96 protein-coding genes and 2 pseudogenes (1 of these 98 running past the window's edge) are annotated in these 114748 nt (G+C 63.9%); 56 read left to right on the top strand and 42 right to left on the bottom strand.

The features are described from left to right. Positions 1-318, bottom strand: the start of a protein-coding gene (locus GYB81_RS00785) for a type II secretion system F family protein (RefSeq protein WP_161864866.1). Its footprint begins 900 nt before the window's first position; only the first 318 of its 1218 coding nucleotides appear in the window; the start codon lies at positions 316-318; its stop codon lies off the left edge, out of view. A gap of 2 nt (positions 319-320) precedes the next feature. Continuing rightward, on the bottom strand, positions 321-2024 hold the full coding sequence (gene pilB / locus GYB81_RS00790; protein WP_161897703.1) for a type IV-A pilus assembly ATPase PilB: 1704 nt from the start codon (positions 2022-2024) through the stop codon (positions 321-323). Between the two features lie 223 nt (positions 2025-2247). Here pilB and GYB81_RS00795 point away from each other — a divergent pair, with 223 nt between their 5' ends. After that, positions 2248-2730 (top strand): pilin, encoded by a 483-nt coding sequence (locus tag GYB81_RS00795; protein WP_161897704.1) that lies wholly within the window; start codon positions 2248-2250, stop codon positions 2728-2730. An 89-nt stretch (positions 2731-2819) separates the two neighbouring features. Further along, complete coding sequence (locus GYB81_RS00800) at positions 2820-4547, top strand: DCC1-like thiol-disulfide oxidoreductase family protein (protein WP_161897705.1); 1728 nt, start codon at positions 2820-2822, stop codon at positions 4545-4547. 27 nt (positions 4548-4574) lie between these two features. Here GYB81_RS00800 and nadC read toward each other — a convergent pair whose 3' ends face one another. Then, positions 4575-5423, bottom strand: a complete 849-nt coding sequence (gene nadC, locus GYB81_RS00805) for a carboxylating nicotinate-nucleotide diphosphorylase (protein WP_161864870.1) — start codon at positions 5421-5423, stop codon at positions 4575-4577. A gap of 410 nt (positions 5424-5833) precedes the next feature. Here nadC and GYB81_RS00810 point away from each other — a divergent pair, with 410 nt between their 5' ends. The 5 genes and pseudogenes from GYB81_RS00810 (at position 5834) to GYB81_RS25130 (ending at position 12124) form a co-directional block, all read left to right on the top strand. Further along, positions 5834-8131: a DUF1631 domain-containing protein gene (locus GYB81_RS00810; protein WP_161864871.1), complete on the top strand. Its 2298-nt coding sequence runs from the start codon at positions 5834-5836 to the stop codon at positions 8129-8131. A 223-nt stretch (positions 8132-8354) separates the two neighbouring features. Next, entirely contained in the window at positions 8355-8906 is a 552-nt protein-coding gene (ampD, locus tag GYB81_RS00815; RefSeq protein ID WP_161864872.1) for a 1,6-anhydro-N-acetylmuramyl-L-alanine amidase AmpD, read from the top strand. A 2-nt stretch (positions 8907-8908) separates the two neighbouring features. After that, on the top strand, positions 8909-9742 hold the full coding sequence (ampE, locus tag GYB81_RS00820; RefSeq protein ID WP_161864873.1) for a regulatory signaling modulator protein AmpE: 834 nt from the start codon (positions 8909-8911) through the stop codon (positions 9740-9742). A 1320-nt stretch (positions 9743-11062) separates the two neighbouring features. Then, a pseudogene (locus GYB81_RS25125) lies at positions 11063-11269 on the top strand (HAMP domain-containing protein); the annotation flags it as partial. A gap of 150 nt (positions 11270-11419) precedes the next feature. Further along, positions 11420-12124 carry a methyl-accepting chemotaxis protein gene (locus GYB81_RS25130; protein ID WP_438810691.1) on the top strand — a complete coding sequence of 235 codons (705 nt, stop codon included), beginning with the start codon at positions 11420-11422 and terminating at the stop codon, positions 12122-12124. 86 nt (positions 12125-12210) lie between these two features. Here the strand turns inward: GYB81_RS25130 and GYB81_RS00830 are convergent, their stop codons facing one another. Further along, complete coding sequence (locus GYB81_RS00830) at positions 12211-12990, bottom strand: TatD family hydrolase (protein WP_161864875.1); 780 nt, start codon at positions 12988-12990, stop codon at positions 12211-12213. A gap of 136 nt (positions 12991-13126) precedes the next feature. Here GYB81_RS00830 and GYB81_RS00835 point away from each other — a divergent pair, with 136 nt between their 5' ends. Continuing rightward, positions 13127-15181 carry an AsmA family protein gene (locus tag GYB81_RS00835; protein WP_161864876.1) on the top strand — a complete coding sequence of 685 codons (2055 nt, stop codon included), beginning with the start codon at positions 13127-13129 and terminating at the stop codon, positions 15179-15181. Positions 15182-15193: 12 nt separating this feature from the next. On the opposite strand, the gene cra is transcribed toward GYB81_RS00835, so the two are convergent. After that, entirely contained in the window at positions 15194-16180 is a 987-nt protein-coding gene (gene cra, locus GYB81_RS00840; RefSeq protein ID WP_161864877.1) for a catabolite repressor/activator, read from the bottom strand. Positions 16181-16420: 240 nt separating this feature from the next. Between cra and ptsP the strand changes: the two genes are divergently transcribed. The 4 genes from ptsP to GYB81_RS00860 all read left to right on the top strand — a co-directional run bounded on the left by ptsP (position 16421) and on the right by GYB81_RS00860 (position 24273). Further along, positions 16421-19282 carry a phosphoenolpyruvate--protein phosphotransferase gene (gene ptsP, locus GYB81_RS00845; RefSeq protein WP_161864878.1) on the top strand — a complete coding sequence of 954 codons (2862 nt, stop codon included), beginning with the start codon at positions 16421-16423 and terminating at the stop codon, positions 19280-19282. Further along, positions 19282-20202, top strand: coding sequence for a 1-phosphofructokinase (gene pfkB, locus GYB81_RS00850; RefSeq protein ID WP_161864879.1), 921 nt, complete (start codon positions 19282-19284; stop codon positions 20200-20202). Before ptsP ends, pfkB begins: the two co-directional genes overlap by 1 nt. Before the next feature lie 12 nt (positions 20203-20214). Continuing rightward, entirely contained in the window at positions 20215-21945 is a 1731-nt protein-coding gene (locus GYB81_RS00855; RefSeq protein WP_161864880.1) for a fructose-specific PTS transporter subunit EIIC, read from the top strand. Positions 21946-22092: 147 nt separating this feature from the next. After that, a complete protein-coding gene (locus GYB81_RS00860) occupies positions 22093-24273 on the top strand; it encodes a hypothetical protein (RefSeq protein WP_161864881.1) in 2181 nt (726 codons plus the stop codon). Positions 24274-24413: 140 nt separating this feature from the next. Here the strand turns inward: GYB81_RS00860 and cobB are convergent, their stop codons facing one another. Further along, entirely contained in the window at positions 24414-25121 is a 708-nt protein-coding gene (gene cobB / locus GYB81_RS00865; protein ID WP_161864882.1) for a Sir2 family NAD+-dependent deacetylase, read from the bottom strand. 179 nt (positions 25122-25300) lie between these two features. Here cobB and GYB81_RS00870 point away from each other — a divergent pair, with 179 nt between their 5' ends. Next, positions 25301-27715 carry a membrane-bound PQQ-dependent dehydrogenase, glucose/quinate/shikimate family gene (locus tag GYB81_RS00870; protein ID WP_161864883.1) on the top strand — a complete coding sequence of 805 codons (2415 nt, stop codon included), beginning with the start codon at positions 25301-25303 and terminating at the stop codon, positions 27713-27715. Between the two features lie 255 nt (positions 27716-27970). Here GYB81_RS00870 and GYB81_RS00875 read toward each other — a convergent pair whose 3' ends face one another. Then, on the bottom strand, positions 27971-29554 hold the full coding sequence (locus tag GYB81_RS00875; RefSeq protein WP_161864884.1) for a peptide chain release factor 3: 1584 nt from the start codon (positions 29552-29554) through the stop codon (positions 27971-27973). Positions 29555-29815: 261 nt separating this feature from the next. On the opposite strand from GYB81_RS00875, the gene GYB81_RS00880 reads away from it, so the two are divergent. From GYB81_RS00880 to GYB81_RS00930, 11 genes are all read left to right on the top strand, one after another. Beyond that, a complete protein-coding gene (locus GYB81_RS00880) occupies positions 29816-32347 on the top strand; it encodes a PepSY domain-containing protein (RefSeq protein ID WP_161864885.1) in 2532 nt (843 codons plus the stop codon). Between the two features lie 88 nt (positions 32348-32435). Then, positions 32436-33134 (top strand): response regulator transcription factor, encoded by a 699-nt coding sequence (locus tag GYB81_RS00885; RefSeq protein WP_161864886.1) that lies wholly within the window; start codon positions 32436-32438, stop codon positions 33132-33134. Further along, complete coding sequence (locus GYB81_RS00890) at positions 33131-34465, top strand: sensor histidine kinase (RefSeq protein WP_161864887.1); 1335 nt, start codon at positions 33131-33133, stop codon at positions 34463-34465. The genes GYB81_RS00885 and GYB81_RS00890 overlap by 4 nt, the downstream gene beginning before the upstream one ends. Positions 34466-34553: 88 nt before the next feature. Beyond that, a complete protein-coding gene (locus tag GYB81_RS00895; protein WP_161864888.1) occupies positions 34554-36503 on the top strand; it encodes a TonB-dependent receptor domain-containing protein in 1950 nt (649 codons plus the stop codon). Beyond that, positions 36503-37606 (top strand): ABC transporter substrate-binding protein, encoded by a 1104-nt coding sequence (locus tag GYB81_RS00900; protein WP_161864889.1) that lies wholly within the window; start codon positions 36503-36505, stop codon positions 37604-37606. Before GYB81_RS00895 ends, GYB81_RS00900 begins: the two co-directional genes overlap by 1 nt. After that, positions 37603-38649 carry a FecCD family ABC transporter permease gene (locus GYB81_RS00905; protein ID WP_233787458.1) on the top strand — a complete coding sequence of 349 codons (1047 nt, stop codon included), beginning with the start codon at positions 37603-37605 and terminating at the stop codon, positions 38647-38649. Before GYB81_RS00900 ends, GYB81_RS00905 begins: the two co-directional genes overlap by 4 nt. Beyond that, a complete protein-coding gene (locus tag GYB81_RS00910; RefSeq protein WP_161864890.1) occupies positions 38646-39449 on the top strand; it encodes an ABC transporter ATP-binding protein in 804 nt (267 codons plus the stop codon). Before GYB81_RS00905 ends, GYB81_RS00910 begins: the two co-directional genes overlap by 4 nt. 492 nt (positions 39450-39941) lie before the next feature. Beyond that, positions 39942-41105 (top strand): type III PLP-dependent enzyme, encoded by a 1164-nt coding sequence (locus GYB81_RS00915; RefSeq protein WP_161864891.1) that lies wholly within the window; start codon positions 39942-39944, stop codon positions 41103-41105. A gap of 121 nt (positions 41106-41226) precedes the next feature. Then, on the top strand, positions 41227-41895 hold the full coding sequence (locus GYB81_RS00920) for a Fe2+-dependent dioxygenase (protein WP_161864892.1): 669 nt from the start codon (positions 41227-41229) through the stop codon (positions 41893-41895). Between the two features lie 20 nt (positions 41896-41915). Next, positions 41916-43025, top strand: a complete 1110-nt coding sequence (locus GYB81_RS00925; RefSeq protein WP_161864893.1) for an alpha-hydroxy acid oxidase — start codon at positions 41916-41918, stop codon at positions 43023-43025. Between the two features lie 286 nt (positions 43026-43311). Then, entirely contained in the window at positions 43312-45510 is a 2199-nt protein-coding gene (locus GYB81_RS00930; protein WP_161864894.1) for a TonB-dependent receptor, read from the top strand. A gap of 78 nt (positions 45511-45588) precedes the next feature. Here GYB81_RS00930 and GYB81_RS00935 read toward each other — a convergent pair whose 3' ends face one another. Continuing rightward, positions 45589-47817 carry a TonB-dependent receptor domain-containing protein gene (locus tag GYB81_RS00935; protein ID WP_161864895.1) on the bottom strand — a complete coding sequence of 743 codons (2229 nt, stop codon included), beginning with the start codon at positions 47815-47817 and terminating at the stop codon, positions 45589-45591. Positions 47818-48046: 229 nt separating this feature from the next. On the opposite strand from GYB81_RS00935, the gene GYB81_RS00940 reads away from it, so the two are divergent. After that, a complete protein-coding gene (locus tag GYB81_RS00940) occupies positions 48047-48790 on the top strand; it encodes a 5-oxoprolinase subunit PxpA (protein ID WP_161864896.1) in 744 nt (247 codons plus the stop codon). Between the two features lie 424 nt (positions 48791-49214). Next, positions 49215-50102: a PA4780 family RIO1-like protein kinase gene (locus GYB81_RS00945; RefSeq protein WP_161864897.1), complete on the top strand. Its 888-nt coding sequence runs from the start codon at positions 49215-49217 to the stop codon at positions 50100-50102. A gap of 86 nt (positions 50103-50188) precedes the next feature. Here the strand turns inward: GYB81_RS00945 and cueR are convergent, their stop codons facing one another. The 3 genes from cueR to GYB81_RS00960 form a co-directional block, all read right to left on the bottom strand. Further along, complete coding sequence (gene cueR, locus GYB81_RS00950) at positions 50189-50620, bottom strand: Cu(I)-responsive transcriptional regulator (protein ID WP_161864898.1); 432 nt, start codon at positions 50618-50620, stop codon at positions 50189-50191. Beyond that, complete coding sequence (locus GYB81_RS00955) at positions 50617-52986, bottom strand: heavy metal translocating P-type ATPase (RefSeq protein WP_161864899.1); 2370 nt, start codon at positions 52984-52986, stop codon at positions 50617-50619. Before GYB81_RS00955 ends, cueR begins: the two co-directional genes overlap by 4 nt. 83 nt (positions 52987-53069) lie before the next feature. Further along, positions 53070-53462: a hypothetical protein gene (locus GYB81_RS00960; RefSeq protein WP_161864900.1), complete on the bottom strand. Its 393-nt coding sequence runs from the start codon at positions 53460-53462 to the stop codon at positions 53070-53072. Between the two features lie 111 nt (positions 53463-53573). Between GYB81_RS00960 and GYB81_RS00965 the strand changes: the two genes are divergently transcribed. Next, on the top strand, positions 53574-53771 hold the full coding sequence (locus GYB81_RS00965) for a heavy-metal-associated domain-containing protein (RefSeq protein WP_161864901.1): 198 nt from the start codon (positions 53574-53576) through the stop codon (positions 53769-53771). 12 nt (positions 53772-53783) lie between these two features. On the opposite strand, the gene GYB81_RS00970 is transcribed toward GYB81_RS00965, so the two are convergent. Continuing rightward, a complete protein-coding gene (locus GYB81_RS00970) occupies positions 53784-54404 on the bottom strand; it encodes a TetR family transcriptional regulator (protein ID WP_161864902.1) in 621 nt (206 codons plus the stop codon). 111 nt (positions 54405-54515) lie between these two features. Here GYB81_RS00970 and GYB81_RS00975 point away from each other — a divergent pair, with 111 nt between their 5' ends. The 3 genes from GYB81_RS00975 to GYB81_RS00985 all read left to right on the top strand — a co-directional run bounded on the left by GYB81_RS00975 (position 54516) and on the right by GYB81_RS00985 (position 60064). Then, positions 54516-55664, top strand: coding sequence for an efflux RND transporter periplasmic adaptor subunit (locus GYB81_RS00975; protein ID WP_161864903.1), 1149 nt, complete (start codon positions 54516-54518; stop codon positions 55662-55664). Between the two features lie 5 nt (positions 55665-55669). Continuing rightward, on the top strand, positions 55670-58804 hold the full coding sequence (locus tag GYB81_RS00980) for an efflux RND transporter permease subunit (RefSeq protein ID WP_161864904.1): 3135 nt from the start codon (positions 55670-55672) through the stop codon (positions 58802-58804). 90 nt (positions 58805-58894) lie between these two features. After that, a complete protein-coding gene (locus GYB81_RS00985; RefSeq protein ID WP_161864905.1) occupies positions 58895-60064 on the top strand; it encodes a Bcr/CflA family multidrug efflux MFS transporter in 1170 nt (389 codons plus the stop codon). A 9-nt stretch (positions 60065-60073) separates the two neighbouring features. On the opposite strand, the gene ypfJ is transcribed toward GYB81_RS00985, so the two are convergent. Together ypfJ and GYB81_RS00995 are read right to left on the bottom strand one after the other, a co-directional pair. Next, entirely contained in the window at positions 60074-60934 is an 861-nt protein-coding gene (gene ypfJ / locus GYB81_RS00990; RefSeq protein WP_161864906.1) for a KPN_02809 family neutral zinc metallopeptidase, read from the bottom strand. Between the two features lie 50 nt (positions 60935-60984). Continuing rightward, positions 60985-61419, bottom strand: coding sequence for a DUF411 domain-containing protein (locus GYB81_RS00995; RefSeq protein ID WP_161864907.1), 435 nt, complete (start codon positions 61417-61419; stop codon positions 60985-60987). 125 nt (positions 61420-61544) lie between these two features. Between GYB81_RS00995 and GYB81_RS01000 the strand changes: the two genes are divergently transcribed. Further along, a complete protein-coding gene (locus GYB81_RS01000) occupies positions 61545-61928 on the top strand; it encodes a DUF4345 family protein (protein WP_161864908.1) in 384 nt (127 codons plus the stop codon). 60 nt (positions 61929-61988) lie between these two features. On the opposite strand, the gene trmA is transcribed toward GYB81_RS01000, so the two are convergent. Beyond that, positions 61989-63077 carry a tRNA (uridine(54)-C5)-methyltransferase TrmA gene (gene trmA, locus GYB81_RS01005; protein WP_161864909.1) on the bottom strand — a complete coding sequence of 363 codons (1089 nt, stop codon included), beginning with the start codon at positions 63075-63077 and terminating at the stop codon, positions 61989-61991. Positions 63078-63273: 196 nt separating this feature from the next. Continuing rightward, a complete protein-coding gene (locus tag GYB81_RS01010) occupies positions 63274-64566 on the bottom strand; it encodes an NCS2 family permease (RefSeq protein ID WP_161864910.1) in 1293 nt (430 codons plus the stop codon). A 199-nt stretch (positions 64567-64765) separates the two neighbouring features. Between GYB81_RS01010 and GYB81_RS01015 the strand changes: the two genes are divergently transcribed. Then, positions 64766-65317, top strand: a complete 552-nt coding sequence (locus GYB81_RS01015) for a DJ-1 family glyoxalase III (protein WP_161864911.1) — start codon at positions 64766-64768, stop codon at positions 65315-65317. Between the two features lie 73 nt (positions 65318-65390). Here GYB81_RS01015 and ada read toward each other — a convergent pair whose 3' ends face one another. Further along, positions 65391-66419, bottom strand: coding sequence for a bifunctional DNA-binding transcriptional regulator/O6-methylguanine-DNA methyltransferase Ada (gene ada / locus GYB81_RS01020; RefSeq protein WP_161864912.1), 1029 nt, complete (start codon positions 66417-66419; stop codon positions 65391-65393). Between the two features lie 170 nt (positions 66420-66589). On the opposite strand from ada, the gene GYB81_RS01025 reads away from it, so the two are divergent. After that, on the top strand, positions 66590-67762 hold the full coding sequence (locus tag GYB81_RS01025) for an HD domain-containing phosphohydrolase (protein WP_161864913.1): 1173 nt from the start codon (positions 66590-66592) through the stop codon (positions 67760-67762). A gap of 258 nt (positions 67763-68020) precedes the next feature. On the opposite strand, the gene GYB81_RS01030 is transcribed toward GYB81_RS01025, so the two are convergent. The 6 genes from GYB81_RS01030 to GYB81_RS01055 form a co-directional block, all read right to left on the bottom strand. Beyond that, a complete protein-coding gene (locus GYB81_RS01030) occupies positions 68021-68992 on the bottom strand; it encodes a peptide ABC transporter ATP-binding protein (RefSeq protein WP_024306952.1) in 972 nt (323 codons plus the stop codon). Then, the gene (locus GYB81_RS01035) at positions 68989-69960 is read right to left on the bottom strand and encodes an ABC transporter ATP-binding protein (RefSeq protein WP_161864914.1); all 972 of its coding nucleotides are present in this window, start codon (positions 69958-69960) and stop codon (positions 68989-68991) included. The genes GYB81_RS01030 and GYB81_RS01035 overlap by 4 nt, the downstream gene beginning before the upstream one ends. Before the next feature lie 10 nt (positions 69961-69970). Then, positions 69971-70873, bottom strand: coding sequence for an ABC transporter permease subunit (locus tag GYB81_RS01040; protein ID WP_161864915.1), 903 nt, complete (start codon positions 70871-70873; stop codon positions 69971-69973). Positions 70874-70990: 117 nt separating this feature from the next. After that, complete coding sequence (locus GYB81_RS01045) at positions 70991-72001, bottom strand: ABC transporter permease subunit (RefSeq protein WP_161864916.1); 1011 nt, start codon at positions 71999-72001, stop codon at positions 70991-70993. A 148-nt stretch (positions 72002-72149) separates the two neighbouring features. Continuing rightward, entirely contained in the window at positions 72150-73739 is a 1590-nt protein-coding gene (locus GYB81_RS01050) for an ABC transporter substrate-binding protein (RefSeq protein ID WP_438810692.1), read from the bottom strand. 179 nt (positions 73740-73918) lie between these two features. Further along, positions 73919-74485: a helix-turn-helix domain-containing protein gene (locus GYB81_RS01055; RefSeq protein ID WP_161864918.1), complete on the bottom strand. Its 567-nt coding sequence runs from the start codon at positions 74483-74485 to the stop codon at positions 73919-73921. Between the two features lie 185 nt (positions 74486-74670). On the opposite strand from GYB81_RS01055, the gene GYB81_RS01060 reads away from it, so the two are divergent. Next, a complete protein-coding gene (locus tag GYB81_RS01060; RefSeq protein ID WP_161864919.1) occupies positions 74671-75900 on the top strand; it encodes a M24 family metallopeptidase in 1230 nt (409 codons plus the stop codon). A 162-nt stretch (positions 75901-76062) separates the two neighbouring features. Here GYB81_RS01060 and GYB81_RS01065 read toward each other — a convergent pair whose 3' ends face one another. Together GYB81_RS01065 and GYB81_RS01070 are read right to left on the bottom strand one after the other, a co-directional pair. Further along, positions 76063-77658 (bottom strand): ABC transporter substrate-binding protein, encoded by a 1596-nt coding sequence (locus tag GYB81_RS01065; RefSeq protein ID WP_161865082.1) that lies wholly within the window; start codon positions 77656-77658, stop codon positions 76063-76065. Between the two features lie 223 nt (positions 77659-77881). Next, entirely contained in the window at positions 77882-78595 is a 714-nt protein-coding gene (locus GYB81_RS01070; RefSeq protein WP_161864920.1) for an SIMPL domain-containing protein, read from the bottom strand. A 195-nt stretch (positions 78596-78790) separates the two neighbouring features. On the opposite strand from GYB81_RS01070, the gene GYB81_RS01075 reads away from it, so the two are divergent. From GYB81_RS01075 to GYB81_RS01085, 3 genes are all read left to right on the top strand, one after another. After that, positions 78791-80044 (top strand): ATP-binding protein, encoded by a 1254-nt coding sequence (locus tag GYB81_RS01075; RefSeq protein WP_161864921.1) that lies wholly within the window; start codon positions 78791-78793, stop codon positions 80042-80044. Between the two features lie 15 nt (positions 80045-80059). Beyond that, positions 80060-80620, top strand: coding sequence for a response regulator transcription factor (locus GYB81_RS01080; RefSeq protein WP_161864922.1), 561 nt, complete (start codon positions 80060-80062; stop codon positions 80618-80620). A gap of 143 nt (positions 80621-80763) precedes the next feature. Further along, positions 80764-81705, top strand: coding sequence for an AEC family transporter (locus tag GYB81_RS01085; RefSeq protein ID WP_161864923.1), 942 nt, complete (start codon positions 80764-80766; stop codon positions 81703-81705). Positions 81706-81760: 55 nt separating this feature from the next. On the opposite strand, the gene GYB81_RS01090 is transcribed toward GYB81_RS01085, so the two are convergent. From GYB81_RS01090 to gatC, 6 genes are all read right to left on the bottom strand, one after another. Next, positions 81761-82144: a carboxymuconolactone decarboxylase family protein gene (locus GYB81_RS01090; protein ID WP_161864924.1), complete on the bottom strand. Its 384-nt coding sequence runs from the start codon at positions 82142-82144 to the stop codon at positions 81761-81763. Positions 82145-82146: 2 nt separating this feature from the next. Further along, positions 82147-83241 (bottom strand): calcium/sodium antiporter, encoded by a 1095-nt coding sequence (locus GYB81_RS01095; RefSeq protein ID WP_161864925.1) that lies wholly within the window; start codon positions 83239-83241, stop codon positions 82147-82149. A gap of 91 nt (positions 83242-83332) precedes the next feature. Next, positions 83333-83755 carry a septal ring lytic transglycosylase RlpA family protein gene (locus GYB81_RS01100; RefSeq protein WP_161864926.1) on the bottom strand — a complete coding sequence of 141 codons (423 nt, stop codon included), beginning with the start codon at positions 83753-83755 and terminating at the stop codon, positions 83333-83335. 69 nt (positions 83756-83824) lie between these two features. After that, positions 83825-85270 (bottom strand): Asp-tRNA(Asn)/Glu-tRNA(Gln) amidotransferase subunit GatB, encoded by a 1446-nt coding sequence (gatB, locus tag GYB81_RS01105; RefSeq protein WP_161864927.1) that lies wholly within the window; start codon positions 85268-85270, stop codon positions 83825-83827. Between the two features lie 11 nt (positions 85271-85281). After that, the gene (gene gatA, locus GYB81_RS01110; protein WP_161864928.1) at positions 85282-86733 is read right to left on the bottom strand and encodes an Asp-tRNA(Asn)/Glu-tRNA(Gln) amidotransferase subunit GatA; all 1452 of its coding nucleotides are present in this window, start codon (positions 86731-86733) and stop codon (positions 85282-85284) included. A 15-nt stretch (positions 86734-86748) separates the two neighbouring features. Next, complete coding sequence (gatC, locus tag GYB81_RS01115; RefSeq protein WP_161864929.1) at positions 86749-87036, bottom strand: Asp-tRNA(Asn)/Glu-tRNA(Gln) amidotransferase subunit GatC; 288 nt, start codon at positions 87034-87036, stop codon at positions 86749-86751. Positions 87037-87263: 227 nt separating this feature from the next. Between gatC and mreB the strand changes: the two genes are divergently transcribed. From mreB to tldD, 8 genes are all read left to right on the top strand, one after another. Next, positions 87264-88301 carry a rod shape-determining protein MreB gene (gene mreB, locus GYB81_RS01120; protein WP_013714086.1) on the top strand — a complete coding sequence of 346 codons (1038 nt, stop codon included), beginning with the start codon at positions 87264-87266 and terminating at the stop codon, positions 88299-88301. A 152-nt stretch (positions 88302-88453) separates the two neighbouring features. Continuing rightward, a complete protein-coding gene (gene mreC, locus GYB81_RS01125; RefSeq protein WP_161865083.1) occupies positions 88454-89443 on the top strand; it encodes a rod shape-determining protein MreC in 990 nt (329 codons plus the stop codon). Then, positions 89443-89931 carry a rod shape-determining protein MreD gene (gene mreD / locus GYB81_RS01130; protein WP_161864930.1) on the top strand — a complete coding sequence of 163 codons (489 nt, stop codon included), beginning with the start codon at positions 89443-89445 and terminating at the stop codon, positions 89929-89931. Before mreC ends, mreD begins: the two co-directional genes overlap by 1 nt. Before the next feature lie 49 nt (positions 89932-89980). Further along, complete coding sequence (locus GYB81_RS01135) at positions 89981-90616, top strand: Maf family protein (RefSeq protein ID WP_161864931.1); 636 nt, start codon at positions 89981-89983, stop codon at positions 90614-90616. A gap of 68 nt (positions 90617-90684) precedes the next feature. Beyond that, positions 90685-92142, top strand: a complete 1458-nt coding sequence (gene rng / locus GYB81_RS01140; RefSeq protein ID WP_161864932.1) for a ribonuclease G — start codon at positions 90685-90687, stop codon at positions 92140-92142. Then, complete coding sequence (locus GYB81_RS01145) at positions 92139-95978, top strand: YhdP family protein (RefSeq protein WP_161865084.1); 3840 nt, start codon at positions 92139-92141, stop codon at positions 95976-95978. Before rng ends, GYB81_RS01145 begins: the two co-directional genes overlap by 4 nt. A 49-nt stretch (positions 95979-96027) precedes the next feature. Beyond that, positions 96028-96876, top strand: coding sequence for a carbon-nitrogen hydrolase family protein (locus GYB81_RS01150; RefSeq protein WP_161864933.1), 849 nt, complete (start codon positions 96028-96030; stop codon positions 96874-96876). 2 nt (positions 96877-96878) lie between these two features. Beyond that, the gene (gene tldD / locus GYB81_RS01155) at positions 96879-98321 is read left to right on the top strand and encodes a metalloprotease TldD (protein ID WP_161864934.1); all 1443 of its coding nucleotides are present in this window, start codon (positions 96879-96881) and stop codon (positions 98319-98321) included. Positions 98322-98333: 12 nt separating this feature from the next. Here the strand turns inward: tldD and yjgA are convergent, their stop codons facing one another. Further along, a complete protein-coding gene (gene yjgA, locus GYB81_RS01160; protein WP_161864935.1) occupies positions 98334-98852 on the bottom strand; it encodes a ribosome biogenesis factor YjgA in 519 nt (172 codons plus the stop codon). A gap of 127 nt (positions 98853-98979) precedes the next feature. On the opposite strand from yjgA, the gene pmbA reads away from it, so the two are divergent. The 6 genes and pseudogenes from pmbA to GYB81_RS01190 all read left to right on the top strand — a co-directional run bounded on the left by pmbA (position 98980) and on the right by GYB81_RS01190 (position 104357). Next, positions 98980-100326 carry a metalloprotease PmbA gene (pmbA, locus tag GYB81_RS01165; RefSeq protein ID WP_161864936.1) on the top strand — a complete coding sequence of 449 codons (1347 nt, stop codon included), beginning with the start codon at positions 98980-98982 and terminating at the stop codon, positions 100324-100326. 180 nt (positions 100327-100506) lie between these two features. Next, positions 100507-100899, top strand: a complete 393-nt coding sequence (locus GYB81_RS24655; RefSeq protein ID WP_233787460.1) for a FagA protein — start codon at positions 100507-100509, stop codon at positions 100897-100899. Then, positions 100892-102280 (top strand): class II fumarate hydratase, encoded by a 1389-nt coding sequence (locus tag GYB81_RS01175; protein ID WP_161864937.1) that lies wholly within the window; start codon positions 100892-100894, stop codon positions 102278-102280. The genes GYB81_RS24655 and GYB81_RS01175 overlap by 8 nt, the downstream gene beginning before the upstream one ends. Before the next feature lie 96 nt (positions 102281-102376). Then, the gene (locus tag GYB81_RS01180) at positions 102377-102829 is read left to right on the top strand and encodes a tetratricopeptide repeat protein (RefSeq protein ID WP_161864938.1); all 453 of its coding nucleotides are present in this window, start codon (positions 102377-102379) and stop codon (positions 102827-102829) included. Positions 102830-102841: 12 nt separating this feature from the next. Next, positions 102842-103453: a superoxide dismutase gene (locus GYB81_RS01185; RefSeq protein ID WP_161864939.1), complete on the top strand. Its 612-nt coding sequence runs from the start codon at positions 102842-102844 to the stop codon at positions 103451-103453. 20 nt (positions 103454-103473) lie between these two features. After that, a pseudogene (locus GYB81_RS01190) lies at positions 103474-104357 on the top strand (ZIP family metal transporter). Between the two features lie 26 nt (positions 104358-104383). Here GYB81_RS01190 and GYB81_RS01195 read toward each other — a convergent pair. From GYB81_RS01195 to GYB81_RS01240, 10 genes are all read right to left on the bottom strand, one after another. Continuing rightward, the gene (locus GYB81_RS01195; RefSeq protein WP_161864941.1) at positions 104384-104656 is read right to left on the bottom strand and encodes an HPr family phosphocarrier protein; all 273 of its coding nucleotides are present in this window, start codon (positions 104654-104656) and stop codon (positions 104384-104386) included. 14 nt (positions 104657-104670) lie between these two features. Beyond that, positions 104671-105528 carry an RNase adapter RapZ gene (gene rapZ, locus GYB81_RS01200; protein WP_161864942.1) on the bottom strand — a complete coding sequence of 286 codons (858 nt, stop codon included), beginning with the start codon at positions 105526-105528 and terminating at the stop codon, positions 104671-104673. A gap of 1 nt (position 105529) precedes the next feature. Then, entirely contained in the window at positions 105530-105994 is a 465-nt protein-coding gene (gene ptsN, locus GYB81_RS01205) for a PTS IIA-like nitrogen regulatory protein PtsN (RefSeq protein ID WP_090427348.1), read from the bottom strand. A gap of 12 nt (positions 105995-106006) precedes the next feature. Next, positions 106007-106315: a ribosome hibernation-promoting factor, HPF/YfiA family gene (gene hpf, locus GYB81_RS01210; protein ID WP_003242873.1), complete on the bottom strand. Its 309-nt coding sequence runs from the start codon at positions 106313-106315 to the stop codon at positions 106007-106009. A 98-nt stretch (positions 106316-106413) separates the two neighbouring features. Beyond that, a complete protein-coding gene (locus tag GYB81_RS01215; protein WP_161864943.1) occupies positions 106414-107907 on the bottom strand; it encodes an RNA polymerase factor sigma-54 in 1494 nt (497 codons plus the stop codon). Positions 107908-108042: 135 nt separating this feature from the next. Next, positions 108043-108768 (bottom strand): LPS export ABC transporter ATP-binding protein, encoded by a 726-nt coding sequence (gene lptB / locus GYB81_RS01220; RefSeq protein WP_161864944.1) that lies wholly within the window; start codon positions 108766-108768, stop codon positions 108043-108045. Further along, positions 108768-109307, bottom strand: a complete 540-nt coding sequence (gene lptA, locus GYB81_RS01225; protein ID WP_161864945.1) for a lipopolysaccharide transport periplasmic protein LptA — start codon at positions 109305-109307, stop codon at positions 108768-108770. Before lptA ends, lptB begins: the two co-directional genes overlap by 1 nt. Next, the gene (gene lptC, locus GYB81_RS01230) at positions 109294-109860 is read right to left on the bottom strand and encodes an LPS export ABC transporter periplasmic protein LptC (protein ID WP_161864946.1); all 567 of its coding nucleotides are present in this window, start codon (positions 109858-109860) and stop codon (positions 109294-109296) included. Before lptC ends, lptA begins: the two co-directional genes overlap by 14 nt. Positions 109861-109868: 8 nt before the next feature. Beyond that, positions 109869-110390 (bottom strand): KdsC family phosphatase, encoded by a 522-nt coding sequence (locus tag GYB81_RS01235; protein ID WP_161864947.1) that lies wholly within the window; start codon positions 110388-110390, stop codon positions 109869-109871. Then, the gene (locus GYB81_RS01240) at positions 110390-111364 is read right to left on the bottom strand and encodes a KpsF/GutQ family sugar-phosphate isomerase (RefSeq protein ID WP_161864948.1); all 975 of its coding nucleotides are present in this window, start codon (positions 111362-111364) and stop codon (positions 110390-110392) included. The genes GYB81_RS01235 and GYB81_RS01240 overlap by 1 nt, the downstream gene beginning before the upstream one ends. A gap of 243 nt (positions 111365-111607) precedes the next feature. Between GYB81_RS01240 and GYB81_RS01245 the strand changes: the two genes are divergently transcribed. From GYB81_RS01245 to GYB81_RS01265, 5 genes are read left to right on the top strand one after another with little or no spacing between them, the layout of a single operon-like run. Then, positions 111608-112417 carry an ATP-binding cassette domain-containing protein gene (locus tag GYB81_RS01245; RefSeq protein WP_161864949.1) on the top strand — a complete coding sequence of 270 codons (810 nt, stop codon included), beginning with the start codon at positions 111608-111610 and terminating at the stop codon, positions 112415-112417. Beyond that, positions 112417-113214, top strand: a complete 798-nt coding sequence (gene mlaE, locus GYB81_RS01250) for a lipid asymmetry maintenance ABC transporter permease subunit MlaE (protein ID WP_161864950.1) — start codon at positions 112417-112419, stop codon at positions 113212-113214. Before GYB81_RS01245 ends, mlaE begins: the two co-directional genes overlap by 1 nt. After that, positions 113214-113684 carry an outer membrane lipid asymmetry maintenance protein MlaD gene (gene mlaD, locus GYB81_RS01255; RefSeq protein WP_013714108.1) on the top strand — a complete coding sequence of 157 codons (471 nt, stop codon included), beginning with the start codon at positions 113214-113216 and terminating at the stop codon, positions 113682-113684. The genes mlaE and mlaD overlap by 1 nt, the downstream gene beginning before the upstream one ends. A 14-nt stretch (positions 113685-113698) precedes the next feature. Continuing rightward, on the top strand, positions 113699-114331 hold the full coding sequence (locus tag GYB81_RS01260; protein ID WP_161864951.1) for an MlaC/ttg2D family ABC transporter substrate-binding protein: 633 nt from the start codon (positions 113699-113701) through the stop codon (positions 114329-114331). After that, entirely contained in the window at positions 114328-114636 is a 309-nt protein-coding gene (locus GYB81_RS01265) for an STAS domain-containing protein (RefSeq protein ID WP_161864952.1), read from the top strand. Before GYB81_RS01260 ends, GYB81_RS01265 begins: the two co-directional genes overlap by 4 nt. Positions 114637-114748: the final 112 nt, after the last annotated feature.

Genomic DNA, 114748 nt, shown 5'->3' on the forward strand with positions numbered 1-114748 from the left:
ATCCACCAGCTTGCGCATATTGGGGTTGTCAAAGCCCTCACCAATGATGTCGAAAGACTGCAGCAGCGGTACGCCAGCCTTCATCATGGTTGCCATCTGTCGCGTGAACAAGGCAATGTCCATTGGCTTGATTTTCTTGCCCTTGCCGAAGGACAGTGATGACTCCTTACGTACCTTGGTCGGGTTGATGCCTTGCTTGCGTAGCTGCGCCTTGACCAAGGCTGGGTTTTGACCGTTTATCACGCCGGAGACAACCGCACCGCGTCTGTCTTTACCTTCCCACTTGAACGCGCTGGTTTTTAGAGCTTTTTCGGCCATGGTTAATCCTTGGTCACGCGGTTGACTTCCTCAAGGCTGGTAACCCCTTGCATGGCCTTGAGCAAAGCGGAGGTGCGTAAGTCATTAAAGCCATCTTTACGCATCTGCGCGGCAATATCGATGGAGTTGCCTTCCTCCATGATAATCCGCTGCAGGTTGGGCGTGTTTTTAACCACTTCATAAATACCGACACGGCCTTTGTAACCGCCCTTGCAATTTTCACAGCCAACCGGGCCATAGATCTTGAAGCTGCCGATCTTGTCTTCGGGGAAGCCCTCAGCCAGCAGGGTTTCGCGGGGTACGTCCACTTCCTTCTTGCAGCTATTGCACAGCTTGCGCGCCAGACGCTGGGCGATGATCAGGTTGACCGAAGTGGCGATGTTGAAGGATGGAACGCCCATATTTCGCAAGCGGGTCAGGGTTTCCGCCGCGCTGTTGGTGTGCAGGGTGGACATCACCATGTGGCCGGTTTGCGCAGCTTTGACGGCAATGGAGGCCGTGTCCAGATCACGAATCTCGCCGACCATAATGATGTCCGGGTCCTGACGCAGGAAGGCGCGTAGCGCCTGGGTAAAGTCCATGCCCTGCTTGGGGTTGACGTTGACTTGGTTGATACCCTCAAGGTTGATCTCCACCGGGTCTTCAGCGGTGGAGATGTTCACATCAGGGGTATTGAGGATATTCAGGCCAGTGTAAAGCGAAACTGTCTTACCCGAGCCAGTTGGGCCAGTTACCAAAATCATGCCCTGGGGTTGCTTCAGCGCGCTGAGATACAGCTCTTTCTGATTCTCCTCATAACCCAGTGCATCGATGCCCATCTGTGCGCTGGTAGGGTCGAGAATCCGCATTACGATCTTCTCGCCCCAAAGCGTTGGCAACGTATTGACACGGAAGTCGATGGCCTTGGTTTTAGATACTTTCATCTTGATCCGGCCATCCTGCGGCTTGCGCCGCTCGGAGATATCCAGCGCGGCCATCACCTTGAGGCGGGCGGAAATTCGTGGTGCCAGCTGTATGGGCGGGCGAGCGACCTCATGGAGGATGCCGTCGGTACGGAAGCGGACTCGGTAGGCTTTTTCGTAAGGTTCGAAGTGCAGGTCCGATGAGCCGCCCTTGATGGCATCCAGCAGCATTTTGTTGACGAAGCGAACCACAGGTGCATCGTCGGCATCGGCGCCACCTTCACCCACGGGTTTGTCATCGTTAACCGCCTCGACATCCAGACCGTCGAGGTCGACATCGGCCAGATCTTCCATGCCACTGTTGGCTGAGTCGAAGAATTTGTCTATGGCATCGCCGAGTTTGTCGTCCTCGACAAGAATCGCTTCGGTGTTCAGGCCGGTGCTGAACTGTACGTCGGTGACGGCCTGGTGGTTGGAGGGGTCGGAGAGGCCGACGAACAGCTTATTGCCACGGCGCCAAAGTGGCAGCACGCGGTGCTGACGTACCAGCTTCTCGCTGATCAAATCGCGCGGCTGGCTTTCCTTGTCGAGGGTGTTGAGGTCGAGAAAGGAAACGCCAAACTGCTCCGAGGCCAGTTCAGCCAGAGCTCGGCTCTTTACCAGCTTGTTCTGCACTAGGTAAGTGACCAGCGATAGCTTGTTGCGCTGGGCCTGCTGTTGCGCCTGTTGTGCGGCTTTTTCATCCAGCAGTTCTGCCAGCACCATCTGCTTAGCCAAACCGGACAGAGATACGCTTTCGTTCATTAGAGACTCCAAAAACTATGCCTGCCTTATAACCTAGTCGCCAATAGGCTGCCAAACGAGGTTGTCCGAGGTGACGAAAATTGGCAGTTAGTGCCTGGTTGCGGTTGTGGGTGGTGTGGGAAAAGATCTGTGTGCCTCAGATTGTGCTGGCTTGAGAGGTTGGCATGCAGGCTGCATAGTCATGTCTAGGTCGCTGGACCTATCTATTTCTAGGAGAGAATGCATGAAAGCTCAAATGCAAAAAGGTTTTACCCTGATCGAGTTGATGATCGTGGTTGCAATCATCGGTATTCTGGCTGCTATCGCATTGCCGGCATACCAGGACTACACCAACCGGGCAAAAATCACCGAAGTGATTGGTTTCACGTCCTCTGGCAAAACAGCTGTAGCTGAATACTTCCAAGCAGAGGGGGCTCTCCCTGCGAATAACGAAGCTGCCGGAATGGCTCCGGCTACTGATATTGCATCCAGGTACGTTACTTCTGTTGCAGTTGCAAATGGTGTGATTACTACCACTGTTCGAGGCACTGGTGTAACTGCTCTTGATGGATCTACTGTTACTCTGACTCCAATGCAGAGTGATGGTACTACTGCTGTTGCCGCTGGCTACGCTGGTCCGATCGTTTGGGTGTGTGCTCCTTCCGCTGCAACTCTTAATAAGTACTATCCAGCTAACTGCCGCACCACAACGCCAGCAGGTAACTAATACCTCTTTGGCTGAGTTTGGAAAGGGGCGCCTTTGGGCGCCCTTTTTTATAGGGGTGAGTGGGCAGTTCTCATGTCTCTAGAGTATTTATGAAGATTATATATGATGGCGATTGTCCATTTTGTAATCAGTATGTGCGTTTTATGCGTCTTCGTGAAAAGGTGGGATCTGTCGAGTTAGTCGATCTGCGGTCTCATAAGGCGCTTGTTGCTGAGCTGCATTCGGTGGGTATCGATCCTAATCAAGGAATGATCGTCGAGTATGCTGGATGTCGGTATCATGGCGCTGATGCAATGCAGATAATTTCTCTGCTAAGCACAAATTCAAATTGCGTCTCTATTATGCTTAATTGGCTGCTGAGTTTTTCCGTTGCTGCTAGAGTTCTCTATCCGTTGTTGCGTGTTGGCAGAAACTTTTCTCTTCTTTGTCTGGGGCGCTTGCCCTTAGGTGATCGACAGGTTGAGTCTGCTGATAGGTTGTTGTTTTTTGTGTTGGGCTTTTTCGCTTTTCTGCATCTGTTGGTCTATCAATATCAGTTTGGCTCAGTTATTTATTATTCTACTTATTTGTTGGCTGGTGTGGGCTTATTGCTAATACTTGGTGTTCGTCAGCGTTTGTTTTTTATATTATTAGTGTTGCTGATGTTGGTGGACGGTGTTTTGCAGATGCCTGCCTTTTCTAATCACACGATCTTGAAAAATTTCTTTCTCGTTGGTGTGAGCCTTGCGGGATTTTATCATGCTCTGAGGGCCAGTCAGTGGCGCGACTTCTGGGCAGATGTGTTGCCTGTGGGGCGCATGTTGCTGGTGGTGATGTATTTCTTTGGTGTGTTTCACAAGATCAATAGTAGCTTTATCGACCCTGCCAGCAGCTGCGCCATGGCGCTTTGGGTGCAGATGCCAGGCTGGCTAAACTGGCTTCAGGGGCCATTGATCCAGTACTCAGCTATATACGGAACCTTTCTGATCGAAAGTCTGTTGGTTGTGCTGCTGTTTGTACCGCGCTTACGGCATATCGGCATTGCCTGTGGCATGGTCTTTCATTTGCTTCTTGCGCTCAGTGGTTACGCCATGTATGCGCCGTTCTCGTTCTTGTCGGTATTCCTCCACCTTTGCTTTCTTTCCCCTGAGGCATCGCGGCGGGTGATCCACTCCCGGGAGTGGGGTGCGTTCGAGCGCTTTCTGCGTCGGCCGGCGGGGCTGTCGGTTTTGGCAATGCTGTTGGCTATGGCGTATCTGGGCGCGTGGTCAGGGCGATATGCAGATGTGACCTATGTGTGTCTGGTCGCCATTGCTCCGCTGCTTTACTGCGTGCTGCGTTATGGTCGTGACGCAAATGTGGCGTTGGCCGCACAATTCTTTGTCTCGCCGAGGCGATGGTTGTTTCTGGTAGTGGTGCTGTTCTTCTTCAATTGCATCACGCCCTATCTAGGGTTGAAGACTGCTCAGTCGATGAATATGTTCGCAAACCTCAGGTTAGAGGCAGGGCAGAGCAATCACCTTCTGATCAGGGGAGTCGGTCCTTTCAGTTATCTGGATGATGTCGTTGAAGTGGTCGAGTCATCGGGTTCCAGCAGATTTGACTACGTGCGCCGCGAAGGGCTTGGACTGGTCTATTACTCGCTTCTGGATGAGTTGGAGCGACGCCCCGGTGCAAGGGTGAGCTTTAACCGTAATGGGGAGCTGCTGCAGGCCCAGTCGGCGGAAACGCTCCGCCACGATATAGCAGAGATACTCCATCCACGTTGGTTCAGGGCCTGGTTCCACTTTGCGGTGGTCGATTTCAGTTTGCCGAAGCCTTGCGCTCTTGATCGCTAGTTTGCGTGATGCTGGGCTATTGTGTAATTACAGGCTCAGCCTCATCGACAAATCCACCGCCTTCACATCCTTGGTCAGCGTCCCTAGCGAGATGTAATCAACCCCAGTTTCGGCGACCGTGCGCAAGGTTTTGTCGTTGATGCCGCCCGAGGCTTCGAGTTTGGCGCGGCCGGCGGTGAGTTTTACGGCTTCGCGCATATCGTCCAGTGAAAGTTCGTCGAGCATGACGATGTCGGCGCCGGCTTCCAGCGCTTCGCGCAGTTCTTCCAGGCTTTCCACTTCCACTTCCACCGGCTTGCCGGGGGCAATCTGCTGGGCTGCGGAAACTGCCTGGGCGATGCCACCGCAGGCGGCGATGTGGTTTTCCTTTATGAGGAAGGCGTCGAACAGGCCAATGCGGTGGTTGTGGCAGCCGCCGCAGGTTACGGCGTACTTCTGCGCCAGTCGCAGGCCGGGGAGAGTCTTGCGGGTGTCGAGCAGTTTGACCTGGGTGCCTTCGACCAGATCGGCGTAATGGCGACAGCGGGTGGCGACGGCGGAAAGGGTCTGCAGGAAGTTCAGCGCGCTGCGTTCGCCGCTGAGCAGAGCGCGCGCCGGACCTTCGAGAGTGAACAGGGTCTGGTCGGCCTGAACGCGGTCGCCGTCCTGCACCTGCCAGTGCACCGCCACGCGCGGATCGAGCTGGCGAAACACCGTATCGACCCAGGCCGTGCCGCAGATCACTGCGTCTTCGCGGGTAATCACCCGTGCGCTGGCCAGGCGTTCGGCCGGAATCAGCTGGGCGGTGATGTCGCCGCTGCCGATGTCTTCGGCCAGGGCGCGGCGGACATTGGCTTCGATTTCGCTGCTGAGTTCGGCGAGTGTCAGGTTGGGCATGGTCGGCTCCGGTGTAGGCGAGGGGCGATTATAGAGCCAGGCGAGGGCGGGGCAATGCTCGGGCGCCGTTCTACGTCGTTTGGTTTTCGATGATTGACCGGGCACTTTCGGCCTGAGCCATGGCTCCTATCAATGGAGCGCTCCGGTCATCGGTGCAGCAGTGTATGGCTGCCGGTGTTAGGTTGTCCTGGTGCGGCGTGCGCTGTGGGCTACCGCCTGTAGATGGCGTGCGGCTATCTGTGATCTGGGTCATGTCTGTAGAAAAATTTGGCTTGGTATGGCGCGCAGCCTCCCTATAATGCCTTTACTTTTTATTTTATTGACGCCAGGCCTTTGACGTTAAGGACGACGCTCGGTTGACGCTGTGCAGACCAGGAAGCCCGGGTTCGGGCAGTCTGCGGGAGACTAGAATGAAGACCGACGCGAATGTGGTGCCCCTGACCAAGGCGACCGCTGAGCAATCGCCAACTTCGCCGGTAGGAAGACTGCCCGTGGCGCTTATTCAGGTGCGTGACAAAGCCGCGCAACAGCTCAAGCAGAACCTGCAGAGCCTGTTCGACAACGCTGACGATACCCTCTTCGAGATGGCGGATCGGGCGACCAGCAATGCCGAGCAGAACGCCTTTTTCGAGGCGATGCGCGACCTGCGTCTGAAGCGCAAGAGCATCGAGCGCGGTTTCCTGCAGAAGGTGTTCGAGTCCTTCGCCAATCTCAATCAGTACGAAATAGGCAAGCCGCAGCCAGCACTGGATGCGGTGTCCTTCGACAGCCTGAGCCTGGTGCAGAACGACGAACTGGAAGAGACAGTGGCACTGGATGCCATGGTGGCCAAGGTAATGAGCCGTGATGCCATGGCGCTGGGCCACCTCACCACGCGTCTTAACGCGGTGATCAGCAAGAAGCTCGACGACAAGAGCAACCCGCTCGGCCCGACGCTGCTCAGTGAGTACTTCCTCGATGCCTGCAGCGGCCTGGGGGTGGAGATCAAGGTCAAGCTGATCATCCTCAAGCTGTTCGAAAAATACGTGCTGGGCAGCTGCGACGCTCTTTATGCCGAGGCCAATCAGGCTCTGGTCAATGCTGGCGTGCTACCGGAACTGAAGTCGGCGCCGCCGCGTCGTCAGCAACGTCCAGCAGCCTCCGCTTATGGCCAGTCCTCGGGTGAGGAAGGCATTCCCTTGCTCGAAGGCGCCGATCAGGGTGTTCAGGAGGTCTTCGGCGCGCTGCAGGATCTGCTGTCGCAGGTGCGCGGCACCGCGATGCCGCGCCGAGCCCAGATGACCGATGCACTACCGATCACCAGCAATGACCTGATGCGCCTGCTTTCGCATATGCAGCAGCGCGCCCCGGCGCAGGTCAATGTCGAGGACTTCGACCTGCGTGATCAGCTCGAACGCTTGCTCGAACGCGCCAGTGCCAAGAGCGGCAAGGCGCGCGTGGTCGGTGAAGTCGATGAAGACGTGATCAATCTGGTGTCGATGCTGTTCGAGTTCATTCTCGATGACCGCACCCTGCCGGATTCGCTCAAGGCGCTGATCGGCCGTCTGCAGATTCCGATGCTCAAGGTCGCGGTGCTGGACAAGACCTTCTTCAGCCGCGGCAGCCACCCGGCGCGTCGTCTGCTCAACGAGATCGCATCCGCGGCATTGGGATGGGGCGATCAGGACGATGCCCAGCGTGACAGCCTGTATCAGAAGATCGAACAGGTGGTGCAGCGCCTGTTGAATGACTTCGTCGATGATCCGGCGATCTTTTCCGAGTTGCTGGCCGAGTTCATGGCTTTCACGGGTGACGAGCGCCGTCGTAGCGAGCTGCTCGAGCAGCGTACGCGTGATGCCGAGGAAGGCAGTGCCAAGGCCGAGCTGGCGCGCCGCCAGGTCGAACAGGCGCTGAACGAGCGCCTGCTGGGCAAGACTCTGCCGGAAGTGGTGGTGCGTCTGCTGCAGGAAGCCTGGAGCAAGGTGCTGATGCTTACCTGCCTCAAGCACGGGGTGGACTCGGACGAATGGCAGGCTGCGCTGCAGACCATGGATGATCTGGTCTGGAGCGTTGCCCCGCATGAAGATCCCGAGGCGCGTCTGCGCTTGCTGGAGCTGGTGCCCGGTCTGCTCAAGGCTTTGCGTGAGGGGATGGCCAGCGCGGCCTTCGACCCGTTCTCCACCAGCGAATTCTTCAGTCAGCTGGAGGCATTGCATGTGCAGGCCTTCCAGCGTTTCAAACGCGCCACGGCCGAGCCCGACGCAGCGCCGGATGAATCTGCGATCACCACCGATGCCGCACAAGCAGGCGTCGAGCTGCCGCTGCTGGAGTTACCGGCAGCGGAAGTCGAAGATGCGCCGGCCATGGTCGAGGTGGTCGAGGAGATCGTACTGCTGGCGCCGGGGCAGACTCAGCCTCAGGAGCCGGATGTGGTACTGCCGGACGATGACGAGGCGCTGCAGCAGGTCGATAGCCTGCGCGTGGGCAGCTGGGTCGAGTTCCAGGAAGACGATGAGCACAAGCTGCGCTGCAAGCTGGCGGCGATCATCAAGCCCACCGGCAAGTACGTGTTCGTCAACCGCACCGGCATGAAGGTGCTGGAAAAGAGCCGCAATGCGCTGGCCGTGGAATTCCGTCGCAACACTATCCGCCTGCTCGACGATGCATTGCTGTTCGACCGCGCCCTGGAGTCGGTGATCGGCAATCTGCGCAAGCTGAAGAACGCCTGATTCGCTGCCTGGGGCATTCTGCACCAGGCAATGAGCGGCGCTGTAGGAGCCCCGCCCCGGGGCGAAGCCTTTTGGTCTTACGGCGTGGTCGATATCGGTTCGCCGCGGGGCGCGGCTCCGACTTTGTGCCCCTGTATTTCCGTCTTCGCACATCCTGTTGCTGTCTCGCTCTTGGCCGTCTGGGGCGGCTGTTCTAGAGTGGTGCCACGCTCAGGAGTGCCATATGCAACTCGACCCCTCAACCGGCTGGTTTCAGGGCATTGATCACTGCCCCTCGCCAAATTTCAACGCTCGTCCCAGCGGCGAAGTCTCCCTGTTGGTGGTGCATAACATCAGCTTGCCGCCCGGCCAGTTCGGCACCGGCAAGGTGCTGGAGTTCTTCCAGAACCGTTTGCCCATAGACGAGCATCCCTTCTTTGCCGAGATCGCCTCGCTGCAAGTTTCCGCGCATTTCTTCATCGAGCGTGATGGCAGGCTGACGCAGTTCGTCTCCTGCCTGGATCGTGCCTGGCATGCAGGGGTTTCCTGGTTCGAGGGGCGCGACAACTGCAATGACTTTTCCTTGGGCGTGGAGCTGGAAGGTACGGATGATCTGCCCTACAGCGACGCTCAGTACGCCAGCTTGGCGCAGCTGACGCGACAGTTGCTGGATGCCTACCCGGCGTTGTCCGCGCAGCGTATCCGTGGCCATTGCGACATCGCTCCCGGACGCAAGACCGACCCGGGGCCTGCGTTCGACTGGTCGCGGCTGCATGCCGAATTGAATGAGAGGTAGCGATGAGTTTTCTGGTGATTCTGCTGGTGTTGTGGGTCGAGAAGTTTTCCGCCTGGCGCCTGCGCATCCAGCAGGACGGCCCCTGGCTGGCGCAACTGCAACGCCTGCAACAGGGCGCGCTGCAGCAGGCCCCGTGGCTATGCCTGGCCATTCTGGTGCTGTTGCCGCTGCTGGCGCTGGGCCTGGTGCTGCTGATTCTCGAGCAGCTGGCTTATGGCTGGCTGGCCTTGCCGGTGCATCTGCTGGTGCTGATCTACAGCCTGGGGCGTGGCGATCTGCTCGCGGCTCTGGGCCCGTTCCGTGACGCCTGGCGGCGCGGTGACGGTCAGGCCGCCTACCATGTGGCCGAGCGCGACCTGGCCTTGCAGCCCGAGGAGGGCGCCGAGCTGCTGCAGCAGGTTCAGGGGCACCTGCTGTGGCAGGCGTATCAGAGCTTCTTCGCGGTGATCTTCTGGTATCTGCTGCTGGGGCCCATGGCGGCGCTGGCCTATCGTCTGCTGGCGCTGAGTGCCGAGTACGCCGAGCAACCGGCCCTGCGTGAGCGTGCCGTGCAATTGCGCCATGCCTTCGATTGGCTGCCGGCGCGGGTGCTGGCTTCCAGCTTCGCGCTGGTCGGCAACTTCGTCGCCGTCAGCCGCGCCCTGCTGCATGAGCTGCTGAGCTGGGACATTTCCGCTGCGCAACTGGTGATCAAGGCCGGGCGTGCCGCGGGCGAGATGCCGCCGCCGGTGATGGGCGAGGAGGGCGTCGATACCCTGGACCAGCTATGGCAACTGCTGATTCGGGCGGCAGTGGTCTGGTACGCCGGCTACGCGGTCTGGGTGCTGTTCATCTAAGGCGCCGATCACGGGCAGCCCCGGCAGTGCGGAAGCGGCCCGGCTAGCTCGGTGGCGGGTTTCACCTGTCCTACGTTTTCATCAGGATCATGCGCTGTACCCGGCTGCGCAGGGGACGCCATGGGCGCTGCGCTTGCTTAACCTTAAGTTACAGAGAGGCGTGTCGATAAGCGGTATAAGGAGGCTGCAGTCGACCCGTTTGGTGATGTCCATCACGTTTATCGGCCTGTATTCGGCGCATGTATCCGCATGCCACATGCCGGTCGAAGCAGGATACCGTCACGAGCTCGTAAGAGGCTCGGCGGCTGCCAAGCGAGACCTAATAACAATAATGGCAATTGGAGACGTCGAGTGAAGACCGTGTTGTATCCGGCCATCGCGCTGATGAATCGCCTCAGCTTCGGCATGAAGTTCAGCCTGATCAGCGTTCTATTCTTCCTGCCCATGCTCGTCACCAACTTCTATCTGGTGCGAGATTCCTATCGCCAGTTCGTCGGTACCCAGACAGCTCTGGAAAGTCTCGAGCTGCTCGGCAGCACTCTGCAACTGCGACGTGATCTGGAGAGCCTCAACGATCTGGTGCAGATCAACTCGATGATCGGTCAATCCGGTCAGGCGGGGGATCTGGAAGGGCGTATCGATCAGCTGGAGCAGTCGCTCAATGCCGGCCTGCAAGGGCTGCAGCCGGTGACCAGCGATAACGAGCAGGCATCGGAGTTCCTCGCCAAGCGCGACGAACTGCTGGCCGAGCTGAAAAGTGCAGCGGCCGAGACTTCGCTGCAGAGCAAGACGGTGATCGTCGAGAAGCTGCTGGGCTCCTCTCAGGTGTTCATCAAGCTGGTGGCCAGTCAGGCCGGTCTGAGCCAGGACCCGCAACGTCAGGTACGGCAGATCACCGAGCTGATCACCAACGTCACGCCGCGCATTACCGACGTGCTCAGCCAGGGCCGAGCGGTTGGCGCCTATTCCCTGGGCCAGGGTTATCTCAATTCCGTAGCCAGCACCAAGTTCGACGACCTGCTGCTGCAGCTTGAAAAGCTGCACGCCGAGTACGGCCTGAATCTGCAGGATGCCCTGGCCGGCAATGTCGCCGCGCAGAACGGCCTCGGCAGCCTGGCCGAGGCCAGCCGCCAGAGCCTGAAGGACAGCGGCGCGTTGTTCGAGGATCAGGTCATTATCGCCGACAGTCTGGATACGCCCTGGACCCAGTTCTACGACCAGATCAGCCAGCAGATGGCCAGGACCTACGCCTTGAACGATGGCTTGCTGGCGTTCCTCGACAACCAGCTGAGCGAACGGGTCAGCGAAAACCGCGCGCAAATGGTCGTGCTGGTGGTGGCGCTGGTGGTGGTGTTCCTGCTGATCGTCTATCTCTACAGCGGTTTCTATGTGTCCACCCGCGCGACCCTGAAGAACCTGGGCCGGGTGATGGACAGGGTGGCTGCGGGCGACATGACGGCCAACTTCCAGGCGCGCAGTCGTGACGAGTTGGGTGAGTTGGGTCAGGTGTTCAATCAGACCGTGCAACGCATCCATGATCTGATCGAGCGCGTCGGCCAAACCGTGGGTGAGGTTGGTGGGCAGGCCGATCGGGTCGAGCTGGTCTCGGGCGAGAGCAACCAGGCGGTGGCCAGCCAGCGTGCGCAGATCGAACAGGTGGCCACGGCGATGAACCAGATGTCCGCCACCGCCCAGGAAGTCGCGCGCAGCGCCGCGGCTGCGGTGGGTAGTGCGCAGAGCGTTAATCAGGAGACGGTCAGTGGTCGCGCCCTGGTCGAACAGCAGGTCGGGGCGATCCAGCGCCTGGCCGGCGAAATCGACCAATCGGTAGTCGTGATCAATCAGTTGGCCAGTGACAGCGCCGCGATCAGCCAGGTGCTGGACGTGATCAAGGGCATAGCCGAACAGACCAACCTGCTGGCGCTCAACGCCGCGATCGAAGCGGCGCGAGCTGGCGAGCAGGGTCGTGGCTTCGCCGTGGTGGCCGACGAGGTGCGCAACCTGGCCAAGCGTACCCAGCAATCCACCGAGGAAATCGAGGAGATGATCGCCAAGCTGCAGGGCGGCGTCGGTGCGGCGGTGAAGGCGATGAATGCCAGTCACCAGATGGCCGACGGCACCGTGAGCGAATCGGCCAAGGTGCAGCTGGCGTTGGAGAACATTCTCGGCGCGGTGGGCATGATCGTCGATCAGAACCAGCAGATCGCAGCCGCTGCCGAGCAGCAGACGGCAGTCGCACACGATATCGATCAGAACATCGTCGAGATCAACCATGCCGGAGAGCGCACCGCTGCCGGTGCCAGCCAGACCGAGCAGGCCAGTCGCGAGTTGAGCGAGTTGGTGGCGCGGCTCAAGCAGCTGATCAGCGCGTTTCGTGTGTGAGCGGCCTTGCTCTGTGGCAGGCGCTTCAGCGGCGATGTTTTTTAAGAGTCGCGGCTAAAGCCCCTCCCCACAGAGGCGAGCTCACCCTAGTTCCAGCCGAACACCTCATCCGCATTACGGCTGCTGGCCGCCGCCAGCTCTTCGGCCGTAATGCCACGTAGCGCTGCCAGTTCGGCGCAGATGTCCGCCAGATATTCGGGGCTGTTGCGCTGGTTCGGGTGCATGGCTGGGGCCATGTCCGGGGCGTCGGTTTCCAGCACGATGGATTCCAGCGGCAGCTGCGCCACCACCCTGCGCAGGCGGTTGGCCTGCGGCCAGGTGGCGGCGCCGCCCAGGCCGAGGCGAAAGCCCAGCTTGATGTACTCGCGCGCTTCTTCATAGCTGCCGGCGAAGGCGTGGACGATGCCGCCACGGGCCGGACGAAAGCGCTTGAGCGTGGCGATGGTGGCGGCATGGGCGCGGCGCACGTGCAGCAACGCCGGTAATTCGAAATCGACCGCCAACCCCAGTTGAGCTTCGAACAGCGTCTGCTGACGTTCGCGATCCAGGTCCGCCAGGTAATAATCCAGGCCGAACTCGCCAACGGCGCAGAGTTTGCGGTGTCCGGCCAGTCTGCCCAGCCAGTCACGCAGTTCGGCAAGATGCTGCGGTTGATGCTCGTCCAGATAGACCGGGTGCAAGCCGAACGCGGCGTGCAGGCCATCGTGCGCTTCGACCAGTTGCCACAGACGCCGCCAGTTGCCCTGGTACACCCCGAGCACCACCATGCGCTGCACGCCCAGTTCGCGGCTGCGTGCGAGTACTTCGGTGCGGTCGGCGTCGAAGTCGGGAAAATCCAGGTGGGTGTGGGTATCGATCAGGCGCATTGGTCGGCTCGCGGACGGGCTTTCAGGGTCGACTATTTTCGCCATTGCCGCCAGTGCCGGGGAGCGTTGGCTAATCTTCTCGGTCGTATGGCTATGGACGAGTTTCACTCGGCACGCGAAGTAGGGAGGTCACCGGGTGCGCCAGGTACGCAAGCTGATGGGCGCGATGTTCGCCATTTTTCTGCTGTTGGTGGCGGCGCTGATGCTGTTTCTGGCGCTGTTCGACTGGAACCGGGCACGGCCGCTGATCAATGAGCAGGTATCGGCGGCGTTGAATCGGCCATTCGCCATCGAGGGTGATCTGCGCGTGTTCTGGCAGCGCGAACCTGGCCAACCGGGGCTGAGCGCCTGGCTGCCCTGGCCGCATTTCGCTGCCGAGCACCTGCGTCTGGGCAATCCTGACTGGGCGCAGGGCGATACCTTCGTCAGTCTCGACCGCGTGCGTTTGCGCTTGTCGCCCCTGCCGCTGCTGTGGAAGACCGTGAGCATCCCGAGTATCGAGCTCGGTGCGCCGACGGCCGACCTGCAGCGTCTGGCCGATGGTCGCGCCAACTGGGTGTTCGACCTGGGCAGTGAGCAGGCGGATGACGGCGAGCAGCCCAGCCCCTGGACGCTGGATATCGGCACCATCGCGTTCGACAAGGGGCAGGTGAAGCTCGATGACAAGGTCAGCAACACGCGGCTGGATGCGGTCATCCAGCCGCTTGGCGAGCCGATACCCTTCGCCGAGATCGTCGGCAAGAACGCTGCCGAACGCCTGACTGAAAGCAACGCCAGTGCTCAGGACTACGCCTTCGCCTGGCAGACCAAGGGCAGCTTTCGTGGCCAGTCGCTTACCGGTAACGGCAAGGTCGGCGGTCTGCTGGCCCTGCATGATGCCTCGCAGCCCTTCCCGCTGCAGGCAGATGTGCGTGCCGGCGCCACCCGCATTCGTGTCGCTGGCAGCCTGACCGATCCGCAGAATCTCGGCGCGCTGGATCTGCGCCTGCAACTGTCCGGAGCAAGTCTGGGCCACCTCTACCCGCTGACCGGCGTCACCCTGCCGGATACGCCGCCCTACAGCACCGACGGTCGTCTGCAGGCCGACCTGCGTGACGCCGGTGGCGCGACCTTTCGCTATCTCGGTTTCAACGGGCGTATCGGCGACAGCGACATTCATGGCGATCTGACCTTCGTCGCGCGCGAGCCACGGCCGAAACTGTCCGGGCGCCTGACTTCCAACCAACTGCTGTTCAGTGACCTGGCGCCTCTGATCGGCGCCGACTCCAGCGCCGACAAGCGGCAGCGTGGTGAACGCGATACGCAGCCGGCGAACAAGGTATTGCCGGTCGCGCAGTTCCGTACCGACCGCTGGCGCGCGATGGATGCCGACGTACGCTTCGTCGGTAAACGCATCGTGCACAGTGAGCAGTTGCCGATCAGCGATCTGGATACTCATGTGGTGCTCAATGACGGCACGCTGAGTCTGGAGCCGCTGCGCTTCGGCATGGCCGGCGGCGCGCTCGACGCGCAGATTCGTCTCAACGGCGCGGCCGCCCCTTTGCAGGGGCAGATGCGCCTGCGCGCCCGAGATCTCAGGCTCAAGCAGCTGTTTCCCACCTTCGCGCCAATGCAGACCAGCCTGGGGGCCTTGAATGGCGATGCGCAACTCAGTGGCCGCGGCAACTCGGTTGCGGCACTGCTGGGCAGCGCCGATGGCGAACTGAAGATGCTGATCAACGACGGGGCGGTAAGCCGTGGGCTGATGGAAATCGCCGGGCTGAACGTCGGTAATTATCTGGTGGGCCGGCTGTTCGGCGACGAGGAAGTGAAGATCAACTGCGCGGCTGCCGATCTGGGCATCAAGCAGGGTCTGATGAGCACGCGCCTGTTCGTCATCGACACCGAGAATGCGGTGATCAAGGTCGACGGCAGCGCCAATTTCGCCAGCGAACGGCTGGATTTCACCATCACGCCGGCGACCAAGGGCTTTCGCATCTTCTCCCTGCGCTCGCCGCTGTATGTGCGCGGCACCTTCAAGCAGCCGGCGCCGGGCGTGCAGGCGACACCGCTGGCCTTGCGTGGTGCCGGGCTGGTGGCGTTGGGGGTGGCCGTGGCGCCGGCGGCCGGTTTGCTGGCGCTGGTAGCGCCCAGCGCCGGTGACGAGCCCAGCCAGTGCGAGCCCTTGCTGCAGAAGATTCGCGGCGGCTAAGCGCGCCTGTGCTCAGGTGCGTGCCTTGAAACTTCGGCCGATGGCTTCGATACCAGGTTGGTAGTCGCCGAGCTCCACCGCCCGCAACGTCCAGGCCAGCACGCGCTCGGCGATGCGCTCATGCTGCTGGCTCATGGCATTGACCCGCAGCGGCAGGAAGTCCAGCAACTGAGTATCGCCGAAGGTGGCCAGGCGCACGGCCGGCCAGTGCTCGCCGCCACGTTCGCGCAGGGCATCGAGCACGCCTTCGAGCAGCACGTAGGCTGTGGTGAGCAAGGCATCCGGCGTGCCGCCTTCATCCAGTAACGCCTGCATCTGCTGGTAGCCACAGGCGCGTCCGAATTCATTGCCGTGATAGACGCTGACGCGCCCTGCGAAGCCGGCCAGCGCCGTATGAAAACCGCGCTCGCGTGCCTGGCTGATGACCAGCTCGGCGCGCGCACCGAGCAGGGCGATATGTCGGGGCTGGGGCGTCAGCAGGCTTTCGGTCAGCGTGCGCCCGGCCTGCTCGTCGTCACTGACCACCGAACGGATATGCGCGGGCGAGAGCGCTCGGTCAACCGCCACCACCGGCAGGCCGGCGGCGACGATGGCGGGATACAGCGGGTCGTCGGCGGGCAGGCAACTGGCGACGATCAGCGCCTCGCAGCGACGCGAGCGAAACAGTTCCAGCAGTTGCCGCTCGGTGTCCGGATCGTCGTCGGAACTGGCGATCAGCAACTGGTAACCCGCTGCACGGGCCTTCTGTTCCAGCAGTTTGGCCAGGCGTGCATAGCTGGGGTTTTCCAGGTCCGGCAGGATGAAGCCCAGGCAGCGGCTTTGCCCGCGGCGCAGGCTGGCGGCCTGCTGGTCGGGGCGGTAGCCGTGTTCTTCCACCACCGCCAGCACGCGCGCTACGGTCGCCGGGCTGATGCGCCGGCGTTGGGCCTGACCGTTGATCACGTAGCTGGCGGTGGTTACCGAGACCTGGGCCAGGCGGGCGATGTCGCTGAGTTTCACGGGCGCAGCACCATGTAGAGAAGAGGTTTCGATCGTGCGAGCGCGGCGAGTCTACACCGCTGCGGCGACGACCGGGCTTCAAGGATTACCCATTATCGGATAAGGTGCCAGTGCTTGATGAATCGTTTCAGCAATACGCTTCATCAACTAATCTTGGAGCGTTCGCACGCGGCATCAGTGATGCACGGCGGTACCCACACCCTTCTCAGTCAGAACAACAATCCCAAGCCGGAGGCCCCCATGCTCGAACTCGATGCCAGCCAAATCCAGATGGGCCGGGTTGCGGCGAACAAGGGTGAAGCCCTGGCCATGCTTGGCGATGCCCTGGCCGCTGCCGGCCTGGCCACTGCGGCTTATCTCGAAGGCTTGCAGGCGCGTGAAGCCCAGGGTTCGACCTTCCTCGGCCAGGGCATCGCCATTCCCCATGGCACGCCGCAGACCCGCGACCAGGTGCTGCGCACCGGCGTCAGCCTGATCCAGTTTCCCAATGGCGTGGACTGGGGTAATGGCCAGCAGGTCTACCTGGCCATCGCCATCGCCGCGCAGTCCGATGAGCATCTTCATCTGTTGCAACTGCTGACCCGCGCGCTGGGCGAGGGGGATCTGAGCCAGGCGCTGCGCGAAGCCAGCGAGCCGGCACAGATTCTCGAACTGCTGCAGGGCGCGCCGCAGGCGCTGGCGCTGGACGGCCAACTGGTCGCGCTGGGGCAGCCGGCCGAAGATTTCGACGAGTTGCTCTGGCAGGGCGCACGCCTGTTGCGTCAGGCCGGGTGTGCTCGCAGCGGTTTCGCCCTCGGACTGGCGCGTGGTGAACCCCTGCCGCTGGGCGGTGGCCTGTGGTGGCTGCACAGCGAGATCAGCGTCGAACGCCCTGGCCTGGCTTTCGTCACCCCGGCGCAGCCGCTGAGCTTTCGCGGCGAGGCGTTGCGCGGCCTGTTCTGCCTGGCCAGCCAGGGCGAGGCGCATCGCCAGGCGCTGGAGCGGCTGTGCGATGTGCTGATCGGTGGCCGCGCCGCGGCGTTCAGCGAAGCCAGCGACAGCCGCCAGGTTATTGAGGCGTTGGGCGGTGAAGTGACGCCGGATTGGCCCAGCCTCAGCGTGCCGCTGCTCAACGCCCATGGTTTGCACGCACGTCCGGCCAAGGCACTCAGCGAACTGGCGCAGGGGTTCGCCGGCGAGATTCGCGTGCGCCTGCTCGGTGATAGCGGGGCCGGCGTCTCGGCCAAGAGCCTTAGCCGCCTGCTGGCCTTGGGCGCACGTCGCGGGCAGATGCTCGAATTCAGCGCCGAGCCGGCGATTGCCGACAGCGCACTACCGGCCATTCGTGCTGCTGTGGAAAGTGGCCTGGGGGAAAGGGTCGAGCCGCTCAACGAAGCGTTGCCCGAAGTGGCGGCGCAGCTACAGCCGGCTCCGCCGGTCGCTCCCGTTGCCGGTAGCCGACTGGTTGCGGTGGCCGCCTCGCCCGGTATCGCCATCGGCCCCGCACTGGTGCGCACGCCCCCCGAATTTCATTTCGACGAGCAGGGACAGGGCCTCGAACACGAGCTGTCGCGTCTGGATGCAGCCCTTGCCGCCGTTGCCTCGCAACTGCAGCGCCTGGTCGACGGCGCTGGCGTGGCCAGCATTCGCGAGATTTTCAGTGCCCACCTGGCCATGCTCGATGACCCCGCTCTGCGCGAGGATGTCGAGGTGCGCCTGGCCAAGGGTGCCAGCGCCGAAGCGGCCTGGCAGGTCGAAGTGGAGGCGGCGGCCAAGCGTCAGGAAGCCCTGCACGATCCGCTGCTGGCCGAGCGGGCAGCGGACTTGCGCGATATCGGCAACCGCGTGTTGGCGCATCTGTGTGGTGTCGAGCTGCCCAGCGAGCCTAACGAGCCTTACATCCTGGTGATGGCCGAAGTGGTGCCCTCGGATGTCGCCGCGCTGGATCGTCAGCGCGTCGCCGGTATCGTCACCGCACGTGGTGGGGCCACCGCGCACAGTGCCATTATCGCCCGCGCTCTGGGCATTCCCGCGCTGGTCGGCGCCGGCGATGGGGTACTGGCACTGGCTCAGGGCACGCCCTTGCTGCTCGATGGCGACAGCGGCCTGCTGCGCGTCGCCCCGGATGCGGCCGAACGCGACCAGGCGCTGCATGAGCGCGAGGTGGCGCAGAAGCGTCAGGAGCAGGCGCATGCCCGGCGTTTCGAGGCGGCGCAGACCCGTGACGGTGTGCGCGTGGAAGTCGCGGCCAATATCGGTGCCAGTGGCGAAACCAGCGAGGCGGTGGAGCTGGGCGCCGATGCAGTGGGCCTGCTGCGCACCGAACTGGTGTTCATGGAGCACGCCCAGGCGCCGGACCAGGCTGCGCAGGAACACGAGTACCGGCGCGTGCTCGATGCGCTGGCCGGCCGCCCGCTGGTGGTGCGCACCCTGGATGTCGGCGGTGACAAGCCGCTACCGTACTGGCCGATGCCGGCCGAGGAGAATCCCTTTCTCGGTGTGCGCGGCATTCGCCTGAGCCTGCAGCGCCCGGAGATTCTCGAAACCCAGTTGCGCGCCTTGCTCGCCTCGGCCGATGGGCGCCCGCTGCGCATCATGTTCCCCATGGTTGGCTCGGTGGAGGAGTGGCGCGCGGCGCGGGACCTGGTGCAGCGCCTGCGCGAGGAGGTCGAGGTGCGCGATCTGCAGGTCGGCATCATGGTCGAGGTACCTTCGGCGGCACTGCTGGCCCCGGTGCTGGCGCGCGAAGTGGACTTCTTCAGCATCGGCACCAACGATCTGACGCAGTACTGCCTGGCCATCGACCGCGGTCACCCGCAGCTCTCGGCCCAGGCCGACGGCCTGCACCCGGCGGTGCTGCGCCTGATCGAGATGACCGTGAGCGCTGCCCATGCCCAGGGCAAGTGGGTCGGTGTCTGCGGCGAACTGGCCAGTGACCGCCTGGCCGTGCCGCTGCTGGTCGGCCTCGGCGTGGACGAATTGAGCGTAACGCCGCGTTCGATGGCGTTGGTCAAGGCACGCGTGCGCGAGCTGAACAGCCGCCAGGCGCGAACCCTGGCCGACCGCGCCCTGACCCTGGACAGCGCCAGCGCGGTGCGCGCGCTGGTCGCGGAGATGCACTGATGGCCCGGATTCTGACCCTGACCCTGAACCCGGCGCTGGACCTGACGCTGCGCCTGGATCGCCTGCAGCCCGGTGCGATCAATCGCTGCCATGAACTGCGCAGTCACGCTGCCGGCAAGGGCTTGAACGTGGCCCAGGTGCTGGCCGATCTGGGCCACAGCCTGAGCGTCGGTGGCTTTCTCGGGCGCGCCAATGCCGCGCCGTTCGAAAGCCTGATGCACAAGCGCGGTTTTCACGACCTGTTCGTCCGGGTGCCGGGCGAGACGCGCAGCAATATCAAGTTGGCCGAAACCGATGGTCGCATCACCGACCTCAATGGCCCCGGCCCGCAGGTCGAGGTCGAGCATCTGCAACGCCTGCAGGATGACCTGCAGCCGCTGTTGGCCGGGCATGACGCCGTGGTGGTCGCCGGCAGTCTGCCGCGTGGCGTGACGCCGCAATGGTTCGCCGGCTTGCTGCGGTGGATCAAGGCCAGCGGCGTGCCGCTGGCGGTGGACACCAGCGGTGCAGCCCTGCAGGCGGCCCTGGGCGTCGCGCCCTGGCTGATCAAACCCAACGAGGAAGAACTGGCCGAGGTCTGCGGCAGCGATCTATCCGCCGCCGTGCAGGGCCTGCGCGCACAGGGCATCGAGCACGTGCTGCTGTCGCGCGGCGCGCAAGGCGTCGACTGGCATGGCCCTGGTCTCGCCCTGCGCGCCGTTCCGCCACGCGTCGAGGTGGCCAGCACGGTCGGTGCCGGCGACTCACTGCTGGCGGCCAGCCTGCATGGCCTGCTCGAGGGCTGGCCGGCCGAACGCACCTTGCGCCTGGCCACCGCGGTGGCGGCGCAGGCGGTCACCCAGATCGGCTTCGGTATCCATGATCGCGAGCAACTGGCCCGTCTCGAGGCGGCCGTGCAACTGCACCCCATAGAAGAATAAGAGGCACCTACCATGAATCTGCTGATCGTCACTGCCTGTCCCAATGGCCAGGTCACCAGCGTACTGTGTTCGCGCCTCCTGCAAGCGGCCGCCGAGCGCCTGGGCTGGCAAACCCGGGTCGAAGTCCATGACGCCCGCGCCATCGGTTCACCGCTCAGCGAAGCCGAGATTGCCGCCGCCGACTGGGTGCTGGTGGTCAAGACCGGCGAGCTGCCGCTTGGCCGTTTTGCCGGCAAGCGGCTGCTGCTGGCCACGCCGGCCGAGGCCCTGGCCGACCCACAACGCTTTCTGCGTGAGGCCGCCGAGCGTGCTCAGCCCTATGTTGAAAACGCCGTACCTGAAGCCGGTGGCCGCCGTCGGCTGGTCGCCATCACTGCCTGCCCGACCGGCGTGGCCCACACCTTCATGGCCGCCGAGTCGCTGCAGCAGGCGGCGCAGCGCATGGACATCGAACTGCAAGTGGAAACCCGTGGCTCGGTGGGCGCGCGCAACCTGCTCGACGAGGCCGCCATCGCTGCGGCCGATGCGGTGCTGCTGGCCGCCGACATCGAGGTGGACACCAGTCGCTTCGCCGGCAAGAAGGTGTATCGCTGCGGCACCGGGGTGGCACTGAAACAACCGCAGCAGACGCTGGAGCGGGCCCTGAGCGAGGCGCGGCCATTGGCCGAAGCGGCAGTGCCTGCCGAGGGCAAGACGGCGGCCAGGAGTGGCGAAAAGAGTGGTCCCTACAAGCACCTGCTGACCGGCGTTTCCTACATGCTGCCGATGGTGGTGGCCGGCGGTCTGCTGATCGCCCTGTCGTTCGTCTTCGGCATCGAGGCATTCAAGGAAGAGGGCACCTTCGCCGCCGCATTGATGCAGATTGGCGGTGAGGCCGCATTCAAGCTGATGGTGCCGGTGCTGGCCGGTTACATCGCCTACTCCATTGCCGACCGCCCCGGTCTGGCGCCGGGGATGATCGGCGGACTGCTGGCCAGCTCGCTGGGGGCGGGCTTTATCGGCGGTATCGTCGCCGGTTTCCTCGCTGGTTACTCGGCCAAGGCGTTGGCGCAGTGGGTGCGCCTGCCGGCCAGTGTCGAGGCGCTCAAGCCGATCCTGATCATTCCGCTGCTGGCCAGCCTGTTCACCGGGCTGGTGATGATCTATCTGGTCGGTACTCCGGTGGCCGGCATGCTGCAGTCGCTGACCACCTTCCTCGACGGCATGGGCAGCACCAATGCCATCCTGCTTGGCGTGCTGCTCGGCGGCATGATGTGCGTCGATCTCGGCGGGCCGATCAACAAGGCGGCCTATGCCTTCTCGGTCGGCCTGCTGGCCTCGAGCAGCTATGCGCCGATGGCCGCGACCATGGCCGCCGGCATGGTGCCGCCCATCGGCATGGCCATCGCCACCGTGCTGGCGCGGCGCAAGTTCGCCGACAGCGAGCGCCAGGCCGGCAAGGCCGCCGGGGTGCTGGGCTTGTGCTTCATCTCCGAGGGTGCGATCCCCTTTGCAGCCAAGGACCCGCTGCGGGTGATCCCGGCGAGCATCGCCGGCGGCGCGCTGACCGGTGCCCTGTCGATGTATTTCGGCTGCAAGCTGATGGCGCCGCACGGCGGGCTGTTCGTCCTGCTGATCCCCAATGCGATCAATCACGCGCTGCTGTATCTGCTGGCCATCGTCGCCGGCAGCCTGGTCACTGGCGTGCTCTATGCGCTGATCAAGCAGGGCGAGGCGCAACCGATGGCGGTCGAGGCAGGCTAGGCGCAGGTTTCTGCAGCTCGGTTACACTGGGTTGAACGGCGTCTGGCCAGTGGGAGTCCGTAGTGTGTTCCGGGCGACGATTCGCTGCGTCGGATCACCGCAGGCTTACCGCCACAGTCGCCCTCATAAAGAAAGGACCCTTTGCAGATGACCCAAGCTCTCGCGCATCGCTGGCGCTTCTTCCGTGCCGGCGGTTTCGATCAGGTACAGCTGGAAACTCCCGCCGATCTCGCCGCCCTGCGCAACCTGGACCAGAAACTCTGGGCCAGCCTGGCCTGCCCGGTGAACAACCTGGAGCTGGACCGGCGCATGCTGCAGTACATCGACCTGAACAACGACGGACGTATCCGTGCGCCGGAAATTCTCGATGTGGTGGACTGGACTCTGGCGCGTCTGCGTGACCCCGCCGTGCTGTTTGAAGGCGGCCCGCTGCAGCTGGCCTCGCTCACCGACGATGCCGTGGGCGAGCGCCTGCGGCTGGCTGCGCAGCGCCTGCTCGGCGTGCTCGGGCGGCCCGACGGCGACAGCCTGACGCCGGCCGATACCGCCGAACTGGTGAAGCTGTTCCCGCCGCATGAGCCCAACGGCGACGGCCTGGTGCCGGCGACCCTGACCGACGACGTCGCGCTCAAGGCGGCCATCGCCGACATCATCGCCGCGCTCGGCGCACAGAGCGACCGCAGCGGTGAACCGGCCATCGGCGTCGAGCAGATCACTGCCTTCTTTGATCAGGCGCGTCAGCTGCATGCCTGGCATGCGCGCGCGGCCGAGCAGGGCTTGGATGTGTTCGGTGAAGGTACCGTGGCGGCGGTCGAGGCGCTGAGTGCGGTGCGCGGCAAGATCGATGACTATTTCACCCGCGTGGCCATGGCCGAGTTCGACCCGCGCGCGGCGGCGCTGATGAACGCTCAGGAAGAAGAGCTGGTGCGTCTGGCCTCGCTGTCGCTGGCCGATGCCGGCGAGGTGGCCGGCCTGCCGCTGGCGGTTGTGCAGCATGGCGACGAGCTGCCGCTGAGCAAGGGCCTCAACCCGGCCTGGCAGCGTGCCATCGACGAATTCCGCCAGCGTGTGGTGGTGCCGGTCTACGGCGAACAGGACAGCCTGTCGCACGAGCAGTGGCAACATCTGGTCGCGCTGTGCAGCAACTACCTGGCCTGGCGCGCCGAGACACCCAAAGTGGCGATTGCCGAGGTGCTGGAGCGCGGCCGCATCCTCGAACTGGTGGAGCAGGGCGCCGAGGCGCGCCTGCTGGCGCTGGTGGAGGAAGACAAGACCGTGGCCGAGGCCGCAGACGGCCTGGTCGAGCTGGACAAGCTGATCCGCCTGCGCCATGGCCTGGTCACGTTGCTGCGTAACTTCGTGTCCTTCCAGGCCTTCTATTCGCGCCATGAGAAAGCCGTTTTCCAGGCCGGCGTGCTGTATATCGACGGCAAGAGCTGCGAGCTGGTGGTCGAGGTCGACAACGTCGAGGCGCATGCCAAGATCGCAGCGGCCAGCGACTGCTTCCTGCTCTACTGCGCCTGCACGCGCCGTGGCCAGCCGGTGCGCGGCAAGGAGACGCTGAATATCGTGGTGGCAGTGACCGCCGGCAGCGAGGGCGACCTGCAGGCCGGTCGCCACGGTCTGTTCTACGATCGCGACGGCAACGACTGGGATGCCACCGTGGTCAAGGTGGTGCAGAACGCGATCAGCATCCGTGAGGCGTTCTGGTCGCCGTATCGACGGGTTTCCAAGCTGGTCTCCGATCAGGTGCAGAAGCTGGCGGCCAGCCGCGACGCCGATGTGGTCAACAAGACTGTGGCCAAGGTCGGCGAAACCGGCGCCGCGCCGGCAGCGACCCCGGCACCGGCGTTCGACATCGCCAAGTTCGCCGGCATCTTTGCCGCCATCGGCCTCGCCGTCGGCGCTCTGGGCACGGCGCTGGCCGCGGTGGTCACGGGGATTCTGTCGCTGGTCTGGTGGCAGATCCCGCTGCTGTTTCTCTGCGTGCTGTTGGCCATCTCCGGCCCGGCCATGCTGCTGGCCTGGTTCAAGCTGCGTCGGCGCAGCCTGGGGCCGATTCTCGACGGCAACGGCTGGGCGGTGAATGCCCAGGCGCGCATCAGCATTCCCTTCGGCACTGCGCTGACGCAGATGGCGGAACTGCCCAAGGGCAGCGACCGCGCGCTGCGCGACCCCTATGCCAACAAGCCGGTGCTGTGGCCCTGGATCATCGCCCTGCTGCTGGCGCTGGGGCTGGGCTACTACGCCTGGAGCAATGGCGCGTTCAGCCCGGAGCCGCAGGTGCCGGCTGAGGCAGTGGCGCCTGTTCAGGACGCCGCCGGCTAGCGGGTACTGCCTGGCGTCGGGCTCTTTGTAGGAGCGGCTTCAGCCGCGAAAGCTGTTCGCGGCTGAAGCCGCTCCTACGGTTTGGAATGCTTGGTCGGCCAGCCATTTGTTATTGGCGGGTTTCATCCGCCCGTTCTCTCTCAACCCGCCAACAGCTCCGCCACCCAGCGCGGCAGCTGTTCGGTAGCCGGGCCATAGCGTTTCTCGGCGAACAGTGAATGGCCCTGGCTCGGCTCCAGGTTGATCTCCAGCGTATGCGCGCCGGCCCGGCGCGCCTGTTCGACGAAACCCGCCGCCGGGTAGACGTGCCCGGAGGTGCCGATGCTGACGAACAGCTCGCACTGCTCCAGCGCGTCGTAGATGCGCTCCATGTGATAGGGCATCTCGCCGAACCAGACGATATCCGGACGCAAGGTGCCGACCAGGCCGCAGCAGGCGCACGCCTGGCCGACCGGCATGTCCTCCTGTAGCGGGAAACGCTGCTGGCTGTTGCTGCACAGCATCGACTGCAATTCGCCATGCATGTGCAGCAGGTTCCTGGAGCCGGCGCGCTCGTGCAGGTTGTCGACGTTCTGCGTGACCAGCAGGAAATCGCCCTGCCAGGCTGCTTCCAGCTCGGCCAGGGCCAGATGCCCGGCGTTCGGCGCGATGGCCGGATCGAGCAGCTGGGCGCGGCGCATGTCGTAGAAGCGCTGCACCAGTGCCGGGTCGCGGGCGAAGCCTTCGGGAGTGGCCACCTCTTCGATGCGGTGGTCTTCCCACAGGCCGTCGGAAGCTCGGAAGGTGCGGATGCCGCTCTCGGCGGAAATACCGGCGCCGGTAAGGATGACGATGTTCGGGTGGGCCATTGGCGCTCCAGGGCAGATCGGCTCAGACGCCACTTTATGCCAACACCCGCGGCTTGTGGGAGGGCGCTGCGCGCTATCCGTCATACACCTCACCGCAGAATCGCTGAACTCTCTCCCTCACTGCGCATCCACAGATCACGGCCCCAGTTTCGATGGGGCAGTGGTTCGGGGAGCGAGCAATGACTGATAACAACAAGGCGCAGCCGCTGCGCATCACGCTGACGGCCTGGGTGGCTGGCGTTCTGGGTGCGTTACTGGCGCTCGGCGGCGCCTATCTGCTGTGGCTGGGCGGGTCCTGGTACTACCTGCTGGCCGGGCTTGGCCTGCTGCTGGTAGGCGTGCTGATTCATCGAGGCCAGCGTGCTGCCCTTTGGCTGTACGCTCTGGTGCTGCTGGCGAGCCTGGCCTGGACGGTGTACGAGGTGCGCTTCGACTGGTGGCAGATGGCACCGCGTATCGACCTGTGGTGCGTACTCGGTCTCTGGCTGCTGCTGCCATGGATCAACCGGCATATCGCCCCCGGACAGCCCTGGCGCGACGGCGCCAGCGCGGTACTCGGAATCGGCCTGTTGCTGGGCGCGGGCATGGCAGTTTATTCGCTGACGCAGGACTATCATCGTCTGCCCGGTCATTTCGACGAGGCGCGCATGGCGGCCGCTGACGTGGCACCGAACCGCTGGGCCAACGAATGGCGGGCCTATGGTGGCTCCGCGCGCGGCGATCGCTACGCCAGCGCCGAGCAGATCACCCCGGCCAATGTCGGAAAGCTGAAGAAAGCCTGGGAATTTCACACCGGCGACCTGCCCGGCGAGGGCGACCCCGGCGAGATCACCAATCAGGTGACGCCGCTGAAGATCGGCGATAACCTGTTCATCTGCACGCCGCACAGCATCGCCATCGCGGTGGACGCCGATACCGGTGAGGAGCGCTGGCGCTTCGACCCGGCGATCAACCGCCAGGCCGAGTATTACCAGCACATGACCTGCCGCGGCCTGGCCTTTCACGATGCGGCTGCTTACGCCGGCCCGCTGATCGCGGCGCGTGATGACGCGCTGCCGGAACTGCCGCCGCAGGCGCCGCCACGTTGCACCCAGCGCCTGTTCCTGCCCACCAACGATGCCACGCTGTACGCGCTCGACCTGAGTGACGGCAAGCCCTGCGAAGACTTCGGCGAGGGCGGTATGGTCGATCTCAAGGTGGGACTGGGCGACGACGCGCTGGGCGTTTACCTGCCGACCTCGCCACCGGTGGTGACCGAGAAACTGGTCATCGTCGGCGGTTCGATCACCGATAACGGTTCGGTGGATTCGCCTGGAGGTGTCATCCGCGCCTACGACGTACGCAGCGGCGAGCTGGTGTGGAACTTCGACCCTGGCCGTCCCGATGCCACTGAGCCGTTGCCTGCCGGCGAGACCTATGTGCGCAGCACGCCGAACTCCTGGACCATCGCCACGGCGGACGAGGCGCTGGGGCTGGTGTACATCCCCATGGGCAACCAGACGCCCGACCAGTGGGGCGTGCAGCGCAGCCCCGAGGCCGAGCGTTTCACCGCGGCGCTGGTGGCGCTGGATCTGGCTACCGGGCAGGTTCGCTGGGAGTTCCGCACGGTCAACCATGACCTGTGGGATCGCGACCTGCCATCGCAGCCCACCCTCGTGGATGTCGAAGGCCCTGACGGGCCGGTGCCGGCGATCATCCAGGCGACCAAGCGCGGCGACCTGTACGTGCTGGATCGGCGCAGTGGCGAGCCCATTGTGCCGGTCAACCAGCTGCAGGTTCCGCAGGGAACGGTGGAGGGCGACTTCGCCGCACCGACCCAACCGGTCTCGGCGCTGACCTATGCGCCCGAGGAGCCGTTGTACGAGCGCGACATGTGGGGCGGGACACCGTTCGATCAACTGGCGTGCCGCATCCAGTTCCACCGTCTGCGTTACGAGGGCGACTTCACTCCGCCTTCGGAGCAGGGTTCGCTGATCTATCCGGGTAACGTCGGCGTGTTCAACTGGCCCTCGGTGGCGGTCGATCCGCAGCGGCAGATCCTGTTCGGCGCGCCAAACTATCTGGCCTTCGTCTCGCGCCTGGTCAAACGCGAGGGCGGCGAGCAGGCCGGTACCGGTGGCAGCGAGCGCGGCCTGCAGCCCAACCTCGGTGCGCCCTACATGGTCAGCCTGGAACCCTTCCTGTCACCGCTGGGGCTGCCTTGCCAGGCGCCGCCATGGGGCTATGTCACAGCGGTCGACCTGCGCAGCATGGAGAAGGTCTGGCAGCACAAGAACGGTACCAGCCGCGACAGTGCGCCGCTGGGTATTCCCCTGACCGTCGGTGTGCCGAACCTCGGTGGCCCGCTGATCACCGCCAGCGGCCTGAGCTTTCTCAGCGGCACCCTGGACTACTACCTGCGTGCCTACGACATGCGCACCGGCGAGGAGCTGTGGAAGGACAGGTTGCCGGCAGGCGGCCAGGCCACGCCGATTAGCTACGTCTCGGAAAAGACCGGCAAGCAATACGTGGTGGTGATGGCCGGCGGGCACGGCTCGTTCGGCACGCGCATGGGCGACTCGCTGGTCGCCTGGACGCTGGAGGAAGATGAATAAACGGCACGAGGCCCGCGGAGCGGCAATGCTGTTCACTTAAGAAACGGTCGAGCGCGATTAGTCCCCTCGCCCCTCCGGGGAGAGGGTTAGGGCGGGCCGCGTTCGGCGAGGGGGGAAACTGGCAGTTTCGCGGAGTTTTCGGCCCTCTCCCCCAACCCCTCTCCACTAGGCGTGCCCCCAATAAATGGGAGAGGACGAGCCAATGCCTACGACCTTAAGTGAACAGCAGGCCCGCAGAGCGGGCCTTGTTCGCTGTCAGTGATGCTCGCGGGTGGCGCGGAACTTGATCTCCGGCCAGCGCTCTTCCATCAGGCTGAGGTTGACGCGGGTCGGGGCCAGGTAGGTGAGGTGGCCACCGCCGTCGACGGCGAGGTTTTCAAAGGCCTTGTCCTTGAATTCCTTGAGCTTCTTCTCGTCGCTGCACTCGATCCAGCGCGCCGACCAGACGTTGATCGCCTCGTAGGCGCATTCCACCTTGTATTCCTCTTTCAGGCGGCTGGCGACCACGTCGAACTGCAGCACACCGACGGCGCCGAGGACGATGTCGTTGTTGCGTTCGGGGAAGAACACCTGGGTCGCACCTTCCTCGGCCAGCTCCTGCAGGCCCTGGCGCAACTGCTTGGATTTCAGCGGGTCCTTCAGGCGCACACGGCGGAACAGCTCCGGGGCGAAGTGGGGGATACCGGTGAAGCCGAGGTTCTCGCCTTCGGTGAAGGTGTCGCCGATCTGGATGGTGCCGTGGTTGTGCAGGCCGATGATGTCACCGGCGTAGGCTTCTTCCAGGTGCTCACGCTCGCTGGAGAAGAAGGTCAGCGCGTCGCCGACGCGCACGTCCTTGCCCAGACGCGCGTGACGCATCTTCATGCCCTGGGTGTACTTGCCCGAGCAGATGCGCATAAAGGCAATCCTGTCCCTATGCTTCGGGTCCATGTTCGCCTGGATCTTGAATACGAAGCCGGAGAATTTCTCCTCGGTCGGCTCCACGCTGCGCTCGTTGGCGGCGCGTGGCAGTGGGCGCGGCGCCCAGTCGACCACGGCGTCGAGCACGTGGTCGACACCGAAGTTGCCCAGCGCGGTGCCGAAGAACACCGGGGTCATTTCGCCCTTGAGGAAGGCTTCGGGTTCGAACTCGTGGCAGGCGCCCTGTACCAGTTCCAGCTCCTCGACGAAGCGCTCGTACATGTCGCCCAGGTGCGCTCGTGCCTCATCGGAGTCCAGCTTCTGGATGATCTTGGCTTCGGTGCGCTCGTGGCCATGGCCCGGGGTGTAGACGATGATGTAGTCGCCGGTCAGGTGATAGACACCCTTGAAGTCCTTGTAGCAGCCGATCGGCCAGGTGATGGGCGCGGCCTTGATCTTCAGCACCGCCTCGATCTCGTCGAGCAGCTCGATGGGGTCGCGGATATCGCGGTCGAGCTTGTTGATGAAGCTCACGATCGGCGTATCACGCAGACGGCACACATCCATCAGGGCGATGGTACGCGGCTCTACACCCTTACCGCCGTCGAGCACCATCAGCGCGCTGTCCACCGCGGTCAGGGTGCGGTAGGTATCCTCGGAGAAGTCTTCGTGGCCGGGGGTATCGAGCAGGTTGACGATGTGCTCGCGGTAGGGGAACTGCATCACCGAGGTGGTGATGGAAATGCCGCGCTGCTTCTCCATCTCCATCCAGTCGGAGGTGGCGTGGCGGTCGGATTTACGCGACTTCACGGTGCCCGCCACTTCGATGGCCTTGCCCATCAGCAGCAGCTTCTCGGTGATGGTGGTCTTACCGGCGTCCGGGTGGGAAATGATGGCGAAAGTACGGCGCTTGGCGACTTCGGCGGCCTGGGTGGTCATGAATTGCGTGCCTGGATGGAATCGTTGAGGGCACCTTGGCGCCCGGAAAACTGGCGATTATACCGATAACTGCTGCCCGTGGCCGCTAGGGCGCCGGCCGGCTTCCCGGCCTGGTCAGCCACGGGCAGCGGCCGACCTCGTGGCGCCTGACGCAAGGCGTGCAGAGGATAGGTAAATATCAGGTAAAAGAATGGTTATGAAAATTATTCCCATATAGAGTAGCCGCCCGTCGCAGTGGGTCAGGGTAAGGGTGGCTCCGTCGTGTTCAAGAAAATCATCTTCCAGTTGCACTGGTTCTTTGGTATCAGCGCCGGTCTGGTGCTGGCTGTCATGGGCATTACCGGTGCCCTATACAGCTTCGAGGGTGAAATAACCCGGGCGCTCAACGCCGAGCGCTGGCAGATCCAGCCAAGCGAACAGGGCCACCTCGCACCTGCTGAGCTGGTGGCGCGAATCGAGGCGGCCAGCGCTGATCGTGTTACCGGTTTGTGGCTCGATGGCCGGCATGACGGGCCGGGCATGGCCTTCCTTGCACCACCGCCTGGTGCTCGGCGCGGTCCGCGCGTCGCATTCGATCCCTACACCGGGGAGGTACTGGCCGCGCCGCTTGGTCAGGACTTTTTCCATCTGATGCTGATGCTGCACCGCTTTCTGTCCATGGGCGAGGTTGGCAAGCAGATCACGGCTGCCAGCACCCTGGCGCTGATCTTCTTCTGCCTGTCCGGGCTCTACCTGCGTTGGCCACGCAAGGCGCTGAACTGGCGTACGTGGCTAACCCTGGACTGGAAGCGCAAAGGCCGCAGCTTCAACTGGGATCTGCATGCCGTCGCCGGTACCTGGGTGCTGCTGTTCTATCTTTGTGCAGGGCTCACGGGCTTGTATTGGTCCTATGACTGGTACCGCGAAGGGCTGACCCGCATGCTTTCCGATACGCCACCGGAAAAGCGCGGTGAGGGCCGTGCTCGCGCGGGCAGTGAGAGGCTCGACGCTGGCGCTCCCGAGGTCGATTACGACGCCGTATGGCGGAGCATCCAGCAAGCCGCCGGCCCCAAACTGGTGGCCTGGAACCTACGTCTGCCTCCTGAGGCGGGGCAGCCTGCGACCGTCTTCTACATGCTCGACGACGCAGCTCACGTGCGTGCGTTCAACCAGTTCCAGATCGATCCGAAAAGCGGCGCCATCAGCCGCCATGAACGCTACACCGACAAGAGCTTCAAGGCGCAGCTGCTGGCCAGCGTCTATGCCCTGCATGTCGGCGAGTATTTCGGCATGCCGGGGCGCATCCTGATGATGCTGGCCACGGCGGCCATGCCACTGTTCTTCATCACCGGCTGGCTGCTGTATCTGGATCGCCGACGCAAGAAGCGTGCGGCTCTGGCTGCGCGCGGTACGTTGAAAACGGATGACTCGGGCGAAGGCTGGCTGGTCGGCTTCGCCAGCCAGAGCGGTTTTGCCGAACAGTTGGCCTGGCAGAGCGCCGGGCAACTGCAGGCCGCGGGTATCCCGGTGCGGGTCGAGCCGCTGTCGCGCCTCGATGCCGACAGCCTGCGGCAGGCGCGCAAGGCGCTGTTCGTGGTCAGCACCTTCGGTGACGGCGAAGCGCCGGACGCCGCCCAGGGCTTCGAGCGCAAGGTGCTCGGCGGTTCGCTGCCGCTCGGGCAGCTCAGCTATGCCGTGCTGGCGCTGGGCGACCGGCAGTATCAGCACTTCTGCGGTTTCGCCCGACGTATCAACGACTGGCTGGGGCTGCAAGGCGCGCATCGTCTGTTCGACAGCGTCGAAGTCGATGGCGCCGACCAGGCCGCGTTGCAGCGCTGGCAGCAGCAACTGAGTGATCTGACCGGCGCCGCGCCGATTCGCTTCGAGCAGGCGCCGTGGCAGAGCTGGACGCTGGCCGAACGACGCCTGCTCAACCCCGGCAGTCAGGGCGCGCCGGTGTTCTTCCTCGGCCTGACGCCGCCTGCGCACAGTACCTGGCAGGCCGGTGACATCCTGGAGATCCGTCCACGTCATGCGCCGGCTGCGGTGCAGACCTGGCTGCAGCATTCGGGCTTCGATGGCCTGGAGCAGGTGGTGCTCGATGGCCAGGCGAGCAGCCTAGGCGAAGCGCTGGCCGAGCGTCAGTTGCCGGAAAGCCTTGCGCATCTGGTCGGGTTGCATGCTCAGGCCGTGGTCGACGCGTTGGTGCCGCTGGGTTCGCGTGAGTACTCCATCGCCTCGGTGGCGGCCGATGGTGTGCTGCACCTGATCGTCCGCCAGGCGTTGCAGGCCGACGGCCGCCTCGGCCTGGGTTCGGGCTGGCTGACCGAACACCTGCCCGCCGGCGGGCAATTGCTGGCGCGAGTGCGGCGCAACAGCGGTTTCCATCTGCCGGACGACGACCGCCCGCTGATCCTGATCGGCAACGGCACCGGTCTGGCCGGGCTGCGCTCGCTGTTGCGCGCGCGGGCACTGGCGGGGCAGGGACGCAACTGGCTGCTGTTCGGCGAGCGCAACCGCGTCTGCGACTTCTTCTGTGGCGATGAGTTGCAGGCGGCGCTGGCTGCCGGCGAGCTGCAGCATCTGGATCTGGCGTTCTCCCGCGATCAGGCCGACAAGCGCTACGTGCAGGATCTGCTGCGCGCGCAGCACCAGCGTCTGCATGCCTGGCTGGGGGAAGGTGCGGCGATCTACGTCTGTGGCAGCCTGCAAGGCATGGCCGGCGGCGTGGATTCGGCATTGCGCGAGCTGCTCGGCGACGAGGTGGTGGACGATCTGATCGAGCAAGGGCGCTATCGCCGCGACGTGTATTGAACCGGGCAGGCTGCGCCGTGTGGGCCAAAGTTGCCGAAGTTATTTTTATATATGAGAATCATTCGCCTTTATCACCTGAGTAGCCCCCATGACTGCCAGCCTGGCTCGCATCCTGATCGTTGAGGACGATCGCACCCTGGCCGCCCAGCTCGGCGAGCTGCTGCGCGGTCAGGGGTATGCCACCAGCGCCTGCCATCTGGGCGAGGCGGGCCTGGAGACGGCGCTGCGCGAGGCGCCGGATCTGCTGTTGCTCGACGTGATGCTGCCGGACGTCAACGGCTTTTCCGTGCTGCGCCGCCTGCGCGAGCAGCAGCAGACGCCGGTGATCATGCTCACTGCCTGCGGCGCCGAGGAGGAACGCATTCGCGGCCTACGCCACGGTGCCGATGATTATCTGCCCAAACCCTTCAACATCACCGAGCTGCAGCTGCGCATCGACGCCGTGCTGCGCCGTACGCGCCCGCAGGAGACTGCGCGCGGCGGCCAGCCGCAGCAGTTGCAGGTCGACGAACTGCACCTGGACCGCCACGCCCAGCTGGCGCGGGTCGCAGGCTGCGACCTGGCGCTGACGCCGCTGCAGTTCCGTCTGCTCTGGTTGCTGATCAGCCACCGTGGCGAGGCGCTGAGCAAACCCTACCTCTACCGCATGGCGCTGGAGCGCGAGTACAGCCAGTACGACCGCAGCCTGGACATGCACGTCAGCCGCATCCGTCGCCGCCTGGCCGAGGCCGGTCTTGGCGCCGACCGCTTGCAGACCCTGCACGGCCGCGGTTACGCCTTCACATGAACCGGCGCCTGTTCTGGAAACTGTGCCTGGTCATCGGCCTGGGCAGCGTGCTGCTGTTCTGGATCATCGCCCGCGTCGCCTGGCAGACCGAGGAGCGCATGAGCTTCATCGATGCCGAGCACCAGCGCACCTTGCGCCACTACGGCGAGCAGGCCGAGGCGATGTACCGTGCCGGTGATCATGAAGCGCTGGCGCGCTGGCTGACCACTCTGCAGCAGCAGGAGCAGACCTGGGCAGCGGTGGTCGAGGCCGAAGTGCGGCCGCTGGCCGGCAGCGTGCTGAATGAGCGCTTCTACGAGGGCTTCGGTCTGGGCCGCGACGTCAGCTGGAAGATCCACCTGTACTTCCAGGAAAACCCCATCATGGACCTGCCGTTCGCCGACGGCCGGACCCACTTTCTGATCATCCTGCCGCAGCGCATGCGCCCGGGACTGAACTGGCATTACGCCAAGCTGCTGCTGCAACTGGTGGTGCCGCTGGTGCTGATGCTGATCGTCTGCCTGGTGCTCTACCGCCACCTGATGCAGCCGCTCGGTCGTCTGGAGCAGGCCACCCGGCAGTTCAGCGATGGCCGCCTGGACGTGCGCGTGCGCTCGCTGCTGGGTTCGCGTAATGACGAGCTGGCGCGTCTGGCCGAAACCTTCGACGCCATGGCCGCGCGCACCGGGCAACTGATCATCGACCAGCGTCAGCGCCTGGCGGACATGTCCCACGAGCTGCGCACGCCGCTGACGCGCATCGAGATGGCGGTTAGCCTGGCCGAGCAGGACGGCGGCCAGCGCCAGCTGCTCGAACGCATCCGCGATGACTGCGCCGGCATGCGCCGCCTGGTCGAGGACGCCCTGACCCTGAGCTGGCTGGAGAACGAACGCCCGGAGCTGCGTGACGAGAATCTGGACCTGTCCGAGCTGCTCGACAGCATCCTCGACGATGCGCGCTTCGAGTATCCGGACCGGCAGATTCTCTGCCAGATGCCCGACAGTGCGCCGCTGCACGGCAGCAGCAGTCGGGCGCTGGGCCAGGCCGTCGAGAACGTGGTGCGCAATGCACTGGACCACACTCCGGCGGGTGGCCAGGTGCAGGTCAGCCTGAGCGAGGAGGGCGATGCCTGGCTGCTGCAGGTGGCCGACCAGGGGCCGGGTGTCGCCGAGCAATGGCTGGAGCGCATCTTCCAGCCGTTCTTCCGTGGCGGCAGCGAGCGTGCCGGTTTCGGTCTCGGCCTGGCCCTGGCGCAGCGCCAGGTCAGCGCCACCGGCGGCAGCATTCGCGCGAGCAATCGCGCCGGTGGCGGTTTGCTCATGGAGATTCGCCTGCCACGCACGGCGATGTAACAGTTGTAAAAGTGATTCCCTGCCCGAGGGGTTGTGATGAGAATTCGCAAATGCGAAATATTCACATCTTTCCTGGGGAGGATCGATCATGCCGCACTGCCCTTATCGCCTGAGTCTGCTCGGCGCCATTACCTTCGGTAGTCTGCTCGCCACGCAGGCGCACGGCGCCGATGCCGCGCTGGAACTGCAGGCGCAGGAGATCACCGCGGCAGCCATCGACCGCAACGAGAGCGTCGAGGCCGAGCAGCTGCAGCGCTACCAGGCCAGCGACCTGCAGGAAGTGTTCGAATCCAACCCCGAGGTATCCGTGGGCGGCGGCCCCGGCGTGGCGCAGAAACTCTACCTGCGCGGTCTGGAAGACACCCTGCTGAACATCAGCATCGACGGCGCCAGCCAGCCAGGGCAGACCTTCCACCACACCGGCCGCATCGGCATCGAGCCGGAACTGCTCAAGCGCGCCGAGGTACAGGCCGGTACCGGTGACGCCACGGCCGGGCCGGGCGCGCTGGGCGGCGCGGTTCGCTTCGTCACCAAGGACCCGGACGACCTGCTGCGCGAAGGCGAGCAGCTCGGTGCGCTGCTCAAGACCGGCTATTTCAGCAATGGCGAAGGTTACAAGAGCAGTGCCAGCGTGTTCGGCCGCTTCAATCAGAACTGGTCGGCGCTGGCCATGACTACTTACCAGGACCAGAACGATTACGAGGACGGTCACAACGACGACGTGCTCGGTACCGCAGCGCGGCAGAAGCTCGGCTTCGCCAAGCTGGTGGGCAAGCTCAGCGACGAGCAGACGCTGCGCCTGAGCTACGAGAAGCGCATCGACGAAGGTGAGCGCAGCCAGCGCCCGCAATGGATCCCGAGCAGCTTCAATCGTCTGTATCCGCTGAGCACCGAACGCGAGACCTGGACCCTCAACTACGCCTGGCAGCCGGTGAACAACGACCTGCTGGATGTCGAGCTGACCACCTACCACACCACCAACGAACTGGAGCAGGACGGCCGCTTCGGTCTGTACTTCGGCGATACCCGCAGCACCGGTTTCGACCTGCGCAACACCAGCCGCATCGGCGCGCATCAGCTGACCTATGGCGTGGACTTGCGCGATGACCGTGCCACCCTCGGCCCGGCCGGCAATCGCCAGCTGGACCATGAGGACGGCGAAGTGCTCGGTCTCTATCTGCAGGACCGCTACCAGATCACCTCGCGCCTACAGCTTGACGCCGGCCTGCGCTACGACCGCTACAAGCTCGATGACCGCGACAAGCAGACCTTCACCGAGGACGGCATCAGCCCCAACCTGGGCCTGCGCTACCAGCTGACCCCTGAGCTGGCGGTCTTCGCCGGCCAGGCGCGGGCGCTGCGCGGGCCGCAGGTGCGCGATGCGTTCAAGATGGACAGCTCCGGCAATGACCCGGATCTGAAGGCGGAAAAGGCGCGCACCGACGAGATCGGCTTCGACTACCGCAACGGCGGCTGGGAGCTGAACGGCAAGGCCTATATCACCCGCATCGAGGACGCCATCGCCGATCCCATCGGCCGGCCCAACCTGTACCTGAACGTCGGTGACCTGAAGAGCAAGGGTGTGCTGCTCAGCACTGCCTACCACTGGCAGCAGCTCAGTCTGGGCCTGAGCTACCACCGCAACGACGCGCGCCTGGATGGCGAGCGCCTCAACGTCTACGAATACAACGGCCTGGGCACCAGCCTCGGCGACACCTGGACCACCTTCGCCGACTACCGTGCCAGCGACAGCCTCAGCCTCGGCTGGCAGGGCCGCTTCGTACGCGGCATCGACACCCTGCACACCGGCGTCGGCGATGTCTCCAAGCCGGGCTACGGCGTGCATGACCTGTATGCCGAATGGCAGGCCATGCCCGAGCGCCTGACCCTGACCCTGACGCTGAAGAACCTGCTGGACAAGCAATACCTGGATCACGCCAGCAACGAGGACTTCGAGCACATTCCAGGCTACGAAGGCGTTCGCGGCTCCTACGAGCCGGGGCGTGAGCTGCGTCTGGGCGTGGCGCTGCGTATCTGATGAGCCGGGCAATCGTTGGGGTATTGCTGGGGTTGGCGCTGCTGGCCCCGGTACAGGCGCAGGTGCTGACCGATCTGGCCGGGCGCCAGGTTTCCGTGCCCGAGAAGGTCCAGCGCATCGTGCTGGGCGAGGGCCGACTGCTGCCGGTGCTGGCCATTCTCGAAGGCGAACAGTTGCTGGATCGTCTGGTGGGCATGCCGGCCGATCTGGCGCTGGTCGATCCCGGCAGTGCGCGGCAATACCAGCAGGCCTTTGCCGCGCTGGCCAGGGTGCCGCGCATCGGCCAGGGCGCGGCCGACAGCTTCAGTCTGGAACAGGTGCTGACCTTGCGCCCGGACCTGGCCATCTTCAGCCTCTCCGGACATGGCCCGGACAGCACCCAGGGCCGGCTGATCGAGCAGTTGCAGCGCGCCGGAGTGGCGGTGCTGTTCGTCGATTTCCGCGAGCAGCCATTGGTCAATACGCCGCGCAGCATGACCCTGCTCGGCCAGGCCCTGGGCCGTGAGGCACGTGCCGATGCCTTCAACGCGGCGCATGCCGAGGCGCTGGCCGCGGTGCGTGAACGCTTGCCGCAAGGCGCCGCGCCCAAGGTGTTTCTGCACAGCCGCGCCGGCCTTGGCGACGGCTGCTGTGAAAGCATGGCACGCGGTATGTTCGCCGATCTGCTGGCCGAGGCCGGCGGCGACAATGTCGCGCGCGAGCGGCTGCCCGGACATGCCGGAACTATCAGTCTGGAGCTGCTGCTTAGCCAGCCGCCCGAGCTGTATATCGCCAGCGCTGTGGGATCGGCCGACAGCCTGGCCGAGGGTGCGCCCTACATCGCCCTGGGGCCGGGCGTGGCGGCGGATGCGGCGCAGGCCTCGCTCAGGCGCCTGCTCGGGCGTGGCGGCCTGCAGCATCTGGACGCCGTGCGCGAGGGCAGGGCACATGCCATCTGGCATGGCTTCTACAACAGCCCGTTCAACGTGGTGGCGGTGCAGGTATTCGCCAAGTGGTTGCACCCCGAAGCCTTCGCCGACCTCGATCCGCAGCGCACCCTGGAGCGTTTCTACCTTGAGTTCCAGCCGGTGAAGCTGGACGGTCAATACTGGATCAGCCTGTGAGCGCGCAGCAGGTGTTGCGCCTCGGTTATCGGCGTGCCGTGCTGCGGCGCTGGGCATGCCTGGGCGTGCTGGCGGTGTTGCTGCTGGCCTGTTTCATCGCCGATCTGGCCACCGGCCCGGCTGGCCTGAGTTGGTGGGACGTGGCGCGCGGCCTGTTGCAGCCACAGCATCTGGATGCCGCGCAGGCGGTGATCATCCTGGAGATTCGTGTGCCCTATGCGCTGATGGCGCTGGTGGTTGGCGCCAGCCTGGGTCTGGCTGGTGCGGAGATGCAGACGGCGCTCAACAACCCCCTGGCCAGCCCCTTTACCTTGGGCGTCGGCGCGGCAGCGACCCTCGGCGCGGCGCTGGTAATCCTGCTGCGGCCCAATCTGGCCGGGCTTGGCGCCGATCTGCTGCTGCCACTGGCGGCATTCGTCTGCGCCTTCATCTCCTGCCTGCTGCTGCTTCTGGTAGCGCGGGTGCTGGGCGAGGCGCTGCACACTTTGGTGCTGTTCGGCATCGCCCTGCTGTTCGGGCTCAATGCGCTGGTCGGGCTGCTGCAGTTTCTCGCCGATGCCGATGCGCTGCAGCAAATCGTGTTCTGGACACTGGGCAGTCTGGCGCGTGCCGACCTGCAGCGGGTGGCGCTGGTGGCTGCGGTGCTTGCCCTGTGCCTGACCCTGGCTATGCGCCAGGCCTGGGCCATGACCAGCCTGCGCGGTGGCGAGGAGCAGGCGCGCAGCCTGGGCATTCGTGTCGGTCGCCTGCGCACCTTCGTGCTGCTGCGGGTCAGCCTGCTAACCGGCGTGGCCACGGCCTTCGTCGGCGAGGTCGGCTTCATCGGCCTGGTCGGGCCGCACGTGGCGCGCCTGCTGCTGGGCGAGGATCACCGTTTCTACCTGCCCGGCAGTGCCCTGGCTGGTGCCTTGCTGCTGTCGCTGGCCTCGCTGGCCAGCCGCGCGCTGCTGCCCGGGGTGATCCTGCCGGTGGGGCTGGTCACTGCCGTGGTCGGCGTACCGCTGTTTATCGGCCTGATCCTGGCGCGGGGGCGCAGCCTATGAGCCTGCTGATCGAAGGGCTGGGACTGAGCTATGGCGCGCGCAGCATCCTGCAGGAGCTGACCCTGCCTGCCGTGGAGGCCGGCAGCCTGGTCGGCGTGCTCGGGCCCAATGGCGTTGGCAAATCCTCGCTGCTGCGTGCGATTGCCGGCTTGCAGGTTTGTCAGGGAAGGGCGCGGTTGGGGAAAGCGACCTTGAGCGGTATGCCACCCTGGCGCCAGCAGGCGAAGGTGGCGTACCTGCCACAACAACTGCCACAGGCGGTGTCGCTGCTGGCCTACGAAAGCCTGCTGGCGGCGGCGCGTGCGCGTTGTCCGCAGCTTGCATCGCGTGAGCTGACGGCGCGGGTTGAAGCCATCCTGCAGCGCCTGGGTATCGAGCGCCTGGCTTTGCAGCGCATGGATCGCCTGTCGGGCGGGCAGCGGCAATTGCTTGGCCTGGCGCAGGCGCTGGTCGGTGAGCCGCAGCTGCTGCTACTCGACGAGCCCACCAGCGCGCTCGATCTGCACTGGCAGCTGCGCGTGCTCGACTGCGTCGCCGAACGTTGCCGTAACGAGCAGGCGATCGCCCTGGTGGCCTGCCATGACCTCAATCTGGCGCTGCGTTTCTGTACTCATCTACTGCTGCTGGCGCCGGGAGGGGCTTACCGCTTCGGCGCTGCGGATCAGGTGCTCGACACTGCCTGGTTGCGCCGTGCCTACGGCATCGAGGCGCGTATCGAGCATTGCTCTCTCGGTCAGGCACTGGTGTTGGCCGACCGTCCTCTGCTCACGCAATCATTCAATCATGCCGAACGGCCGTAGTTCGTTCACCGCGCCCTGGCGCTGCGCCTGCCAGGGCGCTCGTGCAGGCACTTTTTGCACAGCAGCGAGGCGCGCTGGAAAGAGCACGAATGTCTGCTGCAACGGCACTGAAACACAGCTGCGCCAAACTGGCTGAAAGCCCCGCCTGTTCAGCATTTCAGAACGTTTTGTGTGATATCCGGAACGAGATGAAATTAGGCAGAATTTCCGGTTGATCTGCGTGGCGCATGGTCTTAAAGTCCGCGCCCGAACGTCCATGCTGGAAACGATCCATCCGGCTCAAGTACTGACGACGAGAGGTTGCCGGCCGGCTGATGGTCGGTACCGGTGATGCTCGGCGACATGCCTTGGGAAGTAGGCGAACCAAAGTGGGGAAACTGTCAGACGTTCAGGCTCGCGCATGGCGCGGCCAGCCCCGACACGTAGTGGAACCTGCAAGCGGTTCTGCTGCCCGAATCAATGTGTTCCCGGTTTTGCCATTGGAGTCCCAGCATGTCGATCAAGGTCGAAGACTACTACGCACCCGCCACTTTCCAGCGCATGAAGGCATTCGCTGATCAGCACGAAACCCCCTTCGTGGTGATCGACCGGCAGATCATTGCCGATGCTTACGACCAGCTGGGCAACTGCTTCCCGTTCGCCAAGGTCTACTACGCGGTCAAGGCCAACCCGGCCATCGAGATCATCGAGCTGCTGCGCGACAAGGGTTCGAGCTTCGACATCGCCTCGATCTACGAGCTGGACAAAGTCATGAGCGCCGGCGTCGGCCCCGAGCGCATCAGCTACGGCAACACCATCAAGAAGGCGCGGGACATTCGCTACTTCTATGAAAAGGGCGTGCGCCTGTTCGCCACCGACTCCGAAGCCGATCTGCGCAATATCGCCAAGGCTGCTCCGGGCTCCAAGGTTTACGTGCGCATCCTCACCGAAGGCTCGACCAGCGCCGACTGGCCGCTGTCGCGCAAGTTCGGTTGCCAGCCGGACATGGCCCTGGATCTGCTGATCCTGGCCAAGCAACTGGGCCTGGTGCCTTATGGCATCTCCTTCCACGTCGGCAGTCAGCAGCGCGATATCGACGTGTGGGACGCCGCCATCGCCAAGGTCAAGGTGATCTTCGAGCGCCTGCGCGAGGAGGACGGCATCACCCTGCAGATGATCAACATGGGCGGCGGCTTCCCGGCCAACTACATCCAGCGCACCAACGACCTGGAAACCTATGCCGAGGAAATCACCCGCTTCCTCAAGGAAGACTTCGGTGACGAACTGCCGGAAATCATCCTCGAGCCGGGCCGCTCGCTGATCGCTAATGCCGGCGTGCTGGTATCGGAAGTGGTGCTGGTGGCGCGCAAGTCGCGCACCGCCGTGGAGCGCTGGGTGTATGCCGACGTCGGCAAGTTCAGCGGCCTGATCGAAACCATGGACGAGTCGATCAAGTTCCCCATCTGGACCGAGAAGAAGGGCGAGATGGAAGAGGTGGTGATCGCCGGTCCGACCTGCGACAGCGCTGACATCATGTACGAGCACTACAAGTACGGCCTGCCACTGAACCTGGCCAGCGGCGACCGCCTGTACTGGCTGTCCACCGGCGCCTACACCACCAGTTACAGCGCGGTGGAGTTCAACGGCTTCCCGCCGCTGAAGTCCTACTACCTGTAAGGCCCCACGCAAACTGAATGCGCCCACCCTGTGTGGGCGTTTTCATTTATGCCGCCGTGGCTGTTGTTTGTTGTGCAAGCTATTTAGAATCATTATCACCTTACACCTGTGGAGAGGGCGCATGCTGCTGATCATCCCTGACGTGCTCGACGCCGAGCAGTTGCGTCAGTACCGTGCCGCGCTCGAAGCGGCAAACTGGCAGGACGGGCGAATCAGTGCCGGGCATCAGGCGATACAGGCCAAGAGCAATCAGCAACTGGCGCAGGACGATCCACTGGTGACCCAGCTCGGCGACTTTCTGCTCGACTGTCTTAGCCGCCATCCGCGGTTCATGGCTGCCGCGCTGCCGCTCAAGGTGGTGCCGCCGCGTTTCAACCGGTATGTCGGCGGCGGCCAATACGGCGATCACATCGACAATGCCATCTTCAGCGTACCGGGCACTGCGCATCGTATTCGCGCGGACCTCTCGGCCACCCTGTTCTTCAGTGAACCGCACGAATACGACGGCGGTGAACTGGTGATGCAGGACCGGCGCATCAAACTGCCGGCCGGGCACATGGTGCTTTATTCCAGTGGCTGCCTGCATCGCGTCGAACCGGTGACGCGGGGTGTCCGTCTGGCCTCGTTCTTCTGGGTGCAGAGCCTGGTGCGTCAGGATGATCAGCGCACCGTTCTGCTGGAGCTCGATGACAGCATCCAGGCGCTGCGTCAGCAGGTACCGGACAGCGCCGAACTGCTGCGGCTGACCGGCATCTACCACAACCTGCTGCGGCAGTGGTCGCAGACCTGAACGCATCTGGAGAGCCCCGCATGAGCCTGCCCCCGCTGGCACAGATACCTGCCGACATTGCTTGCGTGGCCGACTACAGCGTCCATGCTCGCGAGCGCCTCGGCGAGCAGGCCTGGGCTTATCTGGCCGGAGGCGCAGCCGATGAGCTGACCCTGCAGGACAACCGCCAGGCCTTCGACCGCTTGCGCCTGCGCAGCCGGGTCCTGCAGGACCTGCAGGGTGGACACACGCGCCTGCGGCTGTTCGGCGATGACTTTGCTCACCCGATCTTCGTCGCGCCGGTGGCCTACCAGCAGCTCGCTCACCCGGACGGCGAACTGGCATGCGTGCTGGGCGCCGGTGCCATGGGAGCCGGCATGCTGGTCAGCACCCAGGCCAGCGTCGAACTGGAGGCCATCGCTGCACAGGCGCAGGCGCCGCTTTGGTTTCAGCTGTATATCCAGGCCGATCGCGACTTCACCGTAACGCTGATCCGTCGGGCCGAGGCGGCCGGCTACCGCGCTCTGGTGGTCACCGTGGATGCGCCGGTGAGCGGCATTCGCAACCGCGAGCAGCGCGCAGGTTTCGTTCTGCCGCCCGGTATCGAGGCGGTCAATTTACGGGGCATGCGCCCGCAGCCCGGTGGCGCTCCGCCTGGCGACAGTCTGCTGCTCGGCGGTCCGTTGCTGGCGGCGGCGCCAACCTGGCGCGACCTGGCCTGGCTGCGAGAGCAGACCCGCCTGCCGATTCTGCTCAAGGGGATTCTGGGCGCCGCTGATGCCGAGCAGGCGCTGGCAGCCGGCGTCGACGGGCTGATCGTCTCCAATCATGGCGGACGTACCCTCGACAGCCTGCCGGCGACCATCGATGCACTGCCGGAGGTGGCGGCAGTGGTGCAGGGCCGCATTCCTCTGCTGCTCGACGGCGGCGTGCGGCGTGGCACCGATGTCCTCAAGGCGCTGGCGCTGGGTGCCAATGCCGTGCTGGTGGGCCGGCCCTGTGTCTTCGCCCTGGCCACGGCCGGTGCTCTGGGGGTGGCGCATGTGCTGCAGATTCTGCGCGCCGAGCTGGAAGTCGCCATGGCACTGACTGGCTGCAAGGACCTCGCCAGTATCGGCCCTCAGCTGATCTTCACCCCGTCCCGTCTCTGAGCGGGCACCTGCGCAGAGCCTATTCGGCAGGGGGTTGGTACCTCTGCGTGGATGGCGCGGCGGCGCGAAAAGCTGGCTGCGCGACGCGCACGAGCAATCGCTAAATAAGAATGCATTCAAGAGTGCTTCTTATTTGACTTTGAATTATTTACAAATAATATACGTTCGCTTTTAGCTGCTGGCCTCGTGCAGGTCTGCCGGCTGGGCGTCGGCGCGCGGATTCGTAAGGGAGTTGGTGCGCGATCGAATATAAATAATTATCAATAATCAAGAGTACGTATTCTCGATGAGTGCCAAGAACAATCTGCATGCTCTGCCTGCCAAGCGCCTGCTTGCCACCGCCGTCGGCCTGGCCATCGCCACGCTGACCCTGCCGGCCCTGGCCGACAATTCGGTCAAGCTCGACAGTGTCACCGTCAAGGGGGAACGTGACGGGGATTACAAGACCGAGTCGGCGTCCTCGGTCAAATACACCGCGCCGCTGCTGGACACCCCGCAGACCGTGACCGTGGTACCGCAGAAGGTAATCGCCGAGCAGCAGGCGCTGAGCCTGCGCCAGGTGCTGTCGAACGTCTCCGGTATCACCTTTACCGCCGGGGAGGGCGGCGGTGGTTCCGGTGACAGCATCAACATCCGTGGCTTCAGCGCCAACGCCAACATGCAGATCGACGGCCTGCGTGACAGCGCGCAAACCAACCGTACCGACACCTTCAACATCGAGTCCGTTGAGGTCATCAAGGGGCCGAACTCGGTGTTCGGCGGCAGCGGCACTACGGGCGGCAGCATCAATCAGGTGACCAAGGCGCCGGTGCAGCGCGACTTCACCCGCATCGGCGCCGGCCTGGGCACCGACAACTATCATCGACTGACGCTGGACAGTAACCAGACCCTCGACGACATCGGTACCGACAGCGCCTTTCGCCTGAACCTGATGGCCCACGAAAACGACGTACCGGGTCGTGACGAAATCGACCGCAAGCGCTGGGGTATCGCGCCATCGCTGGCTCTGGGGCTGAGCGAAGACACCCGCCTGACCTTCAGCTACTTCCATCAGACCGACGACATCCTGCCGGACTATGGTGTACCGGCGCGCGATGGCAAGAAGATCGCCGGCGTTGATCGCGAGGCTTACTTCGGCTGGAAGAACCTGGACAAGGACGACATCCGGACCGACTCCTTCACCGTCAAGCTGGAGCACAGCTTCAACGACAGCCTGAGCCTGCAAAACCTCACCCGCTACAGTCAGATCGACCGCAATACGGTGGTTTCCGCCTCCCACGTCAACATCACCGGTGTGCCGGCTGGCAATTACCTGCCTGCCGGGCCGCAGGCCTATGGGCGTGACGTGAACAGCGAGATGCTGATCAACCAGACCAACCTGCGCGCCGACTTCGAAACCTTCGGCCTGCTGCACAGCCTGGCCACTGGTGTGGAAATCTCCCGGGAGAATTACGACCTGCTGGTCTACAACCACGGCCTGGGCGGTTATCCAGCCGACGGCTACCCGCTGGGTAATCCGCCGGGCTACTGGAACGGAGCGGCGAACAAGACCCTGACAGCCGACACCTCGACCCGTCTCGACAATCAGGCCGTGTACGTTTTTGACACCATCGCCCTGAGTCCGGACTGGGACCTGAGCCTGGGGCTGCGCTACGACTGGGTGGAGGGTGACTACAAGAGCACCGCACTGCCGGCCGGTACCCTGACCAAGCTGGACACACGCGATGAGGAACTCAGCGGGCGCGTTGGGCTGGTCTACAAACCCGCTGACAATGGCCGGATCTACGTGGCCTACGGTACCTCCTTCAACCCCTCGGCCGAGAACCTGGTGACGACTGGCGGTGGCGTTTCGGCCGCGACGGCCGATCTGGCGCCGGAGAAGAACAAGACCTGGGAGCTGGGGACCAAGTGGGAGCTGCTCGACCGTCGCCTGGAGCTGGATGCGGCGATCTTCCGTGTGGAAAAGACCAACGCCCGTGAAACCATGCTTGACGGCAGTACCCAGCTTGCCGGCGAGCAGCGCGTTGACGGTATCGAACTGGGTATGACCGGTCACATAACCGAGCGCTGGGATGTATTCGCCAACTACACGGTGCTCAGCAGCGAAACGCTCAAGGCATCCGACACCGCTGCCGGTATCGCGCGCGAAGGTCAGGCCCTGGCCAATACTCCGCCACGTTCGTTCAACCTGTGGACCTCCTATCAACTGCCGGCCGGCTGGAGTCTCGGCTATGGTGCGCGCTATGTCAGCGAACGCAACGTCAGCTCCAGTGGCGGCGCCAAGCTCGACGCCTACTGGCTGCACAACGCCATGGTCGGCTACCAGGTCAGCGACAATCTCGATCTGCAGCTGAACCTCAACAACCTGTTCGATGAGGACTACGTCGAGCGCGTGCGCCAGACGCCCGGTGCCGACAACCGGTCTTCGGCTATCGAATACGGCGATGGTCGCTCGGCCATCCTCTCTGCGACCTACAGCTTCTGAGCAATCACCGCTTGATTCCGTAGTCCGCAATGCAGAACGCCAGCCCTGGGGCTGGCGTTTTGCATGGGGCGGCGTGAGTCAGAATTCGATCACGGCCGACAGCCAGAGACGGCGACCTTCTTCGATCGTACCGTCGGTGGAGCGGAAGGTCTGAATGTAGTCCGACGCCCAACCCGTTGTGCCCGTGTTGGTCGTGTAGTAGCGACCTTTGGTGAAGTCCTTGTCGAACAGGTTGTAGATCGTGGCGTTCAGGGTGACGTTTTCCGAGGCCTTGAACGAACCGCCCAGGTGGAAAACTTCGTAGGCCTTGAGATCGCCGACCTGATCCTCGACAGCTTTATCGGCTGCCGACAGGTTGGCATAGCGATCGGTAAAGCGCGCACGTTCGCCACGGTATTCGCCTTTGAACCACAGGGTCAGGCGGTCAGTGGTGTTCCAGCTCAAACGCGCATGGGCCATGTGTTTGGGCGTGTTGGTCAGCGGGGCGCCCTTGTTCGCGCCGCTCTGTTGCTCGCTGTCGGTATAGGTGTAGTTGGCCGAGATGGCCCAGGCAGGGGCGAATTCCCAGCGCCCCGCCAGTTCCAGACCCTGCGTGAGCGCCTCGCCGATGTTGGTGTTCTGGGCAAAGTTCGGTTGAGTAAAACCTGCGCCATAGCTGACGCAGCCCGGCTGATTGGGATTGCCTGCGGCAAAACAGTTGGCCAGCGGCGTGCCGGTATCGATCTTGTCCTTGAACTTGTTATGGAACAGCGTGGCGTTGGCGTTGAAGCCGTTGAAACTGTCGTAGTAGACGCCGAATTCGGTATTGGTCGTGATTTCGGGTTTCAGGTTGGGGCTGCCGATGGTAATGACGTCACCCTGATTGGTCACACCGTTGATGCCGTCATGCAACTGATTGAGCGTCGGGGTTTTGTAGCCGCGACTGACGCCACCCTTGAGGGTCCAGTTTTCCGTGGTGTTCCAGACGAGGTATGCACGTGGGCTGACGTGGCCGCCAAACGCCTCATGATCTTCATAACGTGCACCCAGCGTCAGGGCCAGATCGTCGCGCATGCGCCACTCGTTCTCGGCGAATACGGCCCATGACTTCTGTTTGAATTCTTCGGTTGCCAGGCCGTCTTCGACCTTGGAGTCGGCATATTGGGCGCCGACAGTGGTGATATGGGTTGCGCCAATCGGGGCGACCAGTTTGGTATCCAGAATCAGGTCCGTCGATTTGAGCTTGCGGTCATCCCCGGCGATGATCGACGGGAACCCGACGTAGGCATTGCCGATGACGCTCCCGGGGATGGTCCGACCGATTGTCTCGGTGGTCTTGTGGGTCAGGCTGCTGTCCACGGTGCCGAAGCCGAGCCGAGCCGTATGGCTCAGTGCGAACTGATCCCGCTCGAAGCGAAGTTCGTCCTTGTAACCGGACGCTCGGCTGGAAGGGGCGCCGCAGCCTGCGCTGTCAGAGCCGCTGGCACGTCCATCGAGATTGCCCAACTGACACTCGTCGTTGTTGTAGACCTGGCGACCACGTTCGAAATCGAGCGAGAAATCGTGATCTTCGTTGGGCGTGAGGGTCAGACGTGCGCCGAGGTTATTGTTGCGGCCTTCCACCGGAGAGGCGCCGCGCCTGCTGACCGTGGAGCCATTGGCAAACTGCAGGTCCGAGGCCTCGCGATCGTAGAGGCTGCCGCGCATCGACAAGCCAAGCAGATCCTGAATCAGCGGGCCGCTGGTGTAGAAACTGGTATTGGAAGTTTCGCCGTAGTCGCGATGTTCCTGGAATGTGTGGTCCAGAGTGACCGATGCACCCCATTCCTTAGCGACTTTTTTGGTAATGATGTTGACGACACCACCCATGGCATCAGAGCCGTAGAGCGTCGACATCGGGCCGCGGATCACCTCGATTCTCTCGATGGCCGATAGCGGTGGGATGAAGCTGGTTGCGGTTTCGTTGAAGCCGTTGGGGGTCACGTCCCCTGCATTGTTCTGCCGGCGACCATCGATAAGGATCAGGGTGTATTCACTGGGCAGACCACGGATGCTGATGTTCAGGCCACCCGTTTTGCCGGTACCTTGACGTACATCGACGCCTTCCACGTCCTCCAGAGCCTGGGCCAGGTTACTGTAACGCTTCTGCTGCAACTCCTCGCGGCTGATCACGCTGATGCTGGCGGGGGCTTCGGTGATCTTCTGCTCGAAGCCGGAAGCACTGACAACCACGTCGCCCAGGGCGATGGGCTCGTTAGCCTGGGCGCCAAAGCTTGCGGCCAGCGCAATGGCGCTGGCCAGGGCGGTACGGGAATTGAGGGCGGACATCGATCTACTCCTGGCGTTATGAGGGTGCAGTCGGAACGGTTAAGAACGGCCGGGATGATAGTGATTTGCATATAAGGTTCAATTGCGGGTGATGTCGATGACTATTGAGTTGGGCTGAGAGGGCCGCTGTGGCTGGGCTGCAGGCAGGTGTAAATTTTGTAAATGCGATCTGTTCTTGAATGCACCGACACGCTTTACGCGTGCATCCCGGGCGCTCTAAGCTGCCGACATGAACCGTATTCTTCTCAATTGCGACATGGGCGAAGGCTTCGGCGCCTGGCGCATGGGCGACGACCAACTGGCCATGCCACTGATCGACCAGGCCAACCTGGCCTGTGGCTTCCATGCCGGTGATCCGCTGATCATGGCGCGCAGTGTCGTGCTCGCGGTGCAGCACGGCGTGAGCATCGGCGCGCATCCGTCCTATCCGGATCTGCAGGGCTTTGGCAGGCGTCACATGCAGTGTTCGCCGGAAGAAGTACGCGCCTTGGTGCTGTATCAGATCGGGGCTCTGGATGCCTTTTGCCGCGCGGCTGGCTGCCAGTTGGCCTACGTCAAGCCACATGGCGCGCTGTACAACGATCTGGTGCGTGACGATGCGCTACTGGCGGCGGTGCTCGATGCCTGCTCCAGCTACCGCAAGGGCCTGCCGCTGATGGTGTTGGCGCTGGCCGACAACGGTCGGGAGCTGCGCCTGGCCGATGAGGCCGACGTGCCGCTGATGTTCGAAGCTTTTGCCGACCGAGCCTACCTCTCCGATGGCCAGCTGGCACCGCGCCGGCTTGGTGGCGCGGTGCACCACGATCCCGAGCGCATCCTGACGCAGGCGCTGGCGATCGCCAATGGCGAAGCCTTTGCCGATATCGACGGCAAGCCGCTACGCCTGCGGGCCGACAGTCTGTGCGTGCACGGTGACAACCCGGAGTCGTTGGCGGTGCTGCGCCGTTTGCGCGCCCGCCTGGACGCGCTCTGAGGCGTTAGCGGGTCGTCAGCGCCGGGTCAGATGGCCGCGCGGCAGGTCACCCGGGCAGGCGCGGCGGCGTCATGGCACCCGAGTCGAAAATCCGCGAGCTGCTGGTGCGCGGCGAGTTCCTGATGCTGTCGCCGGCTTGGCGACCGGAGCCTGTCGGGTGCGATGGGTAACCGGCCAAGGTGCGCTACGCCATCGAGGCCCTCAAGGGGCATCCGGGCAGCGCATGATGATGAACGGCCAAGCAGGCTGAGCCCAGGCCCTGCTGTTGAGATGGCGCTCAGATGTGCATTGGCAAGCCGTAAACTTCATATCTTCAGCCTTGTCTGGCCTGGCTCCGGCTCGCGAACCTTTGAACAGGTTCCTAGCTGTGCGAGGATGGTCGGCAACCAGTCTCTCCGTCAGAAAGGACCCGTGATCCGCACCAATGAAGACGCCCAAACGTATTGAACCCCTGGTCGAGGACGGCCTGGTGGACGAGGTGCTGCGACCGCTGATGAGCGGCAAGGAGGCAGCCGTGTATGTGGTGCGGTGTGGCGACGAGTTGCGCTGCGCCAAGGTCTACAAGGAAGCCAACAAGCGCAGCTTCCGCCAGGCATCGGAGTATCAGGAAGGACGAAAAGTACGGGGCAGCCGCCAGGCGCGGGCCATGGCCAAGGGCAGCAAGTACGGGCGCAAGGAACAGGAGCAGGCCTGGCAGAACGCCGAAGTCGCTGCGCTGTTCCGCCTGGCCAATGCCGGCGTGCGAGTGCCCAAACCCTACGACTTTCTCGATGGCGTGCTGCTGATGGAGCTGGTCGGCGACGGCGAGGGCGATGTAGCGCCACGGCTCAATGACGTCGACCTGCATCCGGACGACGCCCGCGAGTTCCACGCCTTCATGATCCAGGAAATCGTCAAGATGCTCTGCGCCGGCCTGGTGCACGGCGACTTGTCGGAATTCAACGTGCTGCTCGGCCCCGAAGGTCCGGTGATCATCGACCTGCCGCAGGCGGTGGACGCGGCGGCGAACAACCATGCCTTCAGCATGCTCGAACGCGACGTGCGCAACATGGCCGAGTACTTCGGCCAGTTCGCCCCCGAGCTGAAGTACACCAAGTACGCCAAGGAAATGTGGGCGCTCTATGAGGCCGGCAAGCTGCAGCCCGATTCTCAGTTGACCGGTGAGTTCGCCGAGCCTGAGGACGCTGCCGATATCGACGCGGTGATGCGCGAGATCAAGGCCGCGCTGGCCGAAGAGGCGAAAAAACAGGCGCTACGCAACGCCGAAGATGAGCCCAAGGACGCCGAACCGATACCGCCCTGGATGCGTTGAGCTGCGGTTATCGGGGGCTGCGCCTTGCCGTAGCCCCGGATGAAATCCGGGGCGGTATTCGCAGCCTTCCCAGGATTGCATCCGGGCTACAAGGTGTCCCCGTGCGCGCATTTCGATGCGCCGCAGCTCACGCCCTCCTCGATCCCCTTCAATATCGGGCAGTCCGGCCGGTCGTTACCCTGGCAACTGTTCGCCAGCTCCACCAGCGTGTCGCGCAAGGCCGTCATCTCGGCAATCTTGCGCGACAGTGTGGCGATATGCTCTTCGGCCAGCGCCTTCACATCGGCACTGGCGCGCTGCTTGTCCTGCCACAGCGCCAGCAGCTTGCCGACTTCTTCCAGAGAAAACCCCAGATCCCGCGCCCGCTTGATGAATGCCAGGCGGTGCAGATCCGACGCGCTGTACTGCCGGTAGCCACTCTCCGTGCGCCCGGCATGGGGCAGCAGGTCGATGGACTCGTAGTAGCGAATCATCTTGGCACTCAGGCCGGTGTGCTTGGCGGCTTGGCCGATGTTCATGCGCGTGGTCTCCAGCGATTGAGCAGCAGTGCATTGCTCACCACACTGACGCTGGACAGCGCCATGGCGGCGCCGGCGAACATGGGGTTGAGCAGGCCGGCGGCGGCCAGCGGGATGCCGATCAGGTTGTAGATGAAGGCCCAGAACAGGTTCTGGCGGATCTTGGCGTAGGTGCGCCGGCTGATGTCCAGCGCGGCCGGCACCAGGCGTGGGTCGCCGCGCATCAGGGTGATGCCGGCTGCATGCATGGCGGCATCGGTGCCGCCGCCCATGGCAATGCCGACATCCGCCGCGGCCAGCGCCGGCGCATCGTTGATGCCGTCGCCTACCATGGCCACGGTCCCCTGCTGGCGCAGTTCGCCAACCAGGCGCGCCTTGTCCGCCGGCAGCACCTGGGCGTGCGGTGGGTCGATGCCCAGAGCGCTGGCGACTGCCGCGACACTGCCCTGGTTGTCGCCGCTGATCAGGTGGCTGGTGATGCCTTGTGCACGCAGTTCGGCGATGGCCTCGGCAGCGCCGTCCTTGAGTTGGTCACCGAAGGCCAGCAGGCCGAGCAGGCGAGGGGCGTTGCCGGTCTCGATCAGCCAGGACAGGGTGCGCCCCTGCGCTTCCCAGGCTTGCGCCGATTCGGCCAGGGCACCTGCCTGCAGATGGTTTTCTTGCAGCAGGCGACTGCTGCCCAGTTGCAGGGAGCGGCCCTCGACTTCGCCGGCGATGCCGCGACCGGCCAGCGCCCGGCTCTCACTTAGCGCCGGCAGGGCAATGTGCTGTTCGGCGCAGCGCTGCAGCACGGCCTTGGCCAGTGGGTGTTCGCTGCCCTGCTGCAGGCCGCCGGCCAGGCGCAGCAATTCGTCCTCGTTGGCCTCGCCCAGGCCGATATGGACGATGCGCGGTTTGCCTTCGGTAAGGGTGCCGGTCTTGTCGAAGGCGATGTGCTGCACGGCGTGCGCCACCTCCAGTGCTTCGGCATCCTTGATCAGGATGCCGTGGCGCGCGGCGACGCCGGTGCCGGCCATGATCGCGGTCGGCGTGGCCAGGCCGAGGGCGCAGGGGCAGGCGATCACCAGTACGGCGACGGCGTTTAGTAGGGCGTTTTCCAGTGATGCGCCGAGCGCCAGCCAACCCAGCAGCGTGGCCAGGGCGACCAGCAGCACCGTGGGGACGAACACCTGGCTGACCTTGTCCACCAGCTTCTGGATCGGCGCCTTGGCAGCTTGCGCATCCTCGACCAGGCGGATGATGCGCGACAGCACGGTTTCCGCTCCCAGGGCCGTGGTCTCCACCAGCAGGCGGCCTTCGCCGTTGATGGCGCCAGCGGTGACCTTGTCGCCCGGCTGCTTGGCCACCGGCAGGCTCTCGCCGCTGATCAGCGCCTCGTCCGCATGACTGTGGCCCTCCAGTACCTGGCCGTCGACCGGGAAGCGCTCGCCCGGCTTGACCAGGATACGGTCGCCCAGCGCCAAGGCGTCGATGCCGACGCGCTCCTCACTCCCGTCCACGAGGCGCACCGCGTGGTCCGGACGCAAGGCCTGCAACGCGCGAATGGCGCTGGCGGTCTGACGCTTGGCGCGGCTTTCCAGATATTTGCCGAGCAGGATCAGGCTGATGATCACCGCCGAGGCTTCGAAGTACAGGTGCGGCATCTGTCCGGCCGGCGTCACGGCCCACTGATACAGACTCAGACCGTAACCGGCGCTGGTGCCGATGGCCACCAGTTGATCCATGTTGCCGGCACGCGCCTTCAGTGCCTGCCAGGCCGCGCGGTAGAAGCGCGCGCCGAAAATGAACTGCACCGGTGTGGCCAGCAGCCATTGCACCCAGGCCGGCAGCATCCAGTGCAGGCCGAAGGGTTCGACCAGCATCGGCAGCACCAGCGGCAGGGTCAGGGCGATGGCGGCCAGCAGGGTCAGACGCTCACGCCGCAGGCGGCGCCGGGCCTGATCGGTGGCCGGACGCTCGCCAAGCAGTTGCGCGTTATAGCCGGCGGCCTCGGCAGCCTTCACCGCCAACTGTGGGTCGAAACCGGCGAGTACCTGCAGGCGCGCCTTCTCGTCGGCGAGGTTGACGGCCACCTGGCTGACGCCCGGAAGCTTGTTCAGGGCGCGCTCGATACGACCGACGCAACTGGCGCAGGTCATGCCCTCGATGCTCAGCTCCAAAGGCTGGCTGGGCACATCGTAACCGGCGCCCTCGATGGCGCTGATCAGCTGCGGCAGGCTGCCAGCGGGCGCTTCGATGCGCGCCTGCTCGTTGGCCAGGTTGACGCTGGCGCTGCTCACCTGCGGCAACTTGCGCAAGGCGCGTTCGACGCGCCCGGCGCAACTGGCGCAGGTCATGCCCTGGATTGGCAGGTCGAAAGTGGTCATGGTTCGGCTCCCTGTAGCAGGCCGTTAGAAAAGCCTGGGCGTGGCTACAGGATCAACCTTGACCCCATGGCAAGGTCAAGCCTTCAGTTCAACGCAGGCGCGGCATGCAGTCGCAGGCCGTCACTGCCCATGGCAATGCGGTAGCGGCGCACTTCGCCGGCCGCCAGCTCCAGCGATTGCCCGCTCAATTGGGTAATGCCGTCCTGACACGGGCCGCTGCCGGTCAGGCCGAGGCGTAACGCGACCTTACCCGGTGGCAGGTTGAAGGATACCGACTGGCCCTGATACAAGCGCGCGGCCAGTTGGTCATGCAGATACAGCGCGACTTCGCAGGTGGTCGCCACTTCCAGCCGCTCGCGCGAAACGATCAGCACCGCGTACCCCTCGCCCTGTGTCGTCGAAGGCAGCGGTGCCAGTGGTTCTGCCAGTGCCAGAGGCGCCAGCAGCAGGGCGATGGCGCAGCAGGGCATACGCATGGTGATGATCCTCGTATGGGAGTGCGGCGAATGAAATGACAAAGGCTTGACCTTGCCATCGTGGCAAGGTCGAGACTACACCCATCGCCAATCGCTTCAAGGAGTCAGCAGATGCAACAGTTCAAGGTTAGCGGAATGTCGTGCGGTCATTGCGTGCGGGCCATCACTCAGGCGATCCAGGCGCTGGATCCTGTGGCCAGGGTCGAAGTCGATCTGGCCGCGGGACTTGTGCGTGTGGAGGGTAGCCTGGACGCGGCGCAGATACAGGCCGCCATTGCTGAAGAGGGTTACGAGGTTGGCCCCGCGTAGAGCTCGGGCCTGCTAAGGCCACTGCCGCAGCAGGCCGCGGAAGCAACTGTCGACCATCGCCGGGGTGTCGGTCTGGGCGTCGAACAGATTCGGGTCGCGCAGCCAGTCGCTGAACAGGCCGACGATCAGCGCGTGCAGCGTGCGTGAGGCCAGGCGCGGAGTGATGCCGGGCTGCAGATGCGGTTGCACCGTCGGCAGGGCGAACTGCTGCTGGCACAGGTCGATGAACTGATTGACGAAGGTTTCGTGGCGCTCTTCGGCCTCACGCAGCTCTTCGGTGAATTCGCAGCGGCGCAGCAGTACGGTGAGGATACGCCGACGCTGTTCATCCAGCACCAGATTGGCCATGGCCTCGATGCACAGATCGCGCAGCAACTGCAGCGATGACAGACCGTCGACGGCAGCCAGTTGCTGAGCCAGCGGTTCCAGCGGCAGACGCACCTGATTGAGCATTTCGTGGAACAGATGGGCCTTGTTCTGGAAGTGCCAATAGACCGCCCCGCGGGTCACCCCGGCATGCCGGGCGATGTGCTCCAGGCTGGTATGGGCGACCCCTCGCTCGAGAAACAACTGTTCCGCAGCGGCGAGGATGGCGCAGCGGGTTTTCTCCGCATCTTCTTTGGTTCTACGCATGGCGATCCGGGTAATTGGAGCTAGGCTCGATTGTACCGATTATGCCCACCTGCTGGTGGCGCTTCGTTGTGTCGCTTCTGCTCCGCGTCTAGCCAAGGAGAGGGATGCATCATGTGGTTCGTTCGACTGGATCGTTTCTGCCTGTCTGCAACATTAATCCTCGCACTTGCTGCTGAGGCGGCCGACGCGCCGCCCACGGTGGTGACGGTCGAGCAGGTCAGGGTCGGCGAGTTGCCCATCGTCCTGGAATATCCCGGGCGAACCGCCGGTTATCGGGAAGTGCAGGTCAGGGCTCAGGTCGGCGGCATCCTGCAGGAGCGCACCTATCAGGAAGGCAGCCGGGTGCAGAAGGACCAGGTGCTGTTTCGCATCGACCCGCGACCCTACGAAGCCGCCCTGGCGCGCGCCAAGGGCGCGCTGGCGCAGGAGCAGGCGCGGTTCCGGCAGACCGACCGCGATCTCAAGCGCATCCGCGAACTGCAGAAGAAGGGCTTCGCCAGTGAGAGCGAACTGGACAACGCCATCTCCAACTTCGAGCAGAGCAAGGCCAATATCGAGGCGGCCCAGGCCGAGGTGCAGTCGCGCCAGATCGACTTGGATTACACCACGGTGAAGGCGCCGATCACCGGCATCACCAGCAAGGAAAGTGTTTCCGAAGGCAGCCTGATCGTCGCCGGCGACCCGAGCGCCAGTCTGCTGACGCAGATCACCCAGCTCGACCCGATCTTCGTCAATTTCGCTTACCCGGACGCCGAGGCCGAGCGCCTGCGTCGTGAGCTGTCCGAAGGCAGTCTGGTGCCGCCGGCCAGCGGCAAGCTGAGTGTGGAGGTGCATTTCGGTGATGGCTCGGCCTACCCGACGGCGGGCGAGGTGGACTTCACCGACAGCCTGATCGACCGCGGCACCGGCACCGTCAGCGCCAGGGGCGTGGTGCCCAACCCGGAGCAGAAACTGCTACCGGGGCAGTTCGTCCGGGTGAAGGTCAAGGGCCTGACCCGCCCCAATGCCATAACCGTGCCGGAGCGCGCCGTCGCCCAAGGGCCGCGCGGCACTTTCGTCTACGTCGTCGACGATCAGGGCATCGCGCGCATGCGCCAGGTCGCCACGGGCGATACATCGGGCGGGCGCTGGCTGCTTCTGTCTGGGGTCAGCGATGGCGAGCGGGTGATAGTCGATGGGCTGGCCAAGGTGCGGCCGGACGGCCCGGTCAAGGTCGAGGAGGCGAAGGCAGCCACGCCCGCCAGCCCGGCGCAGGAGTAAAGGCCATGATCTCGCGCTTCTTCATCGACCGCCCGGTGTTTGCCACCGTCATTTCCATCGTTGTCGTGCTCGCCGGCCTGGCCGCGATGCGCGCGTTGCCCATCGCCCAGTACCCGGAAATCCTCCCGCCGCAGGTGTCGGTCAGCGCCGCTTACCCCGGCGCCAGCTCGCAGGTCATCGCCGAAACCGTGGCGGCGCCGCTGGAGCAGGAAATCAACGGCGTCGAGAACATGATCTACCAGCTGTCCAACTCCTCCAGCAGTGGGGCGATGAGTCTGACGGTGTACTTCGAGGTTGGCACCGATCCGGATCAGGCCACCATCAACGTCAACAACAAGGTGCAGGCCGCGCTGGCCAAGTTGCCGGAAGAGGTGCGCCGCCAGGGCGTTAAGGTGGAGAAGAAGTCTTCCGACATTCTTCAGGTGATTACCCTGTATTCGCCGGATAATTCGCGTGACCCGATCTTCATCAGCAACTATGCGCTGATCAATGTCATCGACGAGCTCAAGCGCCTCAAGGGTGTGGGCGATGCCAGCCAGTTCGGTTCCAAGGACTACTCCATGCGCATCTGGCTGCGCCCGGACAAGCTGGCGCAGTACAACCTCACCCCCACCGACGTGGTCAATGCCATTCGCGAACAGAACTCGCAGTTCGCGGCCGGCAGCTTCGGCCAGCAGCCGCTCAAGGAACCGCAGGACTTCACCTACACGGTCACCACCCAGGGCCGCTTCACCGACCCCCGGGAGTTCGAGAGCGTCATCCTGCGTACCGACGACACCGGCGCCAGCCTGCTGCTCAAGGAGGTGGCGCGGGTCGAACTGGGCGCGCAGGACTACTCGCTGGTCACGACGCTGAACGGCCAACAGAACGCCGCCTTCGGCATCTACCTGCAGCCCGGCGCCAATGCGCTGGACACCGCCGAAGCGGTCGAACGCACCATGCAGCGCCTGAGCAAGCGCTTCCCCGAAGGCATCGCCTACAAGATCCCCTACGACACCACCAAATTCGTCCAGGTCTCCATCGAGGAGGTGATTCATACCTTCTTCGAGGCGCTGGTACTGGTGGTGCTGGTGGTGTTCATCTTCCTGCAGAACTGGCGCGCCACCCTGATCCCGGTGTTGGCGATTCCGGTGTCGCTGGTCGGCACTTTTGCCGGCATGTACCTGCTGGGTTTTTCCATCAATCTGCTGACCCTGTTCGGCATGGTGCTGGCCATCGGCATCGTGGTGGATGATGCCATCGTGGTAATCGAGAACGTCGAGCGGGTGATGCGTACCCAGGGGCTGAATGCGCGAGAGGCCTCGATCAAGGCCATGGAGGAGGTCACCGGGCCGATCATCGCCATCGTCCTGGTGCTCTGCGCGGTGTTCGTGCCGGTGGGCTTTCTCGGCGGCCTGGCGGGGCAGATGTACAAGCAGTTCGCGATCACCATCGCCGTTTCGGTGGTAATTTCCGGAATCGTCGCCCTGACTCTTTCTCCTGCGCTCTGCGCGCTATTGCTCAAGCCCGGACACCACGAGCCGGCAGCACCGTTTCGCGCGTTCAACCGCTTCTTCGACAAGGCCACCGAGGGGTACGGTGCCGGCGTGCGCTTCTTCCTCAAGCGCTCCGTGATCGGCCTGCTGCTGTTCGGCGGGATGATCGCGCTGATCATGCTGCTGTTCGCGCGGGTGCCGGGCTCGCTGGTGCCAGACGAGGATCAGGGCTACGTGATCAACGCCTACTACCTGCCGCCGGCCGCTTCGCTCAATCGTACCGAGGCGTTGAGCGGCGCGGTGACCCAGCAGTTGATGGAGCACCCGGCGGTGCAGGACGTGGTGACCTTCGCCGGTTTCGACGTGCTCACCTTCGGCGTACGCAGCAACGCCGGGGTATCCTTCGTGCCGCTCAAGGACTGGAGCGAGCGCACCACGGACGAACTCGATGCGCGCAACCTGACGCGCGAATTCATGGGCATGGGCGCGGCACAGAAGGACGGCCTGGTGCTGTCGTTCAACCCGCCGCCGATCACCGGCATGAGCACCACCGGTGGCTTCGAGTCGTACATTCAGGACCGCTCCGGTGGCAGCGTCGAGCAGCTCGGCGAGAAGGTGCAGGCCTTCGTCGAGGCGGCCAGCAAGCGTCCCGAGCTGGCCGGCGTGCAGAGCACCTTCAGCGCCAACGTGCCGCAGTACTATATCGACCTGGACCGCACCAAGACCCGGGCGCTGGGCGTCAGTGTCAGCGACGTGTTCACTGCGATGCAGGCGACCTTCGGCAGTTACTACGTCAACGATTTCACCCTCTACGGGCGCACCTGGCAGGTCAGTTTGCAGTCCGAATCGGAGTTCCGCCGCAAGCCGGAAGATCTCGGCCAGGTCTACGTGCGCTCCAGCAGCGGAGATCTGGTACCGCTGTCGACCCTGCTGCGGGTGCGGCGCATTCTCGGCCCTGACTCCTACGACCGCTTCAATGTCTATCCGTCGGCCAAGGTGTTGGGCGGCCCTGCGCCAGGCTACAGCTCCGGCCAGGCGTTGGCGGCCATGCAGCAAGTCGCCGACGAGGTGCTCGGCGAGGACTACAGCCTGGGCTGGATCGGCTCGGCCTATCAGGAGCTGGCGACTCAGGGCTCGGGCGCCCAGGCCTTCGTCTTTGGTCTGATCCTGGTGTTTCTGATCCTGGCTGCGCAGTACGAGCGCTGGACGCTGCCGCTGGCCGTGGTCACTGCCGTACCCTTCGCCGTATTCGGAGCGATTCTTGCGGTGTGGCTGCGGGGTATCCAGAACGATGTGTACTTCCAGGTCGGCCTGGTCACCCTGATCGGGCTGGCGGCGAAGAACGCCATTCTCATCGTCGAGTTCGCGGTGCTGCTGCGCGCCGAGGGCAAGGGTATCTTCGATGCGGCGCTGGAGGCGGCCAAGCTGCGTTTCCGCCCCATCGTGATGACCTCGCTGGCCTTCATTCTCGGCTGCGTACCGCTGGCCATCAGCACTGGTGCCGGTTCGGCCAGCCGCCACTCCATCGGTACCGGGGTGATCGGCGGCATGCTCGCAGCCACGCTGCTGGCCACCTTCCTCATCCCGATGTTCTATCTTTTGGTCGAGTCGGCGGCCCAGCGTGTAAGCCGACGCGGCAAGGCCAGGCAGGCAGAACCTCATTGAGCTACGCTGGCCGTCGTTCGGCGGCCGGCGCTTTCACAAGCGGCCTGGTCGGTGAGATGATTAGCCGGCTAATAAAAGTCCGGATTATTCATGAACCTGCGAACCCTTCTGATTCTGGGCGCTTTGAGTGCCTTCGGCCCTTTGGCCATCGATTTCTACCTACCGAGTTTCCCCACCCTGGCCCAGCAGTTCGGCACCGATGTCGAGCATATCCAGCTGTCGCTGGCAGCCTATTTCGTCGGTATTGCCATCGGCCAGTTGTTCTACGGGCCGCTGGCGGATCGTTTCGGCCGCCGCGTGCCGCTGCTGGTCGGGGTGGCCCTGTTCACCCTGGCCTCGCTGGCCTGCGCCCTGGCACCTAGCCTGGAATGGCTGGTGGCCGCTCGCTTCGTGCAGGCCCTCGGCGGTTGCGCCGGAATGGTCATCACCCGCGCCGTGGTGCGCGATCTGTGCGACCCGCTGGCCTCGGCCAAGGTGTTTTCGCAACTGGTGCTGGTGATGGGGCTGGCGCCGATCCTCGCGCCTCTGGGGGGCGGACTGCTGTTGAATACCCTGGGCTGGCCGTCGATTTTCCACAGCCTGGCGATCTTTGCCGGGCTGTGCCTGCTGGCCGTGCTGCTGTGGTTGCCGGAGACGCGTCCGCAACACCTGCAACCGGCGCCGCTGAGCGGTGCCTTCGGTCAGTACCGCGCGCTGCTGGGTAACGCGCCGTTCATGGGCTACAGCCTGGCCGGTGGTGTGGCCATGGCCGGGATGTTCGCCTATATCGCCGGCTCGCCCTTCGTCTTCATCGAGCTGTATGGTGTGCCGGCCGAGCACTATGGCTGGTTGTTCGGCAGTAATGCCGCGGGTTTCGTGATCATGGCGCAGGTCAACGCGCGGCTGGTGCGTAGCGGCGGCCCGGCGCGGTGGCTGCGGCGCATGGTGCTGGTGTACCTGGCCAGCGGCCTGTGCCTGCTGGCGCTGGCGTTGTGGCAACCGGCGCAGCTGTGGCCCCTGCTGATTCCGCTGTTCATTTGCGTGGCCAGTCTTGGTTGCGTATTGCCCAATGCCACGGCCTGTGCCATGGCCGGGCAGGGCCGCCATGCCGGCAGTGCTTCCGGGCTGCTGGGCAGCATGCAATTCAGCGTGGCGGCCAGCGCTTCGGCGCTGGTGGCCTTCCTGCACGATGGTTCGGCCATGCCCATGGCGCTGGTAATCACCCTGTGCGGCGCGGCTGCCTGTGGTTTTGCCTGGTGGAGCAGGCGCTTCGTGGTCTGATCCGGCGCGTTACAGACGAGCCGCCTTGAAGGTGTCGCAACGCCCCGGCTGGCCGCTTTCGAAACCAGTGCTGAACCAGCGCACGCGCTGTTGTGAGGTGCCGTGAGTGAAGGCATCCGGCACCACCTGACCGCGCGCCTGCTTTTGCAGGCGATCATCGCCGATGGCGCTGGCGGCATTCAGCGCCTCTTCCAGATCGCCCGCCTCCAGCCAGTCATGTCGTCTTTGCGCGTGATGCGCCCAGACCCCGGCCAGGCAGTCGGCCTGCAGTTCCTGACGTACCAGCAGGCCACCATCGCCCTCGACGCGTTCGCCGCGCTGTCGCGCCGCGTTGACCTTGGCCGACACGCCCAGCAGGGTCTGCACGTGATGGCCGACCTCATGGGCGATCACGTAGGCCTGGGCGAAGTCGCCGGCAGCGGAGAAGCGCTGTTCCATCTCGCGGAAGAAGGCCATGTCCAGATAAACGCGCTGGTCGCCAGGGCAGTAGAAGGGGCCGACCGCCGAGCTGGCGAAACCGCAGGCCGAATTGACGCCGCCGGAGAACAGCACCAGTTGCGGGTCGCGATACTGCTGGCCAGCCTGCTGGAACAGCTCGCGCCAGGTGTCTTCGGTGTCACCGAGAATGGCGCGGACGAACTCGCTCTGTTGGTCGTTGGCCGGCGCTGCGTTTTGCGTCTGGGCAACTTGCGGTTGAGTCGCCTGGCCGGCGATCTGGCCGAGGATCTGCAGCGGGTCCTGCCCGGTCAGCAGGCCGAAGATGACGATCAGCGCCACGCCGCCCAGGCTCAGCCCGCCGCCCAGACGCCTGCCGGAACGGCCGCGCGCGTCCACCACATTGTCACTGCGTCTGCCGCGTTGCCAGCGCATGGCTGCACTCCCGGGTTGCTGATCGCTGCAGTGTAGCCGTCGACGCCGACTCAGTTGGCCGGGTAGTCGCTGAGCAGCTGATCCTGGCGATCCCGATCCAGACCGATGACCTGATAGGCGTCGACACGGTCGCCATATTCCATGCCCGGCGAACCCATGGGCATGCCGGGTACGGCGACGCCGATCAGGTCCGGGCGTTCGCGCAGCTTGAGAATGTCCGCTGCCGGTACATGCCCTTCGACGAACTTGCCGTCGATCACGCCGGTGTGACAGGAGGCCAGGCGCGGCGGCACACCAAGCTTCTGCTTGACGGCGCTCATATCCGCTTCGACATGGTCGTTGACGGTGAAGCCGTTGTCCTGCAGATGGCTGATCCAGGCCTTGCAGCAGCCACAATTGGCATCGCGGTGCACATCGATGGTCAGTGGCTCGCTGGCGTGGGCCAGGCCGGTGACGAGAAAGAGGGCGAGCAGGGAACGACGCATGGCAAGGCTCCAGATTAACCAGCGCCCAGCATAGCGCCGCTGCAGGCCCTGCCCAAGTGCTTGCGACTATGCGTCGCGACAGGCGGCGCCTATGCTGCAGGAGTGGTCATGACCAGGAGCCCCTGATGCTGTTCGCTCGAATCGTCCTGCTGATCCAGATTGCAGCCCTTGGCGTGCTGGGGCTGGCCTACGTCATCCGGCCCGAGGAGATGGCCAGTTTCAGCGGTGCGCTGCTGATGGGCAATGCCGCAGTGACCGAGGTGCGCGCCTACTATGGTGGGCTGCAGCTGGGGCTGGCGGCCTATCTGGCGATGGCGCTGCTGCGCCTGGACTTGCTGCGCCCGGCGCTGATCCTGCTGGTGCTGCTGTACAGCGTACTGGCGTTGGCGCGCCTCGCCGGGTTGTGGCTGGACGGTGGCACGCAACAGACCTTCAACCTCTACGCGCTGCTGCTCGAAGCCGTTTCAGCCGCTTTGGCCTGGTGGGCGCTGCGCGGCATGTCACGCTGAGCCGTAGCCCGGATGCGATCCGGCAGGCAAATCTCGGATTGCATCCAGGCGGCGAGGGGCTCAGCGCCGTTCCAGCAACACACCCGCTTCCATGTGGTGGGTGTAGGGGAACTGGTCGAACAGCGCGCTGCGCGTAACCTTGTGCGTATCGTTGAGCTGGGCGATGTTGGCGGCCAGGGTTTCCGGGTTGCAGGAGATGTACAGGATGCGCTCGAAACGGCGAGTCAGCTCGCAGGTGTCCGGGTCCATGCCCGCACGGGGCGGGTCGACAAAGACGCTGCCGAAGTCGTAGCTCTTCAGGTCGATGCCGGCCAGGCGGCGGAACGGGCGCACCTCGTTCAGCGCCTGGGTCAGCTCCTCGGCGGACAGGCGCACCAGCTCGACATTGTCCACACCGTTGTCAGCCAGGTTGGCCAGGGCGGCGTTCACCGAGGTCTTGCTGATCTCGGTGGCCAGCACGCGGCGCACGCGGGTGGCCAGCGGCAGGGTGAAGTTGCCATTGCCGCAGTACAGTTCCAGCAGGTCGTCGTCGCGCTGGCCGAGTACGTCATGGGCCCAGCCGAGCATCTTCTCGCACACCCGGCCGTTGGGCTGGGTGAAGGCGCCTTCCGGTTGGCGATAGCGGAATGTGCGTCCGGCCACGTTCAATTCCTCTTCCACGTAATCGCGGCCGATCACCAGGCGCTGGCCACGGGAGCGGCCGACCAGGCTGACGTTCAACTCGGCGGCCAGTTTCTCCGCCTCGGCCTGCCAGGCGTCGTCCAGCGGGCGATGGTAGGCCAGGGTGATCAGCGCGTCGCCGGCCAGGGTGGTGAGAAACTCCACCTGGAACAGCTTGAACGACAGCGTTTCGCTGGCTTGCCAGGCAGCGCGCAGGCGCGGCATCAGTTCGTTGATGCGCAGGCTGGCGATGGGGAAGTCGTCGAGCAGGATCGGCGTGTGCTTGTCGCCCGGGGCGAACATGGCGTAGTGGCGTTGGCCGTCTTCACGCCACAGGCGGAACTCGGCGCGCATGCGGTAGTGCTCGCGCGGCGAGTCGAACACCTCAGGCTCGGCGGCGCCGAAGGGCGCCAGCAGTTCGACCAGGCGGGCCTTCTTCTCGGCGAGTTGGGCGTCGTAGGTGGCGGGGTCGAATGCGGGGCGGCTCATCGGTCACTCATGGGCAGGTAAACGGGGCGCCATTGTAGCGGAGGCGGTGGCTGCGTGCCTTGGGTTACTCGTCAGCGCTGCGCCGTGGGTGGATGAGGCTTTTCCATCCATCGTTTGTGTGGCCGGAGAGAAGGTATCGGTGGACATGAAAAGCGATGTCCACCCTACCCCTGTTGCCGCCTACCTTGTGCGCTGATCAGGCGAAGTAGGCCAGCTTGACGATGAACAGGGCGGAGAGCACCCACATCGCGGCATTCAGTTCCCGGGCACGACCGGACAGCAGCTTGATGCCGGTCCAGGCGATGAAGCCGAAGGCGATGCCGTTGGCGATGGAGAAGGTCAGCGGCATGGCCAGGGCGGCGACCACCACCGGGGCGGCGACGGTCAGGTCGTCCCAGTCGATCTGCGCCAGGCTGCTCATCATCAACACCGCGACGAACAGCAGCGCCGGAGCGGTGGCGTAGGCCGGCACCGAGCCGGCCAGCGGCGCGAAGAACAGGCTGAGCAGAAACAGCGCGGCGACCACGCAGGCGGTCAGGCCGGTACGCCCGCCGGCGCTGATGCCGGCCGCCGATTCGATGTAGCTGGTGGTGGTGCTGGTGCCCAGCGCGGCGCCGGCCATGGTCGCGGTGCTGTCGGCCAGCAGGGCGCGGCCCAGACGTGGCATCTTGCCGTCCTTGTCCAGCAGGTCGGCCTTCTGCGCGACGCCCACCAGGGTGCCGGAAGTGTCGAACAGGTCGACGAAGAGGAAGGCGAAGATCACGCTGACCAGTCCGATATCCAGCGCGCCGGCGATATCCAGTTGCAGCAGGGTCGGCATCAGCGACGGCGGCATGGAGATCACGCCCGGCAGCTCGGACAGGCCGAGCGCGATGGACAGGCCGGTGACCAGCAGGATGCCGATCATCACCGCGCCGGTGACCTTGCGATAGGCCAGCGCGGCGATGACGAAGAAGCCCAGGCAGGCCAGCAGTGCGCCGCCCTGGCTCATGTCGCCCAGGCCGACCAGGGTAGCCGGATGATCGACCACGATGCCGGCGTTCTTCAGCGCGATGATCGCCAGGAACAGGCCGATACCCGCGGCGATACCGGCGCGCAGAGCCAGGGGAATGCTGTTGATGATCCACTCGCGGATCTTGAAGATCGACAGCAGGAAGAAGATCGCGCCGGAGAGGAACACCGCGCCCAGGGCGGTCTGCCAGCTGTAGCCCATGGTCATGACCACGGTGTAGGTGAAGAAGGCGTTGAGGCCCATGCCCGGCGCCAGGGCGATCGGGTAGTTGGCCAACAGACCCATCACCAGCGAGCCGATGGCGGCGGCCAGGCAGGTGGCGACGAATACCGCACCATGGTCCATGCCGGTCTCGGCCAGCATGTTGGGGTTGACGAAAAGGATGTAGGCCATGGTCAGGAAGGTGGTGATCCCGGCCAGTACCTCGGTGCGCACCGTAGTGTTGTGGGCTTTGAGTTGGAACAGTCTTTCCAGCATGGTGGCTCCCCGAGGCGCGAGCGCGCCGAAATTGGTCTGCAGAAAGCAAAGCACATTCGTCCGTACGGGCCGGAAAATTGCTCGATCGTGCAAAAGCCGCGCATCATACCAGCAAGGTTTTGCCGGGTGAATTTATGGTCTTTTCGGCCTTTTCATGACCGGGCGGACAGTTTCGCTTTATGCCTGGAGGAGTTGAAAGATGAGCAAGCGAGCACTGATTGCCGTCGCCGATGGCGTCGAGGATCTGGAATGCGTCACCCTGATCGACGTGTTGCGCCGCGCCGATGTGGAGGTGCTGGTGGCGAGCATCGAAGAGCGGCGGATGATCACCTGCGCCCGAGGCACGCGTCTGACGGCCGATGCCATGCTGGTGGACGTGCTGGCCCAGGAGTTCGACCTGATCGTCCTACCCGGCGGCATGCCTGGCGCGCAGCGCCTGGCCGAGTTCGAGCCGCTGGCCGAGCGAGTGCGCAGGCAGGCCAAGGCCGGCGAACTGTTCGCCGCCATCTGCGCCGCACCCGCGCTGGCGTTGCAGAACTACGGTGTACTCAGGCAGCGGCGCATGACCTGCTACCCGGCGTTCAGTGATCGTCTCAGTGGTTGCACCTTCGTCGACGAGGCGGTGGTGGTCGACGGCAACTGCATCACCAGCCAGGGCCCGGGAACCGCGCTGGCCTTCGCGCTGACCCTGGTCGAGCATCTGGTCGGGCGTGGCACGCGCAGCGAGGTGGCCAAGGCAATGCTGGTGTAGGGGCCGCGGCGCTGACTTTGTAGCCCGGATGAAGTCCTCGCGCTGGCGATGATCTGCTCCGGATTGCATCCGGCTACATCTCCTGGCTTTCCTGCTCCAGCAGTTGGCGCTTGCGCTGCAGCCCCCAGCGGTAACCGCTGAGGCTGCCATCGCTGGCCACCACCCGGTGGCACGGCAGCAGCAGGCCGATGGCATTGCTGGCGCAGGCGCGGGCAACCGCGCGGGGGTGACTGTCGAGTTGTCCGGCCAGCTCGGTGTAGCTGCGGGTTTCGCCACGGGGAATGTTCTGTAGCGCCTGCCAGACGCGTTGCTGAAAGGCGGTGCCGCGAATGTCCAGCGGCAGGTGGGCGGCGCGCTCGGGTTCTTCCAGCTGCGCCAGGATCTGCTGCAGCCAGCTGCGCAGGCCTTGCTCGTCTTCTTCGAGTTGGGCGGCGGCAAAGCGTTGCTGCAGCTCTTCGCGCAGAGCCACCGGTTCATCGCCGAACAGCAGCGCGCAAAGGCCTCTGTCGCTGGCGGCCAGCAGCACCTGGCCGAGCGGGCAGGGGGCGATGCTGTAACGCAGGCGCTCGCCGGCCCCGCGCTGGCGGCGTTGCGCGGGCGTCAGGGCCAGCGGCTTTTCATACAGGGCGCGGGTGCCGGAGTAGCCGGCGGCCAGGGCTGCGTCGAGCACGCTGCCCGCCTCGGGTAGCCGGGCTTCCAGGCGTTGGCGTCTTAAAGCCGCGGCCCAGGCATTGGGCGTCATCCCGGTGCGGGTCTTGAAGGCACGAGCCAGGTGCGACGGCGACAGGCCAATGCGTGCGGCCAGTTGCGTCAGCGTCAGGCGCTGTTCGCCGCGCAGTAATTCACAGGCGGCAGCGACCAGCGCGTCGAGTTGTTGTGCCGGGCTCTGGCCTTGTGGCGAGCAGCGCTTGCAGGGGCGAAATCCAGCAGCTTCTGCGCTTTGCGCATCGCCATGAAAACTGACGTTGTCGCGCCGCGGTCGACGCGCCGGGCAGTTCGGTCGGCAATAGATGCCGGTGCTGCGTACCGCGAACACGAAGCGTCCGTCGAACGCCTCGTCGCGTTCGCAGACGGCCTGCCAGCAACGTTCCTGATCGAGCATGGGACTGCCCCTGCGCTAAGAGTTCTGGTGACGATTGTCGGCTGGCAGCGCTGCTCTGCCAATCCGTATTGCACTTTCAAACCCCTGGCGAGGTCATTGATATGACGGCCTGAGCGCAAATACAGCCCAGCGCCTTTAATGAGGGTAGGCGGGTGCCAATGGAGGTCGCCATGCGTGCAATGCTCGATAGGCCGGAGCAGGAACTGATTCTGGTGGTGGACGATGCGGTGGATGCACGCCAGCGGCTCGGTGCGCTTCTGGTCGATCGCTATCAGGTGCGGCTGGTCGGCAATGAGGAGGCGCTGCAAGCCGCCAGGTCGCGCCCGCAGCCAGACCTGATTCTGCTCAACTGGCAGGACGACTACGCGCTTTGTCGCGAACTCAAACGCGACCCGCAGACCCGCTACATCCCCTTGATTCTGGTTACAGCGAGAAGCGATGCCGCCGACGAGCAGTTGGGCTTCGATCTCGGCGCCGCCGACTACATCACCAAACCGGTCAGCCCTCCCATCGTACTTGCCCGCGTGCGGGCGCAACTGCAGCTCAAGGCCGCCACCGACTATCTGCGCGACAAGAGCGAATATCTGGAGCTGGAGGTCAAACGACGCACGCGCGATATTCAGCGCTTGCAGGACGTCACCATCGAGGCCATGGCCAGTGTCGCGGTGATGCGCGACAACCCGCGCAGCCGTCGCCTGGAACGGATCGAACGCTACATGATCGGCCTGGCCACCGCCCTGGCGCGGCAGCAGCCGGCCCTGTCCGAGACGCTGAGCGAGGAGCGCATCGCCCAGTTGGGCAAGTCGGCCATGCTGCATGTGATCGACCGGTTGACCCTGCCCGATCGCGTACTGCTCAGCCATGGCGAGCCGGACGAAAGTGACCTGCACCTGCTGAGCGAGGGCGTGATCGCCGGGCGTGAAGCGCTGGAGCGAGCCGAGCGCAAGCTGGGCAGCATCACCGACTTTCTCTCCGACGCCAAGGATATCGTTTACGGCCAGCACGAGCGTTGGGATGGCAAAGGCTATCCGCAGGGCCTGTTCGGTGAGCAGATACCGCTGTCGGCACGGCTGATGGCGCTGGTGGGACATTTCGAAGAACTGACCTGCCAGCATGCCTACCTGACGCCTGTCAGCCCCGAGCAGGCGGTGTCGCAGATCTGCGCGGCCAGCGGCACGCGCTTCGACCCGATGGTGGTGCTGGCCTTCGTCGAAGCGACGCCGGAGTTCCTGCATATCGCCGAAACCCTGGTCGACGACGCCGCTGCGGTCGGCGTCGAGCTGCAGCGCCTGGAAGATTCGCTGGCAGAAAGCATCGAGCTGACCATGCCGCCGGCCACCTGACGCACCGCCGGCTCGTGCAGGGTGAGCTATGCGCACCGCTGCACCGCGTCTGCCGTGCACGACCGATTCGGCCCACGGCACCCTGGTGTCGCGACACGGATGATCTGTCGCTGCCTTGAACCGTGGGAGGGGCTTCAGCCGCGACGCTTTTGGCGCATTCAAAGTCGCTCGCGGCTAAAGCCCCCCACGAACGCCGGGCGCTGAACCGATACTCCATGGTTGACGAGACACTAGCGACCTGCGTGGCCATCGCAAGTGTCAATCGACGATCCGCTCCACGTGATGGCAGGCCACCTGCCGCGCATCGATCAGTCGCAGTTCCGGGCGCTCGACACGGCAGCGTTCGTCGGCGTGCGGGCAGCGCTTGTGGAAGGCGCAGCCGGAAGGCGGATTCAGCGGATTGGGCAATTCACCGCTGATCTTCATCCTGGGCTTGTCCGGGTCCGGATGGATGGCCGGCGTCGCCGACAGCAGCGCACGGGTGTAGGGATGCAGCGGGCGGCTGTAGAGCAACTCCGATGCGCCCATTTCCGCCGGACGGCCGAGATACATCACCAGCACGTCGTCGGCGACATGGCGCACCACCGCGAGGTTGTGCGAGATGAACACGTAGCCGGTGTCGAACTCTTCCTGCAGGTCCATGAACAGGTTGAGCACCTGCGCCTGGATCGACACGTCCAGCGCCGAGGTCGGCTCGTCCGCCACCAGTACCTTGGGCTGCAGCATCATGGCGCGGGCCAGGGCGATGCGCTGGCGCTGACCACCGGAGAACATGTGCGGGTAGCGCTGGTAGTGCTCGGGGCGCAGCCCCACCTGTTGCATCATCGCCTGGACCCGCTCGCGGCGTTCGACGCGGGAGAGGTCGGTGTTGATCAGCAGCGGCTCGGCCAGCTGATCGCCGACCTTCTGCCTGGGATTGAGCGAGGCATAGGGGTTCTGGAACACCATCTGCACGTCGCGGCGCAGCTGCTTGCGCTCGGCCTTGCTGGCGCCGGCCACCTCGCGCCCGGCGATCTGCAGGGAGCCGGCGCTGGGCTCTTCGATCAGGGTCAGGGCACGGGCCAGGGTCGACTTGCCGCAGCCGGATTCACCGACCACCGCCAGGGTCCTGCCGGCCTCCAGCGCGAACGACACGCCGTTGAGCGCCTGCACCGTTGCCGCTGGCTTGAACAGCCCGCGCGAGACGCTGTAGTGACGGGTCAGCTCATGGGCTTGCAGTACGGTGCTCATCGGGCCACCTCCGCCGTGGGTTCAAGAGGGAAGAAGCAGCGCGCGGCGCCACGCTCGTGCGGGTCCAGGGTGGGGCGTTGCAGGTGGCAGCGCTCCTGCACGTAGGGGCAGCGGGGTGACAGCAGGCAACCTATCGGGCGGTCGTAGCGACCGGGAACGATGCCGGGCAGGGTGGCCAGGCGGCTGGCGCCTGCGCTGTGTTCGGGAATGGCCTTGAGCAGGGCCTCGGTGTAGGGGTGGCTGGGGGCATCGAACAGGGTCGGCACCTGGCCCAGCTCTACCGCCTGCCCGGCGTACATCACGCAGACGCGCTGAGCGGTTTCGGCAACCACCGCCAGGTCGTGGGTGATCAGTACCAGGGCCATGCCTTCATCGCGCTGAAGGTTCAGCAGCAGCTCCATGATCTGTGCCTGGATGGTCACGTCCAGCGCGGTGGTGGGTTCGTCGGCGATCAGCAGCTTGGGTTCGGCAGCGATCGCCATGGCGATCGCCACCCGCTGACTCATGCCGCCGGAAAGCTGATGCGGGTAGGCATCGAGACGGCTGGCGGCGCCGGGAATCTCCACCCTTTCCAGCAGCTCCAGGGCACGTGTGCGCGCTGCCTTGCCCTTCAGGCCGAGGTGCTGGCGCAGCACTTCCTCGATCTGGAAGCCCACGGTGTAGCTGGGGTTCAGGGCGGTCATCGGGTCCTGGAAAACCATGGCCAGGTCCTTGCCGACGATATGCCGTCGCTGGCGGCCTTTGAGGCGCAGCATGTCGGTGCCGTCGAACTGCATGCAGTCGGCCTGAACGATGCCGGGCGCATCGATCAGGCCCATCAGCGCCATCATGGTCACCGATTTGCCGGAGCCGGACTCACCGACGATGGCCAGCACCTCGCCCTTGTCCACGCACAGGTCGAGGCCGTCGACCACCGGCATGGCCGAGCCGAAACGTACGGACAGATTGCGGATATTCAGCAGGCTCATTCCTGGTTCCTCACTGCGCATTCTTGAGTTTCGGATCGAGCGCATCGCGCAAACCGTCGCCTATCAGATTGATGGCCAGCACGCTGAGCAGGATGGCCAGGCCGGGTAGGGTCACCACCCACCAGGCGCGCTCGATGTAGTCGCGCGCCGAAGCCAGCATGGTGCCCCACTCGGGCGTGGGCGGCTGCACGCCCAGGCCGAGAAAGCCCAGGGCGGCGGCATCGAGAATTGCCGAGGAAAAGCTCAGCGTGGCCTGCACGATCAGCGGCGCCATGCAGTTGGGCAGCACGGTGACGAACATCAGCCGTGGCAGGCCGGCACCGGCCAGTTGCGCAGCGGTGACGTAGTCGCGGTTCAGCTCGCTCATCACCGCCGCGCGGGTCAGGCGCACGTAGGACGGCAGCGAGACGATGGCGATGGCGAAGATGGTGTTGATCAGGCCGGGGCCGAGGATGGCGACGATGGCCACCGCCAGCAGCAGCGACGGCAACGCCAGCATGATGTCCATCAAACGCATGATGCCGGGGCCAAGCAGGCGCGGGAAAAAGCCCGCGGCCAGCCCGAGGAGAATGCCGGGAATCAGCGACAGCACCACCGAGGCCAGGCCGATCACCAGTGACAGGCGTGCACCATGGATCAGCCGCGAGAGCAGGTCGCGGCCCAGTTCGTCGGTGCCGAGCAAAAAGCGCCATTGGCCGCCTTCGAGCCACACCGGCGGCGTGAGCAGGAAGTCGCGGTACTGCTCGCTGGGATCATGTGGCGCGACCCAGGGCGCGAACAAGGCGCAGAACACCATCAGCAGCATGAACGCCAGGCCCGCGAGGGCGCCCTTGTTGTGGCTGAAGGCCTGCCAGAATTCTTTCAGTGGCGAGGGGTAGAGCAGGCTCTGATCGAGCGCGGTGGAGGTGGTCATGGGCGCACCTCGTGTGGGGTGGATGATGTCTTTTTCATCCACCGTGAAGAGGCCGCGGTGGACGGGTGAAGCGTCGTCCAGCCTACGTAGTCTTTATGGTTCTTCATGGCGCCTTCCTTACTTCTGATGGCGAATACGCGGATTGGCCAGGCCATAGAGGATGTCCACGGTGAAGTTGACCAGGATCACCAGGCAGGCGATCAGCAGAATGCCGTTCTGCACCACCGGGTAGTCGCGCGCACCGATGGCCTCGATCAGCCATTTGCCGATGCCCGGCCAGGAGAAGATGGTTTCGGTCAGCACTGCACCGGCCAGCAGTGTGCCGACCTGCAGCCCGAACACGGTCAGCACCGGGATCAGCGCGTTGCGCAGGCCGTGCACGAATACCACGCGTGTTGGCGACAGGCCCTTGGCCCGCGCGGTGCGAATGTAGTCTTCGCGCAGCACTTCGAGCATCGCCGAGCGGGTCATCCGCGCGATCACTGCCAGCGGGATGGTGCCGAGCACGATGGCCGGCAGAATCAGATGACGCAGGGCATTGCCGAAGGCGCCAGGCTCGTCGGCAAGCAGGGTGTCGATCAGCATGAAACCGGTGACAGGCGGAATGTCGTAAAGCAGGTCGATACGCCCTGAAACCGGCGTCCAGCCCAGGCTTACCGAAAAAAACATGATCAGCAGCAGGCCCCACCAGAAAATCGGCATGGAGTAGCCGGTCAGGGCAATGCCCATTACCCCGTGATCCAGTGGCGTGCCGCGCTTGAGCGCCGCAATTACCCCGGCGATCAGGCCCAGGGTGCCGGCGAACAGCAAGGCCGCCAGGGCCAGCTCGAGGGTGGCGGGGAACAGGGTGAGGAACTCGCCCCACACGCTTTCGCGCGAGCGCAGCGATTCGCCCAGATTGCCGCTGGCAAGCTGGCCGATATAGTCCAGATACTGCTGGTACAGAGGCTTGTTCAGCCCCAGGCGCTCCATGGCCTGAGCGTGCATTTCCGGGTCGACGCGGCGCTCGCCCATCATGACCTCGACCGGGTCGCCGGGGATCAGGCGAATCAGGGCGAAGGTCAGTAGGGTGACGCCGAAGAAGGTAGGTATCAGCAAGCCCAGACGGCGTGCAATGAAGCTCAGCATGGCGGTGGGTAACTCCTAGTCAGAACGGTATCGAGCCGCCTGGAATTCCGGCGATTCCTTCGCCCATGTTGCAGGTTAGCTGTTCGATCACGACGTGACCCGGGCGTTTGCCCGGGTCGTCGCTCGAGGGGCGGGGCGCAACGGGCTGTCAGTCGTTGCTGACACCGCTGAAGCTGTTGCGTCCGAAGGGGCTGATCTCGAAGCCTTTGACGCTGCTGCGCATCGGTTGGTAAACCGTGGAGTGAGCGATCGGTGTGATCGGCACTTCGCGCTTGAGCACCGCCTGAGCCTGCTTATACAGCTCGCTGCGCTCGCTCTGATCAGTCACGCGCTTGGCGGCGACCACCAGCTTGTCGTATTCGGCGTCGCACCACTTGGAGAAGTTGTTGCCGTCTACCGAGGCGCAGCCGTACAGAGTGCCGAGCCAGTTGTCCGGGTCGCCGTTGTCGCCGGTCCAGCCGATCAGCATGGCGTCGTGTTCACCGGCATGGGCGCGCTTGATGTATTCGCCCCATTCGTAGCTGACGATGCGCGCCTTGATGCCGATCTTGGCCCAGTCGTTCTGCAGCATCTCGGCCATCAGCCGCGCATTGGGGTTGTAGGGGCGCTGCACGGGCATGGCCCACAGGGTGATCTCGGTACCTTCCTTGACGCCGGCGGCCTTGAGCAGTTCCTTGGCTTTTTCCGGATCGTAGGCGGCATCCTTGATCGATTCGTCATAGGACCACTGGGTCGGCGGCATGCCGTTCACCGCCAGCTGGCCGGCACCCTGATACACGGCCTCGATGATGGCCGCCTTGTTCACCGCCATGTCCAGCGCCTGGCGGACTTCGCGCTTGTCGAAAGGCGCGCGGGTGACGTTGTAGGCGATGTAGCCGAGGTTGTAGCCCGGCTCGCTCGGCACCTTGAGGTTCTTGTCGGCCTGCAGGCTCTGCAGGTCGGCAGGGCGCGGGTTGAGGGTGACGTGGCATTCGCCGGCGCGCAGCTTCTGGGCGCGCACCGAGGCGTCGGTGTTGATGGAGAAGATCAGGTTGTCGATCTTCACCTGCTCCGGCGCCCAGTACTGGGTGTTGCCCTTGAAGCGGATCACCGCGTCCTTCTGGTAGCGGCTGAACACGAAGGGGCCGGTGCCGACGGGCTTCTGGTTGATCTCCGCGGCCTTGCCGGCCTTGAGCAGCTGGTCGGCGTATTCGGCAGAGTGGATCGCGGCAAAGTTCATCGCCAGGTTCTGCACGAAGGCGGCGTCGACGGCGTTGAGGGTGAAGACCACGGTCATATCGTCGGTCTTCTCGATCTTGGCGATGTTCTTGTCCAGACCCATGTCGGTGAAGTACGGAAACTCGCTGGGGTAGGCCTGGCGGAACGGGTGGTTGCGATCGAGCATGCGCTGATAGGTGAACAGCACATCGTCGGCGTTGAAGTCGCGAGTCGGCTTGAAGTAATCGGTGGTGTGGAACTTGACCCCTTCACGCAGATGGAAGGTGTAGGTCAGACCGTCTTCGCTGATGTCCCAGGAGGTGGCGAGGGCCGGCTGGGCCTTGGTGCCGCCGCGTTCGAATTCGGCAAGGCGGTTGAAAACGGTTTCCGAGGCGGCGTCGAAGTCGGTGCCGGTGGTGTACTGGCCGGGATCGAAACCACCCGGGCTGCCTTCGGAGCAATACACCAGATTGCTGGCGTGGGCGAACGAAGCACTGGTGAGCAGGCCTGCGGTCAGCAGGGCCTTGCACAGGGGAGACATACGCATGCGAACCTCTTTTTCTTTTTTTGTTCGCGCCTGGGTTCAGCGCGAGCTCGGTATGCGGTGAAGGCGGGTAGCCCAACCGGGTCGAGCTCGAAATTAAGTCATGCTGAAATAGGGGTCAACAAAAATTAAGCAGCACTAACATTGCGCATGTTTGCCCAAAATCGGGGCAAAAATCACTCGTTGACCGGATGATCGTCGAAAAGCGCCATGGTGGTCATGGTCAGCACTTCGGCCGGGGTGTCGGTGATGTTGGCCAGGCGATGCAGCTTGCCGGCATCGAAATGCACCGAATCGCCGGGGCCGAGCGGGTAGTCGCGACCTTCGATGGTGTAGACGATTCGCCCGCTGAGCACGTAGGAAAACTCCACGCCTTCATGGGCAATCAGCTCCGACTGATAGCCCACCGGAATGTTCATCTTCACCGCGTTGATCGAGTTGCCGGGAAACGAGCTGGACAGGCGTTCGTAGGCCAGCAGCTGGCCGCCTACGGTGTAGCGCACCCGCTCGTTCACGTGCGAATCCGGCTGCGGTTGGGCGGGCTGGTCGAACAGCACGTTGAGCGGCACGTCGAGCGCCTTGGCGATGCTGGCCAGCGACGATAGCGAGACGCCGGTCAGGTTGCGTTCTGCCTGGGACAGGAAGCTGGCGGTCAGGCCGGCCTCGGCCGCCACCTGATTGAGAGTCTTGCCGGCGGCCCGCCGGTAGCGGCGCAAACGTTCGCCAATGCGATCTGCGGTCATGAAAGTGGCTCGCTATTCGGGTCAGCGGAGTATACCCATGAGCCGCGGGGACTCCAGCCCGATACCGGCGAGCTTTTTAAGTCGGGCTGAAAAAAGCTTTGACCAGAATTTAAGTAGAACTTAAATTTTTGCCACAAGTTGCCCGGCGACGATGTCCGTCATGGGTGCCAGACGAGGATGTGCAGATGACACTGGGAGTCGGCGGCAGTACGCCGGAGCAGGCCTTGGCGCGCCTGCAGAACATGATGGCCGGCGCGGAGCCGATCAGTGCGGCGGAGTACCAGGCACGCATCGCCCGCGCTCAGGCGCAGATGCGCGAGCAGGGTATCGCCGCGCTGTTTCTGGCCGCCGGCAGCAATCTGCAGTACTTCACCGGCGTGCAGTGGAATGCCAGCGAGCGCATGGTCGGCGCGATTCTGCCCGCCAGTGGCGCCCTGGAATATCTGGCGCCGGCGTTCGAGGAAGGCACGGTGCGCGACTTTCAGGTGGTGCCCGGCGCGATCAATACCTGGCAGGAGCACGAAAGCCCCTACGCGCTGCTTCTGAACTGCCTGCAACGCCTCGGCGTATCGCCCAATGATGGTGCGTCGCCGAAGGTAGGCCTTTGTTCATCCCTGCCCTTTTTCATGTTCGAAGGCATCCGCCAGCTGACCGGCGGTTATCGCTTCGTCGACGCCGGGTGCATCACCACCGCCTGTCGCCAATGCAAGTCGCCAGCGGAAATCGCGCTGATGCAGCGCGCCAAGGACATGACCCTGGAGGTGCACAAGGCCGCTGCGAGCATCCTCCATGAAGGCATCAGCACCACCGAGGTCGCCGAGTTCATCCGCCAGGCGCACCGACGCGTCGGTGCGCCTGGCTCGACCTTCTGCATCGTCCTGTTCGGTGCTGCCAGTGCCTTTCCGCATGGGGTCAAGCATGCGCAGCGGCTCAAGGACGGCGACATGGTGCTGATCGACACCGGCTGCAAAGTGCACAGTTACCTGTCGGACATCACCCGCAGCTACGTCTTCGGCACACCCAGCGCGCGTCAGCGCGACTTCTGGAACAAGGAAAAAGCCGCGCAGCAGGCAGCGTTCGAGGCCGCCACCCTGGGGGCGCCCTGTTCGTCGGTGGATGCGGCGGCGCGGCGTAGCCTGGAGGCCGCAGGGCTTGGCCCCGGTTATGCCTTGCCGGGCTTGCCGCACCGTACCGGTCACGGCATCGGCCTGGACATTCACGAGGGGCCTTACCTGGTCGGCGGCGATGACACCCCGCTGGCAGAGGGCATGTGCTTCAGCAACGAGCCGATGATCTGCGTGCCGGGCGAGTTCGGCATCCGTCTCGAGGATCACTTCTACATGACCGCCGACGGCCCGCGCTGGTTTACCCAGCCCAGTCATTCGGTGGATGACCCGTTCGGCTTGAACGCCTGAGCCTGGTTTCGTACACGAGAACGCCCGGCCAATTGGCCGGGCATTTTCGTTTAGGTCGTTAGACCGGATGAAACGGCGGGAGCGCTCCTGGCCGCGAAGGGCTTCGCCACCCTGCCCGCGGACAAGTGCGCTGCTACGAGCGCTGAAGCCCTTTTTCCGTCGTCACTCGATGCTCACGCCATAGAAGGAGTTGATGCCGAACGGGCTGATCTTGAAGTTCTTCACCCGAGTACTCATCGGCTGATACACCGTGGAGTGGGCGATCGGCGTGTTCTGCACGTCGGCCTTGAGCAGGTGCTGCGCCTGCTTGTACAGCGCGGTGCGTTCCTCGCGGTCGTTGATCGTCTTGGCCTTCTTGACCAGCGCATCGAACTCCTTGTTGCACAGACGGCTGTAATTGTTGCCGCCGATGGCGTCGCAGCCGTAGAGCACGCTCAGCCAGTTGTCGGGGTCACCGTTGTCGCCGGTCCAGCCGATCAGCAGGGCGTCATGTTCGCCGGCCTTGGCGCGCTTGTTGTACTCGCCCCACTCGTAGCTGACGATGCGCGCCCTGATGCCGATCTTGGCCCAGTCGGCCTGCAGCATCTCGGCCATCAGCTTGGCGTTGGGGTTGTACGGGCGCTGCACGGGCATGGCCCACAGGGTGATCTCGGTACCTTCCTTCACGCCGGCGGCCTTGAGCAGTTCCCTGGCCTTTTCCGGGTTGTAGGGGGTGTCCTTGATGGTGTCGTCATAGGACCACTGGGTCGGCGGCATACCGTTGACCGCCACCTGGCCGGCGCCCTGGTACACCGCGTCGATGATGGCCTGCTTGTTGACCGCCATGTCCATGGCCTGGCGCACTTCGAGTTGGTCGAACGGCTTGTGCTCGGTGTTGTAGGCCAGGTAGCCAACGTTGAAACCAGCCTGCTCGGGCATCTGCAGCTTGGGATCTTTCTTCAGATTTTCCAGGTCGGCCGGGCGCGGGAATACGCTGACGTGGCATTCACCGGCACGCAGTTTCTGCATGCGCACCGAGGGGTCGGTGTTGATGGCGAAGATCAGGTTGTCGATCTTCACGTCATCCGGGTTCCAGTAGTCCTTGTTGCCCTTGTAACGGATCTGCGCGTCTTTCTGGTAACGGCTGAACACGAACGGGCCGGTGCCGATGGGCTTCTGATTGATGTCGGCGGCCTTGCCGGCCTTGAGCAGTTGGGCGGCGTACTCGGCCGAGTGGATCGAGGCGAAGCTCATGGCCATGTTCTGGATGAAGGCGGCATCGACGGTGTTGAGGGTGAAACGCACTGTGTGCTCGTCGAGCTTCTCGATCCTGGCGATGTTCTGGTCCATGCCCATGTCGGTGAAGTAGGGGAACTCGGTGGGGTACGCCTGGCGGAACGGGTCGTCCTTGTCGAGCATGCGGTTGAAGGTGAACAGCACGTCGTCGGCGTTGAACTCGCGGCTGGGCGTGAAGTACTCGGTGGTGTGGAACTTCACCCCGGGGCGCAGCTTGAAGGTGTAGGTCAGGCCGTCCTCGGAGACCTCCCAGCTCTCGGCCAGACCAGGCTCGACCTGCGTGCCACCTCGCTCGAACTGGGTCAGACGGTTGAAGACGGTTTCTGCCGCGGCGTCGAAATCGGTGCCGGTGGTGTACAGGCCCGGGTCGAAACCGGCGGGGCTGCCCTCGGAACAGAACACCAGGTTGGCGGCGCTGGCGAGGGGGGCGCCGGCAATCAGCCCGGCGGTAAGCAAAGCCTGGAGAATGGCGTTCTTGCGCATCATGACCTCATCGTTGTTGTGGTTGTGATCCTTGAGGAGCCTCGTAAGGAGACCACCACCGAAACTATGCAGGCCTTGTGCCCGGGGCAAGTGCAGCAGCGCGGCGAAAATGGTTAGCGCTACAGCGCTGTAACTAGCTGTCGCATTTATGAACTTTTGCAGGGCATGGATGGCGAAACGCCGTTATCAGCGGATAACGGCGCTGCTTCGTCGCGGGGCTGGATCAGGGCATCTGCACTTCGATGATGCCATCGGCGCTGACCGTGACCTGGCTGGTGCCAGCCTCGATCTGCGGCGTGGGCGCTGCGTCCATCATCGCCATGCCCTTGGCCTCGAAGTTACGCATGGTCACCCGGGGTTGGAAACCGCCGGTATTGAGGCTCAGGCTGACCAGCTTGTAGGTCTTGCCGCCCAGTGCTTCGGTGGCCAGCTGGGCGCGCGCCCTGAAGGCATTGACGGCGTCCTTGAGCATGGCGTCTTCGCGCGTCTTGCGCGTGTCGGTGGCGATGCTGAAGTCCATGCCGGCCATCTTCATCGATTGCAGCAGCTCGCCGGTAAGGGTGGACAGGCGGGCGAAGTCGGCGCTCTCCAGGCGCACCTCGGCGCGCTCGCGCCAGGCGGTGATTTTCTGGCCCTTGTCGTCGTACACCGGATAGCTGTTGCGGCTGCCCAGTTTGACCGACACGCCCTTGACCTGACGAGCCTGCTCCAGGGTCTTGTTGAGGGCAGTGGTGATCTCGGCTGCCAGCTTGGCCGGGTCGGCATTCTGCGATTCGGTATAGAGGGTGACGTGCATCAGGTCGTGTGCCACCTCCTGATTCACCTCGGCGCGCAGGGCGATCTGGTTGTAGCGCGCCTCGTCGGCAAGCAGACCTGTACTGGCCAGGCCGGCGATGGTCAGGGCGAGGATGGAGGCGATACGGGGCATGGTGCGCATGTGCAGTTCCTTTTTCAGTGGCCTTGATGGCCGTTTCCCGAGGGTAGACGAAGACGGGTGAGGATTCGGGTTAAACGCGCTTGAGTTTTTTCACCGCGCGTTCAAACAGGGGCGCAAAGGTGTGCGTCCGGTTGCCGCAGCGGCGCAAGGCCGCAGCAGGCTTGGTTATACTCGCCGGCATCAACTGGAGTCGCCATGCTCGAACCCGTGCAGTTACTCTCCGCCAGTCGCCAGAATCTATGGCGCCTGACCCTCATCCGTATTCTGGTGCTGGCCGCTCAGGCAGGCTCGGTCGGGCTTGCCTACAAGTCCGGCATGATACCGCTGCCCTGGTTGCAGTTATCGGTCACCCTTGGCGTTTCTCTGCTGCTGTGTCTGGGCACGGCGCTGCGTCTGCGCGGTCCCTGGCCGGTGACCGAGGTCGAGTACGCGGTACAGCTGGGCTTTGACCTGATCATCCACAGCGTACTGCTGTACTACTCGGGCGGTTCGACCAATCCCTTCGTCTCCTATTACCTGGTGCCACTGACCATCGCCGCGGCGACGCTGCCCTGGCTGTTCACCATCGTGCTTTCCGGCCTGGCGCTGGCTGGCTACACCCTGTTGCTGGTGTGGACGCACCCGCTCGAGCTGCCTGCCGCCCGCGAGAGCCTGCTGGTCTACGGCATGTGGCTGAGCTTTGCCCTGGCGGCGTCGTTGATCACCTTCTTCGTCGCCAAGATGGCCGAGGAGCTGCGCCGCCAGGACGAGTTGCGTGCCGAACGCCGTGAGGAGAGTCTGCGTGATCAGCAGCTGCTGGCCGTGGCCACCCAGGCCGCCGGCGCCGCCCATGAGCTGGGAACGCCGCTGGGCACCATGAGCGTGCTGCTCAAGGAGCTGCGCCAGGAATACCGCGACAAGCCCGCGCTGCAGGATGACCTGGCGCTGCTGCAGGAGCAGGTCAAGCTGTGCAAGTTCACCTTGCAGCAGCTGGTGCGCGCCGCCGAGAACGACCGGCGCCAGGCGGTTATCGAGCAGTCCAGCGTCGAGTGGCTGGAAACCACTCTCAATCGCTGGCACCTGATGCGACCCGAGGCCAGTTACCGCTACCAGTGCCTCGGCCGTGGCACGCCGCCGCGCATCATGCCGCCGGCCGACCTTACCCAGGCACTGCTCAACCTGCTCAACAACGCCGCCGATGCCTGCCCGGACAAACTCGATATCCGTCTGGACTGGGATCATCAGTGGCTGCGCCTGAGCATTCGCGATCATGGTGTCGGCGTGCCGCTGGCCATCGCCGAACAGCTGGGTCGACCCTTCTTCACCACCAAGGGCAAGGGCTTCGGCCTGGGGTTGTTCCTCAGCCAGGCCAGCGTGACCCGTGCTGGTGGCACGGTTAAGTTGTATAACCATGAAGAAGGCGGCACCCTCACCGAATTGAAGTTGCCGCGAGCCTATGGCGTGGCCTGATTAGGAAAACCAAGCATGAGCGAAGAATCCCTGTTCGAAGGCGAAGAACATCCGCATCTGCTGCTGGTGGATGACGACCCCACCTTCACCCGTGTGATGGCGCGTGCCATGAGTCGCCGCGGCCTGCGCGTGTCCACTGCATCCAGCGCCGACGAAGGCTTGGCCCTGGCCAAGGAGGACATGCCGGATTACGCGGTGGTCGACCTGAAGATGGAAGGCGATTCCGGCCTGGTGCTGCTGCCCAAGCTGCTGGAGCTGGATCCGGAGATGCGCGTGGTGATTCTTACCGGCTATTCCAGCATCGCCACCGCGGTGGAGGCGATCAAACGCGGTGCGGCCAACTACCTGTGCAAACCGGCCGATGCCGACGATGTGCTCACTGCATTGCTCTCCGAGCACGCCGATCTCGACAGCCTGGTGCCGGAAAATCCGATGTCGGTGGACCGCCTGCAGTGGGAGCACATCCAGCGCGTGCTGGCTGAGCACGAAGGCAACATTTCTGCCACCGCCCGCGCCCTGGGCATGCACCGTCGTACCTTGCAACGCAAGCTGCAGAAGCGTCCGGTTCGCCGCTGAGGTGTTCGTAGCCCAGGCGCTTTTTCGATAGGTGCCGCCTGCATCCGGGCTACGGGTTCGTCGCCGTCGCAGGTGTGATTACCCGTAGCCGGAAAATACTTAGCCAGCTAACATAGGTCGTCAGACAACCTGCTGGTGTGGTCATGCTCGCCGTCGCTGCACAAACCCTCGCCGTCACCGCGCCCGTGTTCGCCATGCTCTTTCTCGGCGCGGTGCTCAAACGTGTGCGCTGGATCGATACCCCCTTCATCGATACCGCTTCGAGCCTGGTGTTTCGCGGCACCATGCCGACGCTGCTGTTTCTTGGCGTGGTCAAGGCGGATCTGGATGCGGCCCTGCAGCCGCAGCTGCTGACCTACTTCTTCCTGGCCACCGTGGCTTCCTTCTTCGTGGCCTGGGCCTGGGCGATCTGGCGGGTGCCGTTCGAAGACCGCGGCATCTACACCCAGGGCGCCTTTCGCGGCAACAACGGCATCGTCGGTCTGGCCCTGGCCACCAGCATGTACGGTGACTACGGTCTTTCGGTCGGCTCATTGCTCGCGGCGCTGGTGATCCTTTGCTACAACGCGCTCTCGGCGGTGGTTCTGGCCATCTACAGTCCGGGCGCCAAGCCCGGTGCCAAGGCCATCGTGCGCAGTATCGTGACCAATCCGATGATCATCGGTGTGCTGTTGGCAGTGCCGATCGCCTACTGGAAAATCCCGCTGCCGCAGTGGTTTCTGACCTCGGCCGAGTACTTCGCGCAGATGACCCTGCCGCTGGCGCTGATCTGCATCGGCGGCACCCTGAGCCTGGCCTCGCTGCGCCGCAGCAGTGGCACCGCCATCGGCTCAGGCATGATGAAGATGGTCTGGTTGCCGCTACTGAGCACTTCAGGCGCCTGGCTGCTGGGCTTTCGTGACGCGGATCTGGCGATCCTCTTTCTGTATTTCGCCAGCCCGACGGCCGCGGCCAGCTTCGTCATGGCGCGCGCGGTGGGCGCCAACCATGAGCTGGCGGCAGCCATTATCGTCATCACTACCCTGGCGGCTGTGGTCACCACCAATATCGGTCTGCTGTTGCTGCAGTGGGGGGGCTGGATCTAGCGCTAGGCCCTGGGGCCGATTGGCCGGCGATGCCTGATCACCGGCGAACCGACTGCTACGAGGCGCTGTTCTGGTACTCGTCGATCACTTCCTGTGCCGCGCGGAAGGCATCGATGCTGGCCGGTACGCCGGCATACACAGCGCAGTGCAGCAGGGTTTCGCGGATTTCCTCGACGGTGCAGCCGTTGTTCAGTGCGCCGCGCACGTGTCCCTTGAGTTCCTGCGGGCATTTCAGCGCGGTCAGCGCAGCCAGGGTGATCAGGCTGCGCGTCGCCCGCGGCAGGCCGCTGCGAGTCCACACGCCGCCCCAGGCGTGTTCGTTGACGAAGTCCTGCAGCGGCTGGCTGAACTCGGTGGCGTTGCCCAGGGCGCGGTCGACGAACGTGTCGCCCATCACCTCACGGCGCACCTGCAGACCGCGTTCATGACTGTCGCTCATGTTCAGATCCCCGCCTTGCGATGGCTGCGCCAGGAACGCACGGTGATGATCACCAGGGTGATGGCGGTGAGCGGCAGTGCATAGCCGATCATTGCGTCGCCGAAGCTTTCGGCCTGTGGGCGGCCAGTGCTGAACAACACCAGGTACAGGGTATAGGCCACGTAGTAGGCGAGAAACAGCAGGCCTTCCCAGCGATTGATGCGATAACCGCTGAAGAAGATCGGCAGGCAGGCCACGGCCACTGCGATCATCACCGGGAAGTCGAAGGCCAGGGCATTGGCCGCTACCGGGATGGCAGCAGGCGAAACCAGCGAAGCCAGGCCCAGTACGCAGAGCAGGTTGAAAATGTTGCTGCCGACGATATTGCCCACGGCGATGTCGCGCTCGCCCTTGAAGGCGGCGATGATCGAGGTGGCCAACTCCGGCAGCGAAGTGCCGATGGCGATCACGGTCAGGCCTATCACCAGTTCCGACAGACCCAGGGCACGGGCCAGTTGCACGGCGCCTTCGACCAGCAGATTGGAGCCGCCAACCAGCAGAACGAGACCGACGATGACCAGGCCCAGGTTGATCGCCCAGGCGTAAGGCTTGGGCTGTTCGTCGAGGCCGAATTCCTTGGCGAACTCGTCATCGTCGCTCTTGTTTTCCTTGCGCGCGTTGTAGATCAGAAAGCCGGTGTAGGCCAGTACGCCACCGAATAGCAGGGCGCCATCGAGGCGGCTGAGCTCACCATCCCAGGCCAGGCCGAAGGTGACCAGGCTGGCGCCGATCATGATCGGCACGTCCAGGCGGATCAGCTGGCGCGAGACGATCAGCGGCGCCACCAGGGCGGTCATGCCGAGAATCAGCAATACGTTGGCGATGTTGCTGCCGATCACGTTGCCAATGGCCAGGTCGCCGCTGCCGTTGAAGGCGGATTGCACGCTGACTGCCGTTTCCGGCGCGCTGGTGCCGAAGGCCACCACGGTCAGGCCGATTACCAGGGGCGGAATGCCGAACTGTGCGGCCAGCTTGGCTGCACCGCGCACCAGCACCTCGGCGCCGGCAACCAGCAGTACCAGGCCGGCGATCAGGTAGACATAAGTCATCAGGGTCATTGCAGGGTCGCTCCAGAAGAAGTGCGGCTAGTGTAGCGATGGCGTTATCGGCCGCTAGATGCGCCGGAAAGATTTTGTTGCCAATTGTTGGTCAGTCCAGCGCCTCGACCCGCACCGGAACCACGCCTGCGCGCAACATGTCCAGGCGCACGGCAGCGGCACGTGACACGTCGATCACACGGCCGCGTACGAAGGGCCCACGGTCATTGATTCGTACTACGACGCTACGTTCATTGTTCAGGTTGGTCACCCGCACTCGCGTACCGAAGGGCAGGGTGCGATGTGCGGCGGTCAGGGCATTCTGATCGAAGCGCTCGCCGCTGGCGGTGCGTTTGCCATGGTGCGCCTGAGCGTAGTAGGAAGCCTTGCCGGTTTCGCTGCCGCCTGCGCCGCCGCCAAAGGTAGAGCAGCCGCCGAGCAAGGCGAGTGCTCCGAGTAATGCGCAGCTGCGTAGCGCGGCTGTAATGCGGGGCAATGAAGGTTCCCGGATTGCATCCGGGCTACGGATCGTCATCTGTTCTTTCTCCATGAAAAAACGCCGGGGGAACCCGGCGTTTTTCAGTTTCAAGCGAAGCGGCCTGGCTCAGCCTTCGAGCTTCTTCTTCAGCAGTTCGTTCACTTGCCCCGGGTTGGCCTTGCCCTTGGAGGCTTTCATGGCCTGGCCGACGAAGAAGCCGAACATCTTGCCGCGCTTGGCTTCATCGCTGGCGCGGTACTGCTCGACCTGCTCGGCGTTGGCGGTGAGCACTTCGTCGAGCATCGCCTCGATGGCGCCGCTGTCGGTGACCTGCTTGAGGCCCTTGCTCTCGATGATCGCATCGGCGCTGCCTTCACCGGCGGCCATGGCCTCGAACACCATCTTGGCGATCTTGCCGCTGATGGTGTTGTCCTTGATGCGCAGGATCATGCCGCCCAGGTGTTCGGCGGAAACCGGCGACTGCTCGATCTCCAGACCTTCCTTGTTGAGCAGGCTGGACAGCTCGCCCATCACCCAGTTGGCCGCCAGCTTGGCATCGCCGCAGACCTTGGTCACTTCTTCGAAGTACTCGGCCATCTCGCGGCTGGCCGAGAGTACGCTGGCGTCGTAGGTGGACAGGCCGTACTGGCTCTGGAAGCGCTCGCGCTTCTGCGTCGGCAGTTCCGGCAGCTGGCTGCGTACCTCGTCGAGGAAGCTCTGCTCGATCACCACCGGCAGCAGGTCGGGGCAGGGGAAGTAACGGTAGTCGTTGGCTTCTTCCTTGCCGCGCATGGAGCGGGTTTCATCCTTGTTCGGGTCGTACAGACGGGTTTCCTGTATGACCTTGCCGCCGTCCTCGATCAGGTCGATCTGGCGCTGGATCTCGTGGTTGATCGCTTTCTCGATGAAACGGAAGGAGTTGACGTTCTTGATCTCGGCGCGGGTGCCGAAGGCTTCCTGACCTTTCGGACGCACGGAAACGTTACAGTCGCAGCGCAGCGAGCCTTCGGCCATGTTGCCGTCGCAGATGCCCAGGTAACGGACCAGTGCGTGGATGGCCTTGACGTAGGCCACGGCTTCCTTGGCCGAGCGGATGTCCGGCTCGGAAACGATCTCCAGCAGCGGCGTGCCGGCGCGGTTGAGGTCGATGCCGCTCATGCCGTGGAAGTCTTCGTGCAGGCTCTTGCCGGCGTCCTCTTCCAGGTGCGCTCGGGTGATGCCGATGCGCTTGACGGTGCCGTCTTCCAGGGTGATGTCCAGATGGCCCTTGCCGACGATGGGGTGATCCATCTGGCTGGTCTGGTAGCCCTTGGGCAGGTCCGGATAGAAGTAGTTCTTGCGGGCGAAGACGTTACGCGCGCCGATCTCGGCATCGATGGCCAGACCGAACTTGCAGGCCATACGCACGGCTTCGGCGTTGAGCACCGGCAGGGTGCCGGGCATGCCGAGGTCGACCAGGCTGGCCTGGGTGTTGGGCTCGGCGCCGAAACTGGTGGCGCTGGCCGAGAAGATCTTCGATTGGGTGCTGAGCTGAGCGTGGATCTCGAGCCCGATTACGGTTTCCCATTGCATCTGTCTATTCCTCAGAAACCAGTCGGTGCTTGTTTGTGCCAGTCGCTGACCTGCTGATACTGGTGCGCGACATTCAGCAGACGACCCTCCTGGAAGTAGTTGCCGAGCAGCTGCACGCCCACCGGCAGACCGTCGACGAAGCCGGCCGGCATCGACAGGCCGGGGATGCCGGCCAGGTTGGCGGTGATGGTGTAGATGTCTTCCAGGTAGGCGGACACCGGGTCGCCGCCTTTCTCGCCGATTTTCCAGGCCAGGTTCGGCGTGGTCGGGCCGAGGATCACGTCGACGTCGTTGAACGCAGCGACGAAGTCATTCTTGATCAGCCGGCGGATCTGCTGCGCCTTGATGTAGTAGGCATCGTAGTAGCCGGCCGACAGGGCGTAGGTGCCGACCATGATGCGGCGTTTGACTTCCGCACCGAAGCCTTCGCCGCGCGAGCGCTTGTAAAGGTCTTCGAGGTTGACCGGGTTCTCGCAGCGATAGCCGAAGCGCACGCCGTCGAAGCGCGACAGGTTGGAGCTGGCTTCTGCAGGCGCGATCACGTAGTAGGCGGGAATCGCGTGCTGCATGTTCGGCAGGCTGATGTCCTTGACGGTGGCGCCGAGCTTTTTCAGCTCCTCGACCACGGCCATGACTTTTTCGCCGATGCGGGCATCCAGGCCGGCGCCGAAGTATTCCTTGGGCAGGCCGATGCGCAGGCCGGCCAGCGGCTGGGCGAGGGCCGCCAGGTAGTCATCCACCGGCTGATCGACACTGGTCGAATCCTTGGGGTCGAAACCGGCCATGGCGCCGAGCAGCAGGGCGCAGTCGAAGGCATCGCGGGCCAGCGGGCCGCCCTGATCGAGGCTGGAGGCGTAGGCGATCATGCCCCAGCGCGAGACGCGGCCGTAGGTCGGCTTGATGCCGGTGAGGTTGGTCAGCGCGGCCGGCTGGCGGATCGAGCCGCCGGTGTCGGTGCCGGTGGCGGCCGGAATCAGGCGCGCCGCAACTGCGGCAGCGGAACCACCGGAGGAGCCGCCCGGTACGCGGCTGGTGTCCCAGGGGTTCTTGACCGCGCCGTAGTGGCTGGATTCGTTCGCCGAGCCCATGGCGAACTCGTCCATGTTCAGCTTGCCGAGGGTGACGGTGCCGGCTGCCTTGAGCTTGTCGACCACGGTGGCGTCGTAGGGCGCCTTGAAGCCGGTGAGGATCTTCGAGCCGCAGGAGGTCAGCACGCCGTTGGTGCAGAACAGGTCCTTGTGCGCGATCGGTGCGCCGAGCAGGGCGCCGTTTTCGCCAGCGGCGCGGCGGGCGTCGGCTGCCCTGGCCTGCTCCAGAGCGAGGTCTTCGGTAACGGTGATGAAACTGTTGAGCTGCGGGTCGAGCTGATTGATGCGCGCCAGCAGGGCGCTGCTCAGTTCTTCGGCGGAGAATTGCTTGTCGGCGAGGCCGCGGGCGATCTCGGCCAGGGTCAGTTGATGCATGTCGGGCCCTTTCCTTTATTCGATGACTTTCGGCACGAGGTACAGGCCGCTTTCCACGGCCGGAGCGATGGCCTGGTAGGCGTCACGCTGGTTGCTCTCGTTGACCACGTCGGCACGCAGGCGCTGGGTCGCTTCCAGCGGGTGGGCCAGGGGTTCGATGCCCTGGGTATCGACGGCCTGCATCTGGTCGATCAGGCCGAGGATGTTATTCAGGGTCTCGGTGGTTTGCGGAATATCGCCGTCATTCAGACCCAGGCGGGCCAGGTGGGCGATTTTTTCCACCTCGGAGCGTTCAAGCGCCATCGGGGGTTCTCCAGTGGAAGTGTGACAGAGAGGGCATGCAGGGAACGGATGTCGCGAGCCGGCGGTCAAAGGCCGCGATGTGCAGCTACAAGGCCCGGAAAAACAGGCAATCTACCATATTGCCGCCTTGCTCAAAATCCCTGCCGTTGTTAGAGTTTGCCGCACTTTTTACCCGCGCGTTTTCCGCGTCTGACTTTTACCCATGCGTTGCCTAGGGTCCCTTCCTAATGTTCAAGAAACTGCGTGGCATGTTTTCCAGCGATCTGTCGATCGACCTGGGCACTGCCAATACCCTTATTTATGTGCGCGAGCGCGGTATCGTCCTGAATGAACCGTCCGTAGTTGCCATCCGTACCCACGGCAACCAGAAGAGTGTCGTGGCTGTCGGCACCGAGGCCAAGCGCATGCTCGGCCGTACTCCAGGCAACATTTCCGCGATTCGTCCGATGAAGGACGGCGTGATCGCCGACTTCAGCGTCTGTGAAAAGATGCTGCAGTACTTCATCAACAAGGTTCACGAGAACAGCTTCCTGCAGCCCTCGCCGCGCGTGCTGATCTGCGTGCCGTGCAAATCGACCCAGGTCGAGCGCCGCGCCATTCGTGAATCGGCCCTGGGCGCCGGTGCCCGCGAGGTGTTTCTGATCGAAGAGCCGATGGCCGCGGCCATCGGTGCCGGCCTGCCGGTCGAAGAGGCCCGCGGTTCGATGGTCGTCGACATCGGCGGCGGCACCACCGAGATCGCGCTTATCTCCCTCAATGGCGTGGTTTACGCCGAGTCCGTGCGTGTCGGCGGCGACCGCTTCGACGAAGCCATCATCACCTATGTGCGCCGCAACTATGGCTCGCTGATCGGTGAAGGCACCGCCGAGCGCATCAAGCAGGAAATCGGCACCGCCTATCCGGGTGGCGAGATTCGCGAAGTCGATGTCCGTGGCCGCAACCTGGCCGAGGGCGTACCGCGCAGCTTCACCCTGAACTCCAACGAAGTGCTCGAAGCGCTGCAGGAGTCGCTGGCGACCATCGTTCAAGCGGTCAAGAGTGCCCTGGAGCAATCGCCGCCGGAACTGGCCTCGGACATCGCCGAGCGCGGCCTGGTGCTGACCGGCGGTGGCGCGCTGTTGCGCGATCTGGACAAGCTGCTGAGTCAGGAAACCGGCTTGCCGGTGATCGTCGCCGAAGACCCGCTGACCTGTGTCGCCCGCGGCGGCGGCAAGGCTCTGGAGATGATGGACCGCCATGCCATGGACCTGCTCTCCACCGAGTAAGCGCTCCTCGCCTGGCCTGCTGTCGTGCCGCCTACGGGCGGCACGCGCATATTCGAGCATTGCAGTACACTCGCCCCAACCTTAGCCAGAACTGTTTGCATTTCGCATGAATTCGCGCGCTTTCCGCCCCCGTGGCGTACAAGGAGCCGGTCATTAAGCCGCTCTTCGCCAAAGGTCCCTCGCTGGGCATTCGCTTGCTGGTATTTGCCGTGTTGTCGGCAGTGCTGATGGTGGCCGACGCCCGCTTCGACACGCTCAAGCCCGTGCGTAGCATGATGGGCATGGTGTTGACCCCCCTGTACGAGCTGGCTGAACTGCCGGTAAGGGCCTGGGAAGGCGCGACCCAGCAGATATCCTCGCGCAGCGAACTGATGGCCGAGAACGAAAAGCTCAAGGCCGAAGCACTGCTGCTGCAGCGCCGCCTGCAGAAGCTGGCGACCCTGACCGAACAGAACGTGCGTCTGCGCGAGCTGCTCAACTCCGCGGCGCTGGTGGATGAAGAAGTGCTGGTCAGCGAACTGATCGGCGTCGACCCCAACCCCTACACCCACCGCATCCTGATCGACAAGGGCGAGAAGGACTGCGTCGACGAGAGCAAGAAAAACTGCGTGTTCCTCGGGCAGCCGGTACTCGATGCCCGCGGTCTTATGGGGCAGGTGGTAGAGGTCATGCCCTATACCTCGCGCGTGCTGCTGCTTACCGACAACACCCACAGCATTCCGGTGCAGGTCAACCGCAACGGCCTGCGTGCCATCGCTGTCGGCACCGGCAACCCGGAGAGCCTCGAGCTGCGTCATGTCGCCGATACCGCAGATATCAAGGAAGGCGACCTGCTGGTCAGCTCCGGCATGGGCCAGCGTTTTCCGGCAGGCTACCCGGTGGCCACGGTCAAGCAAGTGATTCACGATTCCGGTCAGCCGTTCGCCATCGTCCGCGCCACACCGACCGCGGCGCTCAATCGCAGCCGTTATCTGCTGCTGGTCTTCTCTGATCGACGCAGTCCCGAGCAGCGTGCTTCCGATTCGGCCGAGGCGCAGGAGGCCGCCGACCGCGAGGCCGAGCAGGCGCGCACCCAGAGTGAGCAAACGCCAGCGCCGATCGCCACTCCGGCCGCGGACGCTCCGGCACAGGAGACGAACTGATGGTCGGTGTGCAACCCCGTAATGGCTGGGTGATCTGGCTGACCCTGGCCTTCGCGCTTCTGCTCAGCGTGGCGCCGCTGCTCGAATTCATGCAGATCGGCCGCCCGTTATGGGTCGCGCTTGTCCTCACCTACTGGGTTCTGGCTCTGCCGCATCGAGTCGGTCTGACCACGGCGTGGATCCTCGGTCTGGCGCAGGATGTGCTGTTCGGCACGCTGCTCGGGCAAAATGCGCTGATCCTCACCCTGATCACCTTCCTGGTACTGAGCCTGCACCAGCGCCTGCGCATGTTTCCCATGTGGCAGCAGAGCATGGTGCTGATGGTGGTGTTCGGCCTCGCCCAACTGGTGCAGCTGTGGCTCAATGCCCTGACCGGCAGCCGTCCCCCGACCCTGGCTTTCATCCTGCCGGCGCTGGTCAGTGCCCTGCTGTGGCCCTGGGTCTGCGTCATCCTGCGTGGTCTGCACCTGCGCCTCAACGTCAACTGAACGCGGCCTGGCGCATGGCTGGCCGCGGTTCGCCAAGGGAGATACCCGCATGGCCGAGCTGTTTCTGGCCTCCGCCTCGCCCCGTCGCCGTGAATTGCTGGCCCAGATCGCTGTGCCGTGCGTCACGCTAATCGCCTCGATAGATGAAAATCCATTGCCAGCCGAGCCGGCCGCAGCCTATGTAGAGCGTCTGGCGCGGGAAAAGGCGCGTGCCGGCCTGCGCGCATTGGGCGAGCGTGCCGATGCGGTGGTGCTGGGCGCCGATACGGCCGTGGTGCTGGATGGTCGCATTCTTGGCAAGCCGGCGGATTTCGACGAGTCGCGGGCCATGCTGCGGGCTCTGTCGGGGCGCAGCCACCAGGTGCTGACCGCCGTTGCCCTGGTCGGCGCCGGACGCGAACTGGCTCGCGTAGTCACCAGCGAGGTGAGCTTTCGCGCCATCAGCGACGGGGAGATCGAGGCTTACTGGGCCAGCGGCGAACCATGTGACAAAGCCGGCAGTTATGGTATCCAGGGGTTGGCGGCGGTATTCGTCAGCCAGGTGCAGGGCAGTTATTCGGCGGTGGTCGGTCTGCCGCTGTGCGAAACTGCCGAGCTGCTTGGGGAATTCGGTATTGCCTGCTGGCAATTCCCGGCGCCAGGACATCTTCAGAAACCAGGCGACGGCAACGCGGCTGCAGGATGAGGTGTCCGAAAGCTTGAGTCCGCGGGGCGGCGTTGCAGCCCGGTCGGCATGATCACCAGGATGGATGCATGAGCGAAGAGATTCTGATCAATATCACGCCGATGGAATCGCGCGTGGCGGTGGTGGAAAACGGCGTGCTGCAGGAAGTTCACGTCGAGCGCACGCAGAAGCGCGGCATCGTCGGCAACATCTACAAGGGCAAGGTGGTGCGGGTGCTGCCCGGCATGCAGGCGGCCTTCGTCGACATCGGCCTGGAGCGTGCGGCCTTCATTCATGCCTCGGAAATCTCCACGCGCGAAGGTGCCGCGGTGGAGCCGATCAGTGCGCTGATCCACGAAGGACAGAGTCTGACCGTGCAGGTCACCAAAGACCCCATCGGCAGCAAGGGAGCGCGCCTGACCACCCAGCTGTCGATTCCCTCGCGCTATCTGGTGTACATGCCGCGCACCAGTCATGTCGGCATTTCCCTGAAGATCGAAGAAGAGGCCGAGCGCGAGCGCCTGAAGCAGGTGGTGGCCGATTGCGTCGCCGCCGAGGGCATCGAGGAGGCGGGCGGCTTCATCCTGCGCACCGCTGCCGAGGGCGCTGGCGCCGACGAGATTCTGATCGATATTCGTTACTTGCGCCGGTTGTGGGACCAGATCGGTACGCAGATCCAGAATGCCAAGGCGCCCACGGTGATCTACGAAGATCTGTCCCTGGCACTGCGTACCCTGCGCGACCTGGTCAGCCCGCGCACCGAGAAGATTCGCGTGGACTCGCGGGAAACCTTCCAGAAGATCACGCAGTTCGTCGCCGAACTGATGCCGGAAATCGCCGATCGCCTCGAACATTACCCGGGTGAACGGCCGATCTTCGATCTTTATGGCGTCGAGGACGAAATCCAGCGCGCCCTGGAGCGCAAGGTGCCGCTGAAATCCGGCGGCTACCTGGTGGTCGATCCGGCCGAGGCGATGAGCACCATCGACGTCAATACCGGCGCCTTCGTCGGGCACCGCACGCTGGAAGAGACCATCTTCAAGACCAACCTGGAGGCGGCTACCGCCATTGCTCGCCAGCTACGCCTGCGTAACCTGGGCGGCATCATCATCATCGACTTCATCGACATGGAAGACCAGGATCATCAACGCCAGGTGCTGCGCACCCTGGAGAAACAGCTCGAGCGTGATCACGCCAAGACCAACATCATCGGCATCACCGAGCTCGGCCTGGTGCAGATGACCCGCAAGCGTACCCGCGAAAGTCTCGAGCAGATCCTCTGCGAGCCGTGCAGCGCCTGCCAGGGGCGAGGCAAGTTGAAAACACCCGAAACCATCTGCTACGAAATCTTCCGCGAAATTCTGCGCGAGGCGCGCGCCTATCAGGCGGAAAGCTATCGCGTGCTGGCCAATCAGAAGGTGGTCGATCGCCTGCTCGATGAGGAGTCGGGCAACGTCGCCGATCTGGAAGCCTTTATCGGGCGTACCATCAAGTTCCAGGTGGAAACCATGTATTCCCAGGAACAGTACGACGTGGTGCTGCTCTGAGCGCTGCAGGCACCGGGGGCGCCCTGGCGCGCCTGTTCTCGGCCTTGCTGCGCTGGGGGCTGGGGTTGTGCGCGGCTTTTCTGATACTGGCCGCGCTGTACGTTAGCCTGGGGCGCGAGCTGGTACCTCTGGTCGCCGAATACCGGCTTGAACTGGAGGACCGCGCCACGGCGCAGCTGGGCGTGCCGGTGCGTATCGGCAGCCTCGAAGGCCGCTGGCGGGGCTTGGCGCCGGTGTTGGTGGCGCGTGACGTGCGGCTGGGCGTCGAGGATGACGGGCTGAGCCTGGAACGCGTGCAACTGGTGCCGGACGTGAGCGGCAGCCTGATGGCACGCCAGCCGCGTATCGCCAATCTGCAGGTGGATGGTCTGCAGCTGAACGTGCAGCAGAACGCCGAAGGTGGCTGGCAGTTGCAGGGGATGCCACGGCGCGACGGCCCCGAGCTGAATGTCGAACAACTGCTCAAGCAGTTGCAACTGGTGCATCGCATCAGCCTGCTCGACAGCCGAGTGGTGGTGCAGCCACTCGATCAGGAGCCTTTGCTGCTCAGCTACGTCAACCTGAGCCTGCGTTACGGCAGCAACAGCCAGCGTCTCGACGGACGCCTGCTGCTGCCCGATGGCCAGCCGGTGGCGCTGAGTTTGCGCACGCGCATGCAACCGAAAACCTGGCGCGAGGCCGAGTCGCAGCTCTACCTGAGCCTGCCGCAGAGCGACTGGGCGAGCTGGCTGCCAAAATCACTGCTCGGCGACTGGCGGGTCAAGCAGCTTCAGGCCGGCGGTGAGCTTTGGCTGGAAGGCCGCGGCCTGGCCCTGCACAAGGGGGCCTTGCGCCTGCATGCCCCGGCACTGGTTGGCAGCCAGGCTGGGCATGAGGCTGTGACGCTCAAGGACCTGGCTTTCAATGCCTTCTTCGCTCGGGACGAGCAGGGTGTGCGGGCACAGATCGACTCTCTGGCCTTGACCCACGCAGAGCAGCGTATCGGCGAGCTGCATGTGAACCTGAAACAGCGCGATGAGGGAGAGGCTAATGAGCGTTGGGCGCTGACGGCAGACCGTCTCGACCTCGCCGCCTGGGCGCCGTTGGTACAGGCGCTGGTGCCGATGCCGGACAAGGCGCGCGAAGTTCTGCTGGCGCTATCACCGGTTGGCGCGGTCAACAACCTGCTGCTCGATTACTACCCGCAGCGCGAGGGCGCCGAGCGCCTGCAGTTCGCTGCCAATCTGGACAAGGTGGGCATTCAGGCCTATCGCGGCGCGCCGGCGGCCGAGAATGTCAGCGGTAGCGCCTCGGGCAACCTGTTCGCAGGTGAGCTGCGCCTGAATACCGAGAACTTCGCCCTGCACCTGGACCAACTGTTCCCCGAGATATGGCGCTATCGCCATGCCCAGGCGCGGTTGAGCTGGGACTGGAGCGAAACCGGCCTGACCCTGCATAGCCCCTACATGCGACTCGATGGCGACGAAGGACAGATCGCCGGTGACATGCTGATCCGCCTGCGCCGCGACCCCGAGGCCGAAAGCTACATGGATCTGCGTGTCGGCCTGCGCGACGGTGACGCGTCCTACACCGAGAAGTATCTGCCGAGCCGCTCGCCCGGCATGAGTGAGGAACTCGATCACTGGCTGAAGACGGCGATTCGCGCGGGTCATGTCGAGGAAGGCTACTTCCAGTATCAGGGTTCGCTGAACAAGGGCGCAGCGCTGGGCGCGCGCAGTCTGAGCCTGTTTTTCAAGGTGAAGGACGCCGAGTTGGCCTTTCAGCCTGGCTGGCCTTCGCTGCGTGACGGCGTGGGCGAGGTGCTGATCGAGGACGATGCGGTGCGCGTGCGCCTGCAGAGCGGGCGTCTGCTGCAGAGCCAGGTCAGCGCGGTCACCGCCAATATTCCCCTGCTCCACGATGGCAAGCCGCCGCGGCTGCAGCTCGATGGCGATGTGCAGAGCAGCCTGAGCGACGCGATCAAGCTGCTGCAGGAGGCGCCACTGGGAACGTCGGAGATCTTCGCCGGCTGGCAGGGTGAAGGTCCGCTGGCCGGGCGACTGCAGCTGGACATTCCGCTGAAAAAGGGAAGCAAGCCCGGGGTGGTGGTGGATTTTGCCACCGAGGGAGCCAGCCTCAAGCTGGCCAATCCGGATCTGCAACTGAACAAGGTCAAGGGCGCGTTCCGTTACGACAGCAATGCCGGCCTGAGCGCGCCGGACGTTCGCGCCGAGGTATTCGGGCGCCAGGTCAGCGGCAGGATCAGCGCCGAGGGCGCCCGTGGACAGGCGCGTACGCTGTTCGATCTGCGCGGCCAGGTGCAGGTCGACGCCCTCAGCCAATGGCTGGGCGGGCCGCAGAAGCTGCCGGTCAGCGGCTTGCTGCCTTACCACCTGCGCCTGACCCTGGATGGCGATGACAGCAAGCTACGTGTCGACTCCAACCTGCGTGGTGTCGCAGTCGATTTGCCCGCGCCGTTCGGCAAGACGGCAGCGCAGGAGCGCGATGCCAGCTGGCGCATGACGCTCTCCGGGCGCGAGCGACGTTACTGGGCGGATTATGGCGAGCTGGCCAGTCTGAATCTGGCCGCGCCCGCCGGTGCACTGGCCGACGGTCGTGGCGAGGTGGTGATCGGCGGTGGTCCCGCAGGATTACCGCCTGGTCAGGGCCTGCGTGTTCGCGGGCGCCTGGATGAGCTGGACCTGAATGCCTGGAAGCAGCTTGGCAGCGATCATCCGGTCAAGGTGGATGCGGACAGCCAGCGCCTGCTGCGCAGTGCACGACTGGAGATCGGGCGATTCCGCGGCTTCGGCCAGGAGATCGAGCAACTGACCGTCGGCCTTGAGCGAGACGGTCAGGCTTGGGCCGTACAGTTCGACAGCCAACTGGCGGCCGGCCGCGTGCTGCTGGCCGATGCCGAGGGGGTACCGATTCGTGCCGACCTGCAGCATGTGCGCCTGCCGGCACCCGACCCTGATGCGGCAAAGACCGACGATGCGCCTGATCCGCTGGCCGATTTCGATCCCAGTACGCTCCCGGCACTGGATATCAGCATCCAGCGCGTGCAGCGCGGCGACAAGGTGCTGGGCGCCTGGTCACTCAAGGTACGACCGGAAGAGCGCGGCGTGCGTTTCGATGACCTCGATCTCGATCTTCAGGGGCTGAAGATCGGCGGCAGTGCCGGTTGGCGAAGTGCCGCCGGCAATACCCAGAGCTGGTACAAGGGGCGCCTGCAGGGCAAGGACCTTGGCGCGATCCTGAAAGCCTGGGATTACGCCCCCAGCGTCACCAGTGAAAGTTTCCGGGTCGACGTTGATGGCAGCTGGCCCGGTTCGCCAGCCTGGTTCTCGCTCAAGCGTTTCTCCGGCAACCTCGACCCCTCGCTACGCAAGGGCCAGTTCGTCGAGGTACAGGGCTCGGCCCAGGCGTTGCGGGTGTTCGGCCTGCTCAACTTCAACTCCATCGGCCGCCGCCTGCGTCTGGACTTCTCCGACCTGCTGGGCAAAGGGCTGAGTTACGACCGGGTCAAGGGCAACATGCAGGCCACCAATGGCGTGTTCGTGACGCGGGAGCCGATCACCATGACCGGGCCGTCGAGCAACCTGGAACTGGACGGCCAGCTGGACATGCGCAACGAGCGCATCGATGCCAAGCTGCTGGTGACCCTGCCGGTGACCAATAACCTGCCGTTGGCGGCGTTGATCGTCGGTGCGCCGGCGATCGGTGGCGCCCTGTTCGTGGCGGACAAGTTGCTGGGGGACAAGGTTGCCCGTTTCGCCAGCGTGCAGTACGACGTCAAGGGGCCGCTGCAGGACCCGGATATCCGTTTCGACAAGCCTTTCGAAAAACCGCAATGACGGTCCTTCTTGGCGTAGGCTGTCACCTTGATAACCGATGAGTGCCGCCATGAATCTCGCAGTAATCCAGATGGTCAGTCAGGAGGACGTGCAAACCAACCTGCGCCTGGCGCGCCGCATGCTGGAGCGGGCTGCGCAGGGCGGTGCACGCCTCGCTGTGCTGCCCGAGAATTTCGCTGCCATGGGGCGTCGCGACCTGGCAGCCATCGGCCGTGCCGAGGCAGTGGGCGAAGGGCCGATCCTGCCCTGGTTGAAACGGGCCGCGCGTGACCTCAGTTTATGGATTGTGGCCGGCACCTTGCCGCTGCCGCCAGACGACGATGCCGAGGGCAGGCCGCACGCCTGTTCACTGCTGATCGACGATCAGGGCGAGCGCGCGGCTCGTTATGACAAGCTGCACCTGTTCGACGTCGATGTGGCTGACAACCGTGGCCGTTATCGCGAGTCGGATGACTTCGTCCATGGCCAGCGTGTGGTGGTAGCGGATACGCCGGTGGGGCGCCTGGGTCTGACGGTGTGTTACGACTTGCGTTTTCCCGAACTGTTCGGTGCGCTACGCGAAGCCGGCGCCGAGTTGATCAGCGTGCCGGCAGCGTTCACGGCCGTGACTGGCGCGGCGCATTGGCAGGTGCTGACGCGGGCCCGTGCCATCGAAACCCAATGCTATGTGCTGGCAGCGGGGCAGGGCGGCGAGCATCCCGGGCAGCGCATGACCTTTGGCCATTCGGCCATCATCGACCCCTGGGGCAGCGTGCTCGCCGAGCAGGATCAAGGGGAAGCCGCATTGCTGGCTTCGCGCGATGCCGCCGAGCAGGCGGCCATTCGCCAACGTATGCCGGTGCAGCAGCACCGCCGATTCTTTTTACCGGGGGCACCGCGCCCGGTCGTTGTGGAGTGACCATGAATACGATGTTGCAATCCGTCAGCGAACATCTGCTGGCGCCCGGTAACCTGACGCTCGACAGCCTCAGTACCGTGCTGGGTGAAGTCGCAGGGCCTGGCATCGATGCCGCCGACCTTTATTTCCAAAGCCAGGTGTCGGAAACCTGGGTACTGGAGGATGGCATCGTCAAGGAAGGCAGTTTCAACCTCGATCAGGGTGTAGGCGTGCGCGCCCAGTCCGGTGAGAAAACCGGCTTTGCCTACAGCAACGCGATCAGCCTCGATGCGTTGACCCAGGCCGCGCAAGCGGCGCGTTCGATCTCCCGTGCCGGCCAGCAGGGCCGGGTGCAGGCCTTCGTCAGCCCGCAGATCACCCAGCTGTATGCCGAAGGCAACCCGCTGGACGTCATGAGCCGTGCCGAAAAGGTCGAGCTGCTGCAGCGTATCGACCGCGCCACCCGTGCGCTCGATCCGCGCATCAAGCAGGTCACCGTGAGCCTGGCCGGTGTCTGGGATCGGATTCTGGTCGCCGCTCATGATGGCAGCCTCAGCGCCGATATCCGCCCGCTGGTGCGCTTCAACGTCAGTGTCATCGTCGAGCAGAACGGTCGCCGCGAACGTGGTGGTCACGGCGGCGGCGGCCGCACCGACTACCGCTATTTCCTCGATGAAGACCGCGCCATGAGCTATGCCCGTGAGGCGCTGCGCCAGGCGCTGGTCAACCTCGAAGCCATCGCCGCGCCTGCCGGCAGCATGCCGGTGGTGATGGGCGCTGGATGGTCCGGCGTGTTGTTGCACGAGGCGGTCGGCCACGGCCTGGAAGGCGATTTCAATCGCAAGGGCAGCTCGGCCTATAGCGGCAAGGTCGGGCAGAAGGTCGCGTCCAGCCTTTGCACCATCGTCGACGACGGCACCCTGGCCGGCCGTCGTGGCTCGCTCAGCGTCGATGACGAAGGCACACCGACCCAGCGCACCACGTTGATCGAGAACGGCGTGCTCAAAGGCTACATGCAGGACAAGCTCAATGCGCGCCTGATGGGCGTGGCGGCTACCGGCAACGGTCGTCGTGAATCCTATGCGCACCTGCCGATGCCGCGCATGACCAACACCTACATGCTGGCCGGTGAGAGCGATCCGGAGGAGATCATCCGTTCGGTGAAGAAGGGCATCTACTGCGCCAATCTGGGTGGCGGCCAGGTGGACATCACCAGCGGCAAGTTCGTCTTCTCCACCAGCGAGGCCTACCTGATCGAGGACGGCAAGATCACTGCGCCGGTCAAAGGTGCCACGCTGATCGGCAACGGCCCGGAGGCCATGAGCCGGGTGTCGATGGTCGGCAATGATCTGGCCCTGGACAGCGGCGTCGGCACCTGCGGCAAGGATGGCCAGTCGGTGCCGGTCGGTGTCGGCCAGCCGACGCTGAAGATCGACACGATCACCGTTGGCGGCACCGGTGCGTAAAGCGAAGCAGGTTCAGCGCAGGCCGCGCTGGATTTCGTCGAGCTCGCGGATGTACTTGAATACCTTGCGCGCGGCGGCCGGGGGCTTGTTGCGCGCGGCTTCATGTTGGGCATGACGAACCAGCCCGCGCAGATGTTGGACGTCGGCATCGGGGTAGAGCTCGACGAAGCTCTCCAGCGCACTGTCGCCTTCGCCAATCAGGCGGTCGCGCCAGCGCTCGAGGGCATGGAAGCGCTCGTTGTATTCGCGGGTGGAGCTGTCCACCTGGTCGAGCATGGCGACGATCGCCTCGACATCCTGTTCGCGCATCAGCTTGCCGATGAACTGGATGTGGCGTTTGCGCGCGGCGTTGGCAGTGTGTTTCGGTGCTTCGGCGAGGGCGCGGCGTAGTGCGTCGGTCAGCGGCATCCTGGCCAGCAGGTCCGGCTTGAGCGCAGTCAGACGCTCGCCGAGATCCTGCAGGGCGTGCAGTTCGCGTTTGACCTGGGATTTGCTCTTCTCCAGGGAGAAGTCGTCGTAGGAATCAGACATGGGGTGGGTCCAGAGGGAAACGCCGCCATGATAGCAGCAACCGTGACCGCCGGCCCGTAGCCGGCAGTCGAGAGCAGGCCTCGGCTACGTGCGCATGGGGTCTGCGCCAAGAGAATCGGGAGTGGTTATGAGTGAAGTAGAACGCATCGGGCCGCAGGCTCTGCCAGCGCTGCAGGAGCAGGTCGAGACGATTCTCGCCGAGGCCAGGCGCCAGGGCGCCAGTGCCTGCGAAGTAGCCGTCTCGGCTGGTCAGGGGTTGTCCACCACCGTGCGCCAGGGTGAGGTGGAGACAGTCGAATTCAATCGCGATCAGGGGTTCGGCATCACCCTGTACGTGGGCCAGCGCAAGGGCTCTGCCAGCACCTCGGCCACCGGTATCGAGGCCATTCGCGAGACCGTTGCGGCAGCCCTGGCGATTGCCAAGCATGCATCCGAAGATGAATGTGCCGGCCTGGCGGATGCCGCGCTGATGGCGCGCGAGCTGCCTGAACTGGACCTCTATCACCCCTGGTCGATCACGCCTGAGCAGGCGGTCGAGCAGGCGCTGGCCTGCGAGGCGGCAGCATTCGCCGCCGACACCCGGATCAAGAATGCCGATGGCACGAGTCTCAACACCCATCAGGGTTGCCGCGTTTATGGCAACAGTCATGGTTTCGTTGGTGGTTATGCCAGCACCCGTCACAGCCTGAGCTGCGTGATGATCGCCGAAGGCGAGGGGCAGATGCAGCGCGACTACTGGTATGACGTCAATCGCCAGGGCGAGCTGCTGGCCGATGCTGCAGGTATTGGCCAGCGCGCTGCCGAGCGTGCGGTCAGCCGCCTTGGCGCAAGGCCGGTGCCGACCTGCGAGGTGCCGGTGCTGTTCGCCGCCGAGCTCGCTGGCGGGCTGTTCAGTCACCTGCTGGCGGCAATCTCGGGCGGCAATCTGTATCGCCATTCCTCCTTCCTCGAAGGTGCGCTCGGCCAGCGTCTGTTCCCCGAGTGGCTGAGCCTCGACGAACGACCGCATCTGCCGCGTGCCCTGGGTAGTGCGACCTTCGATGGCGATGGCCTGGCCACCTACGCAAAGCCGTTCGTGGAAAAGGGCGAGTTGGTGTCCTACGTGCTTGGCACTTATTCGGGGCGCAAACTGGGACTGCCCAGCACCGCCAACTCCGGTGGCGTGCACAACCTGTTCGTCACCCACGGCGATGAGGATCAGCAGGCGCTGATCCGTCGCATGGGGCGCGGCCTGCTGGTGACCGAGCTGATGGGGCAGGGCCTGAATCTGGTCACCGGGGACTACTCCCGGGGGGCGGCGGGCTTCTGGGTTGAGAACGGCGAGATCCAGTTCCCGGTGCAGGAAGTGACCATCGCCGGCAATCTGCGCGACATGTTCCGCCAGATCGTTGCGGTCGGTCGCGACCTGGAACGGCGCGGCAATATCTGCACCGGCTCGGTACTGATCGAGAAGATGACCGTCGCCGGCAGCTGACGGCGACGACATTCCCCCCAGTAGCTGAGACCGCTGACGCGCGGCATTGGCGGTCACGCGCATTCTGGCACCGGCGATCCTGACGTAGGGTCGCCTTGCCCATGAAAGCCCACACATTCTATGTATTGATTATTTTTCTCAAAAGAGAATAAATATCATTACATTTCTCGGTGGGCGTCCATGTTCTATCCGTTTTTCACACCTTGCCCGAACTGCTGGCGTTGGCAGGGTTTTCTCGTGCGCTGCGCGCTGCGTCCTGATGAGCCACGCCTGCTCGACTTCCACGAATGGCACGGTCGGCAACTGGTGGATCGCGGCCTGCTGGATGCCTGGCGCGCCTCGCGTATCACGCTAGAACTCTTGCTGGACACAGCCTGTGACCCGGCATTGCCTTGGCACTGGCGTGCCCTTTGTCTGGATCGCGCCTATCGGCCGTTGCGCGTGATGCAGCAACAGGCCAGCACCCCCGCACGCCAGCGCAGCCTCGGCGTCCTGCTCAATCGGCTGGCGACGCTGCGTCTGGAACCCTCCCTCTCGTTCACTGAATCGGCAAAAGGACATCCTTATGAGTGAAACCTCGAGTGGCACCCGCATCGAACGCGACAGCATGGGCGAACTGCAGGTACCGAGTGCTGCGCTGTATGGCGCGCAGACCCAGCGTGCGGTGAATAATTTCCCGGTGTCGGGGCTACGCATGCCGGCGCCCTTCATTCGTGCGCTGATCCTGGCCAAGGCCGCAGCCGCGCGGGCCAATGTCGAGTTGCAACAGCTCGATCCGCTGATGGGCGACGCCATCGTTGGGGCCTGTCAGCACTTGCTCGAGGGCGACTTCATGGCCCACTTCCCGGTGGATATATTTCAGACCGGCTCCGGCACCAGTTCCAATATGAACGCCAACGAGGTGATCGCCTCCCTGGCCAGTCGCATCCTTGGTGACAGGGTCAGCGCCAACGACCACGTCAATTGTGGTCAGAGCAGCAATGACATCATTCCCACGACCATCCATGTCAGCGCGGCCATCGAGCTGCAAGAGCGTCTGCTTCCGGCGCTTGGCCATCTGCTCAAGGTGCTGTGCGAAAAATCCCTGGAGGTCCAGCCATACATCAAGACCGGGCGAACGCATCTGATGGATGCCATGCCGGTGCGCATGAGTCAGGTGCTGGACGGTTGGGGCCAGCAGATTCAGGCCAATATCGAGCATCTGCGTGGCTTGCAGCCCAGCTTGCAGGCGCTGGCTCAGGGCGGTACCGCGGTAGGTACTGGGGTCAATGCCCATCCGCGTTTCGCCGAACAGTTCTGCCTGGAACTAGGGCGCCTGACGGGGCTGAGTTTCACCTCCGGCAATAACTTCTTCGCGCTGATCGGCTCGCAGGACACGGCCGTGGCCGTATCCGGGCAGCTCAAAACTACCGCCGTATCGTTGATGAAAATCGCCAATGATCTGCGCTGGATGAATTCGGGGCCGCTGGCCGGATTGGCTGAAATCGAACTGGAGGCCCTCCAGCCTGGCTCTTCGATCATGCCGGGCAAGGTCAACCCGGTGATACCCGAGGCAGCAGCGATGGTGGCGGCGCAAGTGATCGGCAATGACTCGGCCATCGCCATCGCTGGCCAGTCAGGTAATTTCGAGCTCAACGTCATGTTGCCGCTGATTGCCGACAACCTGCTCTACAGCATCCAGCTGCTGACCAATGCCAGCCGCCTACTGGCCGACCGCGCCATTGCCAGCTTCAAGGTCAACCAGCCGAAGCTCAGGGAAGCACTGGATCGCAACCCGATTCTGGTGACGGCGCTGAACCCGATCATCGGCTACCTCAAGGCCGCTGAAATTGCCAAGCAGGCCTACCGTGAGGGGCGGCCGATCATCGAGGTGGCGCTGGAACAGACCGAGCTGTCGCGAGAGCAGCTCGAGCAATTGCTGAATCCGGAAAAACTCACTGAAGGCGGCCTCTGAGTCGCTTTCTCTCCGAGTCTGTCCACGACCCGCTCGGCCAGGCATCACATCAGTCGAGGCTTCAACCGTGGACAGACTCTCACCAGGAGGCCTGTCATGGAGCACTGGAAAACCATCATCGAAACCGGCAACCGCTGTTTTTCCGACGGCGACTGGGTCACGGCCCGCGAGCTCTATCTGCAGGCATTGGCAGAGGCGCAGGTGATGTTCGGGCGCTGGCCTGATCACAACATGGCGGTGGCGGCCTTCGTAATTTCCCATCACAACCTGGCCGACCTGCATCTGACCCTCGGACAGCCCGAGGAGGCCGCAGAGAACCTCTGCGCCAGTCACGAGCGCCTGCTGCAAACCCTGGCCGACGGCCAGCAGCCGCAGGCTCTGCGTGAAGTCGCACTGCACCACAGCCGCCGTACCTACGTCGAGCTGTTGCAGTTCATCGGCGAGCACGGGGCCTTCCCTCGTACCGATCGTTTGCTGGGGGCTTCGCAGCGTCATGCCTGGCAGCGCCCATCGCTCAGCCCGGCCAGCCAAGGCCGCCACTACCACTGACGGAGAACGTTCATGTCCTACAGCTTGCCCGCACTGCCTTACGCTTACGATGCCCTGGAGCCGCATATCGATGCGCAGACCATGGAAATCCACCACCTCAAGCACCACCAGACCTATATCAACAATCTGAACGCGGCCCTGGAAGGGACGTCCTATGCAGAAGAACCGGTGGAAGGCCTGCTGGCCCGGTTGAAGGAGTTGCCGCAAGACCTGCATGCGGCGTTGATCAACCAGGGCGGCGGCCACGCCAACCATACACTGTTCTGGACAGTCATGTCGCCTGCCGGCGGGGGTAAGCCAGAAGGCGAAATGGCCACAGCGATCGATGCCGAGCTGGGCGGCTTCGCAGCGTTTCAGGACGCTTTCACCAAAGCTGCGCTGAGCCGTTTTGGCAGTGGCTGGGCATGGCTCAGCGTGACATCGGAGAAAAAACTCGTGGTAGAGAGCAGCGCCAACCAGGACAGCCCGTTGTTGCATGGCAACACGCCCATCCTCGGGCTGGATGTATGGGAGCACGCTTACTACCTGCGCTACCAAAATCGCCGGCCGGAATATATCGGAGCCTTCTACAACGTCATCGACTGGCGTGAAGTGACGCGTCGATACCGGCAGGCCCTGAGCTGAATGTGCGGATACCAACGGTGATGCGAGCCCCGCTGACTTCTCTCCCCGGCCTCAATGGTCGAGTTCTGCGTTATCTGTTCGGCGGAGCCATCCTGTTTTGCGGTGGGTTGCTGCTGTTCATTCAATCGGCCGCACTGATCGACCAGGGAGTACAGCCGCAACTGATGCGAGCGATGCAGGCTGGCCTGCTATGCGCCACAGGAACGGCGCTGGGCGCTCTGCCGGTGCTCTTTATGGGCGAGCTTTCCCGGCGCTGGCGTGACAGCCTGCTCGGGTTCGGGGGTGGCGTCATGCTGGCGGCGACCGTCTTTTCGCTGCTCACTCCGGCATTGGATGTGGCGGCGGACCAGGGCTTCAGCCCTTGGGGGGCGGGGGCCATGGCCAGCATTGGGTTGCTGCTGGGCGCTGCAGCGCTTTTGGGGCTGGGGCGGTTGCTGGAGCAGCGGCAGTGCCTTTCGCAGCCGCATGCTGGACCGGGACCTGGCGTGCTGCTGTTCGTGATTGCCATCATGCTGCACAACGTGCCGGAAGGTATGGCTGTCGGGGTGGCGGCGGGAGCCGCGCCGATGGCCTGGCGATCGGCATTGCCCTGCAGAACGTTCCGGAGGGGCTCATCGTCGCCTTGGTATTGGCCACTGCAGGCGTGAATCGCGGCAAGGCGGTGCTGATTGGTGTCGTGTCCGGGTTGGTCGAGCCGCTGTTCGCGGTGCTCTGCGCATGGCTGGTGAGTGTTTCTCAGGTGCTGTTGCCCTGGGGCTTGGCACTAGCGGCTGGGGCCATGCTGTTCGCCGTAGTTCATGAAATCATCCCCCAGTCGCACAGCAACGGGCACCGCGGCGATGCCAGCCTGGCGCTGACGGTGGGCTTCTGCGTAATGATGGTGCTGGATACGGCGCTGGCTTAGAGGCGCGTCAGTGGGCTGACTGCGCGTCATTCGCCTTCTTCGAAGTAGTTTTCAATGAGGCCGACCAGCGCATTCATCGCCTGCTCGTCCTGCTCGCCCTCGGTCAGCAGATGCACATTGGTGCCCTTGCCGGCAGCCAGCATCATGACTGCCATGATGCTCTTGCCGTCTACCAGGCTGTCGGCGCTTCGGCCGATGCGCACCTGACAGGGGTAGGTGCTCGCCACGCCGACGAACTTCGCCGCGGCGCGGGCGTGCAGACCGAGTTTGTTGATGATGGTGATTTCACGTGCGGGCATCGCGGCAGGGCTCCTTAGCTGAGGTCGCGGTGACGCACCTGGACGTTCTTCAGCGAGTCTTTGAGTGCCTGGCTGAGGCGGTTGGCCAGATACACCGAGCGGTGGTGGCCGCCGGTGCAACCAATGGCGATGGTGACGTAGGCGCGGTTGCTGGCGGCGAAGCGCGGCAGCCATTTTTCCAGATAGGCGAGGATGTCCTGATACATTTCCTCGACCTCCGGTTGCGCGGCCAGGTAGTCGACCACGGGCTGATCCAGGCCGGAATAGTCACGCAGCTCAGGCTTCCAGTAAGGGTTGGGCAGGCAACGTGCATCGAACACCAGATCGGCGTCCACCGGCATGCCACGTTTGAATCCGAATGACTCGACCAGAAAGGCGGTCCCGGTCTGCGTCTGGCCGAGCAGGCGCAGCTTGAGCGTATCGCGCAACTGGTAAAGATTCAGCCGGGTGGTGTCGATCTTCAGATCGGCACGATCGGTGATAGGCGCGAGCAGCTGGCTTTCGTAGGCGATGGCCTCGGCCAGCGAGCGGTTGTCGTTGGTCAGCGGGTGGCGTCTGCGGGTTTCCGAAAAACGCTTGAGCAGCGTCTCGTCCTCGGCGTCCAGGTAGAGCACATCGCAGCGGATGCTGCGTTTGCGCACTTCTTCGAGCAGCTCCGGAAAGCGCTTGAGCTGGCTCAGCAGGTTGCGTGCATCGATAGAGACGGCGACTTGCGGCAGCAGCATGTCGCTGTGCGGCAGGAAGCGCTCGGCGAGGTCCGGCAGCAAGCCGGCCGGCAGGTTGTCGATGCAATAAAAACCGTTGTCCTCAAGTACATCGAGGGCGGTGCTCTTGCCCGAGCCCGAGCGACCGCTGACGATGATCAGGCGCATGTCATTGACCGTTCTGAATGTCCACCACGACCTGATAGAGATCTTCGCCACTGTTAGCCTGGCGTAGACGTTCACGTACATCCTGGCGGTCGAGCATGCTGGCGATCTGGCGCAGTAGTTCGAGGTGCGCGTCGGTTGCCGCTTCCGGCACCAGCAGGACAAACAGCAGATCGACCGGCGCGCCGTCGATGGCGTCGAAGTCGACGGCGGTATCGAGGTGCAAAACGGCGCTGATCGGTGCACTGCAGCCGGCCAGACGGCAGTGGGGTATGGCGATGCCGTTGCCGAAGCCGGTGGAGCCGAGCTTCTCGCGGGCGATAAGGCTTTCGAATATGTCCTGGGCATCCAGGTCAGGCAGGTCGCGGGCGACCAGATTGGCGATCTGTTCGAGCACGCGTTTCTTACTGCCGCCCGGCACGTTCACCAGGGAACGGCCGGGGGTCAGGATGTTTTCAAGTCGGATCATGGATGGGGAATGTTAGCGGGCCGTGGCGCCTTGCAGACGCTCGAGCTGCTTTTCCTTGTGCTTGATAAGTTGACGGTCGAGTTTATCGGCCAACAGGTCGATGGCTGCGTACATGTCCTGGTGTTCTGCGTTGGCGACGACTTCGCCGCCGGCAACATGCAGGGTGGCTTCGATCTTCTGCTTGAGTTTCTCGACCTCCATGGTCACCTGAACGTTGGTGATCTTGTCGAAGTGGCGTTCCAGTCGGCCCAGTTTCTCGCCGATGTAGTCACGCAGGGCGTCGGTCACATCCAGCTGATGTCCACTGATGTTGACTTGCATACCGCTTTCTCCTTGTTGCCTTGTGTAAGCGGCGGGTCCGATTCGACCCGCCTCCGGAACACTTTGGCCTGAAGACCTTGGCCTTCAGTCGATCTGGCCTACATCAGTCGCTTGCGCTCACTAGAGGGCGCTATACCGAGGGACTCGCGATACTTGGCGACCGTCCGACGGGCGACTTGGATGCCTTGTGCCTCCAGTAAACCAGCGATCTTGCTGTCACTCAACGGCTTTTTCGCGTTTTCTGCGGCAACCAGTTTTTTGATGATCGCGCGGATCGCCGTGGACGAACATTCGCCGCCTTCGGAGGTGCTGACGTGGCTGGAGAAGAAGTATTTCAGCTCGTAAATGCCGCGTGGGGTGTGCATGAATTTCTGCGTGGTGACGCGTGAAATGGTCGACTCGTGCATGCCTACCGCTTCGGCGATGTCGTGCAGCACCAGAGGCTTCATCGCCTCGTCACCGTAATCGAGAAAACCGCGTTGGTGCTCGACGATCTGCGTGGCCACCTTCATCAGCGTCTCGTTGCGGCTCTGCAGGCTCTTGATGAACCAGCGCGCCTCCTGCAGCTGATTGCGCATGAAGGTGTTGTCGGCGCTGGAGTCGGCGCGTTTGACGAAGCCGGCATACTGCGGGTTGACCCTCAGGCGCGGCATTGCTTCCTGATTCAGTTCCACCAGCCAGCGGTCGTTGTGCTTGCGCACGATCACGTCGGGTACGACATACTCCGGCTCGCTGGATTCGATCTGCGAACCCGGGCGCGGATTCAGGCGCTGGATCAGGTCGATGACCTGACGCAGTTCGTCTTCCTTGAGTTTGGTACGGCGCATCAGTTGGGCGTAGTCGCGGCTGCCGAGCAACTCGAGATAATCGCTGACGACGCGCTGGGTTTCGTTCAGCCAGGGCGTATTGGCAGGCAGCTGGCGCAGTTGCAGCAGCAGGCATTCGCGCAGGTCGCGTGCACCGATACCGGCTGGTTCGAACTGCTGGATGCGGTGCAGGACGACTTCCACTTCGTCCAGTTCGACATCCAGCTCGGGGTCGAAGGACTCGGTCACTTCCTCGAGGGTTTCCTCGAGATAGCCGTCGTTGTTGATGCAGTCGATCAGGGTGGCGGCAATCAGCCGATCCTTGTCCGACATGGGGGCAAGGTTCAGTTGCCAGAGCAGGTGACTGTGCAGGCTCTCGCCGCTGGAGGTGCGGGTGGTGAAGTCCCACTCGTCATCATCGTTGCTGGGCAGGCTGCTGGCGCTGGTCTGGTAGATGTCTTCCCAGGCGGTATCGACCGGCAACTCGTTGGGGATGCGTTCGCCCCATTCGCCGTCTTCCAGGTTGTCCACGGTGGGCGTGCTTTCCTGGTAGCTCTCTTCCTTGCTCGGCGCAGGGGTGGCGCTTTCGGCACCATCGGCCATCGGATCGCTGTTGTCGAAGTCGTCGCCATCTTCCTGGCGCTCGAGCATGGGGTTGGATTCCAGTGCCTCCTGGATTTCCTGTTGCAGGTCCAGGGTCGACAGTTGGAGGAGGCGGATAGCCTGTTGCAGCTGCGGGGTCATCGTCAGCTGCTGGCCCATCTTGAGGACTAGCGATGGTTTCATTGCAGACCTTAATTTACTGGCGAGTTACGCCTTCCACATCAGGGCGCCGGAGCGCCGCCAGGAAGCAAATTATATGCCTGAATTTCTCGTTCTTGCCTAGAGGGTGCAATATTTCTGTAGCGAAACGTCGCCGACCTAAAGGCGGAATTCGTGGCCCAGATAGACTTCTTTCACTGTCTGGTTGGCGAGGATGGTCTCGGCGTCGCCTTCGGCGATCAACTGCCCGTCGTTGACGATGTAGGCGGTTTCGCAGATATCCAGAGTCTCGCGCACGTTGTGATCGGTGATCAGAATGCCGATACCCTTGGTCTTGAGGTGGTGGATGATCTGTTTGATGTCGCCCACCGAGATCGGGTCGACACCGGCGAAGGGTTCGTCGAGCAGGATGAACTTGGGATTGGTCGCCAGGGCGCGGGCGATCTCCACGCGGCGGCGCTCACCACCGGACAGGCTCATGCCCAGGCTGTCGGCGATATGGTGGATATGGAACTCCTGCAGCAGGCTGTCCAGCTCCGCCTTGCGCCCGGCGCGGTCCAGGTCCTTGCGCGTTTCCAGAATGGCCATGATGTTGTCCGCCACCGACAGCTTGCGGAAGATCGAGGCTTCCTGCGGCAGGTAGCCGATGCCGGCGCGCGCGCGCCCGTGCATGGGCTGATGGCTGACGTCCAGGTCGTCGATCAGCACGCGGCCCTGATCGGCGCGTACCAGGCCAACGATCATATAGAAGCAGGTGGTCTTGCCGGCGCCATTGGGGCCGAGCAGGCCGACGATCTGACCGCTTTCGATGCTCAGGCTGACGTCACGCACGACCTGGCGGCTCTTGTAGCTTTTCGCCAGGTGTTGGGCTTTGAGAATGGCCATTACTGCTGCTGATCCGCGGGTTTGTTCTTCGGTTGGATGACCATGTCGATGCGTGGACGCGGCGTGCTGACGTTGCCGCCCGTGGCGCGACCTGCATTGACGATCTGGCGGCGGGTGTCGTACACGATCTTCTCGCCTTCGAAGGTATTGCCTTCCTGAATCACCTTGGCCTGATCGATCAGTACGATGCGCTCGTTGCTGGCGAAGTACTGGATGGTCTTGCCGTAGGCCTTGACGATCTCCTTGTCCTCGGCCGGCTTCTGCTCGTAGTAGGCCAGATTGCCTACCGAGGTGAAGACATCGATATCGCCGCTGGCGGTCTGCGTGATGGTCACGGTGTCGCCGGTGATCTTCAGGGTGCCCTGGGTGATGATCACATCGCCGCGGTAGACGGCTACGCCTTGCTTGTCATCCAGCTCGGCACTGTCGGCCTGAATGCGGATCGGCTGGTCGCGGTCCGATGGCAGTGCCCAGGCAGCCGCGCTTCCCAATGCGGCGCCGAGGCTGATAATCAGGGGGAGGGTATTAACGAACCTCATGCTGGCCTCTTACGTTGGACTGCAGGAGCATCCTGCCGTCATTCAAGTACGCTTTCATTCCTTGTGCCGTGGTCACCCCGTTGGCCGCGACGATTCTAACGGCTTGCTCGGTCTGCGCATATTCCTTGTCGGGAATAACGGTCATGCGGCTACTGGTGATGATGGTTGGACGATTCTTGGCATCGGTGCGGGCTATACGCACGTCGTCGATCAGTTCCACCTCGACGCCGCCGGGAGAGACCTCGGCGCGCTGGCTGGTCACCTTCCACGGCAGTTCGGTGCCGCGATAGAGGTCGAGCTTGGGTGTGTCGATCAGGGTGATGTCGGTGCTCTTGACGTGTTCGAGCTTGTCCGCGGTCATGCGGTAGTGCAGTTTGCCGTCGTCCTGGAACTGTACGGTACGCGCGCCGAGGACATAGAAGTCGACGACGTTGTCGTCGCCACCCTGTTGGGTCACGCGGGCGCTGTCCGGTGCGAGGTTCCAGTAGCCCAGAGCGGCCACCACGACTGCAATCAGGGCAAAGATCAGAGTATTTAAAAGTTTACGCGGCATGCTGTTCTCTACAGGTAGGCGGCCTGGGCCGCGTCCAGTGTGCCCTGGGCACGCATGATCAGTTCGCAGAATTCCCGCGCAGCACCGTCGCCGCCGCGCGCCTGGGTTACGCCATGGGCGTGCTGGCGCACGAAACTGTCGGCGCTGGCCACGGCCATGCCCAATCCGACCCGGCGGATAACCGGAAGATCCGGCAGGTCGTCGCCCAGATAGGCAACCTGTTCATAGCTTAGGCCGAGTTCGGCGAGCAGGCCGTCGAGCACCACGAGTTTGTCCTCACGGCCCTGGAACAGGTGCTGGATACCGAGGTTGTTGGCGCGGCGCTCGACGACCGGCGTCTTGCGCCCGCTGATGATGGCGGTACGGACGCCCGAATTGATCAGCATCTTGATGCCGTGACCGTCGAGCGTGTTGAAGGTCTTGAACTCGCTGCCGTCTTCAAGGAAGTACAGGCGGCCGTCGGTGAGCACTCCGTCGACGTCGAAGATCGCCAGTTTGACGGCGCGGGCGCGTTGCAGCAGGTCGTTCATCACATCACTCCGGCGCGCAGCAGATCGTGCATGTTGAGGGCGCCGACCGGGTTGTCCTGGTCGTCGACCACCACCAGCGCGTTGATCTTGTGGTCTTCCATGATTTTCAGTGCTTCGGCGGCGAGCATCTCGGCGCGGGCAGTCTTGCCGTGCGGGGTCATGACTTCGTCTATCGATGCCTGGCGCACGTCGATGCCCTTGTCCAGTGTGCGGCGCAGGTCGCCGTCGGTGAAGATGCCGGCCAGGCGGCCGTCTTCTTCGAGCACCACGGTCATGCCCAGACCTTTCTGGGTCATTTCCAGCAGCGCATCGCGCAGGCTGGTGCCGCGATTCACCCGTGGCAGGGCGTCGCCTGCGTGCATGACGTTTTCCACCTTGAGCAGCAGCCGACGGCCGAGCGCGCCGCCCGGATGGGAAAAGGCAAAGTCTTCTGCGGTGAAGCCGCGCGCTTCCAGCAGGGCGATGGCCAGGGCATCGCCCAGCACCAGGCTGGCGGTGGTCGAAGAGGTCGGTGCCAGGTTCAGCGGGCAGGCTTCCTGGGACACGCGTGCGTCGAGATTGACTTCGGCGGCCTTGGCCAGCGGTGAGTCGGGGTTGCCGGTCATGCTGATCAGGCGGATGCCGAGGCGTTTGATCAGCGGCAGCAAAGTGACGATCTCGGCGGTCGAGCCCGAGTTGGACAGGGCCAGAACGATGTCGTCCTTGGTGATCATGCCCATGTCGCCGTGGCTGGCTTCGGCCGGGTGGACGAAGAATGCCGTGGTGCCGGTGCTGGCCAGGGTGGCGGCGATCTTGTTGCCGATATGACCGGACTTGCCCATGCCGACCACGACCACGCGCCCCTTGCAGCTCAGAATGAGCTCACAAGCCTTGATGAAATCGGCATTGATGCGGGGCAACAGCTCCTGCACCGCTTCGAGTTCGAGGCGGATGGTGCGCTGCGCGGAATCAATCAGGTCGCGGGTCTGGTTCATGGGGCTGAGCTGTCGGGCGAAAAAAGACGGAGATTATAACGGGAAAAGCTCTCCGCGCTCACCCTCGCCGCAGCGAGGCAGTGTCGAAGCTGTCGCAAGACTGAACGCTGCATTGTGGCGCTATTGGGCGGCATGTTCGGCAAATGCTATAGTTCGCGGCCATTTTGGCCCCCTCTGGCCGGTGCGTGTCCTCGCTTCGGGAGGCGGCGTCTGCAAGGAAGGCCTGATTTTCAAGGAGTTCAGATGAGCGCCGAGCACGATTATGCAATCGAGTTGCAGGGCGTCAGCTTTCAGCGCGGCACGCGGTCGATTTTCGACAAGGTCGACATCCGCATCCCGCGCGGCAAGGTCACCGGCATCATGGGCCCCTCCGGCTGTGGCAAGACCACGCTGCTGCGCCTGATCGCCGCCGAGTTGCGCCCGTCTGCGGGCGATGTACGTGTCGCTGGCGTCAGCCTGCCGAAGCTCTCGCGTGACGAGCTGTTCGATATGCGCAAGCAGATGGGCGTGTTGTTCCAGAGCGGGGCGCTGTTCACCGATCTCGACGTGTTCGAGAACGTGGCCTTCCCGCTGCGCGTGCATACCCAACTCCCGGAAGAGATGATTCGCGACATCGTCCTGATAAAGTTGCAGGCCGTTGGCCTGCGCGGGGCGCTGGATCTGATGCCGGATGAGCTGTCCGGCGGCATGAAACGCCGTGTGGCGCTGGCGCGAGCTATCGCCCTCGATCCGCAGATTCTGCTGTATGACGAGCCGTTCGTCGGCCAGGACCCTATCGCCATGGGCGTGCTGGTGCGTCTGATTCGCCTGCTCAACGATGCGCTGGGCATCACCAGCGTGGTGGTTTCTCACGATCTCGCGGAAACCGCCAGCATCGCCGATTACCTCTATGTCGTCGGTGATGCTCAGGTGCTGGGGCATGGCACGCCGGCCGAGCTGATGGAGTCGGACAACCCGCGTATTCGTCAGTTCATGAAGGGCATTCCGGACGGCCCGGTGCCGTTCCATTTTCCAGCGCCGGACTATCGCGAAGATCTGTTGGGGAGAGCCTGATGCGCAAAATTTCACCGCTCGAACGGCTGCGGCTGTTCGGTCGTGCGGGTATCGATGTGGTCGCGACGCTGGGGCGTTCGGTGCTGTTTCTCGTCGGCGCGTTGTTCGGCCGCAGTCGCGCCGGCAAGCCGCTGCAACTGCTGATCAAGCAGTTGTTCGCGGTCGGCGTGATGTCCTTGGCGATCATCGTCGTTTCCGGGATATTCATCGGCATGGTGCTGGCCCTGCAGGGCTACAACATTCTGGTCAGCTACGGCTCCGAGCAGGCAGTCGGGCAGATGGTTGCGCTGACCCTGTTGCGTGAGTTGGGTCCCGTGGTGACTGCATTGCTCTTCGCCGGCCGCGCCGGTTCCGCGCTGACGGCAGAAATCGGCAATATGAAATCCACCGAGCAGCTTTCCAGTCTGGAGATGATCGGCGTCGATCCGCTCAAGTACATCGTCGCGCCGCGGCTGTGGGCCGGCTTCATTTCCATGCCACTGCTGGCGATGATCTTCAGTGTCGTGGGCATCTGGGGCGGGGCGATGGTTGCCGTGGACTGGCTGGGCGTCTACGAGGGCTCGTTCTGGTCCAACATGCAGAACAGCGTTTCCTTTTACGATGATGTGCTCAATGGCGTGATCAAGAGCATCGTCTTCGCCTTCGTGGTGACCTGGATCGCCGTGTTCCAGGGCTACGACTGCGAACCCACTTCCGAGGGCATCAGCCGCGCGACCACGCGCACCGTGGTGTATGCCTCGCTGGCCGTTCTGGGCCTGGATTTCATTCTGACCGCTTTGATGTTTGGAGACTTCTGATGCAAAACCGCACGCTGGAGATTGGTGTCGGCCTGTTCCTCATGGCCGGTGTGCTGGCCCTGCTGCTGCTGGCCCTGCGCGTCAGCGGCCTGAGCGTCGGCAGCGCAGGCGATACCTACAAGGTCTACGCCTACTTCGACAACATCGCCGGGCTGACCGTGCGCGCCAAGGTGACCATGGCCGGCGTGAGCATCGGCAAGGTCACCGCCATCGACCTGGATCGCGACAGCTACATGGGGCGGGTGACTCTGGAACTCGATGGCAACGTCAATAACCTGCCTGAGGACTCCACCGCGTCGATCCTGACGGCTGGTTTGCTTGGCGAAAAATACATCGGCATCAGCGTCGGTGGTGACGAGGAGGTGCTCAAGGACGGCAGCACCATCCACGACACGCAGTCCTCGCTGGTGCTGGAAGACCTGATTGGCAAATTCCTGCTCAATTCGGTCAATAAAGATGAAGCCAATTGATGAGGGCTCCTGACATGTTCAAGACCGTGCGTAATTCCCTGCTGGCGTTGCTGGCCGTCATGCCGCTGCTGGCCGTCGCCGCGCCAAGCGCGCATGAGGTGGTGCAGCAGACCACCGATACCCTGCTGGCTGATCTCAAGGCCAACAAGGAACGCTATCGCAGCGATCCCAACGCGTTCTACGAGTCGCTCAACGAGATTCTCGGCCCGGTGGTCGATGTCGACGGTATTTCCCGTGGCGTGATGACCGTGCGCTATTCGCGTCAGGCCTCGCCCGAGCAGATGAACCGCTTTCAGGAGAACTTCAAGCGCAGCCTGATGCAGTTCTATGGCAACGCCCTGCTCGAATACAACAACCAGGACATCCGCGTACTGCCGGCCAGCGGCAAGCAGGACGCCGAGCGTACTTCGGTCGGTATGGAAATCCGTGATGGCAAGGGCGTGGTTTATCCGCTGTCCTACACCATGGTTTCTCAGGATGGCACCTGGAAGCTGCGCAATGTGGTGATCAATGGCATCAACGTCGGCAAGCTGTTCCGCGACCAGTTCGCCCAGTCGATGCAGAACAACCGCAACGACCTGGACAAGGTCATCGACACCTGGGCCGATACCGTGGCCAGGGCGCGCCAGGCTCGGGGCGAATCGTGAGTCAGGCGAGCATCAGTGAACGCGCCGCCGGGCAGTTGCAGCTCAGTGGCGTGCTCGATTACAGCACCGGGCCGCAGCTGCGCGAGCAGGGCGCGCGCCTGATCGCTTCCAGCAGCGCTGCGCGTCTTTCGCTCGACTGCAGTGCGGTGGAGAAATCCAGCAGTGTCGGTCTGGCACTGCTGCTGGCGTTCGTTCGCGATGCGCACAAAGCCGGGCGCGAGCTGTCGATCAGCGCGTTGCCTGGCGATATGCGAGAGATCGCTCAGGTCAGCGGTCTGCTCGAGTTGCTGCCGCTGCAATCGTGAAGCGCTTCGTCGTTCCGTCAGCACCGCTGCTGGCGGGGTTCGCAGGCGGAAGGCTTTTTTGTATGATGGCCGACCCGCGGGCGCCGGTGCCCGAATGCGTCAGACGAGGTCG

Origin of the sequence: Pseudomonas yangonensis (assembly GCF_009932725.1) — a bacterium.
GTDB classification, from domain to species: Bacteria; Pseudomonadota; Gammaproteobacteria; order Pseudomonadales; family Pseudomonadaceae; genus Aquipseudomonas; species Aquipseudomonas yangonensis.

Coding starts and splice junctions, on each gene's coding strand:
- gatA (WP_161864928.1), bottom strand. CDS start 86,733: ATGCATCAACTGACCCTGGCCGAGATCGCCCGCGGCCTCGCCGACAAG.
- gatB (WP_161864927.1), bottom strand. CDS start 85,270: ATGCAATGGGAAACCGTAATCGGGCTCGAGATCCACGCTCAGCTCAGC.
- GYB81_RS01135 (WP_161864931.1), top strand. CDS start 89,981: ATGGCCGAGCTGTTTCTGGCCTCCGCCTCGCCCCGTCGCCGTGAATTG.
- GYB81_RS00890 (WP_161864887.1), top strand. CDS start 33,131: ATGAACCGGCGCCTGTTCTGGAAACTGTGCCTGGTCATCGGCCTGGGC.
- ypfJ (WP_161864906.1), bottom strand. CDS start 60,934: ATGCGCTGGCAACGCGGCAGACGCAGTGACAATGTGGTGGACGCGCGC.
- cueR (WP_161864898.1), bottom strand. CDS start 50,620: ATGAACATCGGCCAAGCCGCCAAGCACACCGGCCTGAGTGCCAAGATG.
- GYB81_RS01260 (WP_161864951.1), top strand. CDS start 113,699: ATGTTCAAGACCGTGCGTAATTCCCTGCTGGCGTTGCTGGCCGTCATG.
- gatC (WP_161864929.1), bottom strand. CDS start 87,036: ATGGCGCTTGAACGCTCCGAGGTGGAAAAAATCGCCCACCTGGCCCGC.
- GYB81_RS00915 (WP_161864891.1), top strand. CDS start 39,942: ATGTCGATCAAGGTCGAAGACTACTACGCACCCGCCACTTTCCAGCGC.
- GYB81_RS01015 (WP_161864911.1), top strand. CDS start 64,766: ATGAGCAAGCGAGCACTGATTGCCGTCGCCGATGGCGTCGAGGATCTG.
- GYB81_RS01065 (WP_161865082.1), bottom strand. CDS start 77,658: ATGCGCAAGAACGCCATTCTCCAGGCTTTGCTTACCGCCGGGCTGATT.
- GYB81_RS00960 (WP_161864900.1), bottom strand. CDS start 53,462: ATGCGTATGCCCTGCTGCGCCATCGCCCTGCTGCTGGCGCCTCTGGCA.
- GYB81_RS00810 (WP_161864871.1), top strand. CDS start 5,834: ATGAAGACCGACGCGAATGTGGTGCCCCTGACCAAGGCGACCGCTGAG.
- GYB81_RS24655 (WP_233787460.1), top strand. CDS start 100,507: ATGTTCTATCCGTTTTTCACACCTTGCCCGAACTGCTGGCGTTGGCAG.
- GYB81_RS00975 (WP_161864903.1), top strand. CDS start 54,516: ATGTGGTTCGTTCGACTGGATCGTTTCTGCCTGTCTGCAACATTAATC.
- trmA (WP_161864909.1), bottom strand. CDS start 63,077: ATGAGCCGCCCCGCATTCGACCCCGCCACCTACGACGCCCAACTCGCC.
- GYB81_RS01180 (WP_161864938.1), top strand. CDS start 102,377: ATGGAGCACTGGAAAACCATCATCGAAACCGGCAACCGCTGTTTTTCC.
- ampE (WP_161864873.1), top strand. CDS start 8,909: ATGAGTTTTCTGGTGATTCTGCTGGTGTTGTGGGTCGAGAAGTTTTCC.
- GYB81_RS01050 (WP_438810692.1), bottom strand. CDS start 73,739: ATGTCTCCCCTGTGCAAGGCCCTGCTGACCGCAGGCCTGCTCACCAGT.
- GYB81_RS01000 (WP_161864908.1), top strand. CDS start 61,545: ATGCTGTTCGCTCGAATCGTCCTGCTGATCCAGATTGCAGCCCTTGGC.
- GYB81_RS00920 (WP_161864892.1), top strand. CDS start 41,227: ATGCTGCTGATCATCCCTGACGTGCTCGACGCCGAGCAGTTGCGTCAG.
- GYB81_RS00965 (WP_161864901.1), top strand. CDS start 53,574: ATGCAACAGTTCAAGGTTAGCGGAATGTCGTGCGGTCATTGCGTGCGG.
- GYB81_RS01150 (WP_161864933.1), top strand. CDS start 96,028: ATGAATCTCGCAGTAATCCAGATGGTCAGTCAGGAGGACGTGCAAACC.
- GYB81_RS01215 (WP_161864943.1), bottom strand. CDS start 107,907: ATGAAACCATCGCTAGTCCTCAAGATGGGCCAGCAGCTGACGATGACC.
- tldD (WP_161864934.1), top strand. CDS start 96,879: ATGAATACGATGTTGCAATCCGTCAGCGAACATCTGCTGGCGCCCGGT.
- mlaE (WP_161864950.1), top strand. CDS start 112,417: ATGCGCAAAATTTCACCGCTCGAACGGCTGCGGCTGTTCGGTCGTGCG.
- GYB81_RS01055 (WP_161864918.1), bottom strand. CDS start 74,485: ATGACCGCAGATCGCATTGGCGAACGTTTGCGCCGCTACCGGCGGGCC.
- GYB81_RS00935 (WP_161864895.1), bottom strand. CDS start 47,817: ATGTCCGCCCTCAATTCCCGTACCGCCCTGGCCAGCGCCATTGCGCTG.
- GYB81_RS01185 (WP_161864939.1), top strand. CDS start 102,842: ATGTCCTACAGCTTGCCCGCACTGCCTTACGCTTACGATGCCCTGGAG.
- ptsP (WP_161864878.1), top strand. CDS start 16,421: ATGCTCGAACTCGATGCCAGCCAAATCCAGATGGGCCGGGTTGCGGCG.
- GYB81_RS01235 (WP_161864947.1), bottom strand. CDS start 110,390: ATGAACGACCTGCTGCAACGCGCCCGCGCCGTCAAACTGGCGATCTTC.
- GYB81_RS25130 (WP_438810691.1), top strand. CDS start 11,420: ATGTCCGCCACCGCCCAGGAAGTCGCGCGCAGCGCCGCGGCTGCGGTG.
- lptA (WP_161864945.1), bottom strand. CDS start 109,307: ATGAGGTTCGTTAATACCCTCCCCCTGATTATCAGCCTCGGCGCCGCA.
- GYB81_RS01035 (WP_161864914.1), bottom strand. CDS start 69,960: ATGAGCCTGCTGAATATCCGCAATCTGTCCGTACGTTTCGGCTCGGCC.
- pfkB (WP_161864879.1), top strand. CDS start 19,282: ATGGCCCGGATTCTGACCCTGACCCTGAACCCGGCGCTGGACCTGACG.
- GYB81_RS01100 (WP_161864926.1), bottom strand. CDS start 83,755: ATGACGATCCGTAGCCCGGATGCAATCCGGGAACCTTCATTGCCCCGC.
- GYB81_RS01010 (WP_161864910.1), bottom strand. CDS start 64,566: ATGCTGGAAAGACTGTTCCAACTCAAAGCCCACAACACTACGGTGCGC.
- GYB81_RS00910 (WP_161864890.1), top strand. CDS start 38,646: ATGAGCCTGCTGATCGAAGGGCTGGGACTGAGCTATGGCGCGCGCAGC.
- GYB81_RS01245 (WP_161864949.1), top strand. CDS start 111,608: ATGAGCGCCGAGCACGATTATGCAATCGAGTTGCAGGGCGTCAGCTTT.
- GYB81_RS01085 (WP_161864923.1), top strand. CDS start 80,764: ATGCTCGCCGTCGCTGCACAAACCCTCGCCGTCACCGCGCCCGTGTTC.
- ptsN (WP_090427348.1), bottom strand. CDS start 105,994: ATGATCCGACTTGAAAACATCCTGACCCCCGGCCGTTCCCTGGTGAAC.
- GYB81_RS00995 (WP_161864907.1), bottom strand. CDS start 61,419: ATGCGTCGTTCCCTGCTCGCCCTCTTTCTCGTCACCGGCCTGGCCCAC.
- lptB (WP_161864944.1), bottom strand. CDS start 108,768: ATGGCCATTCTCAAAGCCCAACACCTGGCGAAAAGCTACAAGAGCCGC.
- rng (WP_161864932.1), top strand. CDS start 90,685: ATGAGCGAAGAGATTCTGATCAATATCACGCCGATGGAATCGCGCGTG.
- GYB81_RS01195 (WP_161864941.1), bottom strand. CDS start 104,656: ATGCCCGCACGTGAAATCACCATCATCAACAAACTCGGTCTGCACGCC.
- hpf (WP_003242873.1), bottom strand. CDS start 106,315: ATGCAAGTCAACATCAGTGGACATCAGCTGGATGTGACCGACGCCCTG.
- pmbA (WP_161864936.1), top strand. CDS start 98,980: ATGAGTGAAGTAGAACGCATCGGGCCGCAGGCTCTGCCAGCGCTGCAG.
- GYB81_RS01060 (WP_161864919.1), top strand. CDS start 74,671: ATGACACTGGGAGTCGGCGGCAGTACGCCGGAGCAGGCCTTGGCGCGC.
- rapZ (WP_161864942.1), bottom strand. CDS start 105,528: ATGCGCCTGATCATCGTCAGCGGTCGCTCGGGCTCGGGCAAGAGCACC.
- GYB81_RS00895 (WP_161864888.1), top strand. CDS start 34,554: ATGCCGCACTGCCCTTATCGCCTGAGTCTGCTCGGCGCCATTACCTTC.
- mreB (WP_013714086.1), top strand. CDS start 87,264: ATGTTCAAGAAACTGCGTGGCATGTTTTCCAGCGATCTGTCGATCGAC.
- GYB81_RS00800 (WP_161897705.1), top strand. CDS start 2,820: ATGAAGATTATATATGATGGCGATTGTCCATTTTGTAATCAGTATGTG.
- GYB81_RS00945 (WP_161864897.1), top strand. CDS start 49,215: ATGAAGACGCCCAAACGTATTGAACCCCTGGTCGAGGACGGCCTGGTG.
- GYB81_RS01075 (WP_161864921.1), top strand. CDS start 78,791: ATGCTCGAACCCGTGCAGTTACTCTCCGCCAGTCGCCAGAATCTATGG.
- GYB81_RS01095 (WP_161864925.1), bottom strand. CDS start 83,241: ATGACCCTGATGACTTATGTCTACCTGATCGCCGGCCTGGTACTGCTG.
- GYB81_RS01040 (WP_161864915.1), bottom strand. CDS start 70,873: ATGACCACCTCCACCGCGCTCGATCAGAGCCTGCTCTACCCCTCGCCA.
- GYB81_RS00970 (WP_161864902.1), bottom strand. CDS start 54,404: ATGCGTAGAACCAAAGAAGATGCGGAGAAAACCCGCTGCGCCATCCTC.
- GYB81_RS00795 (WP_161897704.1), top strand. CDS start 2,248: ATGAAAGCTCAAATGCAAAAAGGTTTTACCCTGATCGAGTTGATGATC.
- nadC (WP_161864870.1), bottom strand. CDS start 5,423: ATGCCCAACCTGACACTCGCCGAACTCAGCAGCGAAATCGAAGCCAAT.
- GYB81_RS01030 (WP_024306952.1), bottom strand. CDS start 68,992: ATGAGCACCGTACTGCAAGCCCATGAGCTGACCCGTCACTACAGCGTC.
- GYB81_RS00980 (WP_161864904.1), top strand. CDS start 55,670: ATGATCTCGCGCTTCTTCATCGACCGCCCGGTGTTTGCCACCGTCATT.
- GYB81_RS01090 (WP_161864924.1), bottom strand. CDS start 82,144: ATGAGCGACAGTCATGAACGCGGTCTGCAGGTGCGCCGTGAGGTGATG.
- GYB81_RS00940 (WP_161864896.1), top strand. CDS start 48,047: ATGAACCGTATTCTTCTCAATTGCGACATGGGCGAAGGCTTCGGCGCC.
- ada (WP_161864912.1), bottom strand. CDS start 66,419: ATGCTCGATCAGGAACGTTGCTGGCAGGCCGTCTGCGAACGCGACGAG.
- GYB81_RS00860 (WP_161864881.1), top strand. CDS start 22,093: ATGACCCAAGCTCTCGCGCATCGCTGGCGCTTCTTCCGTGCCGGCGGT.
- GYB81_RS01240 (WP_161864948.1), bottom strand. CDS start 111,364: ATGAACCAGACCCGCGACCTGATTGATTCCGCGCAGCGCACCATCCGC.
- GYB81_RS01070 (WP_161864920.1), bottom strand. CDS start 78,595: ATGCGCACCATGCCCCGTATCGCCTCCATCCTCGCCCTGACCATCGCC.
- GYB81_RS00925 (WP_161864893.1), top strand. CDS start 41,916: ATGAGCCTGCCCCCGCTGGCACAGATACCTGCCGACATTGCTTGCGTG.
- cobB (WP_161864882.1), bottom strand. CDS start 25,121: ATGGCCCACCCGAACATCGTCATCCTTACCGGCGCCGGTATTTCCGCC.
- GYB81_RS00870 (WP_161864883.1), top strand. CDS start 25,301: ATGACTGATAACAACAAGGCGCAGCCGCTGCGCATCACGCTGACGGCC.
- GYB81_RS00875 (WP_161864884.1), bottom strand. CDS start 29,554: ATGACCACCCAGGCCGCCGAAGTCGCCAAGCGCCGTACTTTCGCCATC.
- mlaD (WP_013714108.1), top strand. CDS start 113,214: ATGCAAAACCGCACGCTGGAGATTGGTGTCGGCCTGTTCCTCATGGCC.
- GYB81_RS00855 (WP_161864880.1), top strand. CDS start 20,215: ATGAATCTGCTGATCGTCACTGCCTGTCCCAATGGCCAGGTCACCAGC.
- ampD (WP_161864872.1), top strand. CDS start 8,355: ATGCAACTCGACCCCTCAACCGGCTGGTTTCAGGGCATTGATCACTGC.
- GYB81_RS00930 (WP_161864894.1), top strand. CDS start 43,312: ATGAGTGCCAAGAACAATCTGCATGCTCTGCCTGCCAAGCGCCTGCTT.
- yjgA (WP_161864935.1), bottom strand. CDS start 98,852: ATGTCTGATTCCTACGACGACTTCTCCCTGGAGAAGAGCAAATCCCAG.
- GYB81_RS00985 (WP_161864905.1), top strand. CDS start 58,895: ATGAACCTGCGAACCCTTCTGATTCTGGGCGCTTTGAGTGCCTTCGGC.
- GYB81_RS00900 (WP_161864889.1), top strand. CDS start 36,503: ATGAGCCGGGCAATCGTTGGGGTATTGCTGGGGTTGGCGCTGCTGGCC.
- mreD (WP_161864930.1), top strand. CDS start 89,443: ATGGTCGGTGTGCAACCCCGTAATGGCTGGGTGATCTGGCTGACCCTG.
- GYB81_RS00830 (WP_161864875.1), bottom strand. CDS start 12,990: ATGCGCCTGATCGATACCCACACCCACCTGGATTTTCCCGACTTCGAC.
- GYB81_RS01080 (WP_161864922.1), top strand. CDS start 80,060: ATGAGCGAAGAATCCCTGTTCGAAGGCGAAGAACATCCGCATCTGCTG.
- GYB81_RS01175 (WP_161864937.1), top strand. CDS start 100,892: ATGAGTGAAACCTCGAGTGGCACCCGCATCGAACGCGACAGCATGGGC.
- GYB81_RS00955 (WP_161864899.1), bottom strand. CDS start 52,986: ATGACCACTTTCGACCTGCCAATCCAGGGCATGACCTGCGCCAGTTGC.
- lptC (WP_161864946.1), bottom strand. CDS start 109,860: ATGCCGCGTAAACTTTTAAATACTCTGATCTTTGCCCTGATTGCAGTC.
- GYB81_RS00885 (WP_161864886.1), top strand. CDS start 32,436: ATGACTGCCAGCCTGGCTCGCATCCTGATCGTTGAGGACGATCGCACC.
- pilB (WP_161897703.1), bottom strand. CDS start 2,024: ATGAACGAAAGCGTATCTCTGTCCGGTTTGGCTAAGCAGATGGTGCTG.
- GYB81_RS01025 (WP_161864913.1), top strand. CDS start 66,590: ATGCGTGCAATGCTCGATAGGCCGGAGCAGGAACTGATTCTGGTGGTG.
- GYB81_RS01045 (WP_161864916.1), bottom strand. CDS start 72,001: ATGCTGAGCTTCATTGCACGCCGTCTGGGCTTGCTGATACCTACCTTC.